Source organism: Helicobacter sp. 16-1353 (assembly GCF_003288815.1).
In the GTDB taxonomy this organism is placed as follows: Bacteria; Campylobacterota; Campylobacteria; order Campylobacterales; family Helicobacteraceae; genus NHYM01.
Map to the genome: position 1 here is coordinate 1 of NZ_NHYM01000007.1, position 105,107 is coordinate 105,107.

The following is a 105,107-nucleotide window of genomic DNA, read 5'->3' on the forward strand; positions in this document are numbered from 1 at the left end:
GAACAAGCGTTACATTATGTATGCAATTACAACATTTGTAATTATGATTATTCCATTTATTAAGATTAATGGAAATCAAATATTTCTACTATCATTTGATAAAAAGCAATTGCATTTACTTGGAATGGTTTTTGATATGCAGGAATTATATCTAATGCCATTTTTACTCATTATGCTATTTGTTGGAATATTTTTATTGACGACTTTAGCTGGTCGTGCTTGGTGTGGCTGGGCTTGTCCGCATACGATTTTTAGGGTAATTTATAGAGATATAATCGAAACAAAACTACTAAAACTTCGTCGCTCCATTGATAATAAACAAACACAACCAGACTTAAGCATCGCAAAAAATAAAGCCAAAAAAATACTAGCTATTTTTATATGGTTTATTCTATCACTCATTGCAGCATCCAATTTCTTATTATATTTTGTTCCTCCAAGTGATTTTTTTACTTATCTTGGTGATTATCAAAATCATATGGTTTTGCTTGTATTTCTAGCAATAATTACGATGTTTTTGACATTAGAAATAGTATTTGTGCAAGAAAATTTCTGTATTTATATATGTCCTTATTGTAGGGTTCAATCTGTGCTATATGATAATGACACAAAAACCGTTATTTATGACACCGAAAGAGGCTCATTAGTTTATGATGATAATGGAGTAGCTTTAGATAAAAAAGATGTTAATGGAGAATGTATAAGCTGCCTTAAATGCGTTCGTGTATGTCCAACTCATATTGATATACGAAAAGGTCTTCAATTAGAGTGTATAAACTGCCTTGAATGTGCCGATGCGTGTAGCAGTGTGATGGGCAAATTAGGCAAAATATCTTTGGTTAGATGGAGTAGCACAAATGATATGCAAACTAATAAAGGGGTAAAATATTTTAGAGGTAAAACTATTGGATATATTATTGTTATTTTAATAGCTTTGGGTGTGGCTATTTTCCTATCGCAAACAAAATCAAATATGCTATTAAATATTAATAGAACAACAGAATCCTACAAGATTCTAGAAAATGGTATTGTTGAAAATCACTATACAATGCTATTTCAAAATACCGATAACAAACCGCATACATACTATTTTAGGATATTAAATAATAATGACATACAAATCAAACAGCCTACAGAATCCTTTGAGATTAAGCCGGGTAAAAAAGTGCGAAAAAGAGTATTTTTATACACAACAAAGGATTTAAGCACAGATTCTAGTGATGATACTATTGTGCCTATCTTAATCCAAGCATATGCTACTGATGATGAAAATATACATATCACCAAAGAGAGTATTTTTGTATATCCAAAAAAATAGTAGGTTATTAAAACAAAAATTAGAAGCAAAAAATATCGCTCCATTATGCGATATGATTGCTTCTCTACCACAAATACAAATCTCACATATAAATCTTAATGACATTATAGAAATAGAATGCATAGAAAGCGACAAAAAAGATTCCATACTTGAGGCTATAACTGCACTAAAACCTTGGAGAAAAGGTCCATTTAGAATCTTAGGAAATACCATTGAAAGCGAATGGGATAGCTCAATCAAATATAATATTATTAAAAATCATTTGCATATAAAAAATAAAAATATTGCGGATATAGGCTGTAATAATGGATATTATATGTTTAGAATGCTAGAGTTACTTCCAAAATCTATAATTGGCTTTGACCCTAGTGCATTGTGTAAATGTCAATTTGATTTTATCAATAGATTTATTCAAAGTAATATACAATTTGAATTGCTAGGTATCGAGGATTTATCACATTATGATAGAACATTTGATGTTATTATTTGTCTTGGTGTTTTATATCATAGAACAAACCCTATAGATTCCCTAAAACTTTTGAAAAATTCACTCAATAGTGGCGGAGAGATTATTATTGATTGCTTAATTTTAGATACAGATGAGCCAATAGTCCTTAGCCCATTAAGATATGCTAAAATGAAAAATGTATATTTTATTCCAAGTATTGGAGCTATTAAAAATTGGCTATTCCGTGCTGGATTCAAGCATATAGAAATAATTGCAAAGAAAAAAACTGATACAATAGAGCAAAGAAAAACAAAGTGGATAAATGGGGAAAGTTTAGAGGATTTCTTAGACCCAAACGATAGCTCAAAAACGATTGAGGGCTTTCAAGCACCAATTAGAATCTATATAAAAGCTAAAGGAAAATAATATGGAAGATGAAGAAATATTAGACGAAAATCTCGATGACATTAGAATCTATAAAAAAATAAATAAGGATTTATGTGGCGAGATTATAAAACTATCCAAAAATGAAGCGATGGTGAAGTTTATCCCAACAGAAAAAATGGTAGTTGATGATAGTATGCTAATCCATTATGGCTTTATATTCTCTTCGGCGTCGTTTTGTGCGATGGCTGCGGTAAATCACCCAAATTCTATGATTATTTACGCAGAAACTAAATTCCTATCTCCTGTGGAATTAAATAGCGAGATAATCTTTAAAGCAAAAGCATTACAAAGCGATTTAAAGAAAAGGGAAGTCGTGGTGGAGGGCTTTTTATACAATATCAAAATCTTTGATGCAGTATTTCATATCGTTGTTTTTGATAAAAATATATTTAAGATTGACTTCAAAAGTATTAAATAATTAAGATTCTAGAATCTGCATATTTTGGTGATTTGGGATTTTAGGGATTCTACGCTTGAAGTGGAATCTTTTAGCTTCTCTAGTAATTCTTTTGAAAATCCATCAAGTAGGTTATTTATAATTTTTATTAGATTCTTTTAGTTTGGAATCTAGATTTTTATTTAGGGATTCCAAATTTTCTTTAGATTGTAAATCTAATTTTTTATTTAAAGATTCTAGAATCTATATTTAGCTCCATTTGGCTTTTAATATTTAATTTTAGGCATTTTTATATATTTTAGTATAAAATTAGATTTGATATAATTTTATAAAATGTAAGAGGATAGTAAGATGAGAGTAATGAAATTCATAGTTCTTTTTTTAGGATTTATATTTATTATTGCGGGATGCTCTTCAAAATATGAGCTTGGCGAGGGTGCAAGTAGCATAGAGGAATCTGCATTAGAGGCGAATAATTTAGCAAATGCACCATCTTGGGTTTTAAATGGTGGTGGCACGGGATTAAGTGCTATTGGCTCTGCTGAGATAACAAAGGCTGGTTTGCAATTTGCAAGAAATGAAGCTCTAGCTATGGCGAGAGATGAATTAGCAAGAATGATATCTGTTAAGGTTGAGGGTTTGGTTAATAATGCAGTGCAGCAAACTATTGGTGATAATGCCTATGATAGTAATGTGGAAAAATACGGAGAGCAAGTAACTAGACAAATAGTATCCCAAACTATGGTTGGCACAAAACAAAAAGATACTTGGATTACCTCTAATGGAAAACAAATTTATGTTTTAGTTGAGTTAGATTCGAATCTAGCAGATAAAGCGAAGAAAAGTATAATGCAAAATTTGTCTAAGGATAATAGCATACCATTAGAAAAAGATAAATTCTTAGATGCACTAGACCAAGCATTGGGAAATGATTTATAAGATTATTAGATTATGAGAACTAAAGTAATAAATCCTAAGGTAATAATTTATGAAAATAAATAATATAAGTTTGGCTATATGAGATATTTTTTAATTATTATATGTGTTATAGCTAGTTGCTTTTTTATTGCTTGTAGTGGAACTATATCTTATCCAGATTGGTATTTAAAAAGCCAATCTGATTCTAGATATTTATATGGCGTTGGTGAGGCAGATAGTTTGCAAGATGCGAAGTTGGCGGCATTGAATGATTTAGCATCAAAAATATCACTAAATATAGAATCCAATATAAATATCCAAAAAGAGCAAATTGATTCTAAGGTAACAAGTAAGATTAATAATAATGTGGGTATTAATGTAAGTGATATTGAATTAGATAGTGTTGAACACCCAATTATAGAGGAAATTGACGGATTATTTTTCGTCCAAGCAAGGGTTGAGAAAGTAAAAATTATAAATAAATTAAATAGCGATATAGATTCTAGTGCAATCAAAATAAATAGTATTTTAAGTGATATTAAAAATTCAAAATGTAGCACTATGTCGCCAAAACATAGAGAAAAACTTTTGGAATTACTTGCTTTGAGCGATTATAAAAGTCAGCAAATAAGTTCCTTAAATGGTGTTGTTAGGCAAAAGCAATTATTAGATAATGTAGCAAATATGCTTTTACACCCTCCAAGAGCTTATTATATTTCATTTGCAAAAGGTGGGAATAGCAATGATTATAAACTTGTTGATAATGCCTTAATGAATGAATATAATAAGTTTTTTAGCATTAGTTCAAAAGATTCTGATATTTATTACATTGAGAATAGATATGATATTCATAAAACAAATACACAAGTAACGATAGCACTTGATTCTAGCATTAAAGATTGCAATGATAATGTTGTTTTTAACACTACATTAGAAGTTGTGCAAGATGTTAAGGATAAATCCATAGCAATTGCTATAAATAGACTAAAGGCACAATTATATAAAAAAATTTATTCTTGGATAGAATAATAATATATTAAAATCTAAAAAGGTTTGGGGTTGATGCAGAAATTTTTAATTCCTATAGCAGTAATAGCTTTATGTGTTATATTTTATAAATTTAGAGATAGTATTGATATAATCTCAGGTCTTGCTATTTTCCTTTTTGGAATGTTTGTTATGCAAGATGGGCTTAAAATGCTTAGTGGTGGATTCCTAGAAAAGACAATGAAAAAAGTTGCAGGGAACACCGCTAAAAGTATAGCATTTGGGACAATATCTACTGCTGTTATGCAGTCTAGCACTTTGGTTGCACTTTTTTCCATATCATTTGTATCCGCAGGTATTATTACCCTAACACAAGGTGTTGGAATTATATTTGGCTCTAATCTTGGAAATAGCACAGGAGCTTGGTTTATAGCAACTGTTGGTATGAAAGCAAATATATCTGCCCTAGCTTTACCGATTATTGCTTTTGGGGTTATATTTCTATTTCAAAAAATAAAAGCAGTCAAAGGTGCTGGATATGTCCTAGCGGGTATTGGATTTATTTTTCTTGGAATGTTTTATATAAAAACAGGTTTTGATAATTATCAAGATACCCTAAACTTAGCACAATATAGCATCAGTGGCATTAAGGGAATGGCTATATTTGCCTTAATTGGATTATTTATCACTCTACTTACGCAATCAACTCACGCTACTTTATTTTTAATTATGTCGGCATTATCTGCTAATCAAATCACTTTTGATAATGCAATAGCACTCACAATCGGCGCACAATTAGGAAGCAGTATAACAACTGGATTAGGTGCTATAAGTGCAAATATCGATGGTAAAAGATTAGCAATTGCACATATAGTATTCAATGTCATTACAGCATTAGTAGCAGTGATATTCTCAAAGCCTATCATTTTTGTAGTTACTCTTATAGCCCAATTTTTGGGTATTACGGATTTGAATCTTCAATTAGCTATTTTTCATACATTATTTAATATTATAGGTATCGCCCTCATACTACCTGTTAAAACGAAATTTGTATATTATTTAACTAAATTTATTCGTCAAAGAAAACACGATAGCTTAAATGACCCTATATATTTAGATAATTCTAAGATTGATTATGCAAATGCTTCGTTAGAAGCCATAAGAAACGAAACAAAACATTTATATGATAATGCCCTAAGTATTATAGTCCATAGTATTGGATTTGATAGAAGTGGGATTCGCTCATTTGAACCGATAGAAAATCTAGCTAAAAATAAGATTCTATTAAAAGATGATATTGATATAGATAATCTATATGAAACAAAAATCAAATCTCTATCTAATGCCATTATGGAATTTACCGCAAAAGCAAAAACACATATGGGCAAAGAAGAGCAAATGAAAGAAGTCTTTAAGCTACAAATGGCAGCAAAAGATATTGTTGAGGCTACAAAACATATGCGTTTGGTGCAGAAAAATCTACAAAAATATTCACTATCAGAGCATCAAGCTTTAAGCAATGAATATGATAATATGAGAAGCACAATGGCATATTTACTTAGAAGTATTGAGGAGTTGCGTATTACTCCAGCTGATGAAAATGCACCTATAGTGAAAAAAATCAGTAAATATAAATCTTCGTTTAAATACGATGACCTTGATATTCTTAATAAAATAGATAATCTTGTATCCAATAAATCAATAAGTATTTCAGAGGGAACTTCAATGCTAAATGATTTGTCATTTATGCGAAGTATTGCTTTGGAGCTAGTTGAATCAATTGAGTATTTATATAATATCGAAACCTAAAGTTTATCTTTAAGTTTTGATAAACCATTCCTTATCCATTTTTATGAAAATATATAAAAAAGTAATTTTTCATCATATATTTTAGGATTCAAATAAAAGCTTAGTGTAAATGGAATGGTAGCTTTACTATTTTTAATATAAATTTTGATATTTATAGATTCTATGATACTTTTCTATCAAGATTCATATTTTAATCATAATAAGAATTATTCGCTTTTTGTAGTTGCTTTGGTGTTTTACCATATCGCAATCTAAATCGTTTTATAAACCACGACACACTATTAAAATTAAATTCTTGGCATATTTCAGTAATATTCTTATTGCTAAACTCTATAAATAATTTTGCTCTCTCAAATCGTTTATTATCCAGCCATTCTTTTGGTGATATTCCAAAAGAATTTTTAAATCTCTTACTAAATAGTGCAATATCCATATTAAAAGTATCTGCCATTTCTTTTACACTAGCGAATTTCGAATTTCCCCTTAATAGCATTGAATGAAAATCAAAAGGAAAGGAATTTGCAATATTTTGGATAAATTCACTAAAAACCCTATCTTCTCTATTCATTAAAAGTAGCAATAATGCTTCAATTTTTAGCTTTAAAATCTCCTTATGAGTGTTTGTTACAAGCTGATTTTTATTATCTAAAAATACATTTATAGATTTAATCTGCTCCACCAAAAAAACATCTGTTGTAATTTTAAAAATCTCCCTATCTTTAGACTTAGGCTCTACCCTATCCAATAGATATTTATGCCTATTTATAAACTTCAAAAGCATCATATTAGAAAATGATAGAAAATATGATTGATAAACCCCATCTTTAAGCGATACTATATCACTCATAACAAATTTTCCAGCCTTTAGAAATACTATCTCTCCTTCATTGATAACATAGGAATTATTATTAAAATGTAGAATCTTTTGACCTTTATTTATAAAAATAATGCTATTTTGGGAGTTGGATATATGATAGTTTTTATTGCAATTATCGCTATATCGAGCAACAACGACATCACCACAATCTAGCAAACTAGCATTTTTATCTTTTGAAATCATAGCAAACCTCTTAATTATTGACTAAAGTATATTACACTAAATAATTAAATTATGTAATAATATATAAACCTATAGAAAGAGGTTATCATTGAAAATCAAAAAAAATAAATCAATAACAATAATAGCACTTATAATTTTATTGCTTGGTGTTGCGTTTGTTACTATTTCTGCATTACTATTTAAAAATATAAAAGAAGATATTTTATTAATTGATATAAAAAATAGCAAACAAAATATTGAGAATATTAATAAAAATATGAGCTTTTGGATAAATGAAAAAATAAATCTATTGAATGTAGCACCCACTCTAAAAAATATCCAAGATAGCAAAAATATTAATAATATTAAGAATTTTATGGAATCTACATTTTATTTTGATGATAGCTTTGATATTTTACAGATTCTATATGAGGATAAACATTTTTATATATATCATAATGCTAAACTTTTCTATATAGATGCTAATAAAATAACAAATGATATAAATCCATATAATTTAGATTGGTATAAAAAGACTAAAAATACACTAAAACCAAATATCTATATAGTTGAACAACACGGGCGATTGCATAAAACAACGATGAATATTTCTGTCCCAATTATCTATAATGATAAATTTATAGGGGTGTTGGCTGGTGTAATAGTTATTGATGATTTTCTAGAAAAATTCTCAAATAATCTTGCATTCAATGATAATATACATATGTTTATCATTAAGAACAATAACATTATATTTCCTAATAAAATAAACCCAAAGATAAAAGACGCAATAACAACATATATTCTCAATCCGGATATTAAGAGTGATTATTTTTTTACTAGTAACCTAGATTTTGATATTGGAAAAATAGGATTCTATATCAATAATGAAGGAACGGCAAATTATCTAAACAAGCTTTTTACACAAGAAGTTTTTCTTATGCTGTTTTTTATTGTCATACTTGGGATTATAGGTTTTTTACACAAACTATATAGTTTTTACATAAATAAAAGATTATTAAACACAAAGCAATTAACAGATATTTATCTTGATAAAAAAGAGCAAGGTTTAATTCTTTTAGATAAAAACTATCAAATAACATTCATCAATAAAATAGCAAAAAAAATTCTCTCTATTTTAAATATCAATGATATTTTTACATTTTTGCAAGAGGGTAGCGAAATGGTTACATATAAAAATAAATCGTGGATTATCAATAAGATTCCACTTTATCAATATGGATATTTTCAAGGGGGAATTATATCTATAGAAGATATAACAGAAAAAGAGAATCTAAAAAAAGAAAAGCAAAAAAACGAATATATTCTTATGCATCAAGCAAAAATGATTGAGATGGGAGAATTAGTAGGTGGGATAAATCATCAACTAAAACAACCATTAAATGGAATTAGTATTTTGATTGGAAATATCATAGATTTTGAAAAAAATAATATGCTAACTAAGGAATTATTATTACAGAATCTAAAATATTGCACAGATAGAATTAAGATGCTTGATGATACGATAAATCTATATAGCAATTATTACAATAGCCAGATAAATATCAAATATTTTAATCTCTATAATTGCATAGAAAATGTTATAAATATCATAAATATAACTAAAAATATTGGTGGATATAAGAAAGATATAAAAATACACGGAAATAAAACATTGATGTTATACTCATTAGAAAATATCATTAGCCAAATCATATTGATACTACTCTCAAATGCAAATGACGCTGTGCAAAATAAACAAAATAAAACCATACTTATAGAGTTTGCACAACAACAAGATAATATAATAATTAGTGTAACAGATTATGGAATCGGCATAGATAAAAATTTAAGAAATGATTTATTTAATGAAATCAAAACAACAAAAGCAAAAGGCGTGGGAATTGGATTATATTTTGCTAAGAAACTTGCAAACGATAAACTACAAGGAGATTTATATATAACTAGCTATGAGAATCCAACAATATTTGTTTTAAAAATCAAGAAAGAGTTAAAAGATATAAATAAATAATTTAAACGAATGAATATTAGATATATTGTAATATATCATATGAATTTACGATGTAAATAAGAGCTAAAGGTTTTAAATGGGGAATAACTTCTTAAATCTATTAAATAATATAAGTGTATTAATCGTAGAAGATGACGAAGTGGCATTATTTGGACTAAAACAGGCATTATTACCATATTGTAAAAATGTTTTTGAAGCACAAGATGGATTGAGTGCATTTGAAATCTATAGAAAAAATAGCAATAATATAGATATTGTGGTTACAGATATAAATCTACCTGAACTTAATGCCTTTGAAATGCTAGAGCGTATAATAAAAATCAATCCAAATCAAAAAACTATTATAATGACTTCATACCCAACAGATAGTAATCTACAACATAGCTTTAAAATAAATAATGTTTGTTTGTTTTTACGCAAACCAATAAATATACCAGATTTACAAACACATCTTGCAATCTTGGCTAAAAAACCACAAGATGACATTATTATCCAACTTAGCGATAGAATCTATGTAAATAAAACAAAAAAAGAGATTTTCCTAGACAATAAACCACTAATACTAAATGGCTTAGGAAATAATTTTTTCTGGCTACTAATTAATAATATAAATCGAGTTATGAGTTATGATATTTTACAAGATTATCTTTATGGGGAAAAAGAAAGCTCTGTTTATAATTTAAGAATGGTTGTAGTTAGGCTTAAAAATCAACTTCAAGATAAAAATATTATAATTAATATTCAAGATGAAGGCTATATGATAAAAAGTATCAATTAATTTATTACAGGAAAAATAATGGAAAATATGCTTAAAAAAGCACAGGAAGCAAAAAAAATAATTGCGAATCTAAAAGATAATGTGAGAAATGACATATTAAACAAAATGGCAGAAAATCTTATTAAAAACAAAGATTCTATTCTAAATGCAAATAAAATCGATATAAAAAACGCACAAGATTCCCTATCAAATGCTATGTTGGAGCGATTAAAACTAGATTCCAAAAAAATAGATTCTATGGCAAAATCCCTAAATGAAATCGCAGATTTAAAAAGTCCAATAGGCAGAATCCTAGATGGATTTGAAAACTACAAGGGATTAAAAATACAAAAGGTATCTGTCCCAATTGGTATTATTGCTGTGATTTACGAATCGCGTCCAAATGTTACAAGCGATACTTCGGCATTATGCTTTAAAAGCGGTAATGTTTGTATTCTAAAAGGCGGGAAAGAATCCATAAACTCAAATAAAGCTATTTTGGAGATTTTACATAAAAGCTTAGAATCCTACAATATCCCAAAGGCTGCAATTAGCTTTGTAGATTCTAGAGATTCTATGGAATCTCTATTAAAAGAATATAAATATATAGATTTAGTTATTCCACGAGGTGGGGAAAATCTCATTAAATTTGTAACAACAAATTCCACCATTCCTGTTATCAAACACGATAAGGGCGTATGTCATTTATACATACATAAATATTGCGATAAAAAGAAAGCACTAAATATAGCAATAAACGCAAAAAGCTCAAAACCAGCAGTTTGCAATAGTATTGAAACGATTTTAATCCACGAGGATTCTAACATCTTAGCAGAGCTAATAGAAACCTTAAAGAAAAATAATATTAAAATAAAAGCTTGTAAGAATCTTGCAGATAGATTTAATTTAGATATTGCTGTGGAGAGTGATTTTTACAATGAATATGGCGATAATATACTAAATCTAAAAATAGTCAAAAACACCAATGAAGCAATAGAGCACATACAAAAATATGGCTCAAGCCATTCTGATAGCATTATAACAGAGGATTACAGCGTAGCACAGCGATTTTTAAATGAGGTAGATTCTGCTTGTGTGTATGTAAATGCAAGCACAAGATTCAGCGATGGAGGGGAATTTGGCTTTGGGGCGGAGATTGGAATCTCAACTTCTAAGATACACGCAAGGGGACCGATGGGAATTGAAAGTCTTACAACATATAAATACCAAATCTATGGCGATGGGCAGATACGAGAATAAAAAATATTAATTATCTTTTGGCGGATTTATATCTTGTAATGGTTTGCTTATATAATATCCCTGTGCGTAGTCCATTCCCATTTCTTTAACAACATCATAAACTTCTTTTGAGCTTACAAATTCTGCTATTGTGTAGATTTTAAGTAATTTAGCAAAGCGAACAATCGTCTCAACTATAATCTTTGCATTTTTATCTTTATCTATATTTTTAATTAGGGAGCCATCAATCTTTAAGAAATCTATTTGTAACTGCATCAAAATAGAAAAGTTAGAATATCCGCTACCAAAGTCATCTAAAGCGATTTGGACGCCCAATTCCTTAATATTTGTAATAAAATTACTAACACTATCAAAATCCTCAATACTCTCTTGCTCTGTTATCTCAACAACTACCCTGCCCTCTAGATTATAATGCACGATTCTATCCATAAACCATATTGAAAAATCCGAAGATAACATATCTTCTAATGCAAGATTCACAGAAAAAGTAAGATTCTTCCTAGTCGATAAATATGCAAAAGATTTTTCTATCATAAGTTTTGAAAGCTTTGAATACGCACTTGAACGCTTGGAAATCTCTAAAAATAATCCCGGCGGGATAATATGTCCCTCTTTATCCTTAATACGCATAAGGGCTTCATATTTTTCTTTATCTTTTGTGTCGTGGTATCCTTGAATACCCTCTATTTTTTGGTAAAAAGGCACAACTTCTTGACTTTTTAGTGCTTGATATATGATTTCAGTATATTGGATATTATTTTTTAATGTGTTTAAAATAGGCAGATTTCTGTTATAAATTACAATTGGATTTTTATATTCTTTCGCGTGATGAAGTGCCATTTGAGCATTTACCATACTATATTTAGCACTATCATAAGAAAATGCAATGCCAATAGTCGCAGTTAGATTAATATATGTATAACCATCAATTAGGATTTCTTTCTTACCTAGATAATTTAAAAAATTCTCTAATTTATGTATAAACATACTTCTATCTATACAATTAGGCCAAAGGATAGCAAAATCATCACCATGGATTCTATATAATAAATAGTTTTCATCTTTAAAATAATTTTTTAGGATATTTGCCACAGAGCATAGAATTTGGTCTGCCAACTCCACACCATAAAAACTATTTATTTCCTTAAAATTGCTTATGTTTAAAACGGCTATCACATGATTTGAATACTCTTCTAAATCTTGTCTAAGCACAATATTTGTTTTTAATCCCGTTAATGGGTCGCAGTTTATGCAAGTATTTAAGTCATATATTTGTTTTGCGATATTATTATGAAAATATCTTGATATTTCAGCCACTTCCTTTGGTGAAGTAATAATCTTTTGCGACCAATTCGTAAAGTGGGTTTTATTTGTTTTATAAAAATTTTGCATATCTTCATAAAAAATATTGAGCGAATTTAATATATTATCCCTAAGAAATTTATTTGAAAAATGTATGATAAGTAAAAAAAAGTTATATTTATAGCAATGAGAATCCCAATAAAACTTGCAAAAAAGGCTAAACTGCTTGATGTTTCTTCAATAAGCGTTAAAAATAGCATTCCACATATTATATAACCTGTATTTATTAACAAAAATATAAATACTGGAATAAATAAAAATACTTTAAAGTTAGCCTTTATATCATACAAATCACGCCCTCCAATCTCATATATTATCAAATTTATTTTTATTAAATAAAAATAATTGAGAATTATATCTAAAACTATATCTACATTTGGTCTATATAATCTGGAAAATGCAAAATCAAATCTTGTGGAAACTTTTTTGTAATTTTACTAAAAAAAATTCTATTGACAAACAAATCGCCAATTATGCCTATATCTTTAATACCATAATTAGTATTTGCATCGCGAAATACATTAATAACAAAATCTGCCAAACTATCTAGGATTCCGTAGCATAGGGTTTCATTGTCAATTCCAGCTAGAGTAAAACTAATAGATGAGCTAACAGAAGCTAAATAATCGTAGTTTGCTTCTCCATCGCTATTTATTATTTTAAAGTCGATTCTAGGACCAATATCGCGTAATGATAAACTTGCATATTCAAAAATCCTATCTTTTTCTAAAATCTTGCTAAAGCCCAAAATAACGCAAATAGAACTAAAAATATCTAAAATATTATCACTCCATATTTCTTCATCACTAAAGCTATTAATAAAATGGATTCTATCTGGGAATGACTTTTCGTAATTCTCCAAAAGCTTTTTACCATTTGGTCGAAGTGAAAGCTGCTTTAAGATATTTTTTGGATTCATATCAAAATGAATATTTATTATATTAGCATTAGAATCTAGAATCTTAAATATTGTTTGATGGTATGTGCTAATATATGCGACAAATAAAGGCGTATTAGTATCAAAATTTGATTGGATAAAAGGAATTAAGCCATATTTTGTTATATTAGAATCCTTAGTAGAATCTAAAAATTTATTTTCTATAAAATATCCATTTTCACCCATAACAATCTCAAAAAATCGCTCTTTAAAAGGATTTATATAATCTATCCCATTTTTTATCTTATGTTTTTTGTATTCCCCATTATCATAATTTGCAAATAAAAATGGTATTTCTAAATCTATCAAAATACTTGATAATGCACATAGAATAGGGTCATAAGGCAAAATAAATAAAGCGTTTTTAAAACCCAATTCATTCACAAAAACTTCTTTGATATATAGATTTATATAAGGTTTTTCAAATGTCGCCAACGCATCTAATTCATTTTGAGTGGCTCTTGTATAAAGATTTATCGTTGATATATCATTTGATAAAATAAAGTCAAAATCCCTATTATTGAGCGATAAAATAATCTCTCCTTTTATCGTTTGAAATCGCACAGATTCCCCATTTTGCAACATCTTAGTAATGCTATTTAGAGAATCTTTTAATTTATCTTTTGTAGTAATGCTTTTATTATCAAATAATATATCTATATTTATTTTACTATTTGGATATGTGAAAATATCACAAAATTGCTCTCCATTAATATCCTTAATATTAATAGTTTCACTTAAATCAAAGTCAAATGTGCAACTCTGCTCATCGATAGTAGAAGAATAACCCTTCATCATCTCCTTAGAAACCTCAACACTTTTTAGTATAAAATATAATGAAAGCGGGATTTTATAGGATATTTGAGTGGCGAAATTACTTAGATTCTCATCATCTCCATTAACAAAAAATAATAACTCATTACCTAAAATCATATCATAATGCTTTAAATCAAGCCCAGTAGCAGTTTTTCGCATAATTTTTAGGAAATAATCTTTATTTGAATGTTTATATAAAAAAATAAATTTAAGAATCATTAATAGCCTTTAAATGAATTATTAGCTATTTCTTGAATATCCCTATTATCAACCTCATCTATACTAAAACCAAGTTCTTTTAGATATTTTAATGCAATATCACGCATCACTATACAAGAATCTTTGATTTTCGGTGATAGATTAAAAGCTGTATCATCATTTAATATTTCTGGAATCGTCGCTATTATCTTGATTTGTGGTAAATCACCTAGTATTTCAATCATCTTTAATGTTTGCAACATTTCGACTTCGTGTGCCGTGCCCTGCCAATTTAGGTTATTTGGAATATTATTAAAATCAAAAAAGAATACATCTCCAATATTTCCATCATCAGCATTAATGCAATCCAAAATCAAAACACTATCATAAGAGGTTATAAGGGGAATCAAACTTTGAGCTAAAGTCCCACCATCAATAATATCAAGACTATGCTCACTAGAGGTGAATTTATAATTCACCTTAAGAAGATTGGATAGATGAACGCCAATGCCCTCATCTCCAAATAAAATATTACCAATGCCAAGAATTAGAATCTTCATAAATACCACAAACCTAAATTAAATATCATTCTCTATCTCTCGCTTTAATTTATATAAGATTCTAATTCATTTAACAATATCAATTCTCTTTTGCAACTTCTTGGTAGCGATACCCACCAACGATAGAATCTGCCCCGCCATCTGGGTGTTTTACTGCATTCCAAACGACCATATAAACATGCACAGGGATAAAAATGATAATCGCCCAAGTAGTAATATGGTGTATCTTTCTAACATTTGCTAATCCACCAACAGCAACTTCAAGCCATTTAAAGCAAGGTTCTAATATCGCTCCTAAGCCATTATGATATACATTATAATACAAAATCACGCCACTTAGGGAAATAATAAGCACCAAAATCGCCAAAATCAAATATGCAAAAAATTGTATTGGGTTATAAACTCCCTTTACATGCGGATGAGCACCCATAAAAAGATAGTTTTTTATCTGCCCTATCCACATTTTAGCACTAAATAAATCACTTGCATAAACTTTCTCATTTGTTTTTCTAGTCGTGCTTAAGAATAAATACAATCTAAAAATCGAAACTGATATAAGCAAAAATCCAGCTATAACATGAAAACTCCTAAAAGTCGCAATCAAAAAGCCGGTAGGCTCTGGATTTGGATTTGGAGTCAAAAATGGATATGCGATATAGAATCCACTAAAAATTAAAAAGAATATCGAAAACGCTCTCACCCAGTGAAAAAATCTAACACCGGGCGTGAAAGTCAAAGTTCTTTTAAAAAATTTTTCTTTTGTTATCATAACTTCTCCTTATGCGCGTAAAGTCGCAGGATTCACTTTATATTCACCTATTTTATTACCTTTGACATCTATCATATGCACTGAACAAGCAATACAAGGGTCAAATGAATGTATAGTTCTAATAATCTCTAATGGTTGGGTTATATTTTGAACTTTAATTCCTATCAAACTAGCTTCATAAGGTCCTTTTTGACCTTTTGCATCTCTAGGTCCTGCATTCCAAGTGGATGGAACGACTGCTTGATAATTTTCAATAACACCATTTTTGATTCTAACCCAGTGGCTCAAAGTTCCTCTAGGAACATTACCGATATATCGCCCTTTATATTCCTTGTTTTTATCGATTACATATGGGGCGCAAGTCGTTTTATCTGTTTTGATATTTTCTATTAATGAATTAAACACTTCAATACCATAATCCGCAGATAATTTACATTCCAACGCCCTAGCCGCAGTCCTACCTAATGTGCTAAATACCGCACTAACAGGCAATCCTGTATCTTTTAAAAACTTTGTAGCAATAGTGGTAATTCTAGGATTCTTAGCAGCTAGTCCCACAACAATCGCCGCCAAAGGTCCAACTTCCATCGGCTCTCCATCGTATCTTGGCGATTTAATCCAACTATACTTACCATCTGTATCTAATAGTTTGCTACTAACTTCTTTTGAATCCACCCCAATACTAGTGCCATCTTTAAACCCTGTATAATTAGGATTTGTTTTGCCATCATATGGTTGAAGCGGTCCATTGTCCTTATACCAAGAATGCGTAGCATCCTCTGTGATTAGATTTTCATCAATTGGATGAAGTTTTGTTATATCATAATCTTTTACAATTCCCGTGCTATATAGATATTCGCCATTGCCAATTGGAATCTCCTCAAAACAAAGGAAATTCTTAACCCCAGAGCCTTTAAGGACACTTGGCTCATTTTTATAAACCTCAGCTGCCATCAAAATATCCGGATAATATGCTCTATCCACGAAATCCTTAACATATTTATATTTTAAAAGCCAATCACCCAAACGACTTGGGTCTAAAATATCCATAACAGAAGTAACACCACCAACAGTTAGGCTTTGTGGATGTGGCTGCTTAGAGCCAAAAATCGCCATCATTTGTGCGGCAACTCGCTGAACCTCAAGTAATTTTAGATAATGCGATAAAACGATTAGATTCTGCTCTGGGCTAAATCTATATGTTTTATGTCCCCAATAAGCATTTGCAAATGGTCCTAAAGCTCCTTTTTTTACGAAATCCGCAACCCTAGTTTGAACTGCCTTTAGCTCATCTTCACCTGTATTCATAGGAAAATCGGCATAATTAAATGCGAGTTTTGAAGCCTTTGCAGGTGAAGCGCTAAGCGCAGATACTACATCACACCAATCCAATCCGTGCAATGTGTAAAAATGCACTGTGTGGTCGTGTAATACAAGCGAAATATTCATCAATGAGCGGACTAATTCGGCATTTTTTGGCGGGATTATACCTAGTGCATTTTCAACCGCCGAGATTCCAGCCTTATAGTGAGAATAAGTGCAAACACCGCAGATTCTCTGCATCATAAATCCAGCATCTCTTGGGTCTCTATTTTGCACTATTCGCTCTAAACCTCTCCAAAGTGTAGAAGATGAAAATGCGTCCTGTATCACATTATTTTCATCTACTACAACCTCAATTCTTAAATGCCCTTCAATTCTTGTTATCGGGTCAACTACGATTCTTTTTGTCATTTTAACTCCCCTTAATCTTTACTTTTTGTTACAGCAGAAATAGCAGCATGTGCAGCAATACCAATTGCAGTAGCACTCAATAGCACAATGCCAATAGTATCAGCAGTCTTGTCTGCACCCAAGCCATCAAATTTTGTTGCATATAGTTTATTTGCAAGTGGCTCTTCAAATGGACTCATAGTATCCCAGAAATTCGGCTCACTACAACCGATACATCCGTGCCCAGCTCTTACAGGCCAACTTGTGTGGTCGTTAAACCCAAGTCTAGAGCAGTTATTAAATGTATATGGACCTTTACAACCCACTTTATACAAGCAATATCCATTTTGTGCTCCCTCATCACCGAAGCTTTGGACGAATTCTCCAGCATCAAAATGTCCTCTTCTCTCGCATAAATCGTGGATTCTATGTCCGTAAGCCCAAGTTGGGCGATTATACGCATCGATTGCTGGAAGTGTGCCAAATAAAATAAAATGCAATACGCTTCCTACGATATTTTTCTCACTTGGCGGACAGCCGGGGACATTTATCACAGGCTTATTTGTGATTTTGCTAAGTGGCATTGCATTTGTTGGATTTGGATTTGCCGCTTGGACGCCACCAAAGCTAGAGCAAGTTCCAATAGCAAATATCGCTAAAGCGTCTTTTGCCGCTTCCCTTGCATTATGTGCTCCTGTAGCTCCGTGAGCCCCAATTGTGAGATAAAACTCACTTCCACCAGATGGGATTCCGCCCTCTACCATAAGGATATATTTCCCTTTATAATCCCTTATAGCATTTTGCATATTCTCTTCTGCTTGCCACCCAGAGGCAGCCATAACGGTCTCGTGATATTCCAAGCTAATATAATCAAAAATTAGGCTATCTATGCTAGGTGTAGAGCTTCTAAGTAAGCTTTCGCTACAGCCCGTGCATTCCGCCATATGTAGCCAAACTACCGGAATTCGTCCAGCTAATTCCGCTGCTTTTGCTGTTAGCGGAATAAATGAGCTAGGAAGTGCTAGAGTAGCAGTCATAGCAGCTGCCCATTTCATAAAATCCCGTCTTGAAATTCCATTATTATCCAACATGTCTTTGACATTCCCACTATTTTTATCAATTCGTGTTGGTAATTTTTCTAACTCCTCAAGCCTTTTTAAGGCTTCATTATATGCAAGATTATCCTTTTTAAACATTGATGAAATCTCCTTATCTTTAAAATAAATCTACAAACTATAATAATACAAAACACTAAAATAAAAGTAACAATTTCTAATCTATTTTGCTATTTTCACTACTTTATTACAAAAAGTAATAACAAAAATAAACTATGAATTTTAGCATTAAAAAATATATTTTTCTTGATTATAATCTTGCTTATTTTTTAATATTTTATGCTAACTTTTATATATTTTAAGAATACAGAATCTTTAAGAATAAATCTTATTTTTTACCCTAATTGCAAAAATATAAAAAAATGGCGTATTAATCAAACTTAGTATAATTTTCACACTAAAATCAAGTAATGCACTAATAACCACCGCTTTGAATCCCCAAGTAGCCAAAAATGCGATATGGAAAAAAATCATAGTATCAAAAAATTGTGCGATTATCGTGGAGGCATTATTCCTAAGCCACCATAGTTTTGGAAATAGTTTTTTCAGCATAAAAAATATATAAACATCTAGATGTTGCGAAATAAAGAATGCGAAAATAGAAGCAATAGCCACAGAAGGTTGCGAGATAAAAAAAGATGGCAAAAACGCAAATAAGATTCCATAACGAAGCATTTTTAACACATCTTTTTTATTATATTTTTCACTCAAAATATCGAGGAATAAAAAACTAAAAGGATATATCAAAGCTCCGTAAGTAAGGTAAGAGGAGCCGATTTTAAACTGCACACTATAATTTGCCAAAACAACAATAAATGCAAAAATAAAAGCAGTGATAAAAATCATTTTAGAAGACAAGAATAATCCTTTACATCTAATGAATATCAGCTAATTTTAGTGTAAATTCTACTTCGCTTTTTGTTATCATTAATTCTTTTGCGATAGATTCCACACTCCAACCATCTTTAAACATTGCTATTATTTTTCTATCATCGACATTGCTTGAACTACTTGGAAAGTAATTAAATTCTTTTATTTTATCTTCAATAATTGCAAGTTTATTATCCACATATTCGCGGTCTTTTTCTATTATTGCATAAATATCGTTGATACTATTTCTAAAATCTTCCTTTAGGTTTTTTTGAAATTTTTCACTATATCCATTTTCTAATTCATTATTTTTTAGGAATTTCTGAATCTTATAAATTTCTTTATTTAGGTCGTCGAGTGATTTTTCATATCGGCTTAATCTCCTTTGAGATTCTCCATCTTTGATATAAAAAAATATAAGGATTAGCACAAAAAGAATAATCACTCCAAGATTTACAATAAGCATTCCGCTCATAAATTTCCTTTAAATATTTAACTCTAATTTCGTATTTTAGCCTAAATTTTATTTCCTTGCTTTAGCTCTCTTATAATACTTCTCTCCCTTGAGGCTATATAATTATCAAAATCAACTACATCTCTATTGTGCATTAGTATTATTTTAGCGATTTTTGGCTTTAATGCTTCAAAAAAAATAGGTATTTTTCTAATAGGAAAAACAGCAATATCTAATCTAGCATAATATTTTTTGTGAGATTCTAAAACATCATTTGCAAAAACCAATAAATTATGTCCAATGGAATCCAAATATAATGTGGAATCTAATGCAATATATTCTTTCTTTTCACTATTCATTGTGTTAATGGAATTACTCAATGCATCTATTTTTCTATGTAATTCTACTAAGAGTTGTATAATAGGCTCACTTTCATCTACTATTTTGCCTCTTGCACGAATATTTTTAAGCCACGAGCCAATAGGGTCATCATTATTTTCGGATAATAAATCAAATTCATTTTTAAATATTTCTTCATTATTATCTATTTTTGAAAATTCAATCTTAAGTGGTGCTTTTATAATCCTCGTTTCGAAATAATTCATAAAGCATAATCCAATATTATAAATATTAAAAATACAAATCCCAAATAGCCATTTGTTTGAAAAAATGCTTTTGGGATATTTAAAAAATCTTTATTAACTAAATAATGCTCATAAACTAACATTATAACAGCACTTAAAAGTCCTAAATATGAGAAGATTCCGCCATTACTATAAATTACAAATAAAAGCCAAAACAAACAAGCCATTATATGGCAAAGCCTAGAAATAATTAATGTTGCTTTTACACCATATTTAGAAGGTATTGAAAATAGCCCATTATCTTTATCAAACTCAATATCCTGTAAAGAATATAATAAATCAAATCCCGCAACCCAAAACATAACGCCAATAGCTAAACATATGCTCCATAGCGGAATGCTTCCTAAAACTGCTATAACTCCAGCTATCGGGGCAAGAGAAAGGGATAATCCAAGTATAAAATGTGCTAAAACGCTAAATCGTTTGAAATATGAATAAATGGCTAAAATAAATAAAAATGGCAAGGATAATTTAAGTGCTAAATCATTTACTAAATATGATATAAAAATAAATAAAACTGCATTAATGATAACAAAAATAAGTATCCCAAAAGATGAGATTCTACCATCAACACTTGGGCGATATTTGGTTCGTGGATTTTCCTTGTCTATATCTATATCGCAAAAACGATTAAAAGCCATCGCGAAATTTCTAGCACTAATTAAAGCTATGGCACAAAGCATTAGAATCTCCCAGCCAAACCAGCCTTTTGCCGCAACTACCATAGCAATTAAAATAAAAGCTGATGAAAATATGGTATGTTGAAATACAACTAATTCACTTAGAATCTTAAGTTTTTTAAACATTATTTTATACCCAATGAAACTAATTTCTTAAATCCATTTGCTACGCTCAAATCGCTTTTCTCAACACTATCTTTTTTAGCATTTAGCAAGAATCCAGAAGTAGGATTCGGCGTAGTGGGGACAAAAACCCAATATGAATCTTCTAATTCTTTTGTTACAAAGCCCATTACCTTATAATCATTTATCGTTACATATACTACGCCTAAATAATTATCCGCACTTTTTCCAGAAAATAGATTTACCGCTTCTTTAAGTGTAGAGTAAATAGATGCTATAACGGGAATCTTGCCAATTATAAGCTCTGTGATTTTTAATATTATGGCATCTCTATTTCTCTCCACAACAAAACCCAATAAAAAGAAAAATACAATAACCAAAATACAAATTATAGTCGTCGCTAGAAAACTACCAGCTGTGCTTGAAAATATATAATATACAATGCCACTAATTGCATTATATACGATTTTTATAAGCCATAATAAGATTATTATCGGTAGTAAGGCTAAGATTCCCTTGAAAAAATATGATAAAAATGTATTCATAAAAAGTCCTTTACAAATAGTAATACTCCATATAGAAAATAGATTCCAGATAGAGCAAGAAGTAATAAATAGATTCGCTTAGAAAACATTGCCATCAACGAACAAACTATAAAAATAATAAAAAACCAAAATGGCGTTTGTAATTTTACATTAAAAAAATCATAATTTATAACAGCAAAGAGTGGCTCATCTAAGATTCCCCCAAATCCTATAATATGCAATAATAACACTAATGGATAAAAAACCACAAAAGCAATCGCTATTAATGGTGATAATAATTGATACAAACTAAATTCATAGAAAAAATAATGCGCAATGGGTAGCATATTTAAAAATACAATAAAATTTAATAGCAACACAAATTGCCAATTTTTGATTTTTGGAATATGCCTAAGATATAGATAAATATAGAATACACCGCTAACAGAAAGCCAGAATCCAATAGAAAAAAAGATTTTAGGAAATAACGCCAATATAAACAAAGCACATATAAAAAGTAGTTTAAAGCTAAGCAATTTTATCCCAGAATACAGCACAAAAAACCCAAATGCAAACATCACAAATGAGCGTAAAAAGCTAGGATTAAAATCAAGCACAATGAGATATAAAAATGCGATAATTAGAATCATAAAATTTAAGTCATAAAATTCATTTCTATAACTAAAATATCTTTTTTGTAGGATTCTATAAATTGGTGCAAAAACGATATATAAAGCGAGTGTTAAGATTCCAAGATGGAATCCACTAATAGCAAAAACATGTGCTATCCCAAGAGATGCGGTAACTTCCCTAAGTTTCGGTTCCATCGGGTGTGCTAAAAATATATTTTTATACAATGAACCAAGCAAATTTATCTCAAATTCACCAGATTTATATAGATATTTATCGCTATGCTGGGAATCTATATATTCATTAACACCACTTCTATAATCCTTTTTATTGGTTAATGAAATATCAAAACTAATAATAAAACAGCTTTTTAGGTATTGCAAAAAATTACAATCCTTACCTAAAATCCCATAAACACGGACAAATCTACCTCTTATATCTCTTAAATCATCTCTTGATATAGTGTAGAATATTTCCCCATCAATGCTTTTGAGTTTTAATACAAAATAATTTTTATCCGGCTTTTTGTATTGCAATAGCACTTGTGCATTAATATTGACATTTTTTTCTTTTGTGAGATTCTTGTATTTATAATATTCATAGGAAATAGAAGCAATAAATATAAGTAAAATAATTATTAGAAAATAAATCCAATCTTTAGTATTATTAATCAAATCTAATTCTAACGAAGAATGGATAGTTTTCATATTCTCCCTTAAAAATCCATTGAAACAATTGAATATTACTTGATAAAATAATACCTAAAAGAATCTATGTCTTGCTTATATATTTCAAGTATAAATTATAAGTTTAAATTTCATTTTATTGTTGTAGCAAATTTTCCCAAAGCCCTCTAATCGCCTCTTTGGAGAATTTTTCTTGCACGATTTGCTTGGCATTTTTGCCAAAATTTTCTCGCATTTTCTCATCGCTCATTAGCATTTTTAGGGAATCTGCAAAGGCATTCAAGTCATTATCGCTCACCAAAAAGCCACTTTTTTCATTCTCAATTATATCGCTTGGTCCAGTTTTGACATCAAAAGCCACGCTTGGTAGCCCAAAATATCCGCTCTCTAAAAGCACCATTCCAAAGCCCTCATAGTGGCTTGTAAGTGCATAAATGCTAGATTTGGCATACTCATTTTGGATATTTTTAGTAAATGGTTTTAGCACTATGGAATCGCCCAAATTCGCCGCTTTTATTTTTTTCCAAAGCTCATTTTTTAGGATTCCATCGCCTACAATGTGGAGCTGCCACTTGGAAAACTCCGCCTTGAAGCTAGAATCTTGTGCCAAAATCGCCCAAATATCAATAAGCCGCAAAAATCCCTTTTGATTATCGTCCATTCGCCCAATGGATAGGACGATTTTTTGGCGAGATTTTTGGGAATCTATGGGGCTAAAAGGCGTTAGGAAGTTTGGAATTACAGCGATATTTTTATGATATTTCTGCCAAGTTTCTAGCTCTTTTTTGGAGAGAATAACAAGCATATCAAAGTAATTATTTCGCTTGTGATAGCGAGTGAAATTTAGATGAATTAGCTTGATATATTTTGCGACTTTGTGGCGGAAAATAGGCGTATAAACCCAGTCGCTAATGATGAAAAAATCAATATCTTTATAGCGTTTTTTAATATGGAAGCTTAAAAGTGGCTTATAGAGATTTTTAAAATAGAATTTTTTAAGCACATTTTGCGTCCATTTGGCACTAAAATCACTCTCGCCAATATCGCAATAAAAGCTAAGTTTGACATTTTTTAGACTATAGGGCAGAGTTTTATTGCTTCGATAAAAGCTTAGAATTTCCACGCTATGCCCACTTTCCGCGAACAAATTCGCTAGATTTACCACCACACGCTCCGCTCCGCCAGTGATAGAAATATCGCCGATAGTTAGCAAAATGCGTTTGGGCGATTTGTGGGGGTTGGTGAGATTTGGACTATGTGAAACTGTTGGATTATGTGGATTTTCTAAACTCGCTAGATTCTGCGAGATTCCTAGATTGCGCGGAATCTGTGTTTTAAGCAAAAATCCCATTACAAAGCCAAACATTATAAAAATCGGCTCTAAGATTATGGGATAAATCGCATCAAAAACGCTCTGTGTGGCAAGTCCGCAAAGGAAAATAAGAAATGATAATGCGATAAATGTGGTCGTTGAATCTTGCTCTATTAGATTCTGCTTCGGTAGATTCTTGGGCGGATTTTTGCTAGATTCCACATTTTCCGGAGATTCCACATTTTTGGCAGAATCTAAAACTTTCGTAGAATCTAACATTTTCGTAGAATGCTCCGGCGAATCTAACCCAAGCGATTTATTTAACGCCCTTTTTGCGCTAACAAACATAAAAATATACATCATTACCACAAGTCCAAAGCCAAGAATCCCAAACATAAAAAATAGGCTAACGACATAATTATGCGGAGAATTATAGAGATTTACGCCATCTCTAAGCGAGTAGGTGGAGTTTTGGAGATTTCGCGCTCTGGATTTTTCCGGATTCTGCCCCGCTTCTTTGTAGTAAATATATAGATAACTCCCAATATTAAAGGGGCTAAGCGTATGTGGGACAAATGGCGAATCTAGGGCGGATAGAAAGGTGGACTTTCCCATAGCAATGCGAGAGAGCGAAGAGTGCTCCCAAGTAATCTCGCTTTTGCCGTTTTTTGTGCTTTCGCTCTTGCACTCCAACCAGCCATTAAAGCAGCCCTCGTCATATTTCCCCATTTCCCTTGGCGGAGTGTTCCACACGATGTGGAAGTTATCAACCATATGGGCGAAATTGTATCTTGGCGGAAGATTCTTTGAAAACTCATAAGCCACAAAGAAAAATACAACTAAAAATATCCCAAAAATAGCTAGAATCCGCCGCTTATATGGGTATTTCCAAAACACAAAGCAAGAGCAAATCATCGCCATAAATGCCACTAAAAATGAGCGTTCGCTATTTGCGATTATGGCAATTAGGCAGATAGCAATAAGGACTAAAAATATTGCCTTTTTCGCCCAGCTTCTAGCGATACAGAATCCCGCCAAAGCAAATGCACTAGGATAAAGCAGCCAGATATTATAAGTAAAAATCGACTGAAAGAAAAACGGCTCATTGTAGCCAAAGTCCCTACTCCACGAGCTAAAGTCATTTCTAATCCATACAAATATCGTAGCTACCACATTCACCGCACACATATAAACGAAAACATAAAAAAAGCCTAAAGCGTATTTTCTAGCGATGTAAAAGGCAAAAATATATGAGAGTAAAAACAGCAAAAAATACTTGAAAATATGGGAGTTTATCTCCTTTAGCACTTGCGAGAAGCTAAGCGGCATAACGGTATCAAAAACCAGCAATAGCGAGATAAAAACTAGCCCCAAAAAAGTAAAAATGGGAATCTTAATCGCCCTAAAAGAATCTAACGAAATAAGCCTAAAATGCGTGATTATAAGCACCACTCCGCCAAGTAAAAAGAAAGTTTGCGTCCTTAGAGAGCCGTTAATACCGAATGCATACAAAATCATACCGATAGCAAATAGGGCAAATGTGATTATTTGGGACTTTGGAGATGGTGCATTGTGTGGCGTTGGGCTTTGGAGCGTTACTTGGTGTGGTAGAAACTCTGTGGGCGATATGGCATTGTGTGGCGTTAGGGGCTTTTTCATATCGCCACCTTAGCTGGATATGTAATTGATAATGTGGCAGATTTTTTATGGGTGGAGAATCTAGCGTTTAAAAAACTTAGTTGGCGGAATCCAAAAGCGAAACTAAAAGAAGCGAATCTAAAGAGATTAAATCGTTTGTGGAATCCAAAAGTGGAGAATCTAAAAAGGGCGAATAAGTGGGATTTGAATGTGAAAAGATTTAGAAGAAAAAATTTGAGTGGTGTGAAAAATTTTAGTGGCGAAAGATTCCGCCACTTTTTAAAAGAGTGTTTTAGGCTTTGGAAGCTCCATTTGGTGGATTTTTGCGTGAATCTACAAATGATTTTGTGGAATCCGCAACAAGTGAGCCAAATATAAATGCTAAGCTTAGAGCTAAGAATGTGGATTCTGGGTGTCCTGTGAGTGGGTCGCCACTTGTTCCAGCTCCGATATAAAGTAGCATAATGCCCCCCCCTAGGATGGCAGAAATTGGGAGTGCAGAGTTAGGCTGAGTTGGGGTAGATTCCGCTAGATTAGTGGATTCCGTGCCGGAATTTAAAGCGGATTCAATATTAGATTCCGCACCGGAATTTTTGATGGAATTAAAGCCAAATTCCACAGATTCCACTCTAGATTCTGCGGATTCTGCCCTATTTTTACGCCATATTTTAAGATACTTCCAGCCCATATTAAATACCGCAAAATAGAAAAATAGTAGGCTTAAAAGCCCTATAATCCCACGCTTTGCCATAAAGTTAAGAATATCATTATGTCTTTTGCCCCGCCCATCGCCGATAGTATTGATATTTTTATCCGTGCCACTTAACTCTTTAATCTCAGTAGTTCGTTCCGCCGCACTTTTTGCACTTAGTCCAATTAGTGGCGAAATCCTAAACATCGCTAATGCTTCCTTATACATCACCAGCCTAAGCCCAATTGATGAGCTATAATCGCCACTTTTGATTTGCTCTAGTTCGCTCTGTGTGTATTCTAATCTATCGTGTGGCGTGGCTTGTGCGACTATGTAGCCGATAATTCCAATTAATAATAAAAATGATAAAAAGTATTTTAGGGCAGTTTTTAGATTTATGATTTTGGTAAAAATACTAAAGATAAATAGCACCACACACGCAAATACAACGCCCAGCACGACGCCTCTAAGCCCACTTCCCACGACTCCAGAAAATGCCAAAAGCGAGGCAATCAAAAAAACTGCCTTATATTTATGGGAGCTAAAAATAAAAAGGATTAGATTCATCACGCATAATGCCCCGCAGATAATGCCAAACTCATTTATCCCGCTAAAGCCCTCTACCCTAGCCCCAGCGTATAATAAATCTGTAAAAATATAAAGTTGCGATAATGCGATAAGTCCATTGATGATTCCAGCCGCACAAATCGAAAAATACAATATGTTTTTATTGATTTGTGGCTTTGTTTTGAATAATAAAAGAATGATAAATGCGAATAATAAATATTTGCTAGGTAAATCTAACTCGCTAAATCCAATTGATAAGCTACTATTTACCAAAAGTGGCGGGAGTGCGGAAAATGCCATTAATAAAAATGCGATGAAAAGAAATTTTTCCTCTTTTTCTAGGGCGAAAACTGCGAGTTTTTTTAGCTTTAAAAAAATGTAATATGATAGCAAAACTAAAAATAGCAAAATGCTACATACTTGCACACTAGGGCGAATCCCACTCGTTACAAAAAACCCCACCACAAGCAATGAAAACAAAATATAAAAAATTCGCATAAAAGTTATCCTTAATATCTCTTAAAATCTCATAATTAAAGCGGAATCATATCATCTAAATCATTCAATATTTTCGTTTCGCTCTGCTCGGTAATATGGCTTTCAATGCTAACAAATCTTGTATATTTAGTATCCATTTTAAGCTTTATTGTGCCAATAGGTCCATTTCTATGTTTGCCTATTATTAGCTCAGCCTCTTCATTATCCTGCTCTACTAATATCTCTTCTTTTGGAGGTGGTTTACCCTCTTTTTTTGCTTGTTCTATTTTTTCTTTCATATCTCTACGCTTATAAACTGCATCACGATAAATAAATAAGATAATATCTGCGTCCTGCTCTATTGAGCCTGATTCCCTTAAATCACTCAAAATCGGGCGTCTATCGCCTCTACTCTCTAATGTCCTATTTAATTGACTCAATGCAAGAATAGGAATATCTAATTCCCTAGCTAGAATCTTCAAACCTCTAGAAATCTCGGCAATCTCTAAATGCCTGTCCTTATTCCCTATGCCAGACATTATTTGCAAGTAATCCACAATAGCTAAAGATATACTAGGGTCTTTTGACTTTAGCTTTCGCAATTTACTTCTTAAATGCGTTATATCCAAGCCACCGCTATCATCAATATAGAATTTCCAAGATTCTAATTTGTCGCAAGTAGATTGAAAATAATTCCACTCTTTATCATCTAAATCACCTATGCGAAGTCGCTGTAAAGGAATATTAGCGATGGACGACATCATTCTTAAAACAATCTGTTCTGCTCCCATCTCAAGGCTGAAAAATGCAACTCCTTTACCACTTTTTAGTGTGGGTATTAACATATTTAATGCTAAGGAAGTTTTCCCCATAGCAGGGCGAGCCGCTAAGATTATCAACTCTCCTTTATTAAATCCAGTGGTATATCGATTTAATTCAGGGAATCCTGTATCAACACCTATTAAATAGCTATTACCTCGTTCTTTTAGCTCTTTTATCATCGAAATCACAGAAGAAGTAACATCGCCAAAAGTCCTAAACTCCCTATTTGATGATTTGCTTTGGAGATTGAAAATCTCGCTTTCTAATTCATTTATGATTTCTCTTGAGGGGAGATTTATATCAATACTTTTTTCTTTAATAGTATTTGCTAGGTGATGTAATTTTCGTTTTAGGGATAAATCCTGAATCTCTTTTACATATGATTTAATGTCGATTATAGGGGCAGTTGATATAATCTCAAAAATATCTTCATCGATATTTGCTTTAGATGATAATTTTTTGCGGATAAACTCCTCATTAATAGGCAAATCAAGTCGTTTTAGATTCCCCATTGTTGCAAAAATAATAGAGTGATTATGGTATCCAAAATCACTAGGTCCTAACTCATCTTCGATAGTATCAAAAATATTAGGGTCAAATAATATCGCAGATAATAAGGACCTCTCAATTGGGATATTAAATAAATCGTGCATTACTTGCTATTTTGATATTTTTTTATTGAGGATTCTAGAATCTCATAGGCTTTGTCTTTATTTTCATATTTCTTAACTCTTACCCATTTATCATTTTCAAGCATTTTATATGTCTCAAAAAAGTTCTTAATTCGTGCCAATGTAGCCTCTGAAATATCATCAATATCTTGTATATTTGTATAATTTGGGTCAATATTATCAAGCGGTAATGCTAGGATTTTCTCGTCCATTCCAGATTCATCTTCCATAATAAGAACGCCAACTAATCTAACCCTAATAATACTTCCTGCTTGAAGTGGATAGTTATTTAACACCAAAATATCGACTGGGTCGCCATCATCTGCCAAAGTATCTGGCACAAATCCATAATTTGCAGGATAATAAACGGCACTATACATAACCCTATCAACTACAATTGCACCTGTTTCTTTGTCAATTTCATATTTTATATTTGAGCCATAAGGTATTTCTATAACCGCATTTATATAATCTTTTGTTCCATATCCTATTTTGTCTAAATTCATTTTTCTCTCCTTAAATTTTACTTTTTATATAAGATTCCATCTCACTAACAATTTCCTCGATACCTCGCTCACCATTAATTTTTTTTAAGATATTAAGGCTATTGTAGAATCTTTGAATGCTTTCTAAAGGTTCTAAATAAACACTCATTCTATTTTTGAAAACCTCAACATTATCATCGCTTCCCCTAGCTCTTCCAATAACTCTATCAAAAGCAGTTTCTTCGCTAACAACAACCTCAATCACACTAATCAAATGCACTTCGCTTTGCGATTTTAAAACCTTGTCTAATTCTTCCATCTGCTCTACACTTCTAGGATAGCCATCAATTAAAATGACATCTTTTGGTGCATTTTTAAGTGCTGATAAAATAGTATCGACAACAATATCCAAAGGCACAAGATTCCCTTTTGAGGTGTATTTATCGATAGTTTTTCCAAGCTCTGTTTCTTTTGCAACCTCCTCTCTAAGTAAGTCGCCCGTTGAATAATGCACTATCATATCTTTATTATTTTGTGCGATATGCTGTGCATCTGTGGTTTTTCCACTGCCCGGAGCACCGATAATTAAAAATAACTTTTTCATAAATCCTCCTCTAAATTTTTTTATCTTTTATCCGCAATCCAAGTTCATCTAATTGCGATTTATCAACCTTACTTGGAGCATCACTCAAAAGGTCTGTGGCTTTTTGAGTTTTTGGAAAAGCAATAACATCACGAATGCTATTTTGTTTCGTAAGTAACATTATCAATCTATCAAATCCAATAGCAAATCCTCCGTGTGGCGGTGCTCCATAGCTTAGTGCCTCTAATAAAAAGCCAAATTTCTCATTTGCTTCATTTTCATCAATATCAAGCAACTTAAATACCTTTTGTTGAATATCACTTTTATGGATTCTAATACTTCCGCCACCAAGCTCAACGCCATTTAAAACCACATCATAGGCGATAGAAGTCATATCTAGCGGATTAATCTCATCGATATTATTTGGCATTGTAAATGGGTGATGAAGTGCTTTAAGGCGATTTTCATTATATTCAAACATAGGAAAATCCACAACCCAAAGAAATGCAAATTTATCTTCATCAATTAGATTCATCATAGAAGCAATTTTTAATCTTAATCTTCCCATATAATCCAAGATTATCTCTTTTTCACCTGCACCAAAAAATACAATATCATTATCGCAAAGTTTAAGCTTATCACGCATTTTAGCAACAGAATCACTGCTTAGAAATTTTACAATTGGACCTTTTAGTTCCCCATCTCGCACTTGGATATAAGCTAAACCTTTCGCACCAAATTTCCGCACAAATTCATCGCACTCACCTAGAATCTTACGCGTAAAAAAGCTATCGCCATTTGGAATCTTCAATGCCTTAAATCTATTTTTCTTTAAATCTTTGGCAATAGAGCTAAAAATCTCATTATTGGAATCTACAAAAAACTCACCTACATCAACCAAAGGAAGTTCAAATCGTAAATCTGGCTTATCGCTTCCGTAGTTTTCCATCGCATCATTATATTGCAATCGCATAAAAGGCGTCTTAATAGTATATCCGCATACTTCAAAAATATCTTTCAATAAAGATTCTGCTACATTCATAACATCATTTTGATTGCAAAAACTCATCTCAACATCTATTTGGGTAAATTCTGGCTGTCTATCAGCTCTCAAATCCTCATCTCTAAAACATTTTGCAATTTGAAAATATCTATCAAATCCGCCAACCATAAGCAATTGCTTAAATAATTGTGGGGATTGCGGGAGTGCAAAAAATTCTCCATTGTAGATTCTACTTGGAACTAAATAATCTCTAGCACCTTCTGGTGTGGCTCTCGTTAAAATTGGGGTTTCAATCTCCAAAAAATCCATTTTGCTAAGTGATTGCCTAACCTGCAATGCAACTTTACTTCGTAGTTTAAATATTTCATAAGATTTATTAGACCTTAAATCAAGATAGCGATATTTTAATCGTAATTCTTCGCTTGTATTTGTGTCTCCTATGGTAATTGGCGGAGTTTGGCTTTTATTTTCTATAATTAGCGAATCCAACTCAACCTCGATTTTGCCTGTTTTTAATTTTGGATTCTCTAGTCCTTTCCCTCTAGGGCGAATCCTACCTTTTGCGATTAACACAAATTCATCTCTAACCTTACTTGCGGTATTATAGGCTTTGCTATTTGGGTCGCAAACTAATTGCACAATCCCGCTTTTATCTCGTAAATCAATAAAAACTACGCCCCCGTGGTCTCTATAGGTATTACACCAACCGCATAGCTCAACTACTTCACCTATATTATTTTCGTTTAATTCTGTGCACAAATGAGTTCTCAACATCAATAAATCCAACTTTGTATTTTAAATTTTAATTTTGCGATTTTATCACAATTTGATTATAAACTTGTATTCTCTAATATTTTCCTTAGCTCAAATTCAATCTCAATCGGTTTTAGCTTCGTTATAAAAGCATCGGCTTTGAGCGATTTTGCCATTGAAATATTAGATTCGCTACTCATTGAAGTATTAATTATCACGGGTATATTTTTAAATTCTGGGGTATTTTTAACTTGTTTTAAAACCTCAAATCCTGATATTACGGGCATTTCTAAATCTGTTATAATAGCCCCAATAGATGATAAATCATTAGTTTTATGCAAATATTCTAATAAATCACCACCATTTGGAAATGAAAAATACCTAAGCCCCAATTTTTCTAATATTAACTGCATTGATTTTGTAACAGATTTGGAATCTTCTGCTAAAAGTATGATTTTATCTGTATATATTTTTTCTAAGGTTTGCATACTTAATGTATTATAATCCTTTATCATTGGAAATATCTCGCTCAACATCTTTTCAACATCAAGCACTTGGACAATCTTTCCATCATCAAATTTTGTAGTGGCAACGACTTTTCCATTTTTTTGGAATCCATATTCACTTCCAGTAACTACATCGTTCCAATTTCGTTGGATAATTCTCTTCACAGAGTGAATCTTAAGACCCACAGTATATCCGCTAAACTCACAGATAACTACAAGATTCTTATTTGATTGTATGGAATGCTCTTTTAGATTATTTATTGTGGAATCTGGATTGAAATAAAGCCATCTTTTCAAATCAAGTAAAGGTATGGATTCCCCTCTCATTGTTATAAATCCTAATACAACATCATTATCTTCGCCCTCTGTTTTTGTGATAACATCTGTATAATGCACGACTTCACGCACTTTAAATACATTCGTAGCGTATAGCTCACCATCTTCCTCAAGCAAAAAGCATAGAAATTGCACTTCATTTAATAAATGCAATTCTGAAGATTTCACAACTTCTTTTACCAATTTATTGTCCTTGAATATATTAAGATAAAAGTTATTATATAATTTCTAGCTTTAAATGTTAAGATTAAATCATAAAAAGAGTTTAAGAAATGATTATTGATTACAATACCTACAAACAAAAAACAGAGATTCTAAAAAAAATGGCTTATCATTATTATATGCTAGATTCTCCAATCGCGAGTGATGATGAATATGATACATTATATGCTGAATTAATAGAGTTTGAAAAGCAGAATCCACACCTAATAGATTCCACATCTCCAACGCAAAGGGTTGGAGATAAGATTAGCGAATCCTTTCCAAAAATTGCCCATATAGAAAAAATGTGGAGTTTAGATGATATTTTTAATGAAAAGGAGCTAAAGTTGTGGATTGAGCGAATCTATAAAAATGCAAGAAATATGGCTTTTATGTGTGATGCGAAATTTGATGGTGCAAGCTTAAATCTAACCTATGACAATGGTATTTTAATCACAGCTACCACAAGGGGAGATGGTAGCATTGGCGAGATGGTGATAGAAAATGCAAGGACAATTAATTCAATCCCGCTAAGCATTCCTTATAAAAATAAAATTGAGATTCGAGGAGAAGTGGTAATAAGCAAAAATGATTTTGAAAAGCTAAATAACGAGCGATTAGAAAATGGAGAAAATATTTTTGCAAATCCAAGAAACGCAGCTTCTGGAAGCTTAAGGCAATTAGATTCTAAAATCACAAAAAAACGAAAATTAAGATTTATTCCGTGGGGATTTGGGTATTGTGAGATACAAAATAATAGCTTTTTTGAGCGTTTGAATCTTATAAAAAGCTTTGGTTTTATAGATACGAAACTAAGCAGACTTTGCAATAATATAAATGAAATAGAAGAATTCTATCAAGAATTGGTTAATATCAGGCATTCATATGAAATTATGCTAGATGGAATGGTTATTAGGCTTGATGATATACCAAAACAAAATGAGCTTGGATATACAAATAAGAATCCTAGATTCGCGGTTGCATATAAATTTCCCGCTATAGAAAAACAAACAAAAATCTTAGATGTAAGCTTTTCTGTTGGGCGAAGTGGGGTTATCACTCCTGTAGCAGAACTAGAAAAAGTAAATATTGAAGGTGCTAATATAAGCAAAGCGACTTTGCATAATTTTGATGAAATAGAGAAAAAAGATATTAGGATAAATGACACTGTGCTTATCATTCGAAGTGGTGATGTTATCCCAAAGATTATTAAGCCTATAAAAGAATTGCGAAATGGTAGCGAAATAAGTATCAAAAAACCTACTATTTGTCCTGTTTGTGAGACTAAATTACTAATAGAAGATATTTTAATCAAATGTCAAAATCTAAAATGCAAAGCTAGGGTAAAAAATGCGATTATTCATTTTTGCTCTAAAAAAGCAATGGATATAAATGGATTGGGTGAGAAAATCGTAGATTTTTTATTTGAAAATGGAATAATTAGCAATATCAAGGATATTTATAGTATAGAATATACCGCATTAGAGGGGAAAGAGGGTTGGCAGGATAAAAAAATAAATAATCTTATAAATGCGATTGAAAACAGCAAAAAAACACCATTATGGCGTTTTATAAATGCACTTGGAATAGAGCATATTGGAGAGGGCACGAGTAAGAAACTAGCTTCTGTGCTTGGCTTTAGAATCTTTGATATAGATTATAATGGATTAATGAATGTTGATGGGATAGGTGAAGAGAGTGCAAATTCTATATTGCTATTTATGAATACAAATAGAAATCTAATTAATGAATTATTAGAAATCATAAAACCACAAGTGGAATCTCGCCAAAACAGCGATATATTAAGCAATGAAATTATTGTTCTTAGCGGAAGTATGTCAAAACCAAGAGATGAGATTGCCGCTAAATTGGAATCCTTGGGAGCAAGTATTAGCTCTAGTGTTGGCAAAAAAACAACAATGCTTGTTATTGGTGAAAATCCCGGAAGCAAAAGGGATAAAGCCCTTAATCTTGGAATAAAAATCGTTAATGAAGATGAATTAAATGAGATAATAAAAAAAGCAGAATCCTAATATACATTGATAAAAACAGGTAAGATTCCTAGATTCTGTAGATATGTTATACAATAAATGATAAATGCTCCAAGTATCCAAACAAAGGCTCTTTTTATTTCTTTATGTAGAAAAAATGGTCTAATTTCTAATCTCTCGCTATATCGAAATTTACTAAAATTTGGGAAAAATCTAGGGGTTGATTTTAAAAATATCTTATAAGATTCCCCAAACTTATCGCTTAAAAACTTCTCTTCGCCTAAAATCGTAAAGTGATAAATAACAAGAAATAAAACAGCTCCTATGATGATTAGAATAATTTGTCCTTTTAAAAACAAAACCCCAATTAACCCAACAAACGAAAAGAAATATAGAGGATTCCTGCAAACACTATAGATTCCATCATTTACAAAGCTAGTGCCATCATTTCCGCTATTTTTCATTCCGCCAATGTAGAGTGTAGAGTAGATTCTCCCTAAGATTCCAATAAATAATAAAAGTAATCCTATGATATTAAATATATTTTGCATATAATAAAGTTTATTACCGCTAAATAATATCCACATTAAAAATATAATGCCAAAAATCCACTGCCAAATCATTCTATTAAATCTCAAAATTTCTCCTTTATTGCTCTATGCCACTAAAATCAATTTCTGGCTTATTTTTAATATAGAATTTTACATCATTTGGGGATAAATATTGATATATTTTTTTCTTACTTAACATTCCAGCATTATCAATACTTATGATAAATACAAGCTTTTCGCACTCAAGCCTTACGCGAAGATGAAATGTTTTCCCAATATCAAAATCATAATATCTACCTTTTATATATGAATTTTTAGTATTTTTTTCTAAATTATATATAAAAACACTACCTAAAACCTCCCTATCACGAAGCGAATATTGCTCATTATGAATATCAAGTTCGCTAAGAAGAGAATCTAGATATACGACTTTATATCCAAAATATTTACCATCTTTTTTAATTATCTCAACTATACTTGTTCGCCCAGTAACTTCATCTTTTGGACTAAGCCAATATCCTGTAATATCTGTATTACAATTTGCGATAAGTTGGATATTTAGTATAAAAAATAAAATAAATAGAATACGCAAAATGCCCTCTTTTAAAATCTAAATTGTAGTAGTGGATAAGGCACTTTTACTACGGATTTATAAACAATATCAATATTTTTATCAATAAAGAATCCTCCTGCGTGTATGTCATAGGGAAATAAAACAAGCAATGTTTTTGGGGTCAAAAATATCTTAGAAACATCATTGATTTTTTCATAAAATACTACATCTTTGCTATTATCATACTCGCTAATCACCTTAAAATTTTTAGAATCCCCAACCTCCATACATTCTTTTGCATTAACTAATAATTGAAAATCTACATATTTTTTATGCGATTCAAATCTACTCTCACCACCTAGCCTATAACTCTGCTCTATTGCCACCATATCAAAACCTAGATTATATTTCATCTCCATTCTATTATCGCCACAATCCAAGCTTAGGATTCTATTGTAGATTCTAGAATCTTTTTGAGTGGCTTCTAATAGATAATCATAAAGGATTTTTAATGCATCATTTTTAATAAACATATCACTAATTTTATCAATATTACCAATCAACGCCATTTTCTTTCCTTGTTAGATAAAAATTTTTATCCCCAATATGGACATTCATAGGGACAAAATTCATATTTACACTAAAGGCATCTTCGATTGCGATTTTTTCTAATTTTATAATTCTTTTACTTGCGAAAAGTAGATTCCATAATTCTAATCTTGGATTGAGATTAAATTTTAAAAATATTGTTTCATAAACAGATATGCAAGTAGGGCAAAATGGCAATTCAACATTATAAAATAATTTATTTGAACTATTTTTACCCATTCCAACTTGAAAATCAAATAGATTATGTTGTGGAATCTTTGCCTTAAGCGAAATAGAATCTTTATCAAAAATCGACCACAAATCCCTGCAATTACAAAAATGAATCTTTGGTTTAGAGTGTTTTTTATACTCATCTGGACTTAAAATAAAATTATAAATAACGCAAGGATATAGAATATTTTGTGGTGTTAAAATATAAATAAAATATTTACCAAAAATAATATCTGCATATTTTATAATAATACCTTCTTTTGCTTTTTGGACAAAAAAATCCTCCATATTAGGAAAGATAGGATTATCTTTTGGGTTGCTCACGCGAATTCTCGCTCGATTATATCACATAGGATATGTTCGATTATTAGATGCATTTCTTGGATTCTAGGTGTGCTAGAACTTGGGACAACAATATTTAAGTCAGAGCAATCACACATCTCACCGCCACTTTTTCCAGTAAGTGCAATAACCTTGCAACCTCTGCTTATTGCCACATTCATAGCTTTAATCACATTTATAGAATTTCCACTAGTGGAGATTGCAAGCAAAACATCACCTTTTCTTGCTAAAGCCTCAACCTGCCTTGAAAATATAAAATCAAATCCAAAATCATTTCCAATAGCAGTCAATGCGGAGGTATCAGTTGTTAGTGCAATACAACTTAGTGCATCTCTATCAATCTTATATCTACCACTAAGTTCTGCTGCGAAATGCTGGGAATCCGCCGCTGAGCCACCATTCCCACAAACCATAATCTTATTCCCCATTTTTAAGCATTCAATCATAATATTTGATGCCTCATCAATGCTATCAACTAAAAGCTTTAAAGTGCTTTGTGCTGTATCAATATGCGAAAAAAACTCACTTTGTATGAAATCACTATTCATTAGATTCTCCTTTGATTTTATTAACTATATTTGTTGTGCTCATATTTGGGATAAACTCTACAATCCTAGTATCCTTTACAATATCGCTTCCAACGACATCTTTACCATTATAATCCCCACCTTTTACCAAAATATCTGGTTTTATCTTTTTTATTAGATTATAGGGTGTTTCTTCATCAAAGATAACTACAAAATCCACGCAAGATAAAGAAGCCAAAACAAAAGCCCTATCCTTTTCATTATTTATTGGTCTATTTTTACCTTTTAGGATTCTAACCGAATTATCACTATTTAATCCAACAACCAAAATATCACCAAAACTTTTTGCTTTCTTAAGATACGAAATATGCCCAATGTGTATAATGTCAAAACAACCATTTGTAAAAACGATTTTTTTACCATCTTTTTTAAGATTCTCAATCAATAAAAGATTATCAATCTCCCTATCTTTCGAAATATCGTTTTTATAGCTAAAAATCTCACCCAAAGTCGCACTCGCAGAGCCAATCTTACCAACCACAACTGCCGCAGCCGCATTTGCAAACTCAGCACTTTTATAAATATCTAATTTACAAGAAAGCCCAAAAGCAAGTGCGGCAATAACCGTATCTCCCGCACCTGTTACATCAAAAACTTCTCGTGCAAGGGTTGGAATCTCTGTCATTTGAGAATCAAAAATAGCCATTCCATCTTCACTTAAGGTAATTATGGCGTATTGAAGATTACACATTTCTTTTAGTTTAAAACCTGCTTTAAATAGAGAATCCTTAGAATCTATCTTGATATTTGTCGCATTCTCCGCCTCTTTTCTATTTGGCGTAATCAAAGTTGCATTTGCATATTTACTATAATCATTGCCTTTTGGGTCGCATAAGATAATCTTATTAAAGGAATTAGCTAGATTTATAAGAGATTGGGTAAAGTCTTTCGATAAAGCACCTTTGGCGTAATCTGAGATAATAATACTATCAAATTCATTTATTTTACTAGCAATCTTATCTAATATCATCTGTGAATCTAAACTAACTATTTCACATTCCCTATCAACGCGTAAAACCTGCTGACGAGCGGCTATTAATCGTGTTTTCTTAATCGTATGAAAATTATTCAATATAGCAATTAAATCTATATCGATATTAGAATCTTCTAGCATTTTAAGTAAAATATTACCATCGCTATCATCGCCCACTATCCCGCATAAGGAAACTTTAGCACCAAGTGAAATGAGATTATTCGCGACATTACACGCCCCACCTAATCGATTATTTTCCTTTTGCACTTTTAGGATTTGCACAGGGGCTTCAGGTGAGATTCGCTCACAAGTTCCCCACACATAGTGGTCTATCATCAAGTCGCCAACGACTAAAATATTAGGAATGTGATTTGTTAAATTAATCATTTGCTATATTACTTATTTCATCAATATAATCTTCAATGCCACTTTCAAGACTATATCTAGGCTCATAGAATAAATCATTAATAGTATTTGTAATATCTGCTTCTGTGTGATTTTGATAAAAAGTATATGGATTTTTAATATACTCGACCTCAAAATCTCCAATATGTGTTTTTAATATATTTACAATATCATTAAAACTTCGTGCTTTTCCACTTCCTACATTATAGATTCCGCTTTTATGGGATTCTATTGCTTTGATATTTGCCTGAACTACATCTTTTATATAGACAAAATCTCGAAGTTGTTCGCCAAACTCAAATAATCTTATTTTTTTATTTTTTATCGCTTGGAGTCCTAATTGTAAAATCATAGATGCAGTGCTACCTTTGAAAAACTCATTTTTACCATAAACATTAAAATAGCGTAAAGAAATTATCGTAAAATCATCATTTTCTTCTTGTTGCATAATCTCTCTTAATCGCATATCCATAGATAATTTTGAAAAACCATATACATTTTCTGGAATCTCGCCCTCTCCTATGATATTTGGAGCTTTTGAATTACCATAAGTAGCCGCAGATGAAGCATAGATTAATGTTCCATTATGTTGTTTTACTTTATTGATAAAATAATCCAAACTCTCATAATTTGTTTTTAAAACTAATTCTTGGTCTAAACAAGTTGTATCCGAAATAGCACCTTCATGAAAAATATAATCAAATTCATATTTATCAAGTTTTGCTAAATCTTCTTTTTTTGCCAAATCCCCTATAATAATCTCACCTCTAAAACCAAGTAGATTTTTAAAATGCCCAAGAGATGTAAGATTCCCATTATGGAATCTATCATTACTTCTAAATTTATCGAAAATAAATAAATTTGCCTTAGGGTGATATTTATTTAGATAATGAGCGATATTGCTTCCTACAAACCCTGCTCCGCCAGTAATTAGTATATTTTTATCTTTTAAGTCATCATAAATATATTTCATTTACAATCCTCCAAAATATTTATTTTATTATACTATTTACTTTATAAAGGGAATCCACAATAAAATCTGCTTTTGATGTTACCTTATCTTTTTTGTTAAATAAAATAGTAGTTTTAATGCCACCACTTATAGCGGCTTCTACATCACTTTCTTTATCACCAATCATATAAGATTTTTCTAGATTTATATTAAATTCATCTATTGCTTGTTTAATCATTCCGCTTTTAGGCTTTCTACACAAGCAATTAATTTCTGGCTTATGGGAGCAGAAATAAATCTTATCAAAGCAGAAACCAAATCGATTTTTTAAATCATTTTGCATAAAATCACTTAAATCTAAAAATTCTTCTAAAGTATAATATCCTCTACCAATTCCAGATTGATTGGTAACTACAAATAGTAGATAGCCCTTTTGTTTGCAAGATTCAAAAAGCTCCAAGAATCCATCTATATAAATAAAATCCTGTGGTTTATAAATATATTCATCATCGATATTTACAACACCATCTCTATCAAAAAATACTGCGGGTGTGAGCTTTAGGATATTAGCTGGATTACGATTTTGTTGTAGCTGTTTCATATATATTCCTTGAATTTTATGTAAATAATATTTTAAACCCTTTAATAATAGTATAGATTCCAAAAAACATAATTAAAATAAAGGATAGTTTATTAATAATATTTCTATATTTTGTAAGATTTAGCATAGAATTAAAGATTCCAAGTAACACCATTGGGAATAAAGTCGCCACTCCAAAAACTATCATAACTAATGCCCCATTTAGGATTCCCCCGCTCACACTAGCACTAATGGCGAAAAAATACACAATCCCGCACGGAATAGCCCCATTTAAGATTCCAAGAATATAGAAGCTAAATAAACTTTTCTTTTTTAAAACAAAAGCAAAAAACTTCTTAAAGATTCTCAAATTAGCAACATTTACCTCTAATAATGCCAAAATCTTTGGGCTAAATAAGAGAAAGATTCCAAATAAAACCATAATAAAACCAATAATGATAAAAAAACCGCCCTTTGTGCTTTGGTTGAGAAAAAAGCCACTTCCAATAAACGCGCTTATCATTCCAATTATCGCATAGGTCGTAATTCGCCCAAATCCATATATAAAATGTGAAATAAATCTAATAAAAATATTACCCTGTAGTTTCATTTGGCTATATGCTAAAACAATCCCGCCACACATTCCCAAGCAATGCCCAAATGACGCAGTAAGAGCGATAAAAAATAAAGAGATTAAATCAATATTATTCAATATTTTCTCCTTTGATACTAAATATAGCACAGAAAAGTTAAACTTTACAACAAATTGCTACCTAATCTTATAAATGATATTATATCGCAAGGCTATCAAGCTATCTCTTTTTAAAACATTAAAAACTATCCAAAATTACTAAAATACTATAAAATTGCATATTTTACTTTTAAGATATAATTTTTTTAAAAAAGAGCTGAGATTATGAGCCGAAATCCCCAAATTACGCAGAGAAATATCGAATCTATTTTTAAGATATATGATGAGCTAAATAGCGATATGAGCCACAAAACCTCAGGTGATGATATTTGCACGCCGATGGAATGCGTGAAAACTATGCTTGATTATATCCCGCAAGACTTTTGGGAGCGAGAGAATCTAAAGATTCTTGACCCTTGCTGTGGGAATGGGAACTTTGGGGCGTATTGCCAGTTTAAAACGGATTTGGATAATATTTATTTTAACGACACAAATCCTACGCGCACGGCAAACTGCAAGAAGATTCTAAACCCAAAGAATCTCACAAATTACGATATTTTTGGCTTGGAATTTGCCATGAATGTGGAATCTCGCATTAATACAGAATCTAATTCAAGTGCGGAATCTAGTTTGAATACAGAATCTCGCACCAACGCGGAATCTGCGGAATCTTGGGACTTAATAATGGCGAATCCGCCCTATTCCGGCGGTGGCAATAAAAATAAAAGTCTCTCAAATAAATTCATCGAATTTGCCATAGATAGGCTTAAAAAGGGCGGATATCTCTGCTTTGTAACGCCGAATAATTGGCAGACTTTTAATAACTCAAATACGACCTTAAAAAAGCTTTTGACGCAGGGCTCGTTTGTGGTGCTTGACTATGATGTGAAGCGGTTTTTTAAGAAGGTCGGCTCGTCGTTTGTGATTTTTATCTGGCAAAAGGGCGTGTTTGGCAAGACGAAAATTTTTAATAATTATCTTTTAAAAGACATTCAAACTGACATTTTAATCCCCAAGAATCTCCCATTTATCCCGCTTTACATCTCACAAATTACGCTAAATCTAGTGGAGAAACTAATCCAAAAAGATAATAATAGATTCCACTACCGATGCGATTTGCATAACTTCACAAAAAAGGAATTTTTGAGTGATTTTCAAAGCGAGATTTTCCGCTATAAAACTATCCATACGCCCTTAAAAACGAGGTTTGCCAAAATCAAACAAGATATTTATGACAAGTGGCTCATCATCATTCCGCTATCAACTTATTATGTGCCTTATATCGCTCACAACGCCAACACAACGCAGTCTGTGGGATATTTTAGCTTTGATACAAAAGTGGAGGCGGAGGCGTATTTGGAGATAATCACCCAAGATTATTTTAAGGCTTTAATCCACATCACAAGATATGGGAATTTCAACAATATTATGGTTTTAAAACATTTGAGATTCGACGATGTGCCAGATTTAACTAGCGAGGAAAAGGGCGAGATTGAGAAATTAAGGGCAACTATTAAATACTAGGCTTTTGTGGCGTCGGTTTGGATATTTGCTAGAGGTTTAAAACTAAATTGTTGAATGAATTTTTTAAGCATTATATCTTCAACCGCTAGTGATTTAGGCGAAGCAAACGGCACGGACTTTTCACCCCTCCATTCTATAATAGTAACCTCATCGCTACAATCATACAAGTATAAATTAAAATCTGTCCTATTTGTTACCATTGATTGCAACATTTTTATATTTGTAGTGGAGGCTGTCCGCCAATTATTCACCACGCCACAATTATACGAACCCAATCTTTTCTTAAAAATAGTGCGAGACTGACCGAACTTAATAATATGCTCTCTATTGCCTATCTTGCAAGTCAAAATATACGCAACCCCCAAAGCTTTTTCAAAAATCCTTTTTTCTTTATCGCCAACAAAATTTATCGCTTTTATCCGCTCATTTTTTCTTTTACTATCTTTATCAATACTCATAGGCTCAACACTCAAATTACAGATAAAAATAAAATCATCTTTCCCACTAAATGAAAATTCCTCTAATGTCGGCTGGGACTTAATATCATCTAGGCTAAAGGGCTTGTCGTTTTTATTGTTTATAGCAAATACTTTGCTTAGGCTCTCAATATATTCATTGCCACTTTTTTGGATATAAATGCCATTTTTGTAATCGCATAATGATTTTAACTGCTCTAAATTTAGTGAACCCTTTGCCATTAATGTCCCTTGCTTTTATGAAATTACATCCTTTTGAGTTTTTAGATTCCCAAGATTCTAAGTTTTATTATCCAATGAATATTAATAAAATCTTAATATAAATCTCCTATATAATAAATATGACCCCAAAAACCATAATGATAAAAGAATGCCAATCCCAAATATTGGTATATAATTTGCCACCAAATAAGTAAAAGCATAAAAAATAATAATAGAAGTAATAATATAAAAATATGAAAAATTTTTATTAAATCGTGGATTTGCAACACCAAATAAAGGCAATAAAGTTACACTAAAAAGCGGAAAAAGTGATATTAAAATAGATTGAGAAAATAATCTTGATGTTTTTTGTGAGCTACCATCAAACGCCTTTTTCCAATAGTCATATAAATCATAACTGCGTAATTGTGGCTCACCTAGCTTGTTTCTAACAATCATATTTTCAAATACAACTTTTTTAATATCATAACTCTCCGCAAAATAGGCAATTCCATCATATAAATCAATCTCAAAAATACTATCAATGTTATTTGCTTTTCCTTCTCTAGCTAAGATAAAACTCTCGGATTCAAAATTTGCACTAGAAAATAATGCTAGATTCTTATACTCCCTATTTTGTGCTTCATCTACATAAATCAGCCAATCTCCCAGCTTCTGCCCAAATTCTCCAGATTTGATATTTACATCAACACTTGATTTTTTCTCATCGATAAAATTCCTATATGCAGAATTTGAAAGTGGCACAATGGCTAAAGAAAAGATAAGTAGAGTTACACTTATTAAAATACTAATTGGCAAAAATACCTTGATAATAGAATTAGGACTAATCCCAAGCGAGAAAAAAACAAGTAATTCATAATCATAAGAAAGTTTCGATAGAGATAAAACCCCAGTAGCAAAAAAGGTTATAGGGAGGATAAAAAAAACACTATTTGGTAATGAATATAAATATAGCTGTAAAAGGTCGCTAAAAGATATTTTAACAACAAATGTAACACCAGCAATTCCTATCAAAACAACAATAGAAGATATAAAAAATAAAACAATAAAAAAAATAAAAAATAATCTCGCAAATGATAAAAATAGATAATTTCTAATACTACTTCTAAAAAAATTAGCAATCATTATTTAGACTTGGAAAAAATAATTCATAAGTAGATTATTAAAAAATGATGTGAAAAACAAACAAGGCAAAGTCCCTAGAAATAAAAATGGAATATATGGAATCTTATAATCTTTTTTAGACAAAATTAAAAGAATAATTAAAGCAAATAACGCAGATAAAAATATAGCAAATAACGCTATTTTCCATCCAACTAATGCCCCGATAGTCGCAACTACGATTATATCGCCCTCGCCTAATGCCTCCTTTTTAGCTAGGCTTTGAAATGCAAATCTAAGCAAGGTAAAAAATCCAGCCAATGCAAACGCACTACCAACAATATACAAAAAATCACCATAATATAAGATTCCGCCAATTAGCCCAAAGATTAGAGCGGAGAAGTTAATACTATCGGGCACTTCTTTTGTTTTTAAATCAATCACGCTTAAAGCAAATAAAAGCAAAATGCTAATGCCAATAAATAATGCAGAAAAACTAAATCCAAATCTAAGATATATAAAAAATCCAAATAACGCAGAAACAGCCTCTACAATGGGATAAATCATCGAGATTCTAGCTCCACAAAAGCCACATTTCCCGCGTAAGAAAATATAAGAAATTAATGGGATATTATGATAGAATCTTAGCTTATTGCCACAGCTCATACAGCTACTTGGTGGGAAAATTACACTTTTATCCATCGGCGTTCTTATTATCAAAACATTTAAAAAAGAGCCGAAACAAAGTCCCAATAAAATAGCAATAAGAGCTAACATTATATATTCTCCACATTATTTTTCACAAGCACAAAAGAACAAACACCTTTTGTATCCAAAATCTGCAATCTTGAATTTTTTTTTATAAACCGCTTTATTACTTGATTTCCATTAGATTCTATTATTGGGGCTACTAAGATTCCGCCATCGCTTAATTGGTCTATTATCTTTTGTGGGATACATTCTACAGCAGCAGAAAATAGGATTCTATCAAATGGAGCAAACTTCTCCCAGCCCTCTTGTCCGTCACTAAATCTCGTGTGGATATTCATAATTCCTAAAATCCTAAATCGCTCTATTGCTTCTTGCCGAAGTCGCTCAATCCGCTCGATGCTAAAAACTCGCCGAAAAATCTTACTCAAAACCGCCGCTTGATAGCCACTCCCACAGCCGATTTCAAGCACACTATCACAACCATCGCTTTGTAGATACTGCGTCATTTTAGCAACTGTAAAAGGTGAGCTTATAAATTGCTTTGCACCGAGTGGAATGGCATCAAGATTATATGCGATATGGAGCATTCCAGAGGGTATAAAAATCTCCCTTGGTGTTTTAAGCATTGCGTTTTTAACATTATGGGATAATTTGAATTTGGAATCTATAGAATCCACCATTCTAATTAATTGGATATTCATATAAATCTATCAAACCTACATTTACATATTTACGCATTTTCTTAACTTCGTTTAAATCCACTTCCGCAGAGATAACCTCTCTTTTATCATCTTTTATCACCACGCCAAATGGGGAGATTATCGCACTTCCCTTTGCCATCGCATCATTCGCGGAATCCGCACACACCACGAACGCCTGATTTGCAATCGCTAGGGCGCGTGTCAAAGTCTCCCAATGCTCCTTTCGCTCTCGCCCCCACTGCCCGGGGACAAAGATTATATCCGCTCCACGCACAAGCTCCCAAAGCTTAGGAAATCGCAATTCAAAGCAGTTTAACGCGGCACATTTAATGCTATCAATATCAAATATGCAAATCTCGCTTTCCTTGCCACTGCTAAAGTGATTATGCTCGTCGCCTAGCGGGAAAAGCTTACATTTCGTCTGCTTATGCACCATAACGCCACGCGAAAAAACCTTAAGATTATTCAAAAATTTCCCATTATATTTTTCAATCATCGTGGTAATAATGGTCTTATCGTGGCTTAGCTCCAAAAGCCGCTCGGTGGCGACTTTGGCGAACTCACTTGCGTCATTCATACGCTGATAGCAGAATCCGCTAAGTGCCACCTCCGGCGTTAGGATAATCGCCCCCTCACCGCAATTCTCCGCCATGCTCTCAACATTTTTAAGATTGTATTCGAAGTTAAATTTCGTCTTAATTTGAAGTGCATAAAGCCTTTTCTTAAAAGTCATCGAATGTTATGCTCCCTTTTGAGTAGTTTGTAACCTTAGATTCAAAGAAATTCGTCTTTTGGTCGTTAAAGCTGGAAAATTGGTCGACCCATTTTATCGGGTGCTTGGAGTTATAAATCTTTTTCATGCCAACTCGCTCAAGCCGTTCATCTGCCAAATACTCGATATATTGGCGGATAATCTCGCTTGTAAGCCCTAGAATCTGCCCCTGTGTGATGTAATCTCCCCAGCTAGATTCTAAATCGACTGCTTTTCTAAACATTTCAACGACCTCTTCCTCAAGCGATTTTGTGAATAAATCTGGTCGCTCTTTTTTAACAGAATTTATCATCGATGAAAAAAGTATCAAATGCGTAACTTCATCTCGCTGGATAAATCGTATCATATTCGCACTAGCAAGCATTTTACCGCTTTTTGCAAGTGTGTAGAAAAATGAAAATCCGGAATAAAAATAGATTCCCTCTAAAATTTGATTTGCAAAAAATGCTTTAAGCAGATTCTGCTCGGTTGGATTCTTTGCCAGTTCCATATAAACATCGGCGATATGGTCGTTTTTATTGCGAAGTTCTACATCTCGTCGCCACATCTCATAAATCTCATCGCTATTATCGCTAATCGCTTGCACCATCACATCGTAGCTTTGGGAATGCAACGCCTCCTCGTAGGCTTGGCGAACGAGAATTAGATTTAACTCCGGGCTTGTGATATAAGGATTCACATTATCAATCAAGTTATTTGTCTGCAAGGAATCCATAAAAATAAGTTGCGCCAAAGCCCTATCATAGCCAAGTTTCTCTTGCTCGGTTAGTCCGCCTACATAGTCCCTTTTGTCCTGAGCCATTCCCACTTCTTCGGGGAACCAAGTGTTTGCCAACATAACTTTCCAAAGATTATACGCCCATTGATATTTGATTTTATTAAGGTCGAACATACTGGTTGGATTCCCATTGAAAATCCGCCTATCATTCACGCTTTCAGTAGATTCTGGATTATAAATCTTTTTTCGTTTTGCCACATTGTCGTTCATAATATTTTCCTTTGTTTATATAGTTATAAGATTATTTATATTTAGAAATTAATATTTTTGAATCAATCATTATACAAAACTAGATATAAGAAATATATAAAAAATTCTAAGTATAATGCCAAAACTTTTAGCGTAAGTAGATTGATAATCAATTTTAAATATTCTTAGGGTAATGTTATGAAATTTATACTTATTTTTGTATTAGCTATTTTTGCATTTGCAGAAGAATACTGCGAGATATGCGGAATGAATCTAAATCATCACAAGCATACTAATCATAGACTAATAAATAAAAACAAAGTAGTTGAAACTTGCTCACTTCATTGCATATATGATATTATCATTAGAGATTCTGCTAATAAATACACCATACAAGGTTTTGATAATACAAATGGTGAGTTTAAAAATCTAAAAGATTTATTATATGTAGTAGGAAGCGATAAAAAGGGAACAATGACAAGTGAGAGTGAATTTGCATTTAGCTCTAAAGAAAAAGCGAATAATTTTATAAAAGATAATGGCGGGAGAATTATCCAAGGTAAAGATATATTGGAATATACAAAGAATAAATTTGATAAAGATAAACAAATACTAGAAAGCAATCAAGCCAAAATAGCTGCATTAGGAGAAAAAATCGCACAAAAATATTGCAATATCAAAGAATTGGAAAAAATAAGAATTGAAGCAAAAAATATAGCTGAATTCAAAACGAAAGCAAAGGGTAGTTGTAATAATATCGATGGCAAAGGATTACAAGCAGTAAGCCTTTATTTCTGGAAAAAGCAATAGCTATTAAAATATCAATGAACCAAATCAATAGATATTTTTTCTTAAATACATATCATACGAATCCGCCTAAAGAGCGATTGGATTTTGAAAAATTATTGAATGATAAAAATAGCGAAGATGAGATTCTAACCATACTTATTGCTTGTAATCAAAGAAATATACAAAATTATTTAAAGCATAGTATGATAAAAAAATTTTGCAATAATCTAGCTATAGAAATAGATGAGGATTCTATTAAGAAATTGCAAAATGAGGCTATCTTGCGATTTTTACAATCCAATAATAAAAGTAGAATCCTAAATCTAATATCAAAGCTAAAAAATAATAATATAATTTTTTATGAAGAAGAGCAGAATATTAGAATCTCACTTGGGGGCGATAAAAATATATCCTTTAGCAAATCCCAGCCAACACCAAATAAAATTGATTTTAGTAGCGATAATGTATATCTTAATTTTACAAACAATATTAGAAATAAAATAGAAGATTCTAAGAATATCTATCTAAAAAATAAAACCTTAGAGATTTTAGACAATTTTATAAAAGAGAAAATATTTAGCATTGCTGTTTTGGGTTTGGAGGATTCTGGAAAGCAAACACTAATCAAAGCCTTAAATGAAACAAATAATATAGATAAAACAAATGCTATTTTACATATATCAAATACAGAATCTAAGCCAAAAGCACCATCGAAAAATATCCTAGAAATCTTGGCATTTTATGATAAAAATAATATGGAAATAGAGCGTCATATAAAGCTAGAAAGCTATATTACAAAACAAAATATTGATATGTTTAGCATTCCGGCAATTTGTAATCCATACACAAAAATATATGCTCAAAATATCATAAATAACGCCTCATTGATACTTTATTTAATCGATGTAAATAAAAAAATAAATAATAAAGACATAGAGATAATCGCTGGAATCTTTAAAGAAAATAAATCTTTAGCTATTGTTTGGACGCATTTTGATTTAATCAATCCCAATACATTAAAAACAATCAAAAAAAGCGTAGTAAAAAAACTATATGAATATCTAAAGCGATACAACATTAGCGAAATAGAAATACAAACTAAGATAGATTTTATCTGCACTGCATCTAATATATCATTAATGTATTTGCAAAATAGGGAGGATTTAGCCCTTAGTAAGGGATTTAGAGTGCAAGACAGCGGAATCTACGAGCTACAAAAATATATAAAATCAACATTATTTAGCGAAAAAAATACTAAATCAATATCTAAAGAAATACTCTTTAGACTAAATTCAGCGATAAAAATATATATCCAAAATCTACAAAAAGAGCCGATAGATTTTCATATAGATGATGATTTAATACAAAGCTATAAAAACAATTTGGAGATAATAAAAAATAATATAAATCATAATATTTTAGTAAGTTTAAATATCATATTTGAATCCATTAGCCAAGATAATAGCAAAGCAAATAAAAAGATTCTGCTAAAAATCAAAATAACGGATTTATTGAATAATATTTTTAAAATGGGGGAAAAAGATTTTGAGAAAATAAATCTACAATTTTTACATAAAATAAAGCATTCAAATGAGCTTAATAAAAAACAATTAGAAGTAGTGATTTTAAAGCTTAATATACTAAAATCACATCTCAAAAAAATCTTTGTATTGGATAATAAATTTTTAATCTCCCAAATCATAGAAACATTAAATGAAAATGAGAATCTCAATAGCAAGGATATTTTAATCACAAAAAAAGTGATTATGGAAAACTTATGTTTAGAATCAAAAATAGATTCTGCATTGAAAAATGCAAAAAATGCGATAGATAGTATAACAAATATACTTGAGATGAGATTCCAATATAGTCCAAATGAGATAAAAGATAGAATCTCTCAAGCAAGACAATTGTTAAATTCCCTTATTGTGATAAATAATGAATATAATTGATGATTTTATAAACGAATATCTGCAGATTTCAAAGATTACAGAAACAAACGAACAAAGTAGCATTCTAAATAAACTATCTGCATTTTTAGAATACACAAGGATAAAAGATAGAAAAAAAGCATTAGAATTTAAAACAAATATAGAAAAAATGATTAATGCAAATTTGAGAATCTGCATAAAAGGACAAAAGCTATCTGGGAAATCAAGCCTTATTAACGCATTTCTAGAATCCAATATAATACCGAAAAATAAATCCCTAAATTTTATAATAAAATATTCGCATATACCATATTTGAGAATCCACAAAGATAATATAATCACAACTCATAGCTTAGAAATGCTAGAAATAATCAAAGAATGCGATTTTGCGGAGATATTCTTAGATAATGAAATCCTAAAAAAAGTAACATTAATAGAATCTAATAATGATTTTTATAGTATGGAAAAATGTGATTTTTGTATTTCTGTAAATAATCATTTAGATGAAAGTAAAAATTGTAATTTTGTGGTGTTAAATAAGATAGATTTACTCACAGAAGGGGAGCTACAAGAAATAAATAAAATTATAAAAGAAAAATATTTATTATTAGATTCTAGCAACTCTATAGATTCCGCAATAAAGCAAAATATCACTCCCATTGTGGCAACTTCTATTATAAATAACGAAGATTCTAAAAATCTACTTAAGATATTTAAAGAGCAGATTCTCCCACAAGCAAAGATATTAAAAGACAAAAAAATAAAAAATAGCATTATAAATCTTATGGAATCCACTATAAAATCTTATAATGAATTAATACAATCTTATGAAAATTTAAGCTTAATTATAAAAAAGCAGAATTTCATCGAATACGCCCAAGATTTACACCTAAGAATACAAAATAATCTAGATAGTATTTTAAAAACATTTAGTGAAGATTTTAAGGATATAGGCGATGTTTTTTGGGAAAATATGCAAGGTGAGAAAATAGATTTTATAAATAAAACCAATATTTTAAAAGTAAAAAAAATAAATAAAAAAATGCTATATAGCTTAGATATAGATTCCATTAAGGAAATATTATTTAATGATAATAGTATTTATGCAAGAAAATATAGGGCTAATATTTATAATTTATCAAAGCTTAGAGATTCCGCCATAGAAGAGATAACATCAAGGAGAGAATATTTTATTAGTGATGTTAAAATCTGGCAAGCAAAAGTCCAAAATCAAGACAATACCATAACTTTTATAACAGAAATACATAATGATAATCTGCTATATTTCGCATTAAAAATATACGATAATATAATAAATATCTTTATTCTACTTACTTCGCAAATAATAATGGATTTATATGCTCAAATATCAAAAATAGAATTTTTAATTAAGAATGAAAAAGCATTATTGATAGAATTTATTGTTTTAAAAGTAAATCAACAATTAGCGATGATGAGCGACAAACCCAATAAAGATAATCTACAAAACATAGTAAATAAAATCATTGATGATTATTTATTTAAAGATATAAATACATTCAACGCAAGTATTTTAGATAATACAGCACAGGAAATAGAATCTACAAAATCCCTAAAATGCGAGCAAATCAACAAAATCATCGATGATATAAAGAATCTTAAGATAGATATAAATCATCTTTTTAACAATATTAAAGATGAAAAATTATAATAAACAAATATTATTTACCTATCTTTTATTTATAGCGATGGCATCTTGGGGATTATCGTGGCCCCTTTCAAAAATACTATCAAGCAATCATTCTATATTTATTGTTGCATTTGGGCGATTTTTTCTAGTGGCATTAAGCCTAATCCCCATATTATTTTATTTCAAACTTAGCTTAAAAATACCAAGGGAGAATCTACTCGCATTAATCTTAAATACTATATTCAACGCTTCATACGCACTCATATTTTTCTATGCATTGCGTTTAGGAAGTGCTGGAAGTGCAGGTGTTATAACAACCACATTATCGCCCATAATTGCGACATTGCTATCTATCATTATTTTTAACAACAAACTAAATAGAAGAGAAATAATAGGGCTAATACTAGGTCTAATATCTGGAATCTTCTTGCTAAATCTAATCCATCTAGAATCCATAATAAACCCATTTAATCTATTTTTTATTTTATGTGCATTTTTATGGGCTTGTGTAACACTTAGTGCAAGAAAATTATCCAATAATATCAATCCTTTAGTTATAAATTTCTATAGTTCATTTATAAGCTCGATATTATTTATTCCATTTTTAAAATGGGGCGATTTTGGCATTTTGAGAGAATGGGATTCTATGGCTATGCTAATAACTATAGCTTTATTTTCCACAGTATTTGGCACAACTATATATTATAAAGGCATAGGAGTATTAGGAATCACAAAATCCGCTTCTTACACGCTTCTCGTGCCATTTTTTGCATTAATACTATCTTGGATTATACTAGGTGAAGTTCCTAGTATTCATACGATTATAGGAGGCTCTTTAGCAGTTTGTGCAATATATCTAATAAGTATTTATAATAAAAAACATCTTAGAATCTTTAAGAAATCATATATAAAAAGCTAATATCCACATTAATTTATCACCTTAAAATAAAATTAAATATCTTAAATCATAGTAAATAATGACATTTATTAATATCTTAAAATATTAAAAATAACTTAAGAAGTATATATTATATTTAAGCACACTTTTTTACCGCAACTAAAATATGATTTAATACTAATTGTATTTAAAGATTCTAGTATTTATAATTCGCCTGTGTTTAGAATCTTAAAAGGAGGAACATATGGGAATAGTAAAAGTAGAAATTATAACTAGAGTAGAAAAAGCTACGGAACTAAGACAAGCATTAAATGATATTAATGTATGCGGTATGACTATAACAAATGTTATGGGACAAGGCAAACAAAAAGGGAAAACGGAAATTTATCGTGGCAATGAGATTGCATTTGATATGTTGCCTAAAATAAAAGTCGAGCTATTAATTGATGAAAATATATTAGATGGGGTTTTAAAAGTAGCAAAATCTACATTAAATACAAATAATGTAGGCGATGGCAAAATCGCAATCTATCATATAGATAATGTTATTCGCATTAGAACAGGCGAAGAGGGCGTAAAAGCACTATAATTAAAAGTAAAATCTAACAACAAAGAGTGAAGATTTGGTAGGTTATTCACTCTTTGTATGTATTCTATATGACTTAAATTTCTATGTAGTTTTAAAAATCATATAGACGAAGATTCTACCAAATATTTTATTTGCATAAGGATAATTAAATGAAAAAATTTGGAATCTTAGGTTTATTATTGCCGTATTTGGCATTTGGAAGCGGAGGAGAATCTAGCGAAATAGCAAGTAGCGGAGATATTGCATTTATGCTATTTTGTGCGTCATTAGTTTTACTTATGACACCAGCTTTGGCGATGTTTTACTCAGGTATGGTTAGAAGTAAGAATGTTTTAAATACCATTATGAATTGCTTTATAGTTATTGCGGTATTAAGCATTCAGTGGGTATTGCTAGGATATACACTAGCATTTGGGAGCGATATTGGTGGCGGAATCTTGGGTTCTTTAGAATATTTTGCCCTTGAAAATATCGGCAATGATGGTGCAATCCCACATAATCTATTTATGATTTTTCAAATGATGTTTGCCATAATTGCCGCAGCAATTATCACTGGGGCATTCGTGGAGCGGATGAAATTTGGCGTTTTAGTAATTTTTATTGTGCTTTGGAGCACATTTGTTTATGACCCATTGGCACATTGGGTTTGGAATAGCGATGGTTGGCTTTTAAAGATTGGCTCACTAGATTTTGCCGGAGGTGGCGTTGTGCATATAAGTGCTGGAATCGCCGGATTAGTGGGCTGTATAATGCTTGGTAGGAGAAAAAAGCTCAATCAAATCGCCCCGCATAGTATCCCATATACATTTTTAGGTGGAATTTTACTTTGGATTGGATGGCTTGGTTTTAATGCTGGAAGTGCATTAGGAGCGAATGAAATTGCTATAAACGCCTTTATTACGACTAATATCGCCACTGCAAGCGGAATCTTGGGTTGGGTTGTAGCGGATTATATCAAGCATAAAAAGCCGACTTTATTAGGGGCAATCACTGGGGCAGTTGCGGGGCTTGTTTCCATCACTCCAGCAGCTGGGTTTGTAACGCCTTTAGCTTCGATTCCTATAGGATTTTGCGGGGCGATTTTATGCTTTTTTGCTATCACATTTTTAAAGAATAAATTAAAATACGACGATTCACTCGATGTTTTTGGGCTTCACGGAGTAGGTGGAATCTGGGGTGGAATTGCCACAGGGCTATTTGCTACAAGTAAAGTTAATGAGCTAGTAGCAAATGATGCCGCAGGAGAGGGGCTTTTCTATAGCGGAGATTTTAGTTTGCTTGGAGTGCAGATAATCGCAATTCTCGCTTGTGCAGGACTTTCGCTTGTTGGAAGTATTATTATTTTTAAGATTATCTCACTCTTTACCTCTATTCGAGTGGAATCTAATATTGAAGAATCTGGATTAGATTCTACCCTACACGGCGAAATTGGCTATAGAGGCATATAAATAATTATCGCATAAATGAGATTTAATTTGCAAGATTCTTTTATTAGGATTCCAAACTTTAATAGAATCTTGCGGATTCTGCATTTTTAAATTCCGCTTTTTTAATTTTACTTTTTAAACTACACTTTTTTTAATTCCGCATTCCACATTTTGTGGAATTTTGCACGGAATCTAAAAAAATCCAAAGCCCAATCTAACGCGGAATCCTAAGAATCCGCCCATTTATCGATTGAAAAATTTATTTAAGGTAGCAATAAAAATAGGCGACGAGCGGAAAAATGAAGTTTTCTTAAAGGGCAGTGAGTAGAGGGTTTTAGGGGATTTGTCTCCCTATATTAAAGGGCGACGAGCGGGAAAAGATTTAATAATAATTTTAAGAGCGTAGCTTTTAAAGTATCCATACAGAATCTTTTAAACTTTTATATAAACTTGAATCTTTGAGAGAATCTAAATCTTTAGAATCCCGTAGATTCTGCCCTTTTAAATTCATTAATTGCAAATTTCGCAAGAATCCAAGACTTTATAAATTTAGGATTCCGCAGATTCCGCGGAATCTAGATTCGCCACTTAATTTTAAATCAATCCTACCAACTCACTTTTACATTAAAAAATCCGCTGTTTTTTGGGTATGGAATCTAAGCCGATTTCGCAACCAAAGCCAATTGTATAATTCACGCCCAAATCTACTTTTTACAAATCATTTCTTAGCTTTACGAAAAATTCTTGTTCTTTTATGAAATTTTGCATTTGATTAATTTCGCTTTGGCTTAGTCTTGGGATTAGGAGCTTTTGCTTTAAGTCGTTTTCTTTTATGTCTAGCATTATAGAGCCGGTGGCTAGGGCTTCCATTTGCAGTTTATATTCTCTTGTAAATAAAAATCGATAGAATGACAATCGCTCACTTTCATTATCAATCCTAACCCTAAAACAGCCATTTGTTAGAACGATATTTTCCGTTTCATCATTCATAATCATACAAAATTTATCAATGCTACCCTTTAGTTTGCTAATACAAATATCATATTTTCTCACACTTTGCTTCGCCCTATTTGGTAGCTCCCAGCCATAAAGGGCATTAGGCAAGATGTAATTGCCTTTTTCCAAGCTTTTTATATCCAAGTAAAAATATGCGTGATTTGGAATCTTGTTAAAAGACAGCTTGTTTGTAACGCTCGCATTAATGCCCTCAAGCGTGAAATAGTCCTTTTGCTTTAGGCGATTTATGGTATTTATATAACCCCTTTGGTTTCGCTCACTGCTTAGTATATAATCTATTTCCAAGCTAGATTTTTTAATACTCTCATATTCGATTTCTATATTTTCTTTTTCAAAGCCGCTAATATCATTATCATAAATGAATTTCTTAAAAGATTGCAGAATCTCTGGGAAATCGCTCGAAATAATTGGGTTATTATTATCATCTAGTATCAATTCCCCACTTTCTTTATTGCGATGAAAAATGGGGCTTAAGTCCTTAGAGCGAAAGTCAAAGCCGATATTATTAGCAACTGCACTAAATATCTCATAATCATTTTTTATATTTTCTTTTTTCAGCACCAAGATTCCCGTTTTGACCCCTGTTTCACTGCCCTTAAAGGCACCTTCTGGCAAGGATATATAGGCGATAATCCTAGTTTTATCTAGTAGAAATTTACGGATTGATATATCATTTGGATTATTTAAAAAGCCATTTGGCACGACGATACACAAGATTCCACTATTCTTTAATAAATTTATACTTCGCTCGATAAATAGCACTCCAAGTTGCTTGTAATTATATTTAGCAAATAGCTCATAGCCAATGATGTCGCTTTCACTGCCGTTATAAATCGTCTTTTGTCCAAAAGGTGGATTTGTGATAACAATATCAAATGTGTTATTTTGCAAGTCGCTAGAAAAGATAGAATCTATGCATTTTATATTTGTCCTACCATCTCCATTTAAAATCATATTTAATCTAGCTACTTCAATGGCATTCTTGCTTATATCCCAGTAGGAGATATTTTTCGCACTATTTTTATTTTTCTTTAAGCAGCCAATTAGAAAGTCCGCACTTCCGCCAGCTGGGTCTATGATTTTTGTAGTGTTGCCTATTTTTAGCATAGAGACGATAAATTCCACTATGTCAATTGGCGTGTAGAATTGGTCTAGCTCCGTCTTAAGGCTGGATTGTGCGAACTTCATAAAAAGTGTTTGCAATATATTTTGTTTGCTCTCACTAAAAGAAAAGTTTTGCATTAGGGCTACAATCTTTTCCATTGTGGAATCTTGCATATCGATATTATCGCTTAGCCTTTCATTGCCATAATATGCTTTTGCTTTTTTGTAAAGTTTATTTATATTTTCAATGGTATTTTTTGAGCGTTGAAAATCCATAATATCATTTTCATTTTTTTCTTTTTCATCATAGTATTTGGATAAAATCAGCTTGAAAAATTCCCTATATTTTTCCTCTTTTGTAGTTCCCATATTATGCAAGATTTGCTCTACTTTAAATATAATTCCAGTTATATTTTTAATCGGCTCTAGGTCTTTTAATCTTAAAGGCGTGTCGTTAAATTTATATCCAAAATGTGGCAATTTTAGGAGTGTATGCTCTTGCGAGTAATTATCATCTTTGGTGAAAAATGTATTTTCTATTCCATCAAAATAGATTCCAAAAGGGGCATTTTGCTTGATAATTGCCGGTTTTAGCTGATTTTTTATCGCAGAATCTTTGTCTTTTTTGTCTCTTTTGATTTTGGCAATTAATAATATTTTGTCTTTATCGTCATTTTCGTAGATTACAATATCTACCCTTAAGTGATTTCGCCCCGCATTGCCGATATCCCACACATTTTTTTCAAAATCAAAAAGATTTTTTGGATAGCCCCTATTTAATAGAAATTTTACGCACTCAATCCGCTGGTATTCTTCAGTAAATGTAATGTTGTCTTTTGCCTTATCATTTACATTTAATTCACCTCGAATGGGGCATTTTAATCGCATTTATGTCCTTAATCGATAGCTAAGAATTCTATAAAATAAATATTAGAAATATCGTGCCAATAAAGATTCTATAAATCCCAAAAGAAATATAACTAAATTTAGATATAAATCTTAATAATGTTTTTATAGCCACAAGTGCAAATATAAAGGAAAATAGCATTCCAATAAGTATAAACATAATATTTTCATTACTAAAATCACCAATATGTTTATATGTATCATAGCTAACCGCTATTATCATCGTAGGAACAGCAAGTAAAAAGGAAAATTCTGTTGCCACTTTCCTATCAAGCCTTAAAATCAATCCACCAAATATCGTAGCTCCACTCCTAGAAGTCCCCGGAACCATAGCTAGGCTTTGAAAACAGCCAATCAAAAAGGCTTTTTTTAAACTTATGGATTCTAGATTCTGCACTTTTGGGCTTTTATCTTTTAAATATAATTCTAATATGATAAAGAGAATCCCACCAATAATAAGCATATATGCGACAATATTTGCATCAAATAAACTTCGTATATATTTATATAGAAATAATCCACAAAATCCTGTCGGTATAAATGCGACAATCAATCGTAGCCAAATACTAGCCCTTAGGAATTTTTGCCAAAATAAAAACACCACTGCAAGGATTGAGCCTAATTGAATAGCTATTTGAAAGCTCGTTTGAAAACTATCTTGTTCTATTCCTAGTATCTTAGAAGTTAAAATCAAATGCCCAGTTGATGATATAGGTAAAAACTCCGTAATACCCTCAACTATACTTAAAAATATAACATCAAAAAAATTCATAAAAATCCTAAAAGTTAAATGCGGAATTATAGCTATATTTTAGCTAGATTCTTTAAGGATTCACTCAATTCATACTATATACAGCTAAGACAACTAGCCAACATTAATAAAATATATACTTCATAGCCTAACTCCTTATAGTATTATTGCAAAAGTCTTTAATTTAATGTCTAAATCATTAAAAATTTAGTAATATTTAGCACTAAAATAAAAGGTTATATTATGTTTTCAAAGATATTAATTGCAAATAGGGGCGAAATCGCCGTTAGAATCATTCGTGCTTGTAATGATTTACATATTAAAAGTGTGGCTATATACTCTAGGGCAGATAAGGAATCTATGCATGTAAAAATGGCAAGTGAAAGCTATGAAGTCAGCCAAGACCCTTTAAAATCCTATCTTGATGGAGATGCCATTATAGATATAGCTTTAGCTTGTGATGCAGAAGCCATACACCCCGGATATGGATTTTTAAGTGAAAATGCTGAATTCGCACAAAAAGTAAAAGATGCTGGGCTAGTGTGGATTGGACCAGATGCTTCTGTAATAGCTAAAATGGGCGATAAAAATGCAGCTAGAGAATTAATGAAAAAAAATGGGATTCCCATAGTTCCCGGAACAGATGCATTAAATAATCATAGTATCCAAGAAATTAAGATTATGGCAAATAAAATCGGCTATCCCGTGATATTAAAGGCAAGTAATGGCGGAGGTGGACGAGGAATTCGCGTTGTTCGTAATGATAGTGAAATTGAGGAGAATCTAGCTGCTTGTAAAAGAGAAGCGATGGCTTTTTTTAAAAATGATGAAGTCTTTATGGAAAAATGTATTGAGAATCCAAAACATATAGAATTCCAGATTCTAGGCGATAACTATGGGAATATCATACATTTGCTAGAGAGAGATTGTTCGATTCAGCGAAGACATCAAAAGCTTGTAGAAATAGCACCAAGCCCAACAATGAGTCTTGACTTAAGGCGTAGAATGGGGGCAGTGGCAGTTGCCGCGGCAAAAGCTGCAAATTATACAAATGCTGGAACGATTGAATTTCTAGTCGATGATTTGGGTAATTTTTATTTTATGGAGATGAATACTAGAATCCAAGTCGAGCATGGAATAACTGAGGAAATAACAGGATTCGACCTTATAGGACGACAAATACGAAGTGCGGCTGGGGAGATTTTGGACTTAAATCAAAATGAGGTTATTCATCAAGGATATGCAATAGAAGTAAGAATCAATGCCGAAGATGTTAAAAACGACTTCACCCCAAATCCGGGTAAAATAACTACATATTATCCATCTTTAGGACCTTTTGTCCGCATTGATAGCTCTGTTTATAAGGATTATACGATTCCGCCACATTATGATTCTATGATTGCAAAGCTGATGGTTAGGGCATCAAGCTATGATTTAGCGGTAAATAAGCTTATTAGGGCATTAGATGAATTCACCATTAGAGGCATTAAAACGACTATTCCATTTTTATTAAATATCGCTAAGGATAAAGACTTTAGAAAAGGTAATTTTGACACCTCATATTTGGAATCTAATATGCAAAGATTAATGCCAAGCGAGATTATCAATAAAGATGATATAGCCACAGCAATAGCAGCAGCAATAGCTATAAGGGCTGGATATTAATCCTTACTAATTTACTTTGAAAGTTTTTTTAGTATAATTACAGCTTTTATAGATTTATTTACATTATTTTCAAGGAATAAGAATGAAAAGAACATATCAGCCACACAATAAGCCAAAGAAAAGCACTCACGGCTTTCGAACTAGAATGAAAACAAAAAATGGACAAAGAGTAATACGAAATAGAAGAGCTAAGGGCAGAAAAAGATTAGCAGTTTAAAGATTTGAAGCAGATACAAACATTGAAGAATAAAAAAGAATTTGATTTTGTTTATAAAAACTCCACAAAATACAGAAGTCAAATTTGCGATATTTGTGTGTTAAAAAATAAAGATATAGATAGTTTTTATGCAAGGTTTAAAAAAAAAGATAGGTTAAATATTATCGGTCTTAGTGTTTCCAAAAAAATTGGCAAAGCAGTTGAACGCAATCTAATCAAAAGGCGAATTCGTGCAATTTATAGTCTATTTTTGCAAGATTTTTTATCAAGCAATTCAGCCAAATTTATTTTTATCATTATCGCAAAAGAGCAGATTAAACAAACACCTTTTTTATCTCTCAAAAAACATATTTACAATACATTATCAAGTGCTAGAAAATGAAAGCTATAATTAGATTCTATCAATTATATATATCTCCGCTAAATCCGCCTAGTTGTAGATTCTACCCAAGTTGTTCAGAGTATTCTATGCTATGTTTTAGATTCCAGAATCCTATTTTAGCAAGCATAAAAACCATATCGCGGTTACTTAGATGTAATCATTTATTTCGTGGTGGATTAGAATATCCGGTAATTACACTAAATCATATAGTCGCACAAAAAGGCATAAAGATAGATGTAACTTTTTGGCTTGTGCCTAAAGAAAATAATAAATATTATATAATTAGAAATTTAAAGGGAAATTGATGAATAAAAATTCAAATATTAGGATTCTAGTAGCTGTCGTGCTTTCTTTGTTATTCCTAATACCATATATGTATTTTTTTGCTCCAAAAACAGAATTAAGTAATAATAATGCAACCATAGCATTAAAACAAACAGGGCAAACAGAAATTAGCAATAATGCTCCAGAAGTAGCAACAACAAATGGCGTAAATCAAGCTATAGAAGCACCTATAAGCAGTGATTCTAAGATACTTGCTAAGATAGAATCTAGCGATTTTAGTATAGAAATAGATGAATTAGGTAGAATAGCAAATGTATTATTAAAGGATAAAAAATACCTAGATGATGAGGGCAATCCTCTTTCATTATTGGATAAAAATGCGATTAAGCCACTTGAGATAAGATTCCAAGATAGGGAAATCAATCAAAAATCTTTCAATACCCCATATACTTCTAGTGCCACTTTAGTAAATCTTGATGAAAACCAAGTATCAAGTTTGACATTAACCCAAGATTTAGGCGAAGTTACTATTAAGAAGATTCTAACTTTCCATAAAAATTTAGAATATGATATTAAGATAGAATTAAGCAAACCAGTAAATTACTTTATCTCAAATGGTGCAAGACCGATTGCCGATAGCTCAGCTTATGTATTTAAGGGTGTGATTATTAAAAAAAGTGATGATAAGCTAGAAAAAATTGAAGATGGCGATGCGACTATTGGCGAGAATCTTAATTTTAATAATGCGAAATTCGTAGCAAGTGTAGATAGATATTACACTACATTATTTTTTGATGAAAATGGATTTAATATCATCGTTGATGCAGATAAGAATGAAAATGCACTGCCATATATAATTCTTAATGATAATGCGTCTTTTAGTGGATATATTGGACCTAAAAACTATAAAGACCTAAAAGCAATCGCTCCATTTTTAACGGACACTGTAGAATATGGGGTTATTACATTTTTTGCAAAACCATTATTTTTGCTACTTGAATGGCTATTTGGAATCTTTAAAAACTGGGGTTGGGCGATTATAGGTTTGACTATTATCGTTAGGATAGTGCTTTATCCGCTCACATATAAAGGTATGGTTTCTATGCAGAAACTAAAAGATTTGGCTCCTAAAATGAAAGAGATTCAGGCAAAATACAAAGGCGATGGGCAAAAATTACAATTACATATGATGGAGTTGTATAAAAAACATAATGTAAATCCAATGGGTGGTTGTCTGCCATTGCTTTTACAGATTCCTGTGTTTTTTGCAATCTATCGCGTTTTATATAATGCTGTGGAGTTGAAAGATTCTGCTTGGTTGTTTTGGATTCAAGATTTATCGGCGATGGACCCATATTTTATCCTACCGATTTTAATGGGTGCAAGTATGTATCTACAACAACATTTAAGCCCTGCTACTTTTAATGACCCAATGCAAGAAAAGATTTTTAAGTTTCTACCACTCGTCTTTACTATATTTTTAATAACATTCCCTGCTGGATTAATCTTATATTGGACTGTTAATAATATTTTCTCAATCATTCAACAATTAATAATCAATAGAGTTATTAAAAAGAAAAAAGAAGAGGAAATACAAGAGCATCATAAAGGTCACAAAAGTGATAAAAGTTAGTGCTCCAAGTGTAGAAGAAGCCCTACTTAAAGCATCAAAAGATTTAAACTGCTCTTGCGTTGATTTAGATTACGAGATTATACAATACCCAAGTGATGGGATTTTTGGTATTAGAAAAAAAGAAGCAAAAATCGTTGTTTCTATAAAATCAAAACCAATAAAAGAAAAAAGCAAGGTGCAGAAAAAATATTGTATCGACGATGCAATTAGTGAGATTTCAAAAGAGATAAACGAACTTTTTGCACTTTTGCCTTATAAATTAGATGAAATAAAGATTAGTAAATATAATTCAAATACGATATTAATCTATTTTCAGGGTGAGGATTCCGCTTTGCTTATTGGCGAAAAAGGCTATCGATATAAGGCTATTTCATACCTACTTTTTAATTGGATAAATCCCAAATATAGATTAAATATAAGACTTGAGATAGAGAAATTTCTATCAAATCATGAAGAAATGATAGAAGCCTATTTAGAGCCGATTATTAAAGAGATTAAAGATTCTAATAAAGTTTTCACAACAAAGCCATTTGATGGGATTCTCGTTTATATTGCATTAAAAATTTTGCGAACACATTTGCCAGATAGATATATAATGATAAAAACAAATGAAAATGATGAAACTTACATAGTAGTTACACAAAATAATAATGAATAATGACACCATTGTCGCCATATCAACCCCTATAGGGATTAGTGCATTAAGTATCGTTAGACTTAGCGGAGAAAATGCACTTTTGATTGCCAAAAAGCTCACAAAATCACAGCATTTAAAGCCACGATACGCACATCTAAAATATATCTATAATAGCAATGATAATGTAATTGATAGAGGAATAGTGATTTATTTCAAAGCACCAAATAGCTTTAATGGTTGGGATATAGTAGAGTTTCAAACACATGGCGGAATCTCAGTTCCAAAAAGTATTGTAAATGAGTGTTTGAATCTCGGGGCAAGATTAGCAAATCCGGGAGAATTTAGTAAGATTGCATTAATGAATGGAAAACTTGATTTATCCACAATTGAAAGTATTTCAAAGCTAATTCTAGCTCAAAGCACACAAGCACAAGAGATTCTAGGCAGAATCTTAAAGGGCGATTTAGGGAGATTTATAGAATCTCTTAGGGGAGATTTAATTGAGATTCTCGCACATATAGAAGTTATGATTGATTATGCAGAAGAGGATTTACCAAAAGATTTGGAGCTAAGCATAGAAACAAAATTGCAAGATTCCATAAAAAAATTAGATGAAATTCATAAACATTCTTTAAGTATGCAAAATATTATTGATGGTCATCGATTAGTTATTATAGGCAGACCAAATGTCGGTAAAAGCTCACTTTTAAATAAATTGCTTTTAAAAGATAGGGCTATTACTTCAAATCTACCCGGAACCACAAGAGATATTTTAGAAGAAAGCATTACTATTAATAATCAAATTATTAAGATTATAGATACAGCAGGGATTCGAGAAAAAAATGACAATATAGATGAAATAGAAAAAATTGGAATGCAGAAATCTATAGAATACCTACAAGATGCCACGATAATCCTAGCGGTATTTGATGGAAGCAGGAAATTTGATGATGATGAGATATTAGAGATTCTAGCAAATAATAAAGATAAGATTATTATTGCCATTATTAATAAAAGCGATAAATTACAGATTTTTGATGAGAAAAAGATTGCTGAATTTGAGATGATAAAAATATCAACAAAAGATGATAGTGTATTTAATTTGCGGGAATTAATCGGCGAAAAAATAACACTAGATTCCATAAATAATCAAAATATTATCCTTAGTTCAAATAGACAAATTGATTGTGTTAAACATTGTATAAATACATTAAACGAAGCAAAAAATAATATAGCGGATTTTGAGATTTTTAGTTTTAATATCAATGAAGCTCTACATTCGCTAGATTTATTATCAAAACCATTTGATAATGATGAGATGTTAGATTCTATGTTTAGCGAATTTTGTCTTGGAAAATAGTCCTGAAAATCCTATCTTAGGGTTTCTTGTAAAAAACTATCAATATCTATAATATTACCTTCAATTTTATTATAGATTATATAATTCGCCATAATCTTCATTCCATAGATTCTACTCTCTTCATAAGGGATAAATTCCATACTAAGCCACGGGTCATATTTATTTTTCTTACTAAAAACGGCTGGATTTTTAAGAAAATTTCTTATAAATGTAGGTCCGCCATTATAGGCATAGGAAACAAAAAGTGGATGTTTGAATTCCTTTGCTAGATGATTTAGATAGTATGCTCCAAATTTAAGTGCCATATTTGGACTAAACATACTATCTTTTGTTACATTTTCCAAACCCATATCTTTAGCAAAATATTCTACATTAAATGGCATAATTTGTAGCATTCCTAAAGCATAGGAGCGGGATACTACAGATGGGACAAATCTGCTTTCTTGTTTTGCCACAGAATAAAGCAGTGTTTTTGTTGGGGTATCAAAATCAAACCCATCATAATAAGGCATTACAAAAAAATTTTTTGAAAAATCATAATATCTATTTAGCACAAAAATTAAATGTGGCAATGTATCCTTATAATAAAATAATTTTGCGATACTAAGCAAAGCCTCTTTATCTTTAACAAGCATTATATTTTGCCTTAAAATCTGCCATTCAAATGGATTTTCTATATCAAATGGTGATTTTTTATCGCCCAACGCACTAAAAATTGGGTCATCGATAGTAATAATATCGTATTTTGGCGATACTCCCAGCTTTGTAGTTGAATAAAGCGAATATAGATTAAAAAAGCTACTATTTGCGATTTCATTTAAAAACTGCTTATTTTGTGTGATTTTATATTGCCAGAAATTTGCCCTATCTTTTAAAAATTGTCTTTTTGTAACTTGTGCAGTTTGTGAGAAATATTTTTTTGCCTTATTTTTATTGCCACTTTTTAGCTCATTTAATGCCAATGCAAAAAAAGTCCAATCATTCACACCGGTGATATTCTCACTTAATAAAGCTTTAGTGAATTTGGGGAATTTTTGAGAAATAACCATATGATAAATAGCTTTATTATAATTTTTATTTGACATAAGTTTTATGTTTTTTGAACTATGATTAAAAATATCTTGCTTATGATGTAGGGCAAAATAAATATCGCTAAAATCCTCGCCACTAGCTTTTAGCATAGAATCTAATATATTTTTTGATTGCAAAATCTTAATTTGATTTAGAATCCTTTTATCATCTAATCGTGTTAGAATCTCATTATCTAGCTTTTTATCTAACGCATAGCTTAGCTTAAATCCCATTTTTAGGCACGAATCATCACTTTTAATTAATTCCTCAAATGATAATTCCTTGCAAAATAAATCTCTAGGTAGTTTTGAATGTGGAATCTTTCCTTTTAATCTATTAATAATCTTTGCACTTTTATTATCTATTAAATCATATAATTTTATAGCATCTTCAGGGCTAATGCTACCTTCTAAATATTCATAAATATAAAAATCTCTAGGAATTCCTTTGGGTTTAGATTCTATAAATGCAATATCATTACCAAATAAGATTCCAAAAAATAGAAATATATATAATTTTTTATAAATTGCTTGCATAATTTTGTAACATTCCTATAAAAAATAAATCTATAAATCTAATCACAATAATAACAATAAGGGGTGATATATCAACACCGCCAAATACTGTGGGGAGGAGTTTTCGCACTTGCATAAAAAGTGGCTCTGTTAAACGATATAGAATCTGCACTATTTGATTTGAAGGGTCAGGACGAACAAATGAAATAAGTGCGGAAAATATTACAATCCACATATAAATATTAAGTATCATATGTAAAATATCTGCAATAGCACTTAAAAATGTAGAAATTATCATCATCTAACTCCTTAAAATTTCTTTTAAATAGAATCTCAAATAAGGATATAGCTCATTTAAAAGTGGTCCTTTATGAGAACCTGTAAGCAAAAATCTAAGTGGATAAAATAATGCCTTTCCATTAAGTTTGCAAATCTCACTTAATCTTGTTTTAAAAGCATTAAAATCGCCCAAACATTCATCATTTTGTTTTACTAATTCTAAAATCACATCTCGTAAATATTGCATTTGTGCTTGAGATTCTGCATTTTCCTTGTCTAATGATTTAGGCTTAAAAATCAAATCAATCTTATCTCGTATTTCATTTAATGTGCTAGCTTCCTCTAGATAAATCTTTCCTAATGCACCAATGCTTAAATCATTAGATTCTAATAAAAATGCCATATCTTTTGGGCTTAATCTTTTTAGATGCTCTCTATTTATATAACGCAATTGGTCTATATCAAATTTCACAGGGGATTTTGATAAATTTTTCATATCAAACCATAAAATTGCCTCTTTAAGCGTAAAAATTTCATTCTTTGGTTTATTCCCCATTGAAAGCAAATAGTTTAAAATCGCATTTGGTAAATAGCCCTGCTCTAATAGCCATTTTACACTTGATTCACATTCCCTTTTGCTCATCTTTTTGCCATCTTTATTTAAAATTATCGGCAAGTGTGCATATTTAATATCTTTTAGATAACCTATATATTGGCGAACTAGAATCTGTTTTGGCGTGTTTGAAGTGTGGTCTTCGCCGCGGATAATGTAGCTTATATCATAAAGCATATCATCTGCACTACAAGCAAAATTATAAGTAGGAGTCAAATCATCTCTTATAATAACAAAACTATCAATTTCATTTTTATTAAATTTACATTCGCCTTTAATCTCATCAATAAATATTATAGAATCCTCTGCTCCCTTTAGGCGAATTGTAGGATTTGGATTAATATCCTTGCATATTTCTGCCCAAGAATCATCATATCTAAAAGCTATTCCATTTTTTATTGCTTCATCTTTTTTTTGAGATAGAAAATCTTTCGTGCAATAACAATAAAATGCTTTACCTTTTTTTATTAACTCATTTGCAATTATATTATGCTGTTTAAAATTATCACTTTGATATACAAGTCTATCCCAAAATAATCCAAAAAGATTTAGAATCCCTAGAATCTCCTTATCTTTTCCTTCGATATTTCGTGCATTATCCGTATCTTCAATACGAATTAAAAATTCCTCACCTGCTTGTTTTGCAATAATATAATTTAATATAGCAACGCGTAAATTTCCTATGTGCATATCGCCTGTTGGGCTTGGTGCAAAACGAAGCATAAAAATCTCCAAATCTTATTATCTAAATAATTAAAATATTTTTTGTATTCTAACACAACTTTAAACAGCAAAGGGCTTATAAAAATATTATCTTAGAATTTATCCTCAAACTCAACTTTTATCTTAATAAATTCATCTAAATTATCAACCAAAATATCAACTAATGATGCTTGAAATTGTATATCTCTATTTTTTACCATATGTTCTACAACCTCTGGTATTGTCCACGCTTTTTTATAACATCTATCATTACTTAATGCATCAAATACATCGGCTACAGCAGTTATCCTACCAAAAATTGGAATCTCTTCACCTTTTAATTTATTTGGGTAACCATTTCCATTCCACCATTCGTGATGGGTTAATGCTATTTGTGCAGAGGCTCTTAATATTGGTTTATCAGAAAAACAAAGCATATCATAGCCTTTTTGGGCGTGTGTTTTCATTATCTCAAATTCTTCATCTGTTAATTTACCCGGCTTATTCAATATAGCATCTGGAATAGCAAGTTTGCCTATATCGTGCATTGGAGAAGCTAGTTTCAAAAGACTTGATTGCTCTTCGTCTAACCCATAAAGTTTAGCAAGCAAATATGAATACTCTGCTACTCTTTTTATATGATTTCCTGTTTCTCTACTTCGCCCCTCGCTAATAGAGCCCATCGCATAAATAACTTCTTTTTGGACATTTTCCAACTCTTGCTGGATACTGAATAATTCTGTTACATTGTGTAAGATTCCAACAATTTCTTCATCATGTCGTTTAACATTAGAAATCTTAATCGCCATAAAATAACCTTGTAGATGGAGCTTATTGCCATTTCTATCAATACAAGGTAAATAAGTATTTATATATCCTTTATTTGCTAAGGTTTTTCGTATGTAATCTATAAATTCATCAGTAGATGCCCTACTTTTATCTATAACGCTAGATATATGTTTGCCTATAAGACCTCCATTCAAATAGCCAAAAATTTCCTCACCTGCCTTATTAACCTCAACAAAAACTTCTTGTTTAATCCTAACCATAGCAGTGCTTCTATCCAATAGAATCTGATATTCTTGGATAGTTCTATCTTTTTCAAACGAAACCCCCATCAAAGCATCGATACTATGCTCAAGATTCTTCTTTTTGACTTCATATTCCGTAACATCGTCCATACTGCATATATACATCAATGTTCTATTACGAGAATCTACGATTGGTTTGATAGTAGTTTTGGTATAAAATATATGAGAATCTGCATCTCTATTTTTTAAGATACCTATCCAAATCTTGCCATTCTGTATATCATTCCATATAATATTTGTGATTTCGTCTGCATTATCCTTAATAATATATGATAATTTTTTGCCAATTATTTGCGACCTTTTATATTTAGAGATATTAAAGAATAATTTATTTGCATTGATAATATCTCCTTTAAGATTCATATAGATTAATATAGAACTCTCTTCTAATAATTCTTTATATTGCTTAAAAATCTTAACCATTTCTGTATAGTCATCATTTGCTACAGAAACTAAATGACTTAAGCTATTGACAATAAAATCCAATCTATTAGATTCTCCAACAACTTCTCTTATGGTGTTGGTTTTTGGCTCATCTATGCCCTCGCTTAATGCAACAAAAGAATTTGTAACATTTAAGACATAGTTTTTATTACATTTATGAAAAAATTCTCCATAAGTGAAAAATCCGCTTGTCGGTGCTATATTATTAAATGTGGCAATCTCATAATCAAGCATAGATGATTTAAAGTATGTATATCTAGCAATACAAGAATATATATAAATACCATCGATGTTTAAATTTCCTAGATTATTAGCAATCTCTACTAGCTTACTTTTTGTATTTATTATAGAGCCTATGCCAAATCTAACTTTTGTGCCTTTTTTTACATCTCCTGCATATTGTATAGAGCCATCATCATAAACTGCAATAGCTGCTCTACCTATAAATAAATCATTTTCATAAAATGTAAGGGGAAACTCAAAACCACTTGATGGAAGATTATCAGCAGCTATATCTCCTAGATATTTTCTATATATTTCTTTAGCAGGAATATTATTTATTGTATGGATTATTCCACCGGGAGATGAATCTGTAACACTCATATCAATACCAATTCCCAGCCACTCAAAAATAGAATTCGTATAAATTTGCAAATCACTAGAATACAATGCAGCACAAACCACTACCATATCGTTTGTGCCAGATTTATCACCAATAAATATTTTACTAAAACTTAAATCATCTCCAGCATTTCCGCCGGCTATTGTAAGTTGTGGGGCGATTTGCGTGATTTCATCTAATAAATTTGTGGCATTGACTTTAAGTGTGCTATTAAAAATAATCAAAAGTTTTATTTTGTCATTTATTAATTGGTTATTAATATCCTGTGCTATTTGTTTGCAATCTGTAGTCTTAAATCCAAGTGTTTTTATACTTGTTTTTTGAAATATAGATACACAAATAGTAATACTCTGCTCATAAAAATTCCCATCGCTAATCTCTGCTGCTGATGAAGTTAGCAGAATCTCACTATGTGGCAATATTGTATTAATGGATTTTATTAGTTGATTTGCAAGTTCTTCATCTTGCAGACCACAAAAAATTTGTATAAGAATATTAGATTCTGTAATACAAGATTCTAATTTGGCTTTGAGTTTATCATCATTCTCGTATATAAAACTAAAAACTCGCAAAAAATTCTCCCTTAAAATCTAATATAGAAAATATGTTCTTCATTATTATAACAATATTCTATACTCATCTTGTGTAGTTCAATAATCTCACTTACAATGGATAATCCAAGTCCATAGCCACTTTTTGTAATATCTCCACGATAAAATGGCTCAAAATAATATGAAATATCATTTTCTAGCGGTTTGCCTTTATTGCGAAACATTATGCCATTTTCACTTAACTCAATATTGACAATGCCATCATCGCCGTATTTAATCGCATTTTCTATTAGGTTTTTTATGGCAATTGATAGTAGATGCATATCGCCTTTTATCTTAATGCTTTTAATAATATTTAGCTTTATCTTTTGATTTTCTATATCTTTAAGTGCTTCAAAAAGAATGCTTTCGCTTAAAAATTCATCAAAATGTAGTTTAAAGCCACCTTCTTGAATCCTTTCATACTCAAGCATATTTTGACTTATTCTATCAAGTGAATTAATATATCGCTTTAAATCATTTTTTAGCTCGTCGCCATCTTTTAAACTAAGCGATAATTTTATTTTTGCTAGTGGAGTTTTAAGCTCGTGGGCGATATTTCGCGTGATTAATTCTCTTGCTTTTATGAGACGAGAGATTTTTTCATTCATTTCATTAAATGTTTGCATTAAGCGACTAATTTCATCATTTTGATTAATCTTTAACATTTTGGCATAGATTCCACCTTTTAGCTCATTTATAGCGTAACGAAGCCTATTTAAAGGTCTTAAAACTTGATGAAATAAGAAAAATGAAAGAAGCATAATTATGCTTAATTGAAATAATAAAATTAGAATCTTGTAGTTATTCCAAGCATTATTATCTATGATTTTCACGAAATTAATTGTATCTTCTAAAAATGTTATACTAAATCCAATAAAAGAATCATATGTAAAAATCTTAAAATACAATATATCATTAAAGCTTTCATATAATATTTGTGTATTTTTAGGGATTTTTTCCATTTGGGTATATCCAAAACCATTCCCAATTTTATAAACAGCGTCAAGATTCCCACTTAAATAATAAGGAATGAGAATCTGTGCAAATACTATCATTTCATTTTGAAGTCGCTTGGTTTCGCTATCCTGCATCATTTTATTTGTTTGTATAAAAAATGCGATAGTAACAAAAAATAATATAAAAATTAAAATGATAAATTTATATTTTAGCTGCAAAATTTATAGCCTATTCCCCAAACAGATTGTATAAATTTCGGCTCTTTTGCATTGTCATTTATCTTGAAACGAATATTTCTTATATGGGTATCAATACTTCTAAGGGTAGAATCTTCATTTATCGCACTAATACTATTTGCTATTTGCTCTCTACTCATAGGTTTTTGCCTATTTTCTATCAAAAATAATAAAATATCAAATTCTGTTGGGGTCAAATCCACATTCATTCCATCGACTACAACTGCCCTTTGCTCGATATTTATCGACATATTATCAAATTCCAAATTTTTTGGCTTTAATCGCCTAAGAAGTGCATTAACCCTTGCTAAAAGCTCCACAGGTTCATATGGCTTTGCTAGATAATCATCAGCACCTTTTTCAAAACCCTCGACTTTATTATAAATATCGCCCCTTGCACTTGAGATTATTATCGGCACTTGGGTGATTTGGCGAATCTTTTTGCATAGCTTAAATCCGTCCATCTCTGGCAAGGTCAAATCTAAAATGATTAAATCAATATTATCTTTCCCCTCTAAAATCTCCAATGCTTTACTTGGCGAATGTGTAGCTATAACCTCATATTTTGATTGCGTCAAATAAGCCACAATTAGACTTTGCATCTCTAAATCATCTTCTACTAATAATAGTTTATGCATTTTCACTCCAAATTTGATTTTTATTCTCTAAAAATTATTTTTCTTGCATTGTCAAAATTTTCAAGATTATACTTTTTAAAGTCTTTTTCTCCAAATATATTATTTTCAAATTCCTGCTTTTGGAATTTATCATCTAATCTATCTTGCGGAATCCTATTGATACTTTCACGCTCTCTTATTTTCTTTACAAATAATTCTCGTTGCTTTTTATCCAAGATTTCATAAACTGATATTAAAAAGTTTTGGTCTGCTCGAAATCTATCATTTGCTAGATTTAAGCCTTTTGTTATTTCATTGGAATCCTTATCTAATAAAGATTTAGAAAAGCTTTCCATAATTTGATTATTGTTTTCTTTAGAATCAACATACCATTGCTTTAAAAAAATATGATGTTTTCTAATAATATTTTTTATTTGATTTTGTTGCTCTCTAGAAAGTTTTAATTCTTTTAATTCTATATAAACATTACCCAAAAAGTCCGCATTCAAAGTTGTAAAAATACAAATTAAAACTAATGCAAATCTCATTGTTATCTTCTTTAATAAATTTTATTTGTTTTGATTATAAAAAAAATTATTAATTTTTAGTTAAGTTCAATTAAGTTAGTTTCAAACCACGAAATTTAATAATTTTAGCATACATAAACAAATACATACATATAAATACAAATATCAAAATCATCAATATAATAATATTATCATAAAATAAAATTGGTAAAAAAATAAAAGGGATATTAAAAATCCAAATCAATATAGAAGTTTTATAGTTTGAGCGAGTTATTCTTTTATAAACTAGCATATGAAAATGCACACTATCTGGCTCCATTGCGGACATTTCCCTTAAAAACTTTTTACGATATATGGAAAATAAAACCTCAAAAATAGGATAAATCATAATACAAACACCATACCACGCACTAACTTTCTTACCGCCATCTTGCGTTAATGTAATAAGTAAAAATGCCATAAGAAATCCAAGCAAATATGCTCCGCCATCACCAAGAAAAATTTTTCCTTTAGGGAAGTTTAATAGCAAAAAACCCAAGATTCCACCGATTAAAGCAATGCTAATATAGAAAATATCAATTTGTCCAACCATATAACTCACACAAGCAATGCTTATCAAAACAAGAATGCTAAATCCGCCAGCCAAACCATTAAACCCATCGATAATGTTAATCGCATTTATAATCCCAACAATACAAAATATACTAAAAATAATCCCAAAATAATATGGAATCTCAAATCCCACATCAGTAATCACACAATCATATAAATAAATCACGCTAACAGCACCCAATATTTGCAATAAGAGTCGCTTTTTAGGGCTTAATGAATTATGTAAATCTTCTAAGATTCCACTTAAAAAAACTAATATTATAGGAATTAGAAGCAATAAAAATCCATATTGTAATCCAAATAAAATAGCAATAAACAAAGAGCATAGGATTCCAATCCCACCACCTCTAGGAATATCGCCATAATGCATCTTTTGTGGCTTAAGAGTAGAATCTAAATCAAGCAAAATGCCTTTTTGTTTTGTGTATTTAATAATAATAATATCAATTATAAATGCTATAAAAAGACAGATAAAAAATATTTCTACAAAAAATACAATCTCATAAAATTTAAACATAGCTTGTTTTCCTTCATTCAAATACTAGATTCCAAAAGATTTTAGTTGATTAACTCCCATTGATAAGCACTATTGATAATGGTTTTTAGATTATTATATTTAGGTCGCCAAGAAGTTAGCGATAGAATCTTAGCATTATTTGATATTAAATTTGCAGGGTCTCCATCTCTACGAGGTGCTTCTATTGTCTTAAAATCCACATTAGAAACCTCTTTTACAGCAGATATTACCTCTTTTACACTATAGCCTTTTCCATATCCTACATTAAAAATTTCACTTTTATTATGTTTATATAAAAATTCATAGGCACTTAAATGTGCTAAAGCTAAGTCATCAATATACACATAATCCCTTATACAACTTCCATCTTTAGTATTATAATCGCTACCAAAAATACTTACACTTTCTCTTTTCCCCGCAGCACATTCACAAGCAACTTTTATTAGGTGAGTGGCATTTTTACTTCTTTGTCCAAGCCCTTTTTTATCTTTATAATTATTATCACACAATGCCCCTGCGACATTAAAATAACGCAAAGCAACATAATTAAAATCTCTATATGCAAAAGATACATCTCTTAGTATAATTTCGCTCATCATTTTTGAGCTACCATAGGGATTTATAGGCAAAAGCGGAGCATTCTCTGTAACAGGAATCTCATTTGGCTCACCATAAACAGCCGCCGTAGAGCTAAATATAAATTTATTGATATTATATTCGATGCAAAGAGATATTAACGCTAATGTATTTTTAGTGTTATTATCATAATATAAAAGTGGTTTTACAACAGATTCGGGGACGATTAAAGACGCAGCAAAATGCACAACACAATCAAAATTATTATTTTTAAAAAGCTCTCTTAAAGCTACATTATCACTCAAATCAATCTTGATAAATGAGATTCTATCTCCAAATGTGGATTCTAAGAATTGGATATTCTCTATAAAACCACTACTTAAATTATCTATTATTACTATATTGCAATTCGTATTTTTTAAAAAATAATACGCTGTAGTAGAGCCTATATAGCCAGCTGCACCAGTAAATAATATATTTTGCAAAATAAGCCTTTAATCTAAAATTTCACAATTATACAATAAGTTTCAACCCTTAAATATTAAACACATCTTAAGTATAAAAATACAAAATTGTTACATTTATTAGTTAGAATATTAATAATTAAAATTAAATAAAGTAAGATTTAATATATTTTAATTTATAAACTTCTAATCAAATAAAATAAAAAGGCAGGAAAATGGAAGATATTTTTGACCGGAAATCACTTAGTATGACGATTTTGATGACTCCAGAACTATCAAATTTTAGTGGAGTTGTGCATGGCGGACATTTACTTAGAATGCTAGACCAAGTTGCATATGCGTGTGCGACGCGATATTGCGGAGTAGATGTGGTAACTGTGTATGTCGATAATGTAAGCTTCAAGCAACCAATCCCAATAGGCAATCTCGTAACATTTTTAGCAAGAGTGAATTACACGGGCAAAACCTCAATGGAAGTTGGCATAAAAGTAATTAGCGAGGATATAAAAAACCGCACGGCGACACATACAAATAGTTGCTATTTTACTATGGTAGCTTTAGACCCAGATGGAACTCCGCTTGAAATAGACCAATTAACCCCAACAAGCAAAACAGATATAAGACGATATGAAGCCGCTAAGCGAAGAAAGCAAGTAAGGGCTAATAAAAAATAATTGAGATTCTAAGAGGATTTAAGATATTGCTATTTTAAATCCCTAAAAGAAGCACATTTAAGAGATAATCCACTTCATTATTGCTTAAAAATACACTTCGCTTATCTCTTAAAAAATCGAAAAATAAATCCTTATCGATTGTTTGCGAATCTTCTAATAAACAATGATTATGAGCACATAAAAAACCCCTTGTAACAGCAACTTTAGAATCTAATTGTTTATTACAAATAAAACAACTATCTTCAATATTAAGTCTTCCCTCAAATGCCAAGAGGTTTGCGTATATTTCTATCAAAACACGATTTGGTGATTGCTTGCTTAAAAACAATGCTCCATTATTAAGTAAATTAAAATAAAACTCTGGAATCTCTTCTGTATCTCGCAAATGTTTATTTAGTAGTTTTAAAAGTTGCTGCCAATAATAAAGCCTTGTATAGTCATTTTCCCAAACAAAACCAAGTTGCACAATATTTCGCATTTTTGGTATAAATTGACCGCTATATTCTATATCAAAATCAACCTTTCTACCAATATTTATAATACTATGCCTAAGTCCGTAGAATCTATATAGATGTAGAAATTTTGTCTTTGTTATAATTTGGACAATAATATCCTCATTTTTCAACTTTGTTATTCCACTTATAAATCCTTGCAAAAAACTCTCCATTAAAGTTTTAAATTAGATTTAAAAATTATAATTTAATTTTTAGATTATTATGGAGGATTAGTTGGATAATTTCATAAATGCCACCTTAAAAGCTGGAAATAAAATCGCAAAAATATTACAAAATAAAGATGCATTTTTATATCAACAACATAATCGAGGAGTTGGCGGTGATATAAGCATTGGTGCGGATTTGGTAAGTGAAAAAATATTTTGTGAATATTTAGGCGAATTTGGGAATATAGATTCCGAAGAAAGTGGTTTTATAGATAATAAAAAAGATGATGTTATTATTATCGACCCACTTGATGGCAGTGATAATTTTCTATCAAATATCCCTTATTATGGTGCGAGTGTGGCATTATGCGATAAAGATTTGAATACTAAAATCGGGATTATAATGAATTTTTGCGATTGTAGTGTTATTATAAGTAATGGGAAAGAAAATTTTAGGGGGAATCTTAATAATAATTTCATAGATTTTAGAATTATAAATAATATAAATTATTCTAAATGTGGAATCTTTGAAAAAGCATATTCAAATCCACAAATTTGCAATATTTTTAGAGATAATAATATAAAATTTCGCTCTCTTGGTGCATTAGCCCTTTCTTTGGGATTAGCAAATGATGTTAATTTTGTTTTATTTGTGGGAAATATACGCAAATACGACATTAAAGCAGGATTTTTAATAGCCAAAAATCTATATAAAATGGAGAATAAAAATTTTGTTCTTATTAGCAAAGATAAGGAGTTATTTGATAATATTTTAAAACTTGTATTTTAAAAAGGGAATAAAATAATGGCATTAGGTATTTTTAAAAATAATAAAAAATCTAAATCAACAATAACACATAAAAAAGATTTTCAAGATACACAAACACAATGGATAAAATGTAATTTTTGTAATGCACTTATGTATTACAAAGAAGTCCTTAGTCAAAATTCTGTTTGTCCAAAATGTAATTATCACTTTAGAATCAGTGTAACAGATAGAATTAAGCTTATTTTTGATGAGGGCAATATCACCGAGCTTGATAGGAATCTATCGCCAATCGACCCACTAAATTTCGTGGATAAAAAAAGCTATAAACAGCGGATTGAAGAATATGCCAAAAAAACTGATGGTAGGGAGAGTGCGGCGATTAGTATAGAATCTAGCATTGATGGAATCCCCGTTCAAGCGGTGATTTTTGACTTTGATTTTATGGGCGGAAGTTTAGCTTCGGTTGAGGGAGAAAAAATCGTTAGGGCAATAAATCGTGCCATTGAAAAAAAGCAAGGGCTAATTATCTGCTCATCGAGTGGTGGAGCTAGAATGCAGGAGAGCACATATTCATTAATGCAGATGGCAAAGACAAGTGCCGCGTTAGATAAACTCTCAAATGCCAAATTGCCTTATATTTCTATTCTAACAGACCCAACTATGGGCGGAGTTTCTGCGTCGTTTGCATTTTTAGGTGATATTATAATCGCCGAGCCGGGAGCTACAATCGGCTTTGCTGGGGCTAGAGTTATAAAGCAAACTATCGGTGAGGATTTGCCAAAAGGATTCCAAACTGCGGAGTTTCTCCTAGAACACGGACTTATTGATATGGTAGTGCATAGAAAAGACCTGAAAAAAACATTAAGAGATTTATTGGAAATGTTAACAAATGAAAATAAAAATTTACGCGATAGCAAAAAAGCAAAACAATCATAATGAATTTATGGCATATATCAAGCAATTTGGAGTGAAGCTAGAAGTGATAGATATATTTAATGCAAATATTCAAAAAGCACATAAAACTTCTCCAAATGAAGCAAGAATTTCCTATACAAAAGAGTTTGAGCGATTTATTAATAAAAATGCTATGAATATCGCTCTCCATCCAAATGGGAAAATTGTAGATTCCTATGAATTAAGCGATATGATGAAAAATAGCCAAGAGGTGAATTTCTTTATCGGCGGGGCATTTGGATTTGAAGAGAGATTCTTAAAACAAACAAAGCCAATTTCATTAAGTAAGCTAACTTTTAGCCATAAAATAGTGAAAATTATCCTATGTGAGCAGATTTTTAGGACATTGTGTATTATCAACAATCACCCATATCATAGAAAATAAACTAAATAAGGATTCTTATGCGAAAAAGAGAGATTGAGGAATTATTTCAAAAGCTTAATACATCAAAATATACTATTATAAAAACAATACAAGATTCAAACAATAATATTAATATGTTAAATAATATAAGCTCAAGTGAAGAAGTGGATATAGGAAGCTCTAAATCTATCGTATATATTGATGAAAATATATTAATAAAAAATAATAAACAATTATTAGAGATAAACAAAGCAATAGAAAAAATAAAGAATAATGTATATGGAAAATGTGAAATGTGTGAAAAACAAATTGATATAAAACGACTTAGGGTAAAACCACATGCTAGTTTCTGCATTACTTGTAGAGAAATCTTTGAAAAACAAAATAAACTAAAATCATAAGGATAAAAAATGACTTTTAAATACTATCCACTTACAATACTAATCTTGGGAGTATTATTAGGATTCTATATTTACAACATAGATAGTAGCTCTTTTTCATACACAATACCATTTACTAATCTAACTTACAATATGCCTGTGGCATTGTGGATTGTATTGATAGTATATATATTCTTTTTTATAACTATTGCTTTTATTTTCTCCGAACGATTAGGGAGATTTATAGATAGAAATGCAATAAAAAATGATAAAAGAATATTCGTGCGAAAGATTAAAAATAAGATTATTGAGCGAGAGGAAGATAAATTAATCCTAAAAACCAAGCTTTTTAAAGAATTAGGAAATATTATCGATGGATTAAATATAACGCCAAAACCACATATAACAAATTGCGAAAATCAAGAAATTAAGAAATTATTTGCAATGTATGAAAACCTACAAAATGGCGAGGAAATAGATATTCATAAATTTAATATTCCCCAAACTAGCACACTTTTTACAATAAATGCAAAAAATAGTATTAATAAAAATTATAAAAATGGATTATCTATCATAAAGAATAAAAATTATATTTATGAATTAAAGAAGTTTGCTTTTATCGCATTGCTTAGAAATGCTGATGAAAAAGAAATAGAAAAATACAAAGACCAAATAAGCTATGATAAAGAAATAGCATTAGAGATGATAAAAATTTATATTAATGGCAAGATTCACCTAAGTGTGCAAGAAATAAGTGATATTTGCAAAAATGCTAAATTTACAGAAGATGATTATCTAAATATTATAAAATCTGCAAAAGGCAAAATTAACCCAAATCAATGGATTGAAATTTCGGAATATCTAGCTGATAATGATGAAAATGCTGAAAAAGCACATTTTTATGTTTTACTTGAATTAGAGATGTTGGAACGAGCAAAAAATAGATTAAAAGCACAACCTACTTATGAGTTTTTAAATATTCGTGCATATTTAGACTTAAAAGCAGCAGGAAAAACATATCCAACAGAATTATTTTTTAAATAGAAATGATTGGAATCTTAGTATTTGATAAAATTTGAAAATCTCCTTATGTTAGCTCCACTAGCTGGTTGGAGCGACTTGGCATTTCGAAGTATGGTTAAAAAATTTGCCGTTGATATTACAGTTAGTGAGATGATAAGCTCCTATGCCCTAGTTTATAATCCCAAAAAAACCTTGCGAATGATTGAAAAAAGCCCCTTGGAATCGCCCTTTTCCGTGCAGATTGCCGGGAATAATAGTGATATTATTAAAAAAAGTGTGGAGATTCTAAACACACAAAACGGCATTGATATAATTGACTTAAATTGTGGCTGTCCGGCTCCCAAAGTAAGCTCACACGGGAGCGGAAGTGCACTCTTAAAAAATCTAAATCTTTTGGCTGATTTAGTAAATACCATAAAATTACACTCTAATAAGCCCTACACAAGCCTAAAAGTGCGACTTGGATTTGATAAAAAAATCCCGCTTGAATTAGCCTCTATGATAAATGATAGTGGAGCGGATTTTGTCGTAGTTCACGGGCGAACCAAAATCGATGCATATAAAAAAGAAAAAATCGATTATAGCTCAATCGCCCAAATAAAGGAGAAAATTAGGATTCCACTCATCGCAAATGGCGAGATAGATTCTTTTCAAAAAGCAAAAGAAGTGCTAAAAATCACCAATGCAAATGGCGTGATGATTGGGCGATTTGCGTTGAAAGAGCCGTGGATTTTTTATCAATTAAAGCACAATACGCAAGAATTACCAAATATGCTAAAAAAAGATATTGTGTTGGAGCATTTTGATAATATGATTAGATTCTACGGGGAGAGAGGTTGTATAATCTTTAGAAAAAATCTACATAATTATGCAAAATCTCATAACAATGCTAGTGATTTTCGCATAAAGGTAAATGCCATAACTTCCCCAAAAATTATGCGAGAATCTATCATTGATTTTTTTAGTAATGAAAAAATAAGCTAAAATTATAAAAAAATTTAGGATTAGAAATGAAAATTTTTATTTTATTAATTACTTGTATATTTGCATTAAAAGCCCAAATAATCGATGGCGTAGCTATAAAAGTTGATGGTAATATTATAACCTTATATGAAATACAAGAAGCCCAAAAGCAACTTGGCTTAAGTAAGCAAGAAAGCATTGATAGAATAATCCAAGAAAAACTTAAAGAAAATGAGATAAAACGATTAAATATAAAAGTAGATGATAAAAGGCTCGATGATGAGATAAATAATATTGCAATGAATAATAAAATCACACGAGAAGACCTAATAAACACATTGCAAAGTCAGGGAATCTCATTTGATGATTATAAAAAAGAGCTTAGAAAACATCTTATAAATAGAGAATTAATGCAAAAAATACTACAAACCAATTCAAATCTAACAAATGAAAATGACCTTAGGCAGTATTATGATGTAAATAAAGATGAATTTACACTACCTAATATAATCAAGGTTACAAGCTATGTATCAAATAGCGATGTTGAGTTGCAGCAGTTTCTATCGAATCCGCTTATATTAAATCCAAATATTGAGGTAAAAGACGAAGAAATAAATATAAAAAGTCTTCCGCCACAAATTGTTAGTATATTTTTAGATACGCCAGAGAAAAAATTTACCCCTGTGTTAAACTCTGGAAATACTTTGATTGTATTTTTTATCAAAGAAAAATTAGGAAAAGAATTAATACCATTTGATGATATAAAACCTAATGTAATGCAAAAATACGCCGAAGCAAAAGAAAATGAGATATTAAATGAGTATTTTAGTAAAATCAAAGCAAATACAAAAATAGAAATTATAAGAGAATGACAAATGAGATTCGGAAAGATTAATTATCTAAATCTAGCACCATTTGATGTGTTTATAAAAAAATATCCACTTCCATCTACATTTAAACTATTTCTAAATCACCATAAAAGCTACCCTAGCAAACTAAATAAGGAATTTTTATTTCGACGAATTGATGCTGGATTTATATCATCCATTGCCGGAATGAATGCCAAAAAAACAAAAAGTGCGATTATTTCCTATGGTGAAGTGTGGAGTGTAATCGCTATCAAAAGAGAAAGTAAATTGGATTATCAATCAGCAAGTTCTAATGCACTATCTAGGATTCTAAAAATCGATGGAGAGATTCTAATAGGCGATAGAGCATTGCGTTACAAGCTAAAAAATAATGATTATATTGATTTGGGCGAAGAATGGTGGAAAAAACATCATCTTCCATTTGCATTTGGGCTTCTTTGCTATAATAAACATAGGGATTTATATCTAAAATTATCAACATCTTTCAATCAAAAAAATATTAAGATTCCGCAATATTTACTAGAAAACTATGAGAAAGATTCGCAGATAAAAAAGCAGGATATTAAGAAATATCTAACAAAGATTCATTATAAAGTATCAAATAAACCTAAGATTGCATTAATGAGATTCTATAGGTCTATAAGACTAAATAGGATAAAAATACCAACGAGATTCTAAGCTTATTATGGAATGATATTTATTGTATCGTTTATTATCTCGGCACTTCTTCTCTCGCCAAATATCTTTTCATTTAAGAATCTATAATTTCTACACGCTTCGCCTATACCCTTATCACAAGCAATTCCATATAATTCTAATGCTCTATTGAAATCCTGCCTTACGCCTAAGCCATTTTCATAAAACACTGCTAGATTATTACAACTACTCAAAACCCCACCTTCACAAGCAATATTTAGATATTTTACAGCATTAAACGGGCTTTTCGGGGCATTATATGAGCCTGTGGCATACATATATCCTAGATTCGCACAGCCTATTAAATCGCCTTGTTTGCAAGCAACATAATTTAAGTCCAATAATCCTAATTTATCTTTATTTAATCCAAAAATATTATAGGTATTACTTAGTAATCCAAGATTATAGCAACCAAGCGAACTTCCAATATCACAAGCAAATTTATAATATTGCAAACTCTTAAAATAATCTTTTTGAACGCCAATTCCATTTGCATACATATATCCTAGATTATTACAAGCAAATGCATCGCCACCGCTACAACCAACCATATACAATTCACTTGCCATAAGTTTATCTTGAGGAATGTCTTGCGTTCCATTATCATATATTGAAGCAAGATTCGAACAAGCTAAGGCACTCCCGCCACTACAAGCTTTTTTGTAGTATAAAATCGCTTTATTGTGGTCGCCATTTGTCCCTACTGCATACATATACATAAGCCCCACTCCAAGACAACCATCGCTATCGCCCTCTTCATCACAAGCTTTATTGAATAATGAAAAAGCCTCAGCATAATTACCTTTTTGAGCGAGTGCTATTCCCGCAGTTGTTGCCGATGATGTAGCAAATAAGAAACCAGCTAATAGCACTATGCTAAGAATATACCTCATAGATTCTGCTCCAAATATAAATTGCTATTAAACACTCAAGCAAAAATAGTGCCAAAAAATGGCTATTGTAAATTATGATTTTTTATTTTTTGTAAATGTTATCAAATCTTCTACACTTAGAATCTCATTAGATAGATTTAAAAGGCTATATTCAAAAACCTTTAGTGCGATAATGCAATCCGCAAATGCCCGATGTCGCACAGGATAATCAATATTTAAAAATTCATTTAGGTAGCCCAATCCATATTTTGGTGCTTGGATAGTTTTTCGAGCTAATTGCAAAGTGCAAATCGTCCTATTTTTCATAATGGGAATCTTATTTTGAGATAGTTTTTCGTTTATAAAATTAAAATCAAATGTTATATTATGAGCCATAAAAACAGAATCCTCTAAGAAAATCTTAAATCTTTCTAATACCTTATTAATTTTTGGAGCATTTGCAATCATACTACCATCTATTCCAGTTATTTCTGTTATCTTATCTGGAATCTCTTTTGTAAAAGCGTAGCTTTCAAATCTATCTATGATATTACCATTTTTATATTTTATAGCACCAATTTCAATAATATCATTTTCTTGTGGCGAGAATCCAGTCGTCTCAATATCCACTATGCAAAAAAGAGAATTAAAAATACTATCTCTTGTTTTTAGGGAGATTTCATCTCCATTAATAAATAGCGGGATTCCAAGAGATTTGGCAATTTCTATATTAATATCAATATTATATTCATTATCCAAAATCTCCATAAATTCATCTAATGCAATAGAATCTTTTTCTTTTAATATCTCTATTAGATTCTCATAATTATCTAGATTATTTTGCAAGGAAACCAACTTATCTAAGTAAATTAATTGCTTTTTGATAGTTTTTAGACCCAAAGATATAATGCCCAGAAACAGCAATATCTACGCCCGCTTCCTTTAGCATATTGATATTTTTGTCGTTGATTCCGCCGTCCATTTGAATTAGGCAATCTAGATTTTGCTCTTCTATCATTTCTTTTAGTTTTATCGCTTTTTCTAATGTGCTTGAAATGAAGTTTTGTCCGCCAAAACCGGGATTTACCGACATCAAAAGCACTAAATCCACATATCTTAAAATATATTCCAAAGATTCTTGTGAAGTGTGTGGATTTAGGACAATTCCGGGTTTTATCCCACAATCTCTAATCCTATGAATAGTGCGATTTATATGTCGCTCTGCTTCAATATGAAAGCTTAGAAATTCTGGCTTAATATCAATAAAATAATCTATAAAAAAGCCTACATTTTCGACCATTAGATGAATGTCAAGTGGCTTTTTACTCCGCTTTGCAATTATTTCTACTATCGTATTACCAAAGGTAAGATTCGGCACAAAATGCCCGTCCATCACATCGATATGTAAATAATCGCAATCAGTTTTATTTAACTCATCAATTTCCTCATTAAGCCTACCAAAATCAGCCGATAAAATACTTGGTGCAACTAGCATTAATAACCCCTTTTTAATGAACTTTATATTAATTTATAACAAAAAAATATTATATTATAAATAATTTTAAAGATATAATTACATAATTTATTTTAAATATTAAGGAATTTTAATTGGATTATCTCTTAGAAATAAATGCTCTTAGTAAGAATTTTCACCAAACTAACGCACTAAATAATATATCTTTTAATATTGGTAGTGGCGAGATAGTTGGGCTTCTTGGACCAAATGGAAGTGGAAAAACCACTTTAATAAAAATTATTACAGGATTAATAAATAATTATGAAGGTAAGGTGTTGGTTTTAGGCAAAAAAATCGGTGTAGAATCTAAAAGCAAGGTTTCATATTTACCTGATGTTAATTTCATTCCATCGTCGTGGAATGCAGACAAAGCGATAAGATATTTTGCGGATTTCTTTGATGATTTTGATAAAAACAAAGCAATCTCTCTTTTAAAAGATTTGAATATTCCATTTAATACTGCTTTTAAATCACTAAGTAAAGGCACGAAAGAAAAGCTACAATTAATCCTAATTCTAAGTAGAAATGCACAATTATATATTTTTGACGAACCGATTGCTGGGGTTGACCCCATAGCAAGGGATTTAATTTTTGAATTAATACTAAAAAATTACAATAAAGAAGCAAGTCTAATCATATCTACCCATTTAGTTTTTAGTGTTGAGCGGATTCTATCCTCTGCTATTTTTCTAAAATATGGAGAAATAATTGAGCAAGGTAGCATTGTAGAATTAAAACAAAAATATAATAGTAAAAACTTAGAAGAAATATTTAAGGAGATATTTTGAAATTTTTTAAGGTATTAAAATATGAATTTTTAGAGAATCTCACTTCAATTATATTGTTAAATGGTATTTTATTGGCTTTAATGCTATTTATTAGATTAATAGTTGGCAATGATAATATTGTAACCTTACATTGGATTTTAGCTCTACTAGTTTCAATAGCACCAATTGGAATCTTATGTTCTATAATATTTTTAACCATCATAGTCATTAAATCGCTATATTCAAGGCTTTTTAATACAGAAGGTTATCTCACTCTAAGCCTTCCTGTTAGTTTAGATTCCATACTTATTTCAAAGATTTTTGTAAGCAGTATTTGGATATTGCTTAGTATTATTATTTTTATGATATGGGTATTTTTAATGGCAGAAAGTTTAGAAATAAACCTTTTAAAAGCCTTTTTTACATTGATTTCACAATCTAAAATATTGTATATAATATATTATTTGTGGATTATGTTTTTATGGACTATTAAGCCTATAGTTGCATTATTGCTTACTCTAACACTTTTAAATATAGGTAAAATTACAAGATTCAAACCCCTAATGGGAATTATTATATTTTTTGTTCTTATGTTTTTAGAGAATCTTTGTTTTGGTTTTATAAAGATGTTATTTTATGAGATGGTTATTGATTCAGGGTTTAGATATATCAATCCTAGTATTACGATATTAGGAACATTGATAAATAATAGCACACAAATAAATTCTATAGTGCTAATTGAAAGTTGTATTACTATACTTATCATTTTATTTTATTATTTTATTTGCAGGTATCTAATAAAAAATAAACTTGAAATTTAATCTAAGATTAAGGGGGAAAAATGCTTTATTCAATCATTACTGCTATACAAAAAAGTGCGATTTGCATTGATAATTTATTAAAAAAAGATGATTTTAATTATCTTAATAGCAAAAACAGCACAGGGGATATACAACTTGATATTGATGTGGAAGCAAATAGAATATTTAAAGATACGCTTCTTTGTCTGGAATCAATAAAAGGGGTTTGTAGCGAAGAAGAAAAAGAGATAATATATAAAGAAAATCCTAGTGGGGTTTATATAGTGGCATTTGACCCACTTGATGGCTCTTCTATTGTAGATTCTAATTTAAGTGTAGGAAGTATCTTTGGAATCTATAATCAAGAATTAAATGCTAAGAATCTAATCGCAAGTGGCTATGTTATCTATGGTCCAAGATTAGAAATGATAGTAGCACAAAATGATGTTCATCACTATATATATAATGGCAATGAATGGAAAATCAATGGGAATCTAACTCTTAGCAACAAAGGCAAGATTAATGCTCCGGGTGGCACACAAAAAAATTGGAGCACAAAACATAAAATATTAATAGAATCTTTATTTTTAGAAGGTTACAGGCTTCGATATTCGGGCGGAATGGTGCCAGATTTACATCTTATTTTAAGAAAAGGTGGCGGACTTTTTAGCTATCCACCAACAAGCGATATGCCTAATGGAAAACTAAGGGCATTGTTTGAGGTATTTCCATTTGCATTTATTTTTGAAAAAGCTGGTGGAGAGGCTATCGATGGGCAGAATAGATTGCTTGATTTAGAAATTGATACAATTCATCAATCACTACCTTGTTTCTTTGGAAGCAAAGATGAAATATCGAGAGTAAAATTAGCATATAAATAGGAAAACGATGGAAAACACAAAAGATAATTTTCAAAAAGAATTAGATGAAAAAATAATAAAACTACAAGATTGCCAAAAAAACAAAAATCTAGATTCTTGTCTTAAATGCGAAAATATAGTTGGCTGTGAAATAAGAAAAGATTATGTTGATTCCGTATATGCTAGTATGAATAAAGGTAGTGGCGGATTTTTTAATTTTGAAACTGAATAAAGAAAGGTTACAATGACAAAATATGTTACAACTCCAATTTATTATGTGAATGATGTCCCACATATAGGACACGCTTATACTACGATTCTATGTGATATGTTTAAGCGATACCAAGTATTAAAAGGCAATGAATGTGTTTTATTAACAGGAACAGATGAGCACGGACAAAAAATTGAAAATTCCGCAAAATTAAAGCAAAAAAGCACACAGGAATATGCCGATGAGATAAGCTTTAAATTCCAGAATCTTTGGAATAATTTTGGAATTGCGTATGATTATTTTGTCCGCACAACAGATAAATACCACGATATTGGCGTCAAATACGCATTTGAAGAAATGTATAGAAATGGGGATATTTACAAAGGTCATTATGAGGGTAATTACTGCATTAGTTGTGAGACATTTTTCACAAAAAGGCAATTAGTCGATGAATTCTTTTGCCCTGATTGTGGGAAAGAAACCACTCCACTAAAAGAAGAAAGCTATTTTTTTAGATTAAGCAAATATGAAAATAAGCTCTTAGAATGGTATAAAGAGAATCCAAACATCATTCTACCACTACATAAAAAAAATGAGATTATAAAATTTATCGAAGGTGGTTTGAGTGATTTATCAATAACTAGAAGTGGCTTTAAATGGGGGATTAGTCTGCCACCATTTGTAAATGATGATAAACATATTATATATGTTTGGCTAGATGCGTTGCTTAGCTATATTACGCCACTTGGTTTTGGTAATGATAATCTAAATAAAATGTATTTTTTTAATGACGCTACACATTTTGTAGGGAAAGATATTTTAAGATTCCACGCTATTTACTGGCCTGCGTTTTTAATGAGTCTAAATCTACCACTCCCAAAGAAAATCTACGCACACGGATGGTGGACAAGAGATGGTGCAAAAATGAGCAAAAGCGTTGGCAATGTAATAAATCCAGAGGAAATCGCTAATACCTATGGATTAGAAAATATGCGATATTTTTTGATTCGCGAAGTGCCATTTGGACAAGATGGTGATTTTAGCAGAAAAGCATTGATTGAAAGGTCAAATTCCGAGCTTAGCGATACTTTGGGGAATCTTTTGAGTAGATTACTTGGAATGGGCGAAAAATACTTTAATCTAACAATAGAATCCAATAATTTTGATTATCTAAAAAATGAGATTGATGAGGTTGCTATAATCATAGAATCCCTAGAATATTATATGGAAAATATGATGCCAAATCGATATTTAGAAGAACTTTGGAAGATTTTCAATATAGCGAATCTAAGTATTACAAAATATGCACCTTGGGATATGATGAAAGAGCAGAAAGTCGATGATGTAGCTACATTGTTAGTATTTGTTGCGAATATTTTAGCTAAAGGCTCATTGCTTTTATATCCTATTTTACCGAATAGCTCAAAAGAGATTATGAAATCGCTTGGGGTTGATTTTTCTCATTACAATAAGATTATATTGGATAATGAACTAATAAATACATTTAAGCTAACAAAGATTCCGCCACTTTTCCCAAAGATAGAAAAACCAGCCATTGAAACAAATATAAATAAGATTAATCTAAAAGATGAAATAAATATTAAGCAATTTGATAAGATTGATATTAGAGTTGGCAAGATTCTAGAAGCAAAGAGAATCGAAAAATCAAATAATCTTTTAGTTTTAAATATTGATTTTGGGGAATCTATTGGAACTAGGCAGATTGTATCTGGCATTGCAAATTTTTATAAACCTGAGAATATTAATGGTGTTTTGGCTTGTGCGATTATCAATCTAAAACCTAGTAAGATAATGGGTGTTTTAAGTCAAGGTATGATTCTAACAACAGAAGATAGCAAGGGCAATCTTAGCCTACTTAGCGTATATAGTAATACAGAACTTGGAAGTAAGATAGGATAATATTTGCTTTTAGATAACTTTATAGAAATCATTTCAGGAAAGCTTTGTAACACACCTTGCATATCGTTTATACACAATATAACAACAAAAGTTGAGAATATAAAAAATGGCGATATGTTTATAGCTAGAAATAAAGATGAGATACAAGATGCAGTCAAACGCGGTGCTTATGGCATTGTAAGTGATACTTGTGTTGAAATAATCGATAATGAAATAGCTTGGATTCTAGTAGATGATATTGATAATGCATTATTGAAATTTATAAAATATATTCAATTAATGAATAATATTGAAATCTATTATTGTGATGATATTAGCTTTAAATTAGCCAATAATATAATAAAAGATTCTCAAGTTAGATTCGCAACAAATGTAGATGAACTATTAGAATCCTTGTTTTATAAAAATATTATTATTAATTTTAATATTTCTTTATTTGAGATTCTGCATTTGGAGAGCCAAAAGGAATTATGTTTTAGTATCATCAAACAAACATTATTTGAAATAAAAATGGAATATGATAATGAAATATATCAAATCATTATTCCCAAGATATTTATTAATGAATTAAATAATGTCATTTATTTTTGCAAACAAAAAAATATTAGCTTGAATCTTAATGCTGATTTATCATCATTTTTACCAGTATTTATCAACTCCTATGCTAGGCTTTCAAAATATGGGCAATCAATGCGTTTTATTTATGCTTCAAAAGATAGAAAATTCATTAAAAGATATATTGACTTTGTTCTTTTAGCAAAATGGGGAAAAGCATTATTTTTATCCACAAAACAAACATACAAGCACATTCAAACAAAGCATTATAAATCCAAAGATGAATTAATGCAGTATTTTTCACTAAATGAATTCCATTTTTTTGTAGTATTTGGCATCAGTCAAAGTGAGCTAAAAGAAGTTATAGCGGATAACGCCACTGAATTAAGTTTATTTTAGTTATTTTGCGAATCTTTTAGAATAATAACAGAAAGTTACTTCTGCCGTTAATATTTATCATAATTATCATTAAAGTATCATAAAATAAGAAATATTATAAGAACATTACATAGCCATATATTAAGAAACTAAACAATCAATTATGTAATTTTATTTTAATTTTATATAATACTCTTAGCTTAATATTTTCTATAAATTTTCTTAATGATTAAAGATAGCTTATAGTATATTAAGTCGAGATACAAATGTTCAAATTACAAAGGAGAGAGTATATGAATAAGTTACTAAGCTACATTATATGGGCAATAGTTGCTTTCGTTGGTGCAGCTTGCTTTGCAGTGTTAGCAATGCATACTGGTGAAAGTATAAATGCCATTTGGTTTGTTGTTGCGGCAGTTTGTATTTATGCAATTGCTTATAGATTCTACAGCAAATACATTGCATTTAAGGTATTAGAGCTTGATGATAAAAGGGCTACGCCTGCAGTTGTCAAAAATGACGGAAGGGATTTCGTTCCAACAAATAAAATCGTTTTATTTGGACACCATTTTGCTGCAATCGCTGGTGCTGGTCCATTAGTCGGTCCAATCCTAGCTGCTCAAATGGGTTATTTGCCGGGAATGATTTGGCTAGTTGTTGGGGTTGTGTTGGCTGGAGCAGTTCATGATTTCGTCGTGCTATTCTTATCTACAAGACGAGATGGGAAAAGCTTGGGCGAGATGATTAAAATGGAGCTTGGCAAGGGCGTTGGAACAATCGCAATGATTGGAATCTTAGGCATTATGATGCTAATTATCGCCATTCTTGCACTTGTTGTTGTAAATGCTTTGGCTGAATCTCCTTGGGGACTATTTACTATATCTATGACTATCCCTATTGCGATTTTAATGGGAATCTGGATGCGATTTTTGCGACCGGGCAAGGTTGGTGAAGCAAGTATTATAGGATTTGCACTTTTAATCCTAGCACTTTGGTTTGGACACTATGTAGGACAAGACCCATATTGGGGTCAAGTATTCACAGTTACTCCTATCAATTTAACATATATTATGATTGCTTATGGTTTTGTTGCGGCTATTTTACCTGTATGGTTCTTACTAGCTCCTAGGGATTATCTAAGCACATTCTTAAAAATTGGTGTTATTATAGTTATGGCACTAGCGATTGTATTCGTTCAGCCAGATGTTACTATGCCTAGTGTAACTCCATATATCGATGGAACAGGTCCTGTATTCTCAGGGAAATTATTTCCATTCCTATTTATTACTATCGCTTGTGGTGCGATAAGTGGATTCCACGCATTAATTTCTAGTGGAACTACTCCAAAAATGCTAGAGAAAGAAACCCACGCACGAATGGTAGGCTATGGCTCTATGCTTATGGAATCTGCTGTTGGTGTTATGGCGTTGATTGCCGCTATTATTATAACTCCGGGTCTATATTTTGCGATAAATGTCGCTCCTGCTGGACTTGGAACTGCTGGAATGACAGGATTGAATGTTTTTACAAATCCAGAAGGTTATGCAGCCGCCGCAGCAGCAGCAGCTGGAACAATAAATGGCTGGGCAGATGGAATATTTAGTATTAGCGGAGCGGATATTGTGGCTTTCACAAAAGAAATTGGTGAGCCAAGCATTTTAAGTAGAACAGGTGGTGCACCAACATTTGCGATAGGTTTTGCAAGTATCATTGCACAAGTTCCTTTATTTAATGCAGCTTCTATGGCGTTTTGGTATCACTTTGCTATTTTGTTTGAAGCATTATTTATTTTAACTGCCGTTGATGCAGGGACAAGAGCTGGGCGATTTATGGTTCAAGATGTTTTGGGTAATGTCTATAAACCAATGCGTAATATTAGTTCATATCCAATGGGGATTATTGCGACATTTATCTGCGTCGTTGCGTGGGGATATATTTTGTATCAAGGTATCACAGACCCACAAGGTGGTATAAAATCGCTTTGGACTCTATTTGGTGTTTCAAATCAACTACTTGCTGGAATAGCTTTATTACTTGGCGTTAGTGTATTATTCAAAATGGGCAAAGGAAAAATGGCTTGGGTTGTTATCGTGCCTGTTGCTTGGGTGCTTATATCTACAATGAGTGCTGGAGTGCAAAAACTTCTCCCTGCAAATGGAGAAAAAGTGCATGACTCAGTAAGCCATGTGGCAATCTACCAAAATCAAAGTGCAAAAGCAGCCGAATTACTAGCACAAGGACAAATTGAGGCAGCAGATAAAGCGCAACTAATTGCTAATAATAATTTAATTAATGCAATTCTATGTGCATTGTTTATGATTATTACATTGATTGTTTTAGCGGCTACCGTAAGAATTTGTATCAAAGTCTTAAAAGGAGAAAAAGTAGAGCCACCATTGGCAGAATCTCCTTATAAAAATGCTAGCGATTACGAAAGCAAAATCGGTGCACATGGTTGAAATAAAAGCACTTTTCAAGAAAATTAAAAATATCTATAAAAAATCAGATAGGTTTTTCCACCTCTTGGTGGGAATGCCTAGCTATGATAAATATTTGGAGCATATGGAGAAAAATCATCCTGATAAGATTCCAAAAACCCAAAAGGAATTCTTTAGGGAAGCTCAGGATAGTAAATATGGTCCGGGTAGCACAAAATGCTGATAAGCTAAAAAGGATAAAGTTTTATCAAAACAATTTAGCTCATCAAAGCAACTTTCAAATTCTTACTTATAACTTGCAATAAAATCATAAAATTTTATTAAACAATAAAAATTATCTTTTTTTAAGCTTGTTTTTAATGGGGGGGGGTAGAATAAAAGCTTTATTTTAGATTAGGGATTGCAAACATATGATTGTATTAATATTTTTTATATTTTTAATCATTGGGGTTGCTATAGGATTTATATCAGGCTCTGTAACCAAGTATCAAATAAACCAAAACATAAGACGACTTATCCATACATTATCGCTAGTATTAATGATTATCATTTCATTTATATGGTCTATCAATCACGGAGTTTGGGGATTTGCCGTCTTTGTTGAGCTAATATTTGCATATTTCATTGGTATTGGTATAGCAGGTGGAGAAGATGCAATATCATAAACTAGCGGGGAATGTCTAATTCCCGCTACTTTAAGCTAATTGGATTGTAGTAGAATCTACTTTTTTTAATAAGATTCTACTTTAAGATTCTAGCAGTTAAATAACATCGTCCCTTCTTTATTTGATATAAGGTCTTTCATACTCAAATAGCTATTTAATGCCCCAATATAGGCTTTTGCTGTTGCACTCATCGTATCAATGTCTAATCCATGCCCAATTATCGCTGGTTTATTTGGCTCAAACTCCACTTTTACGATGACTTTGGCTAATGCATCTTTACCGCTAGTAACAGACTCAACTTTATATTCCTTTAGATTCCCTTTAATACCACTTATCCTATCTACACTTTTTAAGACGCAATCCACCGCTCCATTTCCTAATGCACTATCGCTATATTCAATATTTTCTCTAAACATACTTGTAGCTGCACAATATTTCCCAGACGAGCACGCACTAACTTGAATCATATTTAAACTAAATATTTGTGGGATATGCGTGGTTTGCTCTCCTAGAATCTCTCTTATATCATCATCAAAAACCTCTTTTTTGCTATCACATAAAATTTTGAAGTTATCAAATGCTTTGCTTATCTCATCATCATTCAACACAAAACCTAATAATTTCGCTTTATCTTTAAATGCCGCTCTACCGGAATGTTTGCCTAAAATAAGCCCAGAATCCAAATCTAAGCCAATATCGCTAGGCTTCATAATCTCATAAGTCTCCTTATGCTTTAAGACGCCATCTTGGTGGATTCCACTCTCGTGTGCAAAGGCATTTTTACCAACGATAGCTTTATTTGGTTGCGGACTTATCCCCGTAACATCTGCTATAAGCTTACTTGTTGAATAAATTTCTTTGGTGTTAATATTTGTGCTTAAACCATCAAATAAATCTGCCCTAGTTTTTAAAATCATCACAATTTCCTCTAGTGCAGTATTCCCCGCTCGTTCACCCAAGCCATTTATGGTGCATTCCACTTGCCTTGCTCCAGCTTTTATCGCCTCGATAGAGTTTGCGACCGCCACGCCTAAATCATTATGACAATGCGTAGATAAAATCGCTCTATCTCCCACGAACTCGTGCAATTCCTTAAAAATCGCTCCAATCTCATTTGGCATTCGATAGCCCACTGTATCTGGGATATTTAGCGTAGATGCTCCAGCTTTTATCGCCTCACCTAAAATTTCTTTTAAGAATCCAATCTCACTCCTACACGCATCTTCGCACGAAAACTCCACATCGCTAACTAGGCTTTTTGCAAATTTTATAGATTCCACCGCTCTTTTTATAACCTCATCTGGCTTCATTTTTAGCTTGTATTGCATATGAATTGGGCTTGTAGCGATAAATAAATGGATTCTTTTATTTTTTGCTGGGGCGATTGCATCACTCGCTGCTTGAATATCCTTTTCCATTGCCCTTGCAAGAGAACAAACGCAAGATTTTTTAAGATTCTGTGCGATTTTATTAATCGCCTCAAAATCCCCCGGACTAGACGCCGCAAACCCCGCCTCGATAATATCCACACCCAATTTCTCTAACTGCAAAGCAATCTTAATTTTTTCTTCAATATTCATTGAAGCACCCGGGCTTTGCTCTCCATCTCTCAAAGTTGTATCAAAAATCTTTATTATATTTTGCATTATTATTCCTTTAATTGTATTTTATATATTTATATTTGTGATTTTGTAGATTAAAAAATTATTGCAGTAAGAAGCTTTTTGTATATCTTGTAAATGTAAAAAATCGTAAATAATGCATAATCTACACCCCTTAGTAAGTGATAACTACTTTTATAGTAGCAGTTATAATATAATTTTAAACTTAAGAATTTATTGTTTTTTTGAAAAATACTTTTGATATTAGGATATAAAAATACCTTAAAATACCAAATAAAATATATAAACTTATACCGATAAAAATACTTTCTATTGGATGGACAAAAGTTATAGCAAGAACAATAATTAAGCATATAAATTTACTTAGATTCCATTTTATGTGCTTAAAATTTGGATAGCGAATATTACTCACCATAAGAATCCCAACAATAAATGTTATAACCAAAAGATATGCTAAATATCCACTAAAAATATCATATCTATGTTCTAAAAAAAGCATAGTTACAACAAAAATAGCTGCAGATGGGATTGGTAATCCTATAAAATATTTTGTAGATTCATTACTTGAAGTAACATTGAATCTAGCAAGTCGAATCGCCCCAAAAACCACAAAAAGACAACTAACCATAGCTCCAAAGCGTCCGTAATACTGCCCTATTGAAAAAAATAATAAAATAGCCGGAGCACAACCAAAAGCAACAACATCACATAAAGAATCAAACTCAATACCAAATTTACTTGAAGTATTTGTCATTCTAGCTACTCTACCATCAAGCCCATCTAACACCATAGCAATTATAACAAGCCAACAAGCAAATTCTATTTTTCCTTTGGATGCATAAATAATGCTTAAAATCCCTAAAAATGCACTTGTTGCAGTAAATAAATTTGGTAGTATGAATAGTGGATTTATTTTCAAAATAACTTTCCTAGTATAGTTTGCCCTGCAAAGATATTTTGACCTTTTTCAACCTTTAATCCACAAGGTGCATAAATGCTAAGGATTAAATATCCGTATTTCATAAAGCCCATTCTATCTCCAGCAAATGCAGAATCTATTTGATAAATACTAACTTTATTCCAAACCTCAGGCAATAAAGTAATATTATAAACCATCTTATCATTATGGAATCCATCAATACAATGCTTGGTATTTAGCACTTCTTTAAGACTATTATCGCCTGTAATAAATAAACCATATTTGTATTTTGTAGAAATACTATCAATAAATATTGGGGTGCGTAAGATTCCAACATCAAACATATTTACTTTAATTTTTAATAAAGTAGTGTCATTATTTTTTATAACATCTTTGATAACACCATCGCAAGGTGCGACAATCATATCCTCCTTACGATATTCCGCAATTCTCTCTGGATTCCTAAAGATAACAATCAAAAATAAACATACTATTAAAAATACTAATGCCATAACATTTAAGTGCAAGAAAATAAATAAAAACACTAAAATGACACTAAGCACGATAGATTTAACACCCTCTTTTGCAATAATTTGATTTGTTGTTTGTTCGCTTTTTGGCTTATTCATTCACACTTCCATAGCTAGAATCCTGCTATTGTGGATTCTACAATTATTAAATTAAATGTTATATAAATCTAATCTTACTAAAAATTTAGTTTCTTTTAGAATCTAACAAATATCTAATCTTCATCATCTATTTGTTCTCTTGCAACAAGTCTTGTTTCTATATTATTTTTAGTTTCAAATTCAGCGATAATATCCCTAACACGACTTCCTTCAATAACTTCTTTTTCAAATAATTCTTTTACCATAATTTCTATAGCTTCTTTGTAATCACTCAATGTTTGTTTTACAAACTCATACCTAGAATCCAATGTATTTTTGATAAACATATCCATTTCTTCAGCAGTCTTTTCACTAAACTCTCTTGGAGAGCCCATTCCGCCATTTAAAAATGAATTTCGTTGCTTTTCTAATACCATAAGTCCGCTAACATTTGTCATTCCATAATAACTAATCATCGCCTTTATAATATCCGTCGCTCGTTCCAAGTCATTGCTAGCACCTGTAGATATTTCGCCTAAAAACACATCTTCAGCCGCTCTACCACTTAAAAGCACATCAACTTCAGCGATTAATTCATGTTTTTGCATTAAATACCTATTTTCCTCTGGCGTATGTAGCGTATATCCTAAAGCCGCCATTCCACGCGGAATAATAGAAACCTTATTTACTTTACTTGCACCTTCTGTCATCTCGGCAATAACTGCGTGTCCACTCTCGTGATAGGCTACGATTTTTTTCTCTTTTGGGGAGATTCTGCGAGATTTTTTCTCTAGTCCAGCGATACTTCGCTCAACTGCTTCTCTAAAATCTTGTTGTGTAACCTCTTGTTTATTTGCTCTACCTGCAAGAAGTGCCGCTTCATTAATAATATTTGCCAAATCAGCCCCTGCAAGTCCAGCAGTAAGTCTAGCAATCTCTTGTAAATCCACATCTCTACCAAGTTTCACGGATTTAATATGGACTTTTAGAATCTCCACTCGCCCATTAAAATCTGGCTTATCCACTAAAACTTGTCTATCAAATCGACCCGGTCTAAGCAATGCTTGGTCTAGCACCTCTGGGCGGTTTGTCGCAGCAAGGACAATAACTGGCGAGCTATCCGAGCTAAAGCCGTCCATTTCAGCTAAAAGCTGATTTAGCGTTTGCTCTCTCTCATCATTTCCGCTAATCATTCCACCTGCTGCTCTCGACTTTCCTATTGCATCGATTTCATCGATAAAAATAATACTTGGAGCTTCCTTTTTTGCCATCTCGAATAAATCTCTAACCCTACTTGCTCCAAGTCCCACAAACATCTCGATAAAGCTACTACCGCTCATTGAGAAAAATGGCACATTCGCTTCACCTGCAACTGCCTTTGCAAGGAGGGTTTTACCTGTTCCCGGAGGTCCTACTAGAAGAACACCTTTTGGGATTTTTGCTCCAATAGTGGCATATCTATCAGGATGTTTTAGAAAATCTACAATCTCCACAACTTCTTCTTTTGCCTCTTTATTTCCTGCCATATCATCAAATCTAACCTTTGGTTTTTCGGCATTTACTAGTTTTTTGGCATTCCCCATACCAAATATGCCATTCCCCATATTTTTTTGCATTCGACTTGCCATAAACATCCAAAGCCCAAGAATGATAAACACAGGAACAAGCCAACCCAGCATATCAGTAAACCAATTACTCTCGCTAAATCCGCTATATGGAATCTCTTTAGCATCCAAAAGTGGAACAAGTGTATTATCATTAACTTTTCTAACATTATAAATTATTTTTTGTCCATTTTGAGTGCCTTGTGCTTTTATCATTGTTTGACCAATGGCTACTTGCTCAACTTCTTTATTTTCAATCAATTTTTTTAATTCATAGTAGCTTATAGTTTGCGTTGTGCCACTATTTAAGAGTGAGCCTCCACTAGGAGAGAGTAGTTTAAATGCAAGAATTACAATAATAGTAAAAATAGCAAATATTACGATAGGATTCCCACTCATTGGGTTATTTGGTTTATTATTTTGTTTCATTATACTCCTTTACTTGCAAGATTTATATTTTTATATACAAGACAAGCCCACTCATCTTTTATTTTTTCTTCTACTAATGTTAAGCTTTTAAAACATTCTTTTAGTGAATCTAAATATATATCTAAGATTCCAGATAATACCAAATAGGCATTATTATTTAGAGAGCGTATAAGTTTTGCCTTCTCTTCAATTATCACTGATGCTACAATATTAGCTACAACTATATCATATTGTTTATTTGTATTATTGATTGTGCCAAGCCAAATTTGTGAAATTGTAGCATTATTTTTTGAAAAATTTTTCTTTGCCTCTTCTATAGCCAACTCATCTATATCGCACATAGAAACTTTTGCACCAAGCTTATTTGCACAAAGAGCTAAGATTCCACTACCACAACCAACATCAAGCAAAGTCGTAGATGGAGTTATATTCAATGATTGCAACACATCAATACACATAAAAGTGCTAGAATGATGTCCTGTTCCAAATGCCAAAGAGGGCTCTAGAATAATATTAATCTTAGAATCTAATTTTTCAAGCCAAGTTGGATAAATATGAAATATACCACAATCTACTGCCGTTATAGAATCCTTGTATTTTTCAATATAATTTTCACTTTGTTTTTTTGTAATTGTATAGGTAAAATCTACATTTGTAGAATTTATAATACTTAGATTCTCACTTAAGGTTTGTAGATAAGCTATAAGGGGGTTTTCGATATTTTTATCTGTTCTAATGATAATATAAAAATTTTTGTTGTTATTTGTAACACTCTGCCCTGTTTCTTCTACTATCTCTACTGCTTGAGATGTAAAATCCAATATCTCACTCATAAAAATATCACTAAAACAATTAGGTTTAATGCAAATCTCAAAATAATATCCGCTCATATTAGATTAAACTTCATTCACTCCCAACACAGCCTCTAATTTTTCTTTCAACACTTGTGGAGTAAATGGCTTAACAATATAATTATTAACTCCAGATTTTAGAGCAGTTATAACCTCTGCTTTTCCACCCTCAGTTGTTACCATAATAATAGGAATATCCGCAAATCTAGCATCTCCGCGAACCTTTTTCACCAAGTCAAGCCCATTCATCTCTGGCATATTCCAATCAGTAATAAGAATCTTTATATCATCAATAGTATCCAAAAGCTCCCACGCTTGAAGTCCGTGCTCCGCTTCTAATATATCATCATAGCCAAGTCTTTGGAGTGTATTTTTTATAATTCTTCTCATTGTAGAACTATCATCGACAATAAGTAATTTCAATATTTTCTCCTTATAAATCAAGCAAATAAATTCCAAAATAATACCATAATAATATTTTTTTAAACAAAAATCACCTGATATTTTTGAAAAAATGGGGTTTAAATGGATTTGTGGATTCTAGCGTGGAATATTTGTGGAATATTTTTGAAATCTTAAAACAATCTTTATTGCTAGGCAGAATCTATTTTCTTAAATATTTCTTAAAATTTGTTTAAATAAAGTTAAATCTTACAAAAACGCTAAAATTACTCACACTCTTTAAATCAACTTTTACTTTTTGCTAGAATTTTAAGATTAAATTAAAGGTAAGATTTTGGATTTGTTTTCCCAAAATGTAGAAAAAAAGAAAGTGTGATTAAAAAAAGTGCTTTAGCAATTATCACACCAAAGGAGAATATATGGATTTTAAGAAAATAACGATTTTAGAATGTTTTGATAGTTCACAAAAGCAGTATGAAATACCTATTTATCAACGAGCTTATTCGTGGGATAGGGATAACTTAAGGGTATTTTTTGAGGATATCGTAGAGCACTCAAATGGCAGTAGCAATTATTTCTATGGGAATATTTTGCTTGAGAGGATAGAGCAAGGTAAAAAATACGAAATTATCGATGGACAGCAGAGATTAACCACACTCGTAATTTTTATTAGAGCTATATTAAATGTGCTAAAAAGCAAAAATTACAATGCAGATTCAAGCGATTTTTACGAGGAAAAAGAAAAAATCTATTTAAAAAATGGAAATAATATCAAGCTTCGACCAGTTGAGTATGATAGGGCTTGTTTTGATGGAATCATTATTGACGATAAAGATGATTTTAAGACAAGCACCCCTTCGCAAGAAAGAATCAAATATACAAAAGAATATTTTATTAAACAATTGGCAAAACTTGAAACAAATGAGATTTTAAACATATTAAATAAAATTGAAAGCACGGAGCTTATCGCAATTGAGATTGTGGGAAAAAAAGATTCCGTATTGATGTTTGAGCTTCAAAATAATCGCGGAAAAGATTTAACAAATATGGAGCGATTGAAGTCCTACTTTATGTATCAAATGTATGTGTATAGCGATGAAAATGAGGTGAATGCCAATATTGAAAATATCTCAAATATCTCCAAGGAAATCTATAAACTGATTAATGATATTAAGCTTGAGGAAGATAGTGTGCTGTTTTATCATAATCAAGCATATATAAATGGCTATGCTTATAGAACGCTAGATGATGTAAAAAATATATTTGGAAAAGTAGATAAAGACAAAAAGGTTGAATGGATAATCGAATATATGCGAAAGCTACATACGACTTTTTCTAACATCAAACAATTTGAGCATTTGGATAATACGCATAAATATTATTTAGAATGTTTGGGAATCTCAGCATTTATATATCCATTTATTATTAAGGGCTTTAGATTTTTAGATAGCAGTAAGATTGATGAGCTATTTCAAGTGCTAGAGATTCTGCTATTTAGAGCTAAGCTAATTAACACAAGGGCAAAGATACAAGAAAGATTGAATGCAATATTGTCTAATTTTAATAATGACGATATTGCCAAACTAAGAGCAGATATAAAAAACAAATTAAATGAATCTGGGTATTGGGACGACGATAGCATAGAAATAGCTTTATGTGGAGATATGTATAATAAAGAGGTAATAAATTACTTGCTTTGGCGATATGAAAACGCTATCCAATCAAAGGGCTATAGTATTGATAGATTCAGTATTGAGGGTGAATCTATCGAGCATATATCGCCCCAGCAGCCAGATAATGGAGTGCTTGAAAATGGCTATGATGTAGATGAAAATAATCAATATGACGATGAGTTTATCAAAGAATATTTAAATTGCTTGGGGAATCTAGTGCTTATCTCGAAGTCCCATAATTCCGCTATTGGCAATAAGCCTTTTAGCGAAAAACTAGAATCTTATAACAAAAATCTACTTTTAAAACAACAAGCCGAGATTAAAGACTTTGCCAAAGAGGAAAATGGCAAACTAGTTTGGAAAAAAGTTTCCATAGATGAAAGGCGAGATAAAATCGCTGAATTTGCACTAAAAACTTGGAGTTTTTAAAAAGTAGCAAAAAAAGCGGTGGGTAAGATTAAGCTTTTGCTAAAGTCGCAAATAGCATTAAATGCAAAAGCCAAAAATCCAATTTTATTAAAATATAAAATACGCTATGCTAATATTGTAATCAAACGTCAACAATTAAAATAAAGTGAACATAAATGGCAACAATAGAAATCAATATGCAACGATTAGAATATTTATTAGAATTGTTTAATATGGATAAAAATATATTGTGCCAAGAAATAAATATTGATATTGGCTACATTAGAAACCCAATTATAGTAAATCATCTAAAAAAGATTGATGCGATTTTTAAAAAAGGTTTGCCATTCTACACCAACCCAAATCCAATAGATAAGAAAAAATCCAGCATTCTTTTTAGGAAAACTAACATAAAAGATTCTTTAAATATTGGAGATGTAGAGTTTATAACCCAAAAAGAATCTGAAATAAATTATATAAACAGCTTAATTAAGCTAAGTAAATTTAATGCAAATTTCAAACAGCTAGACAGATTTTCCATTAAAGATTCTCCAAAAGATATTGCTACTCAATTGCAATATATTATTCCAAATAAAAATGTGAGCGATAGGGATTTTTTAAAGCAATTTATAGCAAATTTGGCAGAATATAATATTATGGTTTTAGAAAATATTGAATCTCACAATAAAAAATATAAATCTAATTTGCTTGGATTTTTTATAAAGCCAAATGCCATTGTTTTAAAAAGGCAAAAATCTCTAAAAAGAGAAATATTTACTCTAGCACATGAATTAGGACATTATTTGCTAAATAGCGAAATGATAGATGATGACATATTTAAAAATAGTGAAAATAAAGAAGAAAAATGGTGTAATGAGTTTGCTTTTTACTTATTGGCAAATGACATACTAAACGCCTTAGAGAACGAGCGAAGCAAAGTTTTCGCGTCAAATATTGCACATAGTTATAACAATGAAAACATAAGGCTTTTATCAAAACAAAACCATATCAGCCAATTAGCCATTTTTTGTTATTATGCAAATAGTGGGGCGATTAGCTGGAAGCAATTTAACGATATAAAAAACTCAATACAAGCAGGTTTAGACGAAAAATTAAACAAAGAAAGGCAAGAGCCAAAATCGAGCAATTTTTATACTCCACCTAAGGCTATTGTATCTCCTTTGCAAAAAGATATTTATATTAATGCTTTTTTTGAGGGAGTAATTGAAGAATATGACATACTTTCTAAATTTAAAGTTAAAAATAACAATTTAGATATTTTCTTGTATGGGTGAAAGATGGAATATTTATTAGACACTAATTCATTGCTTTCGCTCGTAAGATATTATTTACCTTTCGATAGCGACAATCGCTTAAAAGGTTTTATTGAATTGCAATTCAAAGATAGAAATTTTTTATTGCTAAAAGAAGTAAAAAGTGAGTGCGAGAGGGTATCTAGCGGAATAATTATGCAACAATTAAAACTCTCAAATATACAATGCACTCCTAGTAGCAATTCGATAGACAAAAAAATGCACAATTTAATAGATAATAATTTTGCAATTCCAAAATTCAAGCAAGAGTTAGATGTGGACGAATACGAAAATAACAAAAATCAATATATCCAAAGTGCAGATTTTCAATTGATATTTAATGCCTACACTCACAATCGCACCATAATTACAGAAGAAACGCCAAGTAATAATGATAAAAAACTATTTAAAAAAATACCTATCATATGCAATGAACATCGTATAAAATGTATTTCTTTGCCAACTTTTCTCAAAAAGAACATTTCTGTATCATTTACAATTCCCTTAGGCACTTTATTTTAATCGTATTTGTCTATAAAATGATTTTATTGCTCTCTCGTGCCTTATAATCTTTGCCATTATTTTCCATTGAGATAAAACGAAGTGGATTTTGGTTATAACTTAATCTTTTTGTGTTTATAGATTTTCTTGTGCTTCTCCACGCATTTATCAATATGCTACGCTTTTACCCCTTGCAAGTCCCCTAAAATGCACCTATACGCCACTCTAACCCACAACATAAAGAATAAAATCCCCCTTGACATTGTTTTTTTTTTTTTTGATAAACTCCA

The 105,107-nt window shown here is 31.1% G+C and carries 103 protein-coding genes; 46 read left to right on the forward strand and 57 right to left on the reverse strand.

Features of this window, described 5'->3' with window-relative positions:
• The 6 genes from ccoG to CCY99_RS05385 form a co-directional block, all read left to right on the forward strand.
• A partial coding sequence (ccoG, locus tag CCY99_RS05360; RefSeq protein ID WP_112060484.1) for a cytochrome c oxidase accessory protein CcoG occupies window positions 1-1,318 on the forward strand: 1,318 nt, incomplete at its 5' end.
• Complete coding sequence (gene cmoB / locus CCY99_RS05365; protein WP_258443566.1) at window positions 1,299-2,192, forward strand: tRNA 5-methoxyuridine(34)/uridine 5-oxyacetic acid(34) synthase CmoB; 894 nt, start codon at window positions 1,299-1,301, stop codon at window positions 2,190-2,192. The genes ccoG and cmoB, both read left to right, overlap by 20 nt.
• A gap of 1 nt (window position 2,193) precedes the next feature.
• Complete coding sequence (locus CCY99_RS05370) at window positions 2,194-2,631, forward strand: PaaI family thioesterase (protein WP_112060389.1); 438 nt, start codon at window positions 2,194-2,196, stop codon at window positions 2,629-2,631.
• A gap of 330 nt (window positions 2,632-2,961) precedes the next feature.
• Window positions 2,962-3,549, forward strand: coding sequence for an LPP20 family lipoprotein (locus tag CCY99_RS05375; RefSeq protein WP_112060390.1), 588 nt, complete (start codon window positions 2,962-2,964; stop codon window positions 3,547-3,549).
• 78 nt (window positions 3,550-3,627) lie between these two features.
• Window positions 3,628-4,557, forward strand: a complete 930-nt coding sequence (locus tag CCY99_RS05380; protein ID WP_112060391.1) for an LPP20 family lipoprotein — start codon at window positions 3,628-3,630, stop codon at window positions 4,555-4,557.
• Window positions 4,558-4,590: 33 nt separating this feature from the next.
• Window positions 4,591-6,324 (forward strand): Na/Pi symporter, encoded by a 1,734-nt coding sequence (locus CCY99_RS05385; RefSeq protein WP_112060392.1) that lies wholly within the window; start codon window positions 4,591-4,593, stop codon window positions 6,322-6,324.
• A gap of 190 nt (window positions 6,325-6,514) precedes the next feature.
• Here the strand turns inward: CCY99_RS05385 and CCY99_RS05390 are convergent, their stop codons facing one another.
• Complete coding sequence (locus CCY99_RS05390) at window positions 6,515-7,384, reverse strand: AraC family transcriptional regulator (RefSeq protein ID WP_112060393.1); 870 nt, start codon at window positions 7,382-7,384, stop codon at window positions 6,515-6,517.
• Between the two features lie 88 nt (window positions 7,385-7,472).
• Between CCY99_RS05390 and CCY99_RS05395 the strand changes: the two genes are divergently transcribed.
• The 3 genes from CCY99_RS05395 (at window position 7,473) to CCY99_RS05405 (ending at window position 11,412) form a co-directional block, all read left to right on the forward strand.
• Window positions 7,473-9,395, forward strand: coding sequence for an ATP-binding protein (locus CCY99_RS05395; RefSeq protein ID WP_112060394.1), 1,923 nt, complete (start codon window positions 7,473-7,475; stop codon window positions 9,393-9,395).
• Window positions 9,396-9,471: 76 nt separating this feature from the next.
• On the forward strand, window positions 9,472-10,173 hold the full coding sequence (locus CCY99_RS05400) for a response regulator (protein WP_112060395.1): 702 nt from the start codon (window positions 9,472-9,474) through the stop codon (window positions 10,171-10,173).
• Window positions 10,174-10,191: 18 nt separating this feature from the next.
• Window positions 10,192-11,412, forward strand: coding sequence for a glutamate-5-semialdehyde dehydrogenase (locus tag CCY99_RS05405; protein WP_112060396.1), 1,221 nt, complete (start codon window positions 10,192-10,194; stop codon window positions 11,410-11,412).
• Between the two features lie 6 nt (window positions 11,413-11,418).
• Here the strand turns inward: CCY99_RS05405 and CCY99_RS05410 are convergent, their stop codons facing one another.
• The 13 genes from CCY99_RS05410 to CCY99_RS10025 form a co-directional block, all read right to left on the reverse strand.
• Complete coding sequence (locus tag CCY99_RS05410) at window positions 11,419-12,804, reverse strand: bifunctional diguanylate cyclase/phosphodiesterase (RefSeq protein ID WP_112060397.1); 1,386 nt, start codon at window positions 12,802-12,804, stop codon at window positions 11,419-11,421.
• A 340-nt stretch (window positions 12,805-13,144) separates the two neighbouring features.
• Window positions 13,145-14,746 (reverse strand): hypothetical protein, encoded by a 1,602-nt coding sequence (locus tag CCY99_RS05420; RefSeq protein ID WP_112060399.1) that lies wholly within the window; start codon window positions 14,744-14,746, stop codon window positions 13,145-13,147.
• Window positions 14,746-15,285: a HyaD/HybD family hydrogenase maturation endopeptidase gene (locus tag CCY99_RS05425; RefSeq protein WP_112060400.1), complete on the reverse strand. Its 540-nt coding sequence runs from the start codon at window positions 15,283-15,285 to the stop codon at window positions 14,746-14,748. Before CCY99_RS05425 ends, CCY99_RS05420 begins: the two co-directional genes overlap by 1 nt.
• Window positions 15,286-15,364: 79 nt before the next feature.
• On the reverse strand, window positions 15,365-16,054 hold the full coding sequence (cybH, locus tag CCY99_RS05430) for a Ni/Fe-hydrogenase, b-type cytochrome subunit (RefSeq protein ID WP_112060401.1): 690 nt from the start codon (window positions 16,052-16,054) through the stop codon (window positions 15,365-15,367).
• 9 nt (window positions 16,055-16,063) lie between these two features.
• Window positions 16,064-17,788 carry a nickel-dependent hydrogenase large subunit gene (locus CCY99_RS05435; protein ID WP_112060402.1) on the reverse strand — a complete coding sequence of 575 codons (1,725 nt, stop codon included), beginning with the start codon at window positions 17,786-17,788 and terminating at the stop codon, window positions 16,064-16,066.
• 11 nt (window positions 17,789-17,799) lie between these two features.
• Entirely contained in the window at window positions 17,800-18,963 is a 1,164-nt protein-coding gene (locus CCY99_RS05440; protein WP_112060403.1) for a hydrogenase small subunit, read from the reverse strand.
• A gap of 234 nt (window positions 18,964-19,197) precedes the next feature.
• Window positions 19,198-19,740 carry a queuosine precursor transporter gene (locus tag CCY99_RS05445; RefSeq protein WP_258443576.1) on the reverse strand — a complete coding sequence of 181 codons (543 nt, stop codon included), beginning with the start codon at window positions 19,738-19,740 and terminating at the stop codon, window positions 19,198-19,200.
• Between the two features lie 16 nt (window positions 19,741-19,756).
• Window positions 19,757-20,227, reverse strand: coding sequence for a hypothetical protein (locus CCY99_RS05450; RefSeq protein ID WP_258443578.1), 471 nt, complete (start codon window positions 20,225-20,227; stop codon window positions 19,757-19,759).
• Between the two features lie 41 nt (window positions 20,228-20,268).
• The gene (locus CCY99_RS05455) at window positions 20,269-20,811 is read right to left on the reverse strand and encodes a hypothetical protein (protein ID WP_112060404.1); all 543 of its coding nucleotides are present in this window, start codon (window positions 20,809-20,811) and stop codon (window positions 20,269-20,271) included.
• Window positions 20,808-21,656 (reverse strand): menaquinone biosynthesis prenyltransferase MqnP, encoded by an 849-nt coding sequence (gene mqnP, locus CCY99_RS05460; protein ID WP_112060405.1) that lies wholly within the window; start codon window positions 21,654-21,656, stop codon window positions 20,808-20,810. The genes CCY99_RS05455 and mqnP overlap by 4 nt, the downstream gene beginning before the upstream one ends.
• Window positions 21,656-22,198: a DUF502 domain-containing protein gene (locus CCY99_RS05465; RefSeq protein ID WP_112060406.1), complete on the reverse strand. Its 543-nt coding sequence runs from the start codon at window positions 22,196-22,198 to the stop codon at window positions 21,656-21,658. The genes mqnP and CCY99_RS05465 overlap by 1 nt, the downstream gene beginning before the upstream one ends.
• Window positions 22,195-23,514, reverse strand: coding sequence for a ComEC/Rec2 family competence protein (locus CCY99_RS05470; protein WP_112060407.1), 1,320 nt, complete (start codon window positions 23,512-23,514; stop codon window positions 22,195-22,197). Before CCY99_RS05470 ends, CCY99_RS05465 begins: the two co-directional genes overlap by 4 nt.
• Before the next feature lie 115 nt (window positions 23,515-23,629).
• Window positions 23,630-26,464 carry a glycosyltransferase family 4 protein gene (locus CCY99_RS10025; RefSeq protein ID WP_112060408.1) on the reverse strand — a complete coding sequence of 945 codons (2,835 nt, stop codon included), beginning with the start codon at window positions 26,462-26,464 and terminating at the stop codon, window positions 23,630-23,632.
• A 33-nt stretch (window positions 26,465-26,497) separates the two neighbouring features.
• Here CCY99_RS10025 and CCY99_RS09335 point away from each other — a divergent pair, with 33 nt between their 5' ends.
• Window positions 26,498-26,821 carry a hypothetical protein gene (locus CCY99_RS09335; RefSeq protein WP_146744946.1) on the forward strand — a complete coding sequence of 108 codons (324 nt, stop codon included), beginning with the start codon at window positions 26,498-26,500 and terminating at the stop codon, window positions 26,819-26,821.
• On the opposite strand, the gene CCY99_RS05480 is transcribed toward CCY99_RS09335, so the two are convergent.
• The 6 genes from CCY99_RS05480 to CCY99_RS05505 are packed head-to-tail and all read right to left on the reverse strand — an operon-like array spanning window position 26,736 to window position 33,520.
• Window positions 26,736-28,199 carry an O-antigen ligase family protein gene (locus CCY99_RS05480; protein WP_112060409.1) on the reverse strand — a complete coding sequence of 488 codons (1,464 nt, stop codon included), beginning with the start codon at window positions 28,197-28,199 and terminating at the stop codon, window positions 26,736-26,738. The two genes, CCY99_RS09335 and CCY99_RS05480, sit on opposite strands and share 86 nt — an antisense overlap.
• 35 nt (window positions 28,200-28,234) lie before the next feature.
• Window positions 28,235-29,653 (reverse strand): replicative DNA helicase, encoded by a 1,419-nt coding sequence (locus tag CCY99_RS05485; protein WP_112060410.1) that lies wholly within the window; start codon window positions 29,651-29,653, stop codon window positions 28,235-28,237.
• Window positions 29,653-30,177 (reverse strand): inorganic diphosphatase, encoded by a 525-nt coding sequence (gene ppa / locus CCY99_RS05490; protein ID WP_112060411.1) that lies wholly within the window; start codon window positions 30,175-30,177, stop codon window positions 29,653-29,655. The genes CCY99_RS05485 and ppa overlap by 1 nt, the downstream gene beginning before the upstream one ends.
• A gap of 10 nt (window positions 30,178-30,187) precedes the next feature.
• Complete coding sequence (locus tag CCY99_RS05495; protein WP_112060412.1) at window positions 30,188-30,760, reverse strand: adenylate kinase; 573 nt, start codon at window positions 30,758-30,760, stop codon at window positions 30,188-30,190.
• Window positions 30,761-30,770: 10 nt separating this feature from the next.
• Window positions 30,771-32,513 (reverse strand): aspartate--tRNA ligase, encoded by a 1,743-nt coding sequence (gene aspS / locus CCY99_RS05500; protein ID WP_181646855.1) that lies wholly within the window; start codon window positions 32,511-32,513, stop codon window positions 30,771-30,773.
• A gap of 59 nt (window positions 32,514-32,572) precedes the next feature.
• A complete protein-coding gene (locus CCY99_RS05505) occupies window positions 32,573-33,520 on the reverse strand; it encodes a chemotaxis protein (RefSeq protein WP_112060414.1) in 948 nt (315 codons plus the stop codon).
• 89 nt (window positions 33,521-33,609) lie between these two features.
• Here CCY99_RS05505 and ligA point away from each other — a divergent pair, with 89 nt between their 5' ends.
• A complete protein-coding gene (ligA, locus tag CCY99_RS05510) occupies window positions 33,610-35,571 on the forward strand; it encodes an NAD-dependent DNA ligase LigA (RefSeq protein ID WP_181646856.1) in 1,962 nt (653 codons plus the stop codon).
• Here the strand turns inward: ligA and CCY99_RS05515 are convergent.
• Genes CCY99_RS05515 through CCY99_RS05555 form a run of 9 tightly spaced genes read right to left on the reverse strand, consistent with a single transcriptional unit; the run spans window position 35,568 to window position 42,003 of the window.
• Window positions 35,568-36,167, reverse strand: a complete 600-nt coding sequence (locus CCY99_RS05515; protein WP_112060415.1) for an isoprenylcysteine carboxylmethyltransferase family protein — start codon at window positions 36,165-36,167, stop codon at window positions 35,568-35,570. The genes ligA and CCY99_RS05515 overlap by 4 nt on opposite strands.
• A 10-nt stretch (window positions 36,168-36,177) precedes the next feature.
• On the reverse strand, window positions 36,178-36,672 hold the full coding sequence (locus CCY99_RS05520; RefSeq protein ID WP_181646857.1) for a DUF2147 domain-containing protein: 495 nt from the start codon (window positions 36,670-36,672) through the stop codon (window positions 36,178-36,180).
• Between the two features lie 11 nt (window positions 36,673-36,683).
• Window positions 36,684-37,202, reverse strand: coding sequence for a YhcH/YjgK/YiaL family protein (locus tag CCY99_RS05525; protein WP_112060417.1), 519 nt, complete (start codon window positions 37,200-37,202; stop codon window positions 36,684-36,686).
• The gene (locus tag CCY99_RS05530) at window positions 37,186-37,776 is read right to left on the reverse strand and encodes a hypothetical protein (RefSeq protein ID WP_112060418.1); all 591 of its coding nucleotides are present in this window, start codon (window positions 37,774-37,776) and stop codon (window positions 37,186-37,188) included. Before CCY99_RS05530 ends, CCY99_RS05525 begins: the two co-directional genes overlap by 17 nt.
• On the reverse strand, window positions 37,773-38,342 hold the full coding sequence (gene gmhA / locus CCY99_RS05535) for a D-sedoheptulose 7-phosphate isomerase (RefSeq protein ID WP_112060419.1): 570 nt from the start codon (window positions 38,340-38,342) through the stop codon (window positions 37,773-37,775). The genes CCY99_RS05530 and gmhA overlap by 4 nt, the downstream gene beginning before the upstream one ends.
• Window positions 38,335-39,741, reverse strand: a complete 1,407-nt coding sequence (gene rfaE1, locus CCY99_RS05540) for a D-glycero-beta-D-manno-heptose-7-phosphate kinase (protein WP_112060420.1) — start codon at window positions 39,739-39,741, stop codon at window positions 38,335-38,337. Before rfaE1 ends, gmhA begins: the two co-directional genes overlap by 8 nt.
• Window positions 39,734-40,732 carry an ADP-glyceromanno-heptose 6-epimerase gene (rfaD, locus tag CCY99_RS05545; protein ID WP_112060421.1) on the reverse strand — a complete coding sequence of 333 codons (999 nt, stop codon included), beginning with the start codon at window positions 40,730-40,732 and terminating at the stop codon, window positions 39,734-39,736. The genes rfaE1 and rfaD overlap by 8 nt, the downstream gene beginning before the upstream one ends.
• A 19-nt stretch (window positions 40,733-40,751) precedes the next feature.
• Window positions 40,752-41,312, reverse strand: coding sequence for an HAD family hydrolase (locus tag CCY99_RS05550; protein ID WP_112060422.1), 561 nt, complete (start codon window positions 41,310-41,312; stop codon window positions 40,752-40,754).
• A 16-nt stretch (window positions 41,313-41,328) separates the two neighbouring features.
• Window positions 41,329-42,003: a sulfite exporter TauE/SafE family protein gene (locus CCY99_RS05555; RefSeq protein WP_112060423.1), complete on the reverse strand. Its 675-nt coding sequence runs from the start codon at window positions 42,001-42,003 to the stop codon at window positions 41,329-41,331.
• Between the two features lie 204 nt (window positions 42,004-42,207).
• Between CCY99_RS05555 and CCY99_RS05560 the strand changes: the two genes are divergently transcribed.
• Complete coding sequence (locus CCY99_RS05560) at window positions 42,208-43,506, forward strand: methyltransferase (protein ID WP_112060424.1); 1,299 nt, start codon at window positions 42,208-42,210, stop codon at window positions 43,504-43,506.
• Here CCY99_RS05560 and CCY99_RS05565 read toward each other — a convergent pair.
• The 6 genes from CCY99_RS05565 to CCY99_RS05590 all read right to left on the reverse strand — a co-directional run bounded on the left by CCY99_RS05565 (window position 43,503) and on the right by CCY99_RS05590 (window position 48,477).
• Window positions 43,503-44,204: a hypothetical protein gene (locus tag CCY99_RS05565; RefSeq protein ID WP_112060425.1), complete on the reverse strand. Its 702-nt coding sequence runs from the start codon at window positions 44,202-44,204 to the stop codon at window positions 43,503-43,505. The genes CCY99_RS05560 and CCY99_RS05565 overlap by 4 nt on opposite strands.
• 81 nt (window positions 44,205-44,285) lie before the next feature.
• A complete protein-coding gene (locus CCY99_RS05570; protein ID WP_112060426.1) occupies window positions 44,286-45,329 on the reverse strand; it encodes an LptF/LptG family permease in 1,044 nt (347 codons plus the stop codon).
• A 3-nt stretch (window positions 45,330-45,332) separates the two neighbouring features.
• Complete coding sequence (locus tag CCY99_RS05575) at window positions 45,333-46,082, reverse strand: A24 family peptidase (protein WP_112060427.1); 750 nt, start codon at window positions 46,080-46,082, stop codon at window positions 45,333-45,335.
• Window positions 46,082-46,717: a protein-L-isoaspartate(D-aspartate) O-methyltransferase gene (locus tag CCY99_RS05580; protein ID WP_112060428.1), complete on the reverse strand. Its 636-nt coding sequence runs from the start codon at window positions 46,715-46,717 to the stop codon at window positions 46,082-46,084. The genes CCY99_RS05575 and CCY99_RS05580 overlap by 1 nt, the downstream gene beginning before the upstream one ends.
• The gene (locus tag CCY99_RS05585; protein WP_112060429.1) at window positions 46,698-47,450 is read right to left on the reverse strand and encodes a carbon-nitrogen hydrolase family protein; all 753 of its coding nucleotides are present in this window, start codon (window positions 47,448-47,450) and stop codon (window positions 46,698-46,700) included. The genes CCY99_RS05580 and CCY99_RS05585 overlap by 20 nt, the downstream gene beginning before the upstream one ends.
• Window positions 47,440-48,477: a ribonucleotide-diphosphate reductase subunit beta gene (locus tag CCY99_RS05590; protein WP_112060430.1), complete on the reverse strand. Its 1,038-nt coding sequence runs from the start codon at window positions 48,475-48,477 to the stop codon at window positions 47,440-47,442. Before CCY99_RS05590 ends, CCY99_RS05585 begins: the two co-directional genes overlap by 11 nt.
• A 177-nt stretch (window positions 48,478-48,654) precedes the next feature.
• On the opposite strand from CCY99_RS05590, the gene CCY99_RS05595 reads away from it, so the two are divergent.
• From CCY99_RS05595 to CCY99_RS05620, 6 genes are all read left to right on the forward strand, one after another.
• The gene (locus CCY99_RS05595) at window positions 48,655-49,266 is read left to right on the forward strand and encodes a nitrous oxide reductase accessory protein NosL (protein WP_112060431.1); all 612 of its coding nucleotides are present in this window, start codon (window positions 48,655-48,657) and stop codon (window positions 49,264-49,266) included.
• Window positions 49,267-49,280: 14 nt separating this feature from the next.
• Window positions 49,281-51,197 (forward strand): hypothetical protein, encoded by a 1,917-nt coding sequence (locus tag CCY99_RS05600; RefSeq protein ID WP_112060432.1) that lies wholly within the window; start codon window positions 49,281-49,283, stop codon window positions 51,195-51,197.
• Window positions 51,184-52,866 (forward strand): hypothetical protein, encoded by a 1,683-nt coding sequence (locus CCY99_RS05605; RefSeq protein WP_112060433.1) that lies wholly within the window; start codon window positions 51,184-51,186, stop codon window positions 52,864-52,866. Before CCY99_RS05600 ends, CCY99_RS05605 begins: the two co-directional genes overlap by 14 nt.
• Window positions 52,853-53,764 carry a DMT family transporter gene (locus CCY99_RS05610; RefSeq protein ID WP_112060434.1) on the forward strand — a complete coding sequence of 304 codons (912 nt, stop codon included), beginning with the start codon at window positions 52,853-52,855 and terminating at the stop codon, window positions 53,762-53,764. Before CCY99_RS05605 ends, CCY99_RS05610 begins: the two co-directional genes overlap by 14 nt.
• 223 nt (window positions 53,765-53,987) lie before the next feature.
• Window positions 53,988-54,332: a P-II family nitrogen regulator gene (locus tag CCY99_RS05615; RefSeq protein WP_112060435.1), complete on the forward strand. Its 345-nt coding sequence runs from the start codon at window positions 53,988-53,990 to the stop codon at window positions 54,330-54,332.
• 248 nt (window positions 54,333-54,580) lie between these two features.
• Window positions 54,581-55,780 carry an ammonium transporter gene (locus tag CCY99_RS05620; RefSeq protein ID WP_258443628.1) on the forward strand — a complete coding sequence of 400 codons (1,200 nt, stop codon included), beginning with the start codon at window positions 54,581-54,583 and terminating at the stop codon, window positions 55,778-55,780.
• A gap of 690 nt (window positions 55,781-56,470) precedes the next feature.
• On the opposite strand, the gene CCY99_RS05625 is transcribed toward CCY99_RS05620, so the two are convergent.
• Window positions 56,471-58,768 (reverse strand): N-6 DNA methylase, encoded by a 2,298-nt coding sequence (locus CCY99_RS05625; protein ID WP_112060437.1) that lies wholly within the window; start codon window positions 58,766-58,768, stop codon window positions 56,471-56,473.
• Window positions 58,769-58,796: 28 nt separating this feature from the next.
• On the reverse strand, window positions 58,797-59,558 hold the full coding sequence (locus CCY99_RS05630) for an undecaprenyl-diphosphate phosphatase (RefSeq protein ID WP_112060438.1): 762 nt from the start codon (window positions 59,556-59,558) through the stop codon (window positions 58,797-58,799).
• A gap of 222 nt (window positions 59,559-59,780) precedes the next feature.
• On the opposite strand from CCY99_RS05630, the gene CCY99_RS05635 reads away from it, so the two are divergent.
• The 7 genes from CCY99_RS05635 (at window position 59,781) to mnmE (ending at window position 65,716) form a co-directional block, all read left to right on the forward strand.
• Entirely contained in the window at window positions 59,781-61,202 is a 1,422-nt protein-coding gene (locus CCY99_RS05635; protein ID WP_112060439.1) for an acetyl-CoA carboxylase subunit A, read from the forward strand.
• A gap of 82 nt (window positions 61,203-61,284) precedes the next feature.
• Window positions 61,285-61,419, forward strand: a complete 135-nt coding sequence (gene rpmH / locus CCY99_RS05640) for a 50S ribosomal protein L34 (RefSeq protein WP_112060440.1) — start codon at window positions 61,285-61,287, stop codon at window positions 61,417-61,419.
• 4 nt (window positions 61,420-61,423) lie between these two features.
• Window positions 61,424-61,801, forward strand: a complete 378-nt coding sequence (gene rnpA, locus CCY99_RS05645) for a ribonuclease P protein component (RefSeq protein WP_112060441.1) — start codon at window positions 61,424-61,426, stop codon at window positions 61,799-61,801.
• The gene (gene yidD / locus CCY99_RS05650) at window positions 61,798-62,106 is read left to right on the forward strand and encodes a membrane protein insertion efficiency factor YidD (RefSeq protein WP_112060442.1); all 309 of its coding nucleotides are present in this window, start codon (window positions 61,798-61,800) and stop codon (window positions 62,104-62,106) included. Before rnpA ends, yidD begins: the two co-directional genes overlap by 4 nt.
• Window positions 62,106-63,719: a membrane protein insertase YidC gene (gene yidC, locus CCY99_RS05655; RefSeq protein ID WP_112060443.1), complete on the forward strand. Its 1,614-nt coding sequence runs from the start codon at window positions 62,106-62,108 to the stop codon at window positions 63,717-63,719. Before yidD ends, yidC begins: the two co-directional genes overlap by 1 nt.
• A complete protein-coding gene (locus CCY99_RS05660) occupies window positions 63,706-64,377 on the forward strand; it encodes a Jag N-terminal domain-containing protein (RefSeq protein ID WP_112060444.1) in 672 nt (223 codons plus the stop codon). The genes yidC and CCY99_RS05660 overlap by 14 nt, the downstream gene beginning before the upstream one ends.
• Window positions 64,370-65,716, forward strand: a complete 1,347-nt coding sequence (gene mnmE / locus CCY99_RS05665; protein ID WP_112060445.1) for a tRNA uridine-5-carboxymethylaminomethyl(34) synthesis GTPase MnmE — start codon at window positions 64,370-64,372, stop codon at window positions 65,714-65,716. The genes CCY99_RS05660 and mnmE overlap by 8 nt, the downstream gene beginning before the upstream one ends.
• Window positions 65,717-65,727: 11 nt before the next feature.
• Here the strand turns inward: mnmE and CCY99_RS05670 are convergent, their stop codons facing one another.
• The 9 genes from CCY99_RS05670 to galE form a co-directional block, all read right to left on the reverse strand.
• Window positions 65,728-67,323, reverse strand: coding sequence for a lytic transglycosylase domain-containing protein (locus CCY99_RS05670; RefSeq protein WP_112060446.1), 1,596 nt, complete (start codon window positions 67,321-67,323; stop codon window positions 65,728-65,730).
• Window positions 67,307-67,600, reverse strand: coding sequence for a YggT family protein (locus CCY99_RS05675; protein ID WP_112060488.1), 294 nt, complete (start codon window positions 67,598-67,600; stop codon window positions 67,307-67,309). Before CCY99_RS05675 ends, CCY99_RS05670 begins: the two co-directional genes overlap by 17 nt.
• 3 nt (window positions 67,601-67,603) lie before the next feature.
• Window positions 67,604-68,917 (reverse strand): glutamate--tRNA ligase, encoded by a 1,314-nt coding sequence (gene gltX / locus CCY99_RS05680; protein ID WP_112060447.1) that lies wholly within the window; start codon window positions 68,915-68,917, stop codon window positions 67,604-67,606.
• A gap of 92 nt (window positions 68,918-69,009) precedes the next feature.
• Window positions 69,010-71,625: an HD domain-containing phosphohydrolase gene (locus CCY99_RS05685; protein WP_112060448.1), complete on the reverse strand. Its 2,616-nt coding sequence runs from the start codon at window positions 71,623-71,625 to the stop codon at window positions 69,010-69,012.
• An 11-nt stretch (window positions 71,626-71,636) separates the two neighbouring features.
• Window positions 71,637-72,821 carry an ATP-binding protein gene (locus CCY99_RS05690; RefSeq protein ID WP_112060449.1) on the reverse strand — a complete coding sequence of 395 codons (1,185 nt, stop codon included), beginning with the start codon at window positions 72,819-72,821 and terminating at the stop codon, window positions 71,637-71,639.
• The gene (locus CCY99_RS05695) at window positions 72,812-73,477 is read right to left on the reverse strand and encodes a response regulator transcription factor (RefSeq protein ID WP_112060450.1); all 666 of its coding nucleotides are present in this window, start codon (window positions 73,475-73,477) and stop codon (window positions 72,812-72,814) included. Before CCY99_RS05695 ends, CCY99_RS05690 begins: the two co-directional genes overlap by 10 nt.
• A gap of 20 nt (window positions 73,478-73,497) precedes the next feature.
• Complete coding sequence (locus CCY99_RS05700) at window positions 73,498-74,004, reverse strand: hypothetical protein (RefSeq protein ID WP_112060451.1); 507 nt, start codon at window positions 74,002-74,004, stop codon at window positions 73,498-73,500.
• 70 nt (window positions 74,005-74,074) lie between these two features.
• The gene (locus CCY99_RS05705) at window positions 74,075-75,112 is read right to left on the reverse strand and encodes an MraY family glycosyltransferase (RefSeq protein ID WP_112060452.1); all 1,038 of its coding nucleotides are present in this window, start codon (window positions 75,110-75,112) and stop codon (window positions 74,075-74,077) included.
• Window positions 75,113-75,153: 41 nt separating this feature from the next.
• Entirely contained in the window at window positions 75,154-76,173 is a 1,020-nt protein-coding gene (gene galE, locus CCY99_RS05710) for a UDP-glucose 4-epimerase GalE (protein WP_112060453.1), read from the reverse strand.
• A 194-nt stretch (window positions 76,174-76,367) separates the two neighbouring features.
• On the opposite strand from galE, the gene CCY99_RS05715 reads away from it, so the two are divergent.
• A complete protein-coding gene (locus CCY99_RS05715; RefSeq protein WP_112060454.1) occupies window positions 76,368-76,826 on the forward strand; it encodes an acyl-CoA thioesterase in 459 nt (152 codons plus the stop codon).
• Window positions 76,827-76,860: 34 nt separating this feature from the next.
• Here CCY99_RS05715 and recO read toward each other — a convergent pair whose 3' ends face one another.
• Window positions 76,861-77,481, reverse strand: coding sequence for a recombination protein RecO (gene recO, locus CCY99_RS05720; protein ID WP_181646859.1), 621 nt, complete (start codon window positions 77,479-77,481; stop codon window positions 76,861-76,863).
• 73 nt (window positions 77,482-77,554) lie between these two features.
• Between recO and CCY99_RS05725 the strand changes: the two genes are divergently transcribed.
• The 8 genes from CCY99_RS05725 to CCY99_RS05760 are packed head-to-tail and all read left to right on the forward strand — an operon-like array spanning window position 77,555 to window position 83,487.
• Window positions 77,555-78,277, forward strand: a complete 723-nt coding sequence (locus tag CCY99_RS05725) for an inositol monophosphatase family protein (RefSeq protein ID WP_112060456.1) — start codon at window positions 77,555-77,557, stop codon at window positions 78,275-78,277.
• Between the two features lie 15 nt (window positions 78,278-78,292).
• Complete coding sequence (gene accD, locus CCY99_RS05730; protein WP_112060457.1) at window positions 78,293-79,192, forward strand: acetyl-CoA carboxylase, carboxyltransferase subunit beta; 900 nt, start codon at window positions 78,293-78,295, stop codon at window positions 79,190-79,192.
• Window positions 79,146-79,595: a 23S rRNA (pseudouridine(1915)-N(3))-methyltransferase RlmH gene (locus tag CCY99_RS05735; RefSeq protein WP_112060458.1), complete on the forward strand. Its 450-nt coding sequence runs from the start codon at window positions 79,146-79,148 to the stop codon at window positions 79,593-79,595. Before accD ends, CCY99_RS05735 begins: the two co-directional genes overlap by 47 nt.
• Before the next feature lie 17 nt (window positions 79,596-79,612).
• Entirely contained in the window at window positions 79,613-79,975 is a 363-nt protein-coding gene (dksA, locus tag CCY99_RS05740; RefSeq protein ID WP_112060459.1) for an RNA polymerase-binding protein DksA, read from the forward strand.
• Between the two features lie 9 nt (window positions 79,976-79,984).
• Window positions 79,985-80,998: a hypothetical protein gene (locus CCY99_RS05745; RefSeq protein WP_112060460.1), complete on the forward strand. Its 1,014-nt coding sequence runs from the start codon at window positions 79,985-79,987 to the stop codon at window positions 80,996-80,998.
• Window positions 80,999-81,019: 21 nt separating this feature from the next.
• On the forward strand, window positions 81,020-81,961 hold the full coding sequence (locus CCY99_RS05750) for a tRNA-dihydrouridine synthase (RefSeq protein WP_258443611.1): 942 nt from the start codon (window positions 81,020-81,022) through the stop codon (window positions 81,959-81,961).
• 26 nt (window positions 81,962-81,987) lie between these two features.
• Entirely contained in the window at window positions 81,988-82,812 is an 825-nt protein-coding gene (locus CCY99_RS05755) for a peptidylprolyl isomerase (protein ID WP_112060461.1), read from the forward strand.
• Window positions 82,813-82,815: 3 nt separating this feature from the next.
• Window positions 82,816-83,487 carry an MqnA/MqnD/SBP family protein gene (locus CCY99_RS05760; protein ID WP_112060462.1) on the forward strand — a complete coding sequence of 224 codons (672 nt, stop codon included), beginning with the start codon at window positions 82,816-82,818 and terminating at the stop codon, window positions 83,485-83,487.
• A gap of 5 nt (window positions 83,488-83,492) precedes the next feature.
• On the opposite strand, the gene CCY99_RS05765 is transcribed toward CCY99_RS05760, so the two are convergent.
• From CCY99_RS05765 to rpe, 3 genes are all read right to left on the reverse strand, one after another.
• On the reverse strand, window positions 83,493-84,398 hold the full coding sequence (locus tag CCY99_RS05765) for a tetratricopeptide repeat protein (protein WP_112060463.1): 906 nt from the start codon (window positions 84,396-84,398) through the stop codon (window positions 83,493-83,495).
• 72 nt (window positions 84,399-84,470) lie between these two features.
• Complete coding sequence (locus CCY99_RS05770; RefSeq protein WP_112060490.1) at window positions 84,471-85,223, reverse strand: 3'-5' exonuclease; 753 nt, start codon at window positions 85,221-85,223, stop codon at window positions 84,471-84,473.
• A gap of 10 nt (window positions 85,224-85,233) precedes the next feature.
• Window positions 85,234-85,872, reverse strand: a complete 639-nt coding sequence (gene rpe, locus CCY99_RS05775; RefSeq protein ID WP_112060464.1) for a ribulose-phosphate 3-epimerase — start codon at window positions 85,870-85,872, stop codon at window positions 85,234-85,236.
• A 113-nt stretch (window positions 85,873-85,985) separates the two neighbouring features.
• On the opposite strand from rpe, the gene CCY99_RS05780 reads away from it, so the two are divergent.
• From CCY99_RS05780 to CCY99_RS05820, 9 genes are all read left to right on the forward strand, one after another.
• Window positions 85,986-86,681 carry an ABC transporter ATP-binding protein gene (locus CCY99_RS05780; protein WP_112060465.1) on the forward strand — a complete coding sequence of 232 codons (696 nt, stop codon included), beginning with the start codon at window positions 85,986-85,988 and terminating at the stop codon, window positions 86,679-86,681.
• Window positions 86,678-87,481, forward strand: a complete 804-nt coding sequence (locus tag CCY99_RS05785; RefSeq protein ID WP_112060466.1) for a hypothetical protein — start codon at window positions 86,678-86,680, stop codon at window positions 87,479-87,481. Before CCY99_RS05780 ends, CCY99_RS05785 begins: the two co-directional genes overlap by 4 nt.
• Before the next feature lie 20 nt (window positions 87,482-87,501).
• Window positions 87,502-88,341: a class 1 fructose-bisphosphatase gene (locus CCY99_RS05790; RefSeq protein WP_112060467.1), complete on the forward strand. Its 840-nt coding sequence runs from the start codon at window positions 87,502-87,504 to the stop codon at window positions 88,339-88,341.
• Window positions 88,342-88,348: 7 nt separating this feature from the next.
• The gene (locus tag CCY99_RS05795) at window positions 88,349-88,552 is read left to right on the forward strand and encodes a hypothetical protein (RefSeq protein WP_112060468.1); all 204 of its coding nucleotides are present in this window, start codon (window positions 88,349-88,351) and stop codon (window positions 88,550-88,552) included.
• A 12-nt stretch (window positions 88,553-88,564) separates the two neighbouring features.
• Window positions 88,565-90,451, forward strand: a complete 1,887-nt coding sequence (gene metG / locus CCY99_RS05800) for a methionine--tRNA ligase (RefSeq protein WP_112060469.1) — start codon at window positions 88,565-88,567, stop codon at window positions 90,449-90,451.
• A 3-nt stretch (window positions 90,452-90,454) separates the two neighbouring features.
• Window positions 90,455-91,405, forward strand: coding sequence for a hypothetical protein (locus tag CCY99_RS05805; protein ID WP_112060470.1), 951 nt, complete (start codon window positions 90,455-90,457; stop codon window positions 91,403-91,405).
• A 272-nt stretch (window positions 91,406-91,677) separates the two neighbouring features.
• Window positions 91,678-93,843, forward strand: a complete 2,166-nt coding sequence (locus CCY99_RS05810) for a carbon starvation CstA family protein (RefSeq protein ID WP_112060471.1) — start codon at window positions 91,678-91,680, stop codon at window positions 93,841-93,843.
• Window positions 93,836-94,045, forward strand: coding sequence for a KCU-star family selenoprotein (gene kcuS, locus CCY99_RS05815; RefSeq protein ID WP_112060472.1), 210 nt, complete (start codon window positions 93,836-93,838; stop codon window positions 94,043-94,045). The genes CCY99_RS05810 and kcuS overlap by 8 nt, the downstream gene beginning before the upstream one ends.
• Before the next feature lie 187 nt (window positions 94,046-94,232).
• Window positions 94,233-94,487: a hypothetical protein gene (locus CCY99_RS05820; RefSeq protein WP_112060473.1), complete on the forward strand. Its 255-nt coding sequence runs from the start codon at window positions 94,233-94,235 to the stop codon at window positions 94,485-94,487.
• A gap of 89 nt (window positions 94,488-94,576) precedes the next feature.
• On the opposite strand, the gene CCY99_RS05825 is transcribed toward CCY99_RS05820, so the two are convergent.
• The 6 genes from CCY99_RS05825 to CCY99_RS05850 form a co-directional block, all read right to left on the reverse strand.
• Entirely contained in the window at window positions 94,577-96,133 is a 1,557-nt protein-coding gene (locus CCY99_RS05825; protein ID WP_112060474.1) for a 2-isopropylmalate synthase, read from the reverse strand.
• A gap of 181 nt (window positions 96,134-96,314) precedes the next feature.
• The gene (gene pssA, locus CCY99_RS05830; protein ID WP_112060475.1) at window positions 96,315-97,028 is read right to left on the reverse strand and encodes a CDP-diacylglycerol--serine O-phosphatidyltransferase; all 714 of its coding nucleotides are present in this window, start codon (window positions 97,026-97,028) and stop codon (window positions 96,315-96,317) included.
• Window positions 97,025-97,657 (reverse strand): phosphatidylserine decarboxylase, encoded by a 633-nt coding sequence (locus tag CCY99_RS05835; RefSeq protein WP_112060476.1) that lies wholly within the window; start codon window positions 97,655-97,657, stop codon window positions 97,025-97,027. The genes pssA and CCY99_RS05835 overlap by 4 nt, the downstream gene beginning before the upstream one ends.
• Before the next feature lie 113 nt (window positions 97,658-97,770).
• Window positions 97,771-99,669, reverse strand: a complete 1,899-nt coding sequence (ftsH, locus tag CCY99_RS05840; RefSeq protein WP_112060477.1) for an ATP-dependent zinc metalloprotease FtsH — start codon at window positions 99,667-99,669, stop codon at window positions 97,771-97,773.
• Entirely contained in the window at window positions 99,669-100,559 is an 891-nt protein-coding gene (locus tag CCY99_RS05845; RefSeq protein WP_112060478.1) for a 50S ribosomal protein L11 methyltransferase, read from the reverse strand. The genes ftsH and CCY99_RS05845 overlap by 1 nt, the downstream gene beginning before the upstream one ends.
• A gap of 6 nt (window positions 100,560-100,565) precedes the next feature.
• A complete protein-coding gene (locus CCY99_RS05850; protein ID WP_112060479.1) occupies window positions 100,566-100,943 on the reverse strand; it encodes a chemotaxis response regulator CheY in 378 nt (125 codons plus the stop codon).
• Between the two features lie 398 nt (window positions 100,944-101,341).
• Between CCY99_RS05850 and CCY99_RS05855 the strand changes: the two genes are divergently transcribed.
• The 3 genes from CCY99_RS05855 (at window position 101,342) to CCY99_RS05865 (ending at window position 104,838) form a co-directional block, all read left to right on the forward strand.
• Window positions 101,342-103,024 carry a DUF262 domain-containing protein gene (locus tag CCY99_RS05855; RefSeq protein WP_112060480.1) on the forward strand — a complete coding sequence of 561 codons (1,683 nt, stop codon included), beginning with the start codon at window positions 101,342-101,344 and terminating at the stop codon, window positions 103,022-103,024.
• Window positions 103,025-103,179: 155 nt separating this feature from the next.
• The gene (locus CCY99_RS05860; protein ID WP_112060481.1) at window positions 103,180-104,298 is read left to right on the forward strand and encodes an ImmA/IrrE family metallo-endopeptidase; all 1,119 of its coding nucleotides are present in this window, start codon (window positions 103,180-103,182) and stop codon (window positions 104,296-104,298) included.
• 3 nt (window positions 104,299-104,301) lie between these two features.
• On the forward strand, window positions 104,302-104,838 hold the full coding sequence (locus CCY99_RS05865) for a DUF4411 family protein (protein ID WP_112060482.1): 537 nt from the start codon (window positions 104,302-104,304) through the stop codon (window positions 104,836-104,838).
• 10 nt (window positions 104,839-104,848) lie between these two features.
• Here CCY99_RS05865 and CCY99_RS09575 read toward each other — a convergent pair whose 3' ends face one another.
• On the reverse strand, window positions 104,849-104,989 hold the full coding sequence (locus tag CCY99_RS09575; RefSeq protein ID WP_181646860.1) for a hypothetical protein: 141 nt from the start codon (window positions 104,987-104,989) through the stop codon (window positions 104,849-104,851).
• Between the last annotated feature and the right edge of the window lie 118 nt (window positions 104,990-105,107).

Excerpts from the sequence above, each read along its gene's own strand:
- CCY99_RS05370 (WP_112060389.1), top strand. The coding sequence starts at position 2,194 with ATGGAAGATGAAGAAATATTAGACGAAAATCTCGATGACATTAGAATC.
- CCY99_RS05375 (WP_112060390.1), top strand. The coding sequence starts at position 2,962 with ATGAGAGTAATGAAATTCATAGTTCTTTTTTTAGGATTTATATTTATT.
- CCY99_RS05380 (WP_112060391.1), top strand. The coding sequence starts at position 3,628 with ATGAGATATTTTTTAATTATTATATGTGTTATAGCTAGTTGCTTTTTT.
- CCY99_RS05385 (WP_112060392.1), top strand. The coding sequence starts at position 4,591 with ATGCAGAAATTTTTAATTCCTATAGCAGTAATAGCTTTATGTGTTATA.
- CCY99_RS05390 (WP_112060393.1), bottom strand. The coding sequence starts at position 7,384 with ATGATTTCAAAAGATAAAAATGCTAGTTTGCTAGATTGTGGTGATGTC.
- CCY99_RS05400 (WP_112060395.1), top strand. The coding sequence starts at position 9,472 with ATGGGGAATAACTTCTTAAATCTATTAAATAATATAAGTGTATTAATC.
- CCY99_RS05405 (WP_112060396.1), top strand. The coding sequence starts at position 10,192 with ATGGAAAATATGCTTAAAAAAGCACAGGAAGCAAAAAAAATAATTGCG.
- CCY99_RS05410 (WP_112060397.1), bottom strand. The coding sequence starts at position 12,804 with ATGCAAAATTTTTATAAAACAAATAAAACCCACTTTACGAATTGGTCG.
- CCY99_RS05420 (WP_112060399.1), bottom strand. The coding sequence starts at position 14,746 with ATGATTCTTAAATTTATTTTTTTATATAAACATTCAAATAAAGATTAT.
- CCY99_RS05425 (WP_112060400.1), bottom strand. The coding sequence starts at position 15,285 with ATGAAGATTCTAATTCTTGGCATTGGTAATATTTTATTTGGAGATGAG.
- cybH (WP_112060401.1), bottom strand. The coding sequence starts at position 16,054 with ATGATAACAAAAGAAAAATTTTTTAAAAGAACTTTGACTTTCACGCCC.
- CCY99_RS05435 (WP_112060402.1), bottom strand. The coding sequence starts at position 17,788 with ATGACAAAAAGAATCGTAGTTGACCCGATAACAAGAATTGAAGGGCAT.
- CCY99_RS05440 (WP_112060403.1), bottom strand. The coding sequence starts at position 18,963 with ATGTTTAAAAAGGATAATCTTGCATATAATGAAGCCTTAAAAAGGCTT.
- CCY99_RS05450 (WP_258443578.1), bottom strand. The coding sequence starts at position 20,227 with ATGAGCGGAATGCTTATTGTAAATCTTGGAGTGATTATTCTTTTTGTG.
- CCY99_RS05455 (WP_112060404.1), bottom strand. The coding sequence starts at position 20,811 with ATGAATTATTTCGAAACGAGGATTATAAAAGCACCACTTAAGATTGAA.
- mqnP (WP_112060405.1), bottom strand. The coding sequence starts at position 21,656 with ATGTTTAAAAAACTTAAGATTCTAAGTGAATTAGTTGTATTTCAACAT.
- CCY99_RS05465 (WP_112060406.1), bottom strand. The coding sequence starts at position 22,198 with ATGAATACATTTTTATCATATTTTTTCAAGGGAATCTTAGCCTTACTA.
- CCY99_RS05470 (WP_112060407.1), bottom strand. The coding sequence starts at position 23,514 with ATGAAAACTATCCATTCTTCGTTAGAATTAGATTTGATTAATAATACT.
- CCY99_RS10025 (WP_112060408.1), bottom strand. The coding sequence starts at position 26,464 with ATGAAAAAGCCCCTAACGCCACACAATGCCATATCGCCCACAGAGTTT.
- CCY99_RS05480 (WP_112060409.1), bottom strand. The coding sequence starts at position 28,199 with ATGCGAATTTTTTATATTTTGTTTTCATTGCTTGTGGTGGGGTTTTTT.
- CCY99_RS05485 (WP_112060410.1), bottom strand. The coding sequence starts at position 29,653 with ATGCACGATTTATTTAATATCCCAATTGAGAGGTCCTTATTATCTGCG.
- ppa (WP_112060411.1), bottom strand. The coding sequence starts at position 30,177 with ATGAATTTAGACAAAATAGGATATGGAACAAAAGATTATATAAATGCG.
- CCY99_RS05495 (WP_112060412.1), bottom strand. The coding sequence starts at position 30,760 with ATGAAAAAGTTATTTTTAATTATCGGTGCTCCGGGCAGTGGAAAAACC.
- ligA (WP_181646856.1), top strand. The coding sequence starts at position 33,610 with ATGATTATTGATTACAATACCTACAAACAAAAAACAGAGATTCTAAAA.
- CCY99_RS05525 (WP_112060417.1), bottom strand. The coding sequence starts at position 37,202 with ATGGCGTTGATTGGTAATATTGATAAAATTAGTGATATGTTTATTAAA.
- gmhA (WP_112060419.1), bottom strand. The coding sequence starts at position 38,342 with ATGAATAGTGATTTCATACAAAGTGAGTTTTTTTCGCATATTGATACA.
- rfaE1 (WP_112060420.1), bottom strand. The coding sequence starts at position 39,741 with ATGATTAATTTAACAAATCACATTCCTAATATTTTAGTCGTTGGCGAC.
- rfaD (WP_112060421.1), bottom strand. The coding sequence starts at position 40,732 with ATGAAATATATTTATGATGACTTAAAAGATAAAAATATACTAATTACT.
- CCY99_RS05550 (WP_112060422.1), bottom strand. The coding sequence starts at position 41,312 with ATGAAACAGCTACAACAAAATCGTAATCCAGCTAATATCCTAAAGCTC.
- CCY99_RS05560 (WP_112060424.1), top strand. The coding sequence starts at position 42,208 with ATGAGCCGAAATCCCCAAATTACGCAGAGAAATATCGAATCTATTTTT.
- CCY99_RS05565 (WP_112060425.1), bottom strand. The coding sequence starts at position 44,204 with ATGGCAAAGGGTTCACTAAATTTAGAGCAGTTAAAATCATTATGCGAT.
- CCY99_RS05570 (WP_112060426.1), bottom strand. The coding sequence starts at position 45,329 with ATGATTGCTAATTTTTTTAGAAGTAGTATTAGAAATTATCTATTTTTA.
- CCY99_RS05575 (WP_112060427.1), bottom strand. The coding sequence starts at position 46,082 with ATGTTAGCTCTTATTGCTATTTTATTGGGACTTTGTTTCGGCTCTTTT.
- CCY99_RS05580 (WP_112060428.1), bottom strand. The coding sequence starts at position 46,717 with ATGAATATCCAATTAATTAGAATGGTGGATTCTATAGATTCCAAATTC.
- CCY99_RS05585 (WP_112060429.1), bottom strand. The coding sequence starts at position 47,450 with ATGACTTTTAAGAAAAGGCTTTATGCACTTCAAATTAAGACGAAATTT.
- CCY99_RS05590 (WP_112060430.1), bottom strand. The coding sequence starts at position 48,477 with ATGAACGACAATGTGGCAAAACGAAAAAAGATTTATAATCCAGAATCT.
- CCY99_RS05595 (WP_112060431.1), top strand. The coding sequence starts at position 48,655 with ATGAAATTTATACTTATTTTTGTATTAGCTATTTTTGCATTTGCAGAA.
- CCY99_RS05600 (WP_112060432.1), top strand. The coding sequence starts at position 49,281 with ATGAACCAAATCAATAGATATTTTTTCTTAAATACATATCATACGAAT.
- CCY99_RS05605 (WP_112060433.1), top strand. The coding sequence starts at position 51,184 with ATGAATATAATTGATGATTTTATAAACGAATATCTGCAGATTTCAAAG.
- CCY99_RS05610 (WP_112060434.1), top strand. The coding sequence starts at position 52,853 with ATGAAAAATTATAATAAACAAATATTATTTACCTATCTTTTATTTATA.
- CCY99_RS05615 (WP_112060435.1), top strand. The coding sequence starts at position 53,988 with ATGGGAATAGTAAAAGTAGAAATTATAACTAGAGTAGAAAAAGCTACG.
- CCY99_RS05620 (WP_258443628.1), top strand. The coding sequence starts at position 54,581 with ATGCTATTTTGTGCGTCATTAGTTTTACTTATGACACCAGCTTTGGCG.
- CCY99_RS05625 (WP_112060437.1), bottom strand. The coding sequence starts at position 58,768 with ATGCGATTAAAATGCCCCATTCGAGGTGAATTAAATGTAAATGATAAG.
- CCY99_RS05630 (WP_112060438.1), bottom strand. The coding sequence starts at position 59,558 with ATGAATTTTTTTGATGTTATATTTTTAAGTATAGTTGAGGGTATTACG.
- CCY99_RS05635 (WP_112060439.1), top strand. The coding sequence starts at position 59,781 with ATGTTTTCAAAGATATTAATTGCAAATAGGGGCGAAATCGCCGTTAGA.
- rpmH (WP_112060440.1), top strand. The coding sequence starts at position 61,285 with ATGAAAAGAACATATCAGCCACACAATAAGCCAAAGAAAAGCACTCAC.
- yidD (WP_112060442.1), top strand. The coding sequence starts at position 61,798 with ATGAAAGCTATAATTAGATTCTATCAATTATATATATCTCCGCTAAAT.
- yidC (WP_112060443.1), top strand. The coding sequence starts at position 62,106 with ATGAATAAAAATTCAAATATTAGGATTCTAGTAGCTGTCGTGCTTTCT.
- mnmE (WP_112060445.1), top strand. The coding sequence starts at position 64,370 with ATGAATAATGACACCATTGTCGCCATATCAACCCCTATAGGGATTAGT.
- CCY99_RS05670 (WP_112060446.1), bottom strand. The coding sequence starts at position 67,323 with ATGCAAGCAATTTATAAAAAATTATATATATTTCTATTTTTTGGAATC.
- CCY99_RS05675 (WP_112060488.1), bottom strand. The coding sequence starts at position 67,600 with ATGATAATTTCTACATTTTTAAGTGCTATTGCAGATATTTTACATATG.
- gltX (WP_112060447.1), bottom strand. The coding sequence starts at position 68,917 with ATGCTTCGTTTTGCACCAAGCCCAACAGGCGATATGCACATAGGAAAT.
- CCY99_RS05695 (WP_112060450.1), bottom strand. The coding sequence starts at position 73,477 with ATGCATAAACTATTATTAGTAGAAGATGATTTAGAGATGCAAAGTCTA.
- CCY99_RS05700 (WP_112060451.1), bottom strand. The coding sequence starts at position 74,004 with ATGAGATTTGCATTAGTTTTAATTTGTATTTTTACAACTTTGAATGCG.
- CCY99_RS05705 (WP_112060452.1), bottom strand. The coding sequence starts at position 75,112 with ATGTTTAAATTTTATGAGATTGTATTTTTTGTAGAAATATTTTTTATC.
- CCY99_RS05715 (WP_112060454.1), top strand. The coding sequence starts at position 76,368 with ATGGAAGATATTTTTGACCGGAAATCACTTAGTATGACGATTTTGATG.
- accD (WP_112060457.1), top strand. The coding sequence starts at position 78,293 with ATGGCATTAGGTATTTTTAAAAATAATAAAAAATCTAAATCAACAATA.
- CCY99_RS05735 (WP_112060458.1), top strand. The coding sequence starts at position 79,146 with ATGAAAATAAAAATTTACGCGATAGCAAAAAAGCAAAACAATCATAAT.
- dksA (WP_112060459.1), top strand. The coding sequence starts at position 79,613 with ATGCGAAAAAGAGAGATTGAGGAATTATTTCAAAAGCTTAATACATCA.
- CCY99_RS05745 (WP_112060460.1), top strand. The coding sequence starts at position 79,985 with ATGACTTTTAAATACTATCCACTTACAATACTAATCTTGGGAGTATTA.
- CCY99_RS05755 (WP_112060461.1), top strand. The coding sequence starts at position 81,988 with ATGAAAATTTTTATTTTATTAATTACTTGTATATTTGCATTAAAAGCC.
- CCY99_RS05760 (WP_112060462.1), top strand. The coding sequence starts at position 82,816 with ATGAGATTCGGAAAGATTAATTATCTAAATCTAGCACCATTTGATGTG.
- CCY99_RS05765 (WP_112060463.1), bottom strand. The coding sequence starts at position 84,398 with ATGAGGTATATTCTTAGCATAGTGCTATTAGCTGGTTTCTTATTTGCT.
- rpe (WP_112060464.1), bottom strand. The coding sequence starts at position 85,872 with ATGCTAGTTGCACCAAGTATTTTATCGGCTGATTTTGGTAGGCTTAAT.
- CCY99_RS05790 (WP_112060467.1), top strand. The coding sequence starts at position 87,502 with ATGCTTTATTCAATCATTACTGCTATACAAAAAAGTGCGATTTGCATT.
- CCY99_RS05795 (WP_112060468.1), top strand. The coding sequence starts at position 88,349 with ATGGAAAACACAAAAGATAATTTTCAAAAAGAATTAGATGAAAAAATA.
- metG (WP_112060469.1), top strand. The coding sequence starts at position 88,565 with ATGACAAAATATGTTACAACTCCAATTTATTATGTGAATGATGTCCCA.
- CCY99_RS05810 (WP_112060471.1), top strand. The coding sequence starts at position 91,678 with ATGAATAAGTTACTAAGCTACATTATATGGGCAATAGTTGCTTTCGTT.
- kcuS (WP_112060472.1), top strand. The coding sequence starts at position 93,836 with ATGGTTGAAATAAAAGCACTTTTCAAGAAAATTAAAAATATCTATAAA.
- CCY99_RS05820 (WP_112060473.1), top strand. The coding sequence starts at position 94,233 with ATGATTGTATTAATATTTTTTATATTTTTAATCATTGGGGTTGCTATA.
- CCY99_RS05825 (WP_112060474.1), bottom strand. The coding sequence starts at position 96,133 with ATGCAAAATATAATAAAGATTTTTGATACAACTTTGAGAGATGGAGAG.
- CCY99_RS05835 (WP_112060476.1), bottom strand. The coding sequence starts at position 97,657 with ATGAATAAGCCAAAAAGCGAACAAACAACAAATCAAATTATTGCAAAA.
- ftsH (WP_112060477.1), bottom strand. The coding sequence starts at position 99,669 with ATGAAACAAAATAATAAACCAAATAACCCAATGAGTGGGAATCCTATC.
- CCY99_RS05845 (WP_112060478.1), bottom strand. The coding sequence starts at position 100,559 with ATGAGCGGATATTATTTTGAGATTTGCATTAAACCTAATTGTTTTAGT.
- CCY99_RS05855 (WP_112060480.1), top strand. The coding sequence starts at position 101,342 with ATGGATTTTAAGAAAATAACGATTTTAGAATGTTTTGATAGTTCACAA.
- CCY99_RS05860 (WP_112060481.1), top strand. The coding sequence starts at position 103,180 with ATGGCAACAATAGAAATCAATATGCAACGATTAGAATATTTATTAGAA.
- CCY99_RS05865 (WP_112060482.1), top strand. The coding sequence starts at position 104,302 with ATGGAATATTTATTAGACACTAATTCATTGCTTTCGCTCGTAAGATAT.